A 112893-nucleotide genomic window follows, 5' to 3' on the forward strand; every position below is an offset into this window, starting at 1 on the left:
GTTGCGGATCGTCCACACGTGCACGTCGAGCCGCCTGCGGTGGGCGTCCTGGACCAGCGTGGTCGGGGGCAGCGTCGCGCCCGCGGCGTCCACCGGGACCACGCGGCGGGTGTCCACGCCGATCCCGGCGGCGTACCGGGCCACCTCGCGCAGCCCCTCGGGGGTCACCATGTCGTCGTAGGTGCGCGTGCTGCCGGAGGCCACCCAGTCGTAGGGCGCGCCGCCGGAGGTGATGAGCTGGATGAGCGGCAAACGCGTGCGTTCATGCAGCTCGCGCAGGTTCGCCGTCTCGAAGGACTGGATGTACGCCTTGCGCACGTGGTACCGGTTCAGCACCTCCAGCAGCGGCTCCTCCAGCGACAGCCCGACCGAGTCGAAGTACGTCGGATGCTTGGTCTCGGGGTAGACCCCGACGCCGTGCCGCTGCGCGAGCCGGACGACCTCCTCGAACGTCGGGATCTCGGCGACCCCGTCGAAGGCGGTGTTGTCCGGCCGCAGGTCGGGCACGCGTTCCTTGGCCCGCAGCGTCTTCAGCTCGGCCAGCGTGAAGTCCTCGGTGAACCAGCCGGTGACCGGCCGGCCGTCCACGGTCTTGGTGGCGCGCCGGCCGGCGAACTCGGGGTGGGCGGCCACGTCGGTCGTGCCGGAGATCTCGTTCTCGTGCCGGGCGACCAGCACGTGGTCCTTGGTGGAGACCAGGTCGGGTTCGATGTAGTCGGCGCCCATCGCGATGGCCGCCTCGTAGGACGGCAGCGTGTGCTCGGGCCGGTGGGCGCTGGCGCCCCGGTGCCCGATCACGACGGGGGCCTGGCCGCGGCGCTCGGCCGTGGCGGAGGGCGTCTGGGTCAGCACGACAGCGACCGTACCGCCGGCCAGGAGGGCGGCCAGCGCGCTCGCGAACAACCTGCGCGTCGTCATGCGGGCACGGTAGACCGCCGAGGTGGCCTGGACGTTACGCCTGGGCGCACAGTGCAGGACGGGTTCAGCCGAGGCCGAAACGGGGGATCGGCAGGTCCTCGGTGGCGACGTGCACGATGTGCGCCTCGGTGTAGACGTCGATGCTGTACCGGCCGCCCTCCCGGCCGAGCCCGCTGGCCTTCACGCCGCCGAATGGCGTGCGCAGGTCGCGGATGTTCTGGGAGTTGATCCAGAGCATGCCGGCCTCGACGGACCGGGCCAGGCGGTGGGCGCGGCGCAGGTCGCTGGTCCACACGTAGGCGGCCAGGCCGTACCGGGTGGCGTTGGCCAGCTCCAGGGCCTCCTTCTCGGTCGAGAAGGGGGTGACGCAGACGACCGGGCCGAAGATCTCCTCCTGGAAGATCCGCATCGCGGGCGTCACGTCGGCGAAGACCGTGGCGGCCAGGAAGTTGCCCTCGGGCAGGCCGTCCGGGCGGCCGCCGCCGGCCACCAGGCGGGCGCCCTCCTCGACGCCGGCCCGCACGTACGACATGACCCGCTCGTAGTGCTCGGGATGGATGAGCGCGCCCAGTTCGGTCGCCAGGTCGTGCGGCGGGCCGACGCGGACCCGCGCGGCGCGCTCGGCGAGCCGGGCCACGAACTCCTCGTAGACGGTGTCCTGGACGAGCACCCGCGAGCTGGCCGTGCAGCGCTCGCCGTTGAGCGAGAAGACGCCGAAGACGGCCGCGTCGAGCGCCCGTTCCAGGTCGGCGTCGTCGAAGACGAGCAGCGGCGACTTGCCGCCCAGCTCCATGGAGAGCGTCTTCAGGCCGGTGGCGGCGTCGCGCATGATGGCCTGCCCGGTGGCGGTCTCGCCGGTGAAGGAGATCACCGGCACGTCGGGATGGGCCACCAGCGCCGCCCCGGCCCGCTCGCCGATGCCGTGGACGAGGTTGAACACGCCCGCGGGCAGCCCGGCCTCCTCCATGATCTCCGGCAGCAGGCTGGCCGACAGCGGCGACCACTCGGCCGGTTTGAGCACCACCGGGCAGCCGGCGGCCAGCGCGGGGGCCAGCTTCCAGGTCTCCAGCATGAACGGCGTGTTCCACGGCGTGATCAGCCCGGCCACGCCGACCGGCTTGCGCACGACGTAGTTGAGCTGGGCCGAGCCGACGCGGTAGACGTCCTCGCCCAGGTTGCTGATGACGTCGGCGAAGAAGCGGAAGTTGTGCGCCGCGCGGCGGGCCTGGCCCCTGGCCTGGGTGATGGGCAGGCCGGTGTCGCCGCACTCCAGCTCGGCGATGCGCTCGTCGCGTGACTCGATGGCCGCCGCGATCCCGCGCAGCACCGCCGCCCGCTCCTCGCCCGTCATGCGCGGCCACGGCCCGTCGGTGAACGCCTTGAGCGCGGCGCGCACGGCGAGGCCGACGTCCTCGGCGTCCCCTGAGGCGACGGTCAGCGCGGGGCGGTTGGTCGCGGGTTCGAGCGAGGTGAAGGTCTCGCCGGACACGCTGGGCACGTGGGCCCCGTCGATGTAGTGCTCAAGGTTCAACGGGAGATCTCCTTGCACTGGGACGGCGGTTCCCCGGCCACGGGTGCGATCGATCCCCTGTCGGACGTGCGGCCGGCCTGCCAGCTCATGGCACTCCTCCGCCCCGCCACGATGATTTCCCAGGTGGAAGGCCCAGCGGTAGGCCCCTCGCAACCCCGTCAAATCGTATAGGACATCGTCGATGATACATGGGGAACCTATGGACAGAAATATCTGATGTCGTACATGATTTGTCCATCGGGGCAGGACGCACGGCGCTTCGAGGAGGGGTGCGAATGCGATGTCCACGACGCCTGGTGTGGTGGGCGGCCGCCATGGCTCTGGTGGTCTCCGCCTGCGGGACGGGCCAGGACGGAGGCGCCGCCAGAACGGCCTGCGGCACGGGCGCGCCCGCCACCGGGACTCCGATCACCGTCGGCGCGATCGTCACCGCGAGCGGCGGCATCGACTTCAGCTCGGCCACCAAGGCGGCCAAGGCGTACTTCGACTGCGTCAACGCCGGCGGCGGCATCGGCGGCCGGCCGGTCGAGTACCTGGTCGAGGACGACGGCCTCAACCCGCAGAAGGCCTCGGCCCTGGCCACCAAGCTGGCCGGCAACCGGGACCTGGTCGCCCTGGTGGGCGGCTCCAGCTTCGTGGCCTGCGGCGTGTCCGGCCCGATCTGGGAGCAGAACGGGCTGTTCGACGTGCTCGCGGTCGGCGTGCCCAGGGCGTGCTTCGAGTCGCCGCGCATCGCCCCGGTCAACGCCGGACCGAGGGTCAGCGCCGTGGCCGCCGCCCAGTACGCCGTCGAGGTCAAGGGCGCCAGAAGGGTCGCCCAGATCAGCAACCGGGTGCCGGGCGTCGGCGACTGGACCCAGGACGGCGTGCGCGCCTACCTCAGGACCAAGGGCCTGACCTCGGCCGGCGACGTGCTGCACGACCCCGGCATCAAGGACGCCACCGCCGTGCTGCTCGAAGCCATGCGGGGCCGCCCGGACGCCATCATCCTCCAGGACCCCGCCCCCGACGACGCCGCCATCCTCAAGGCCGCCCAGGCGCAGGGGCTCAAGGACAAGGTCACCTTCGTCTGCCTGACGCCCTGCTACGACACCACCCTCCCCGGCCAGGTCGGCTCCTACTGGGAGGGTTTCGTGTCCAACTCCGAGTTCACCCTGCTCGACGCCGGCACCCCGGACAACAAGCTGTGGCGCCGGGTCATGGACGAGTACGCCGACGACAAGGCCCCCCGCGACTCCTTCGCCCAGGGCGGCTTCCTGGCCGCCAAGATCTTCGTCGACACCCTGGCCAAGGCCGGCGGCACGATCGACCGTGCCTCGGTGAGCCGGGCCCTGTCGGAGATCAAGGGCTACCGCAGCGACCTGCTCTGCGCCCCCGGGTACTTCGGCCGCGCCGCCCGCCACAACGCCAACCACGACACCCGCTACGTCACGATGAAGGGCGGCGGCTGGTCCAAGGTCAAGGACTGCACCCCGACCCAGGACCCCGACCTCGCGCCGCTCCTGCGGGAGGAGAAACAGTCGGGGCTGACCGGCTGATGTTGCCGTTCGTCATCAGCGGGCTCGCCCTCGGCGCCGTCTACGCCCTGTCGGGGGTGGGCATCGTCGTGCTCTACCGCGCCACCGGCGTGCTCAACCTGGCCTACGGCGCGATCGGCGCGATCGGCGCGCTGCTGTCCTGGCAACTCCTCCAGGACGGCTGGCCGGTCGCGCCCGCCCTGATGGCCGCGCCGCTGCTGTCGGCGCTGCTGTCCGGCCTGTACGGCGGCCTGGTCGGCCCGCTCGTCGCCGCCCGCGACCCGCTGGTCAAGGCGGTCTGCACGCTCGGCTTCGCGCTCGTGCTGCTCGGCCTGTGCTACTGGACGTGGAGCGACGACCCGCGCACGCTCACCCTGCCGACCGACACGGCCGGGTTCGACGTGGGCGGCTCGCGGGTCACGCTCACCCAGGCGCTCGCCCTGGTCCTGGCCGTGGCGCTGACCGGCGGGACCGCCGTGCTGCTGCGCCGGACCGCCTTCGGCACCGCCATGCGCGCGCTGGCCGACGACCGCGAGATCAGCGCGCTGCTCGGCGTGCGCATCCGCCGGGTCGAGACCGTCACCTGGGTCGCGGGCGGCGCGGTGGCCGGGCTCACCGGTCTGGTGCTCGGGTCGCTCACCCGGCTGGAGGCGGGCACCCTGACCTTCCTGGTGATCGCGTCGCTGTCGGCCGGCGTGGTGGGCCGGTTCAGGTCGCTGCCGGTCACGCTGGCGGCCGGGCTGGTGATCGGGCTGGCCGAGGCCCTGGGCGGGGCGTGGGAGCAGACCGCGCCGTACCGGTCGGTGGCGCCGTTCGCGGTGGCCGTCGTGGCGATCCTGTGGTTGCAGCGCGGGAGGGCGAGGGCCAGGCGGGGCGGCACGGTCGAGGTGCGCGCGGCCGAGCCCGCGCTGTCGGCCCGGGCCCGGCCGCTGCCGCCCGGCGACGTCCGCTCGGTGCTGCGCGTGGTGCTCGGGCTGGCCGCCGGGGCGGCGGCGCTGGCGGTGCTGGTGCCCCTGGTCGTGGACGGCTACTGGGTGCGGGTGCTCACCTCCGCGGTCATCTTCGTGATCCCGGCCGCCGGCATCGCCCTGCTGTACGCGCGGCTCGGCCTGGTCTCGCTCGGCCAGGTGGCGCTGCTCGGCGTCGGCGGCTGGGTGGCGCTGCGGCTGGCCTTCGCCACCGGGTGGCCGTTCCCGGTGGTCGTGCTGGCGGCCGGGGCGGTGACGTGCCTGGTCGGCATCGTGTACGGGCTGCCCGCGCTGCGCCTGTCCGGCGTGGACCTGGCCCTGGTGACGCTCATGGCCGGAGGGGCGTTCCAGGTGGCGTTCTCGGCGACCGGGTTCCCCGACGGCGGCCCCGGGTTCCTCGGCCGGGTCGCGGGCAGCGGGACGCAGCAGGCCATGCCGCGGCCCTCGATGGCGGCCTCCGACACCGGCTTCTTCCGGTTCGCGGTCCTGTGCGCCGTGCTCGCGCTCGTCCTGGTCGTGCTGCACCAGCGCGGACGGCCGGGCCGGGCGTGGGCGGCGATCAGGAGCGGCGAGGCCGGCGCGCTGGCCGTCGGCGTGGCCCTGACCAGGTACAAGGTGTGGGCGTTCGCGCTGGCGGCGTTCGTCACCGGCACCGCGGGGGCGCTGCTGGCCGCCAACACCGGGCGGCTGGACCCGATCTCGTTCCGGGCCTCGGACTCGGTGCTGCTGTTCGCCGTCGTCCTGGTCGGCGGTGCGTACGGGCTGACCGGCGTGGTCCTGTCCGGCGTGGTCGGCCAGGTCGTCCCGGCCGCCCTCGACGCCGCCGGGCTCGACGGCAACCTCATGCTCGTCGTGTTCGGCGCGGGCACCGTGCACGCCCTGGTCACCGCGCCGCGCGGCATCGGCGGGATGCTAGAGGACCTGCGGCGGCCCGCATGAGGCTGGAGATCGAGGACCTGCGCGTGCGGTTCGGCGGCGTGCGCCCGCTGGACGGCGTCACCCTGACCTTCGAGTCCGGGCTGTGCGGCCTCATCGGGCCCAACGGCGCGGGCAAGACCACCCTGTTCAACGTGCTGTCCGGCTTCGTGCGGCCGGTCTCCGGGCGCGTCACCGCCGGCGGCGCGGACCTGCTGGCGCTCGCGCCGCACCGCAGGGCCCGGTGGGGGCTGCGCCGCACGTTCCAGCAGGAGCAGGTGGTCGCCGAGCTGAGCGCGGCGGGCAACCTGCGCCTGGCCGCCGACCACCTGGGCGGCCCGGACGAGGGCCTGCTCGCCTTCTGCGGCCTGCGCGACCCGGGACGCCCGGCGGGCGAGCTGACGCTGCCGGAGCGGCGGCGGCTGGAACTGGCCCGCGCCCTGGTCGGCACGCCCAGGATCGTGCTGCTGGACGAGCCGGCCGCCGGGCTGTCGGAGGCCGAGTCGAGGTCGCTGGCCGAGGTGGTGACGGCCGTGCCGGACCGGTTCGGCGCGCTCGTGGTGCTCATCGAGCACGACGTGGCCCTGGTCGGCGAGGTCTGCGCGACCACGGCCGTGCTGGACTTCGGCCGCCTGGTCGCCGCCGGCCCGACCGCGGAGGTGCTGGCCGACGAGCGGGTGCGCGCCGCGTACCTGGGGGAGGCGCCGTGAGCCTGGAGGTGCGCGACCTGTGCGTGCGCAGGGCCGGGCGCGAGGTGCTGCACGACGTGGCGCTCGACGTGCCGCCCGGCGAGATCACCGCGCTGCTCGGCGCGAACGGCGCGGGCAAGAGCACGCTCGTGCTCGCCGTGGCCGGGCTGCTGCCGGTCGAGTCGGGCGGCGTGAGCGCCGACGGGGACGAGCTGACCGGCCTGCGCCCCGAACGCGTCCGGGCGCTGGGCGTCGCCGCCGTCCCCGAGGGGCACCGGGTGCTGCGCTCGCTGAGCGTGGCCGACAACCTGCGCGTGGCCGGACCCGACCCCGCGCCGGCCCTGGCCGCCTTCCCCGAGCTGGACGAGCTGCGCGACCGGCGGGCCGGCACGCTGTCCGGCGGCCAGCAGCAGATGCTCGCCCTGGCCCAGGCCATCGCCGGCGGCCCGCGCTACCTGCTGGTGGACGAGCTGTCCTTCGGCCTGGCGCCCGCCGTGGTGTCCAGGCTCGTCCCCGCCCTGGCCGCGCTCGCCGAAGCCGGCGCCGGAGTGCTGCTTATCGAGCAGTACACCCGGCTCGCCCTGGAGCTGGCCACCCGCGTCCACGTGCTGGACCGGGGCCGGATCGTCCTGCGCGGCACGCCGGACGAGCTGCGCGGACGGCTGGGTTCGGCCTATCTGGGAGAGGGCGATGGAGACCTTTGACGTCGTCGTGGTCGGCGCGGGCTCGGCGGGCGCCGCGGTGGCCCGCCGGCTGGCCGACGACGACGCGCTGCGCGTGCTGCTGCTGGAGGCGGGCGGCCCCGACGTCAACCCCGACATCCACGACCCCGGCGGGGTGTTCCGGCTGTGGGGCGGACCGGAGGACTACGACTACCGCGTGGCGCCGCAGCGGCGGCTCGGCGGGCGGCGTCCGCACTGGCCGCGCGGGAAGGTCCTGGGCGGCTCGTCCTCGCTCAACGGCATGATCTTCGTCAGGGGCGCGCCGGCCGACTACGACGCCTGGGGGCCCGGCTGGTCGTACCCCGAGGTGCTGCCGTACTTCAGGCGGCTGGAGGACTTCGACCGGGGGGCCGATGACCACCACGGCGTGGGCGGGCCCGTACGGGTGATCGCCGACTACGCGCCGCACCAGGTCAACGCGGCCATCGTGGCCGCCGCCGTGGAGCAGGGCATGCCGTTCAACCCCGACTGCAACGGCGGCCGTCCCGACGGCGCCGGGTTCTGCCAGCTCACGATCAGGCACGGCCGCCGGCACAGTACGGCCGACGCCTATCTGCGCCCGCGCTGCGACCGGCCCGTCCTGGAGATCCGCACCCGGGCCCGCGCCCGGCGGCTGCTCCTGCGCGGCCGGCGGTGCGTCGGCGTCGAGTACACCCAGGACGGCAGGCTGCACCAGGTCGGGGCCGCCCGCCAGGTCGTGCTCAGCGCCGGGACCGTCGAGTCGCCGCGCCTGCTCCTGCTGAGCGGCCTCGGCGACGCCGCCGAACTGCGCCGGCACGGCGTCAAAGCGGTGGAGGACCTGCCCGGCGTGGGACGCAACCTGCACGACCACGCGCTCGTCCCGGTGATCGTGGCCGCCCGCCGTCCCGTGCCGCCCGCGCTGCCCGGCCTCCAGCCGATGCACAGCCAGCTCTTCTGGCGCAGCCGTCCCGGACTGCCCGGCCCCGACGTGCAGCCGCTGTTCTTCCACGTCCCCCTGTACGACGAGGGCATGACCGGCCCGCCGGACGCCTTCACCCTCATGGCCGGGATCGTCCGGCCGGAGAGCAGGGGCCACCTGGCGCTGACCTCGGCCGACCCCGACGCGCCGCTGCACATCGACCCCGCCTACCTGGACACGGCCGCCGACCGCGCGTGCATGCGCGCGGCCGTCGGGCTGTGCCGGGAGCTGGCCCACGCCGCCGCCCTGCGGGAATGGGCGGGACCGGAGCTCTACCCCGGTGATCGTGAACTGTCCGAGCACATAGAGAGGACCTTGGTGACCTACCACCATCAGGTCGGGACCTGCGCCATGGGAACCGTCGTGGACCAGCGGCTCAGAGTCCACGGCATCGACGGGCTGCGCGTCGCCGACGCCTCGGTGATGCCCGCCGTCACGTCAGGGAACACGAACGCGCCCGCCATCATGATCGGCGAGCGGTGCGCGGACATGGTGCGAGAGGAGATCGGCTCATGACCGGCCTGTACATCGGCGGCGCCTGGGGCCCGGCCGCGGACGGCGCGATGTTCGCCACGCTGGACCCGGCCGAGGCCACCGTCATCACCGAGTGCGCAGAGGCGGGCCCGGCCGACGTGGACCACGCGGTGGCGGCGGCCAGGGCCGCGCTCGACGATCCGGCCTGGGCCGAGATGCCCGCCGCCGCCCGCGCCCGGCTGCTGTGGAGGGTGGCCGACCTGGTGGAGGAGCACGCCGACGAGCTGGCCGAGCTGGAGACCAGGGACAACGGCCAGCCGCTGGCGGTGGCGCGGAACGTGACGGTCCCCGGCACCGCCGAACATTTCCGATATTTCGCAGGATGGTGTACGAAAATCGAGGGCTCGGTGTTGCCCGTCTCGTACCCCGACACCCTCCACTACACCCGGCGCGAGCCCGTCGGCGTGTGCGCGCTCATCACCCCGTGGAACTTCCCGCTGATGATCGCCGCCTGGAAGCTCGCCCCCGCCCTGGCCTGCGGCAACACCGTGATCGTCAAGCCCGCCGAGCAGACCCCGCTGACCACCGTCCGGCTGGTGGAGCTGATGGGGCTCGCGGGCTTCCCGCCCGGCGTGGTCAACCTGCTGACCGGCGGCCCGGAGACCGGCGCGGCCCTGGCCGGGCACGCGGGCGTGGACAAGGTCTCCTTCACCGGCTCGACCGCGGTCGGCCGCTCGCTCGTGCACGCCAGCGCGGGCAACCTCAAGCGCCTGACGCTGGAGCTCGGCGGCAAGGCCCCCAGCATCATTGCCGCCGACGCCGACATCGACGCCGCCGTGGCGGGCAACGTCCAGGGCGCGCTGTTCAACAGCGGCCAGGTCTGCGCCGCGTACTCGCGCTTCTACGTGGACCGCAAGCGGGCCGACGAGTTCACCTCGAAGATGGCCGCCGCGGCCGAGGCGCTCAAGGTCGGACCGGGCCTCGACCCGGCCACCGACCTCGGCCCGCTGATCAGCGAGGACCACCTGATGGCCGTGGACACCCACGTCCGCGGCGCGCTGTACGATGGCGCGCAACTCGTCACCGGCGGCAGGCGCGCCGACGGCCCCGGCTTCTTCTACCGGCCGACCGTGTTCGCCGAGGTGACCGACACCATGGCCGTGGCCCGCGAGGAGGTGTTCGGACCCGTCATCCCGGTGCTGGCCTACGACGACCCCGAGGAGCTCGTCGGCCGCGCCAACGGACTGGAGTACGGCCTGGCCGCCTCCATCTGGACCGACGACCTGTCGACCGCCCACCGCCTGGCCGCCCGGATCAGGGCGGGAGCCGTGTTCATCAACATGATCCATGTGCCGGACGCCGCCACCACGTGGGGCGGCTACAAGGCCAGCGGGTGGGGGAGGGAGATGGGCCCGTACGCCATCGACGCCTACACCGAGGTCAAGGGCGTCTGGACACACCTGGGGAGGGTGTGATGGGAGAGCTCGTCCTGGCAGCCAAGATCACGCATGTGCCGTCGATCTGGCTGTCGATCCAGCCGGGCAGGCATTTCGGCATCCGCCGGCCCGCCGAGCTGGCCCTGACCGAGATCGGCAGGCGGGCGCGCGAGCTGGAGGTGGACACGTTCCTGATCGCCGACACCCACTGGATGAACAGCATCGGCTTCCACCTCAACGGCAAGGAGCGCCACCGCGACTCCTACGCCAGCCACGAGCTGCCGCACTTCATCCACGACCTGGACTACGACTACCCGGGCGATCCCGTGCTGGCCGAGCTGATCCGCGCCGAGATCGTCGCCGGGGGCCAGAAGGCGCTCGTGCACACCTACCGCGACCTGGGCCTGGAGTACGCGACGCTGGTCCCGATGCACTTCATGAACGAGGACTCCGCCATCCGGGTGCTGCCGATCGGCTGCAACGTCTACTCCTCGATCGACGAGAACCGGCGCATCGGCGAGGCGCTGCTGCGCGGCATCCGGCAGAGTGACCGCCGGGTCGCGTTCCTGGCCAGCGGCTCGCTCTCGCACGCCTTCCCCTCCAACGAGAGCGCCGAGTCGCTGCTCAACGAGGTCAGCAGCCCGCTGAACCGCAAGATCGACATGGCCGTCCTGGACATGTGGGCCGAAGGGCGCATCGGCGAGTTCCTGGACATGTTGCCCGACTACAACGTGCGGTGCACGGGAGAGGGTGCGATGGCGGACACGGCGATGTTGTTCGGCGTGCTGGGGTGGCGGTCGTACAAGGGACGGGGGGAGCAGTTGTGCCCGTATTTCGGCTCGACCGGAACCGGTCAGGTGGTCGTGGACTTTCCCGTGCCGGCGTACGATAAGATCTGAAATCATATGTGAAATAGGACAGACGGAGGTTCTGTGGCGAGGCTGTTCTCCCGGTGGCCCGGCCTCCGTCCCTCCGGCGGTCCCCGCGGACGGGCCGTCCGCGGGGGAAGGCAGCCATCCGACCCTTGCGTCCCGGCCGTCGCGGGCCGGTCCGCGGGGCCCGCGCGCCGCCTGTGCCCGGAAGGGCTGACGGGGGCGGCTTTCCCGGCGCGCGCGTGGCCGCGAAAGGCGTCGTCCGCGCTCGTCGTCGGGCAAGATGATGGGATGACAGCGGGCATCCAGCGTATCGTCGAGGTGACCCCGGGGGCGGGGCCGGTGAGGGCTCCGGGCGGTCACGTCGGAGTGCCGGCGGGCGCGGGCCCGCGCGGCGCCATCGTGAAGGTCCTGCAGAGGTGATGGTGAGCAGCACGAGAAAACCGGCCCAGGCCAAGCGGCCCAAGGGCTCCAAGGCCGAGATCAGCTACGACCTCCTGCGGGCCCGCATCCTCGACGGCACGTACGGCCCCGGCTACCGCCTGGTCATGGACCAGCTCGCCAGGGAGACCGGCGTCAGCACGATCCCGCTGCGCGAGGCCGTGCGCAGGCTGCAGTCCGACGGGCTGGTCGAGGTCGTGCGCAACATCGGCGCCCGGGTCGCCGTCTTCGACTCGGTGCAGGTCGAGCACACCCTCAACGTGCTGGCCCGGCTGGAGGGCTACGCCACGGCCATCTGCGCGCCGCACATGGACGCGGCCAAGATCCAGGAGTCGCGGGAGATCAACGAGCGGATGAAGGAGGCGCTGGAGGAGTTCGACCCCACCTCCTTCACCGCCCTCAACCGCGAGTTCCACTTCTCGCTCTACCGCCACTGTCCCGACGAGCACCTCAACGCGCTGCTGGAGTCGGAGTGGGCCCGGCTCGACCACATGCGCCGCTCCAGCTTCACGTACGTGCCGGGGCGGGCGCGCAAGTCGGTGGAGGAGCACGACCATCTGCTGAGCCTGATCGAGGGCGACGCCGAGGCGGAGGTGATCGAGCAGGCGGCCCGCAACCACAAGATCGCCACCGCGGACGCCCTGCACACCGCCCAGGTCTCCCGCCAGCACTGATCTCGCGGCACCGACGTCTGGTGGCGGGTCTCAGGGGCGGCGGGGCTCCAGGCTGAAGACCGCCCACTCCTCGCCGGGCGCGAGCCCCGCCAGCTCGCGCCCGCACTCGCGCAGCGCCTGCGGGCCCGAGGTGATGTGCTGGGCGCCGGCGTGCGCGTCCCGGAACAGGCGCTGGAGCAGGCCGTCGCGCAGCGCCGTCGTGCCGCCCGAGGTGTAGGCGAACCCGGCCACGTCGGTGAGCGTCGAGGTGGCGTGGTTGAGCGCGAGCCGCACCATCGTCTCCTGGCGGGTGGACAGCGGGCCGCCCGCGTCCAGGGTGCGTGCGGTGTCGTCCCACGTCTCGCGGACCAGGGCGCGGGCCGCCCGGTGGGCCGCCTCGGCGCGGGCGAGACCGGCGTGGAAGGTGTCGCTGTCGGCGAGCTGTCCCGGCCGTCCCGCGCGGGCGGCGACGTGCCGGACCAGCTCGTCCAGCAGGCGGCGGCCGACGCCGAGCGCCCAGGCGGAGTGGCAGATCAGCGCCTGGTCCAGCAGGCCGAGCCGGTAGATCGCGCCGCCGCGCAGCGGCTCCCGCTGGGCGAACGGGTGCGTCCGCGACTCCGGCACAAAGGCGCCGTCGATGGCGTAGTCGACGCTGCCCGTGGCGCGCAGGCCCAGGACGTCCCAGTTGCCGAGCAGCTTGGCGTCCTCGACCGGGGTGATGAAGATGCGTTCCTCGCCGGTGCCCTCCACGACGCCCAGGCTGTGCACGTACCGGGCGTGCGGCATGGCCGAGGCGAAGCTCCACCGGCCGGTCAGCCGGAAGCCGCCGTCCTCGGGCACGGCGGTGCCCGGCCGGGTGCCCTGCCCGGCGAACAGCGGCGTACGGGGGCCCCGGAAGATGTCCTCGACGGCCTCGTCGCCCAGGTAGGCGCCGCCCGTGCCGTTCTCCAGGGTGGTGGCCATGACCACCCAGCCGGTCGAGGGGTCGGCGTAGGACAGCTCCTCGAAGACGGCGAGCAGCTCCGGCGGCGACAGCTCGGCGCCGCCCAGCGGGGCGGGCAGCCACACGTCGAACAGCCCCGCCTCGTGCAGGGCCGTCACGACGGGCTCGGTGAGCCTGCCCAGCGCCTCGGCCTCGGCCGCCTCGCTCTCGATCAGCGGGCGCAGGTCGCGGGCGCGGTCCAGGTGGTGGGGGCCGGCGGAGTGCAGTCGTGGCTTGTCGTTCATGTCCCGGTGCTCCTGTGCGTGATCGTCGGCGGTCCTTACTCCGTCAGATCACGTCCCCGCCCGGTTGTCCATCCTGCGCCGGGAATCGCGGCCCGCACCCGGATGAGGGGGTGGCTTTGCATGTTCATGCGTTGCGATGCATAATCTTCTTCTATGTCCAAGGTTCTCACCTCCCTGCCCACCGGCGAGCGGGTCGGCATCGCCTTCTCAGGCGGTCTCGACACCTCGGTGGCCGTCGCGTGGATGCGCGACAAGGGCGCCGTCCCGTGCACCTACACCGCCGACATCGGCCAGTACGACGAGCCCGACATCGCCTCGGTGCCCAGCCGCGCGCTGGCCTACGGGGCCGAGCTCGCACGCCTGGTCGACTGCCGCGCCGCGCTGGTCGAGGAGGGCCTGGCCGCACTCACCTGCGGCGCGTTCCACATCCGCTCGGGCGGCCGGGCGTACTTCAACACCACGCCGCTCGGCCGGGCCGTCACTGGCACCCTGCTGGTGCGGGCCATGCTCGAGGACGAGGTGCAGATCTGGGGCGACGGCTCCACGTTCAAGGGCAACGACATCGAGCGGTTCTACCGCTACGGCCTGCTGGCCAACCCCCACCTGCGCATCTACAAGCCGTGGCTCGACGCCGACTTCGTCACCGAGCTCGGCGGGCGCAAGGAGATGTCGGAGTGGCTGCTCGCCCACGGGCTGCCCTACCGCGACAGCACCGAGAAGGCGTACTCGACCGACGCCAACATCTGGGGCGCCACCCACGAGGCCAAGACCCTCGAACACCTCGACACCGGCATCGAGACCGTCGACCCGATCATGGGCGTGCGCTTCTGGGACCCCGAGGTCGAGATCCTCCCCGAGGACGTCACCATCGGCTTCGACCAGGGCCGCCCGGTCACGATCAACGGCAAGGAGTTCGGCTCCCCGGTCGACCTGGTCATGGAGGCCAACGCGATCGGCGGCCGGCACGGCCTGGGCATGTCCGACCAGATCGAGAACCGCATCATCGAGGCCAAGAGCCGCGGCATCTACGAGGCCCCCGGCATGGCGCTGCTGCACGCCGCCTACGAGCGCCTGGTCAACGCCGTCCACAACGAGGACACCCTGGCCACGTACCACAACGAGGGCCGGCGGCTCGGCCGGCTCATGTACGAGGGCCGCTGGCTCGACCCGCAGGCGCTCATGCTGCGCGAGTCGCTGCAGCGCTGGGTCGGCACGGCGATCACCGGCGAGGTCACCCTGCGGCTGCGGCGCGGCGAGGACTACTCGATCCTCGACACCACCGGCCCGGCCTTCAGCTACCACCCCGACAAGCTGTCGATGGAGCGCACCGAAGACTCCGCGTTCGGCCCGGTCGACCGCATCGGCCAGCTCACCATGCGCAACCTGGACATCGCCGACTCGCGCGCCAAGCTGGAGCAGTACGCCACGCTCGGCATGGTGGGCACCACCCACCCCGCGCTGATCGGCGCCGCCCAGGCGGCCTCGACCGGCCTCATCGGCGCGATGCCGCAGGGCGGCGCCGAGGCAATCGCCTCGCGCGGCGAGGTCTCCGAGGACGAGGAGCTGCTCGACCGCGCCGCCATGGAGCTCGGCACCGACTGACCGCGCCCTCGGGCCTTCCGGGCCTCCTGGGCCTCCTGGGCCGCCGCCGCGCGGCCCGGGGCGTGGCGCGCGGACGCCACGGGTACGCACCGGAGATGATGATCGACGAGCGGGACGGCGCGGACGTCACGCCCGCCACCGACTGGCTGCTCGGCCCGGTGTCCCGCGAGGAGTTCCTGCGGGACCACCAGGGGCGGCGGCATCTCCTGCTGCGCAGGCGGTCGCCCGGCCACTACCGCGAGCTGTTCTCGCTGGCCCGCTTCGACGAGCTGCTGTCCGGCTCCGGCCTGCACGCCGGGGCCGTGCGCGTGGTCCGCGACGGCCACGCCGACGGCGGCGCGGCCGGGCTGGAGGACCTCTACGCCCGCTACCGCGACGGCTCGACCCTGATCCTGCCCTCGGTCCACGAACGGTGGCCGCCGCTGCGGGAGCTGTGCCGGCGGCTGGCGGGCGAGTTCAGCGCGGAGTGCCGGGTCAACGCCTACCTCACACCGCCGCGGGCACGCGGCTTCGGCGTCCACCGCGACTCCCACGACGTGTTCGTGCTGCAGGTGGCCGGGGCCAAACGCTGGCGGATCCACGAGGACGCCTGCCACGAGTTCGACCTGCGCGAAGGGGACCTGCTCTACCTGCCGCGCGGCCTGCCGCACGAGGCCGCCTCGGCGCAGGGCGCGTCCCTGCACCTGAGCGTCGGCGTCCATCCCCTGACCTGGGCCGACGTGCTGCTGGCCGGGTGCGAGGCGGCCGTCTCCGCCGACTCCGCCTTCCAGGAGCCGCTGCCCTTCGGCTTCGCCCGTACGATCGGCGGCCGGGCCGCCGCACGCGAGCGCATCCGGGAGCTGACCGCCCGCCTGGGAACCGCCCTCACCCCGGAGAGGCTGGCCGACGACGCGGTGGACATGGCGTTGCTCGCCGAGGGCGACCGGCTGGACGGCCATCTGCTCGACCTCGCGGGCCTGGCCCGCCTCGACGCGGGCACCGCCGTCCGGTGCCGCCCCGGCCTGCGCTGGGAGAGCAGGCGGGACGCCGGCACGCTGGTCCTCGCCTTCCACGGCAAACGGCTCAGCCTGCCGGCCCGGCACGAGGCGGCCTTCCTGCGCATGGCGGACGGCGAGCCCTTCACGGCGGCCGATCTGCCGGGGGAGGACGGCCTCGCCCTGGTACGCCGCCTGGTCGAGGAGGGTTTCCTGACCCTGGCGACGTCAGGCTGACCCGGCGGGCCTGCGGAAGACGCAGCGCACCACGTGCCAGTGTTTGGGCTCGTCCCTGGCGTCGATGCCGTCGTAGCGGTCCTCGCGCAGGACGACCGGCTCCAGCCCGGGGAACAGCGCGCCGGCCTCGGGGGCGCGCAGGAACGTGCGCCCCGGCCGCCCCGCCCAGGCGTCCTCGGGACCGAAGAACGTGCAGCACAGCACGCCGCCCGCGGCCAGGCCGCCGGCCATCGCGGCCGTCACCCGGCGGACGTCGGCCCTGGGCAAAAAGGGCAGGACGTGGATCGCGACCATGAACGAGTAGGCCCCCGCCGCGACCGGTACGTCACGGACGTCGGCGTGCACGACCCGCAGCCGCGGGTGCCGCCATGCCGCCGCCAGCGCGAGGGTGCAGGGGTCGGTGTCCACGGCCTCGACCGAGAAGCCCAGCTCCAGCAGGAAGCGGGTGTCGTTGAGCGGGCCCGCGCCGATGTCCAGCGCACGACCGCGGACGCCGCCGAGCACGCCCAGCGCCTCGACGACGAGCGCGTTGGGCCCCCGCCCCGCCCGCAGGGAGGCGTAGGTCACGCCGCCGCTAGCCGCTCACCTTGAGGACGCGCTGCTCGACCAGCACCTCGGCCAGGGCGACCCGCTCCTGCCCGGTCAGGCCGCCGGGCAGCTCCCGCACGTAGAAGGCGCCGGTGCGGGCCACGAACTCCAGCGCGGGTGCGGCGATCATGCTGGCGCCCACCAGCGGTTCGCCCGACGGGGAGAGCAGCTCGACCTGGTTCCCGTCGCGGCGGGTGGTGAGCAGCCCGGCGCGCTCGTTCACCACGCGGCGGGTCTGCGTGACGGTGCGATGGTCGTACCAGACGTCGGGGAGCGGGCAGCCGAAGAGCTCCTCGTAGCGGTCGCGGAACTCGGCGAACGTGGCCACCGGGGTCTCCTCGGCGGGCTCGTCCCGCACGCCGGGGTCGTTGCTCGGGCTGTGGTGGACGTACCGGCCGAAGTAGGTGCGGCAGAACTCGGTGTACAGGCCGGTGAACAGGATGAAGTGATGCCAGGCGTCGTCGACGCGCGTCGAGTGCATCATCCAGATCCGCGACCGGTCGACCTGCGTGAGCACCAGGTACTTCTTCGCCTCGGCGAACAGCTCATCGGCCTCCTCCTCCGTCGCGGCGACACGCTCCTTGACGAGCCGTTCGAGGAGGTAGGGCGCCTGGTGGTCGAGCGCGGCGAGCGGGGTGTCGGTGATCATGGCGGTTCCCCTACTCCGGCGTCGACTTCCTGCGGCAGGACGAGAGGCACACGCTGCTGCAGTCCCGGCAGGTCATGCAGGGGCTGTGGCAGTCGGCGCGCTCGGTCTTGACCCGCAGGTGCAGCCGGCCCGTCCGGATCTCCCCGGCGTCCTCGGCGACCTCCGAGGTCAGCGAGGCCTCCGCCGTGCCGGCCTGCCGGCGGACGACCTTGGCGTCCCGGCGTACCCACAACACCTTCGCGCCGAAGAGCAGGATGCTCTCGGGCACGTTCTCGATGTGCAGGACGTCGCTCAGCGGGATGTCGAGGGCCGAGTTCAGATCCTCCAGGCTGGGATACAGCGTGACGCATCCATCCTGGTACGGCGGGCCCACGTAGCCCCAGAACGTCATGGCGTCCGGGGAACCCTCCTGGAGCAGCTTGACCAGGAGAGGATGCGCCTCGGGCCCTTGTATGGCTGTGCTCATGGCGGTGCTCCTCGTTCCCGGCGAGCGTGACATCCCGGACCCGGGAGCGGCGGCGCGCCGCGCCGCCGCTTTGCCGAACCCGGGGCCGCGCCGGGCGGGCTCAGCCGAGGTCGGCCTGTGACGCGCCCGGGGCGTTCGCCTCGGCGAAGACGCCCACCTGCTCGGACGCCGGTGACGGCGGCTGCTCCATGAGCGCCTGGATCGCGGACCTGCGCTTCTCCAGGCCCGCCTCGTCGATGCTGATCCGCCGCCGGTTCCGGCTCTTGTCTTCGGTCATGCTCGGCAACCGTAGTGAGCCGCACGTCAACGCGGGGCAACGGCACCGTCTTGTTTGGGCGGGGTCGCCCCGCCGGCCCGGCGCCCTCACCTGGTCTGTTCCGGTTTTCCGCCATCGAGGTCGGCGGCCGAGCCCCATGGTGGCCCGCTTCCCGCCTGCCTAGCGTTGACCCCGTGATCAGTCTCGACGGTTTGACCAAACGGTACGGCGACCGGACGGCCGTGGACGACCTGTCGCTGGAGCTGAGGCCGGGCACGGTGACCGGGTTCCTCGGGCCCAACGGCGCGGGGAAGTCCACCACCATGCGGCTCGTCCTCGGGCTGGACCGGCCCTCGGCGGGCACGGCGCTCATCGGCGGCCTGCCGTACCACCGGATCAGGAACCCGCTGCGGACGGTCGGCGCGCTGCTCGACGCTCGGGCGCCGCACCCCGGGCGCAGCGGGCGGGCGCACCTGACGGCGCTGGCCCGCAGCAACGGGATCCCCGTGCGGCGGGTGGCCGAGGTGCTGGAGAGCGTCGGCATGGCCGGCGCGGCGGGCCGCCGTGCCGGGGCGCTCTCGCTCGGCATGAACCAGCGGCTCGGCATCGCCGCCGCGCTGCTCGGCGACCCGGAGGTGCTGCTGTTCGACGAGCCCGTCAACGGGCTCGACCCCGACGGCGTGCGGTGGGTGCGGCAGCTCATGCGGTCGCTGGCCGCCGAGGGCCGCACGGTGTTCGTCTCCAGCCACCTGATGAGCGAGATGCAGCTCACGGCCGACCACCTGGTGGTCATCGGCAAGGGCCGGCTGATCGCCGACGCGCCCCTGGCCGAGGTCATCGGGCGCAGCTCGCTGACGGCCGTGCTGGCACGCACCCCGCACGCCGGGGAGCTGGCCGAACGCCTGCGCGCCGCCGGGATCGCCGCCGAGCGCGTCGCCGAGAACGAGGTCGTCGCCACCGGCGCGCCCGTCGAGCGGGTGGGCGACCTGGCGCACGAGGCCGGGATCAGGCTGCACGGGCTGCGCGCCCGGGAGGCGTCCCTGGAGCAGGCCTACCAGGAGCTGACGGAGAGCAGCGTGGAGTACGGGACGACGGGAGCCGGCGCGTGACGAGCACCTTGTGGCGGGCGGCGTGGGCCGAGTGGGGGAAGTTGTGGTCGGTCCGGTCCACGTGGTGGTGCCTGGCCGGCGCGGCGGCGCTCATGGTGCTGACCGCCGTGACGCTGGCCGCGGCCGCCGCCACCGACGCGGTGCGCGACGGGGCTCCAGGCGTGCGGGTGACGGCGAGCGAGTCCGTGGTGTCGGCCACGTCGTTCGTGCAGTTCGCGCTGGTCGCCCTGGCCATGCTGGCGATCACGGCGGAGTACTCCTCCGGCGGCATCAGGGTCACCCTGCTGGCCACGCCCGTGCGCGGGCTGGTGCTGGCCGCCAAGGCGCTGGTGGTGGCGCCGGTGATGTTCGCCGCCGGGGTGCTGTCGGGGGCGGTGGCGACGGCGGCGGTCTACCTGGTGCTGCAGGCCGACGCGTTCGGCGGGGTCGTCGTGCTGCCGTTCGGCGAGGTCGTGCGGGACGTGGCGGGCGCGGGCGCGTTCTTCGCCCTGGTGTCGGTGATGACGCTCGGCGTCGGGGCCGCGATGCGCAGCGCGGCGGGCACGCTGACCGTGGTGTTCATGCTGCTCCTGGGCCTGCCGCTGGTGCTGCTGATGACCGGGAGCCAGGCGGCGCTGGACGCCTCGCTGCGCATGCCGACGTTCGCCGGGCTGGCGTTCATGGGCAGCGTGGACAACCTGACCGGCGGGCCCGTCCCGTACCCGGCGGGGGAGGGGCTGGCCTGGCTGCTGGCCTGGACGGCGGCGGCGCTGGCGGCGGGCTACACCGTCCTGCGCCGCCGCGACGCGTAGGCGGCGGGCCCGTGCCACGACGCCTTGGCTTCGGGCCTGTGCCGGGCAAGACGCCGGGACGCGTAGGTTTCGGGCCTGTGCCGGGCAAGACGCCGGGACGCCTAGGCTTCGGGCCTGTGGTGGACAAGCGGGAGAATGCGGGCAGCAGGGCCGCAAAGGCGCTGGTGGGGGTGCTGGCGGGCATGGCGCTCGGCGCGGTCGAGCTGGCCTTCCTCTGCGTGGCCTGGCCCGCGTCGCTGGTCCCGGCCGCGCGCCCGCCGGTCAGGCGCGGCGTGGCCGGGCTCCTGGCGCTCGAACGCGTCCGGCTGACCAGGTGGTTCGACCACCCCGAGCCCACCCGCGACGGCGGTTGCGCCTACCTCGCCGCCCGCGCCGCCCTGGGCGTGCTCGGCGGGTACGGCTGCGCCACCGCCCTGTTCGTCGGCCTCCTGCTGCTCGCGGGCGGCGCGTGGGAGCTGATCAGGGGCGGCTCGGACGCCGTCCCCGTCGAGCTGCCGGGCGTCAAGATCGTCACCACCGGCGGCATGCTCGGCCTGACCGGCGGCGTGGCCCTGCTGGCGGTGACCGCGCTGCTCGCCCTGGCCGTCGGCGTCCTGGAACGCCGGCTGGCCGCCCACTTCCTCGGCCCCGGCGGCCGGGAGCTCATGCGCCGCCGCATCGCCGAGCTGACCGCGACCCGCTCGGGCATCGTCCGGGCCGTGGACGACGAGCGCCGCAGGATCGAACGCGACCTGCACGACGGCGTCCAGCAGCGCGGCGTGGCCCTGGCCATGCTGCTCGGCCGGGCCAGGCACAGCCACGGCCAGGACCACGCCAGGAGCGCCGAGCTGGTCGACCAGGCCTACGCTGAGTCCCGCCGCCTCCTGGACGAGCTGCGCAGCGTCGCCTGGCGCATCTACCCCACCGCCCTGGACGAGCTGGGGCTCAAGGCCGCGCTCGCCGGCGTCGCCGAACGCGCCGCCGTGCCGGTCACCGTCCACTACGGGCCGGCGGCCCGGCCCGCCACGGAGATCGAGACCGCCCTGTACTTCGTGACCAGGGAAGCGATCACCAACGCGGTCAAGCACGCCCGCGCCCGTGACATCCTGGTCGTCGTGAGCGAGGACGAACGGACGGTGAGCGTGGCGATCTCCGACGACGGCGAAGGCGGCGCCGACCCCGCGGGCGGCGGCCTGTCCGGGCTGGCCCGCCGCGTCCTGGCGCTCGACGGCGTGTTCACCGTGGACAGCCCGCCCGGCGGGCCCACGAAGATCGTCGCCACGCTGCCGAAGGAGCCGCCGTGCGGCTGATCCTGGCCGACGACTCCGTGCTGCTGCGCGAGGGCCTGACCCGGCTGCTGGCCGAGGCCGGGCACGAGGTCGTCGCGGCCGTGGGCGACGCGCCCGCGCTGCTGGCCGCCGTCGCCGATCAGCGGCCCGACGTGGCGGTGATCGACGTGCGCATGCCGCCCGGCCACAAGGACGAGGGCCTGCGGGCGGCCCTGGAGATCCGCGCGCGGTGGCCCGAGGTGGGCGTGCTCGTCCTGTCCCAGTACGTCGAGCCCCACTACGCCGCCACCCTGCTGGCCGGGCCCGCCGAAGGGCTCGGCTACCTGCTGAAGGACCGGGTCTCGGAGGTGGCCGACTTCCTCGGCTCGCTCGACCGCGTACGCGCCGGCGGCACGGCCTTCGACCCCGAGGTCGTGCGGCAGCTCCTGGCCCGCACCAGTCACGCCGACCCGCTGAGCCGGCTGAGCCCGCGCGAGTCCGAGGTGCTGGCGCACCTGGCCCAGGGGCTGGTCAACGCGGCCATCGCCGAGCGCCTGCACGTCTCGGCGTCCACGGTGGAGAAGCACGTCAACGCCATCATGGACAAGCTCGACCTGCCGCGCGACACCGGCTACAGCAGGCGCGTGCTGGCGATCCTGCGCTACCTGGAGGGCTGACCCGGAGACCGGGCCTCAGACCTCGATCACGCGGGGCAGCGCCGGAGGGTTCGGCCGCGGCTGCCACTCGCGCGGGTAGCCGAGCGAGACCTCGATGAACGGCACGCCGTCGTGGTGGGTCAGGCGCGGGATGTGCAGGTGACCGTAGACGACGGCGGCGGCGTCGTAGTCGAGGTGCCAGCGGGCGGTGAGCTCGGTGCCGCACCACTGGGCGAACTCCGGATAGCGCAGGATCCGGGTCGGCTCGCGGACCAGCGGATAGTGGTTGACCAGCACGGTCGGCAGCCCCGGCGGCCGGGCGGCCAGCCGCGCCGCGGTCAGCTCGGCCCTGGCCGCGCACCAGGCGTCCAGGCCGGGGTGAGGGTCGGGGTGGAGCATGACCTCGTCGGTGCAGACGATCCCCGCCTCGTAGGCCGTCGCCAGGGACTCCTCCTTGGTCGTCGCGCCCTCCGGACGCCAGGTGTAGTCGTACAGGACGAACAGCGGCGCCACCGTGACCGGGCCGCGCGCCCCCTCCCAGACCGGGTACGGGTCCTCGGGCGTCAGGATGCCCAGGTCGCGGCAGAGTTCCACCAGGTACTGGTAGCGCTCCTCGCCGCGCAGCTGCACCGGGTCGCGGGCGGGCGTCCACAGCTCGTGGTTGCCCGGCGCCCAGACCACCTTCGCGAACCGGCCGGCCAGCAGGCGCAGCGCCCAGGCGATGTCGGTCGTCAGCTCGCCGACGTCACCCGCCACGAGCAGCCAGTCGCCGTCCGACCCTGGGCGCAGCTCCTCGACGAACCTGCGGTTGTCGGGATGGTGCACGTGCAGGTCGCTGACGGCGAGCAGACGGGGAGCGATGATCACGTCTCGGATCGTACGCCGCCGTGCGGCCTTCCATGATGCCGACCGTCCGTCCGGGGGCACGGACGGCCTCCGGGTTGGCCGCGTCGCCGGCGGGTAGGTACGTCACCTGCCCGCACCCGGAAGAGGACCAGCCATGACGACCGCGCCGACCCTCGTGCTCTCCGACGGCCGCCCCATGCCGCGCCTGGGCCTGGGCACCTGGCCGATGGACGACCGCCAGGCCCGACAGGCCGTCGGCCACGCGCTCTCGCTCGGCTACCGGCTGATCGACACCGCCGCCAGCTACGGCAACGAGAAGGGGGTGGGCGCGGCCGTCGCCGAGTCGGGCGTGCCGCGCGAGGAGCTGTTCGTCACCACGAAGCTGCGCGGCGCCCAGCACGGCTACGACCTGGCGCTGCGCGGGTTCGAGGAGAGCCGCTCCCGCCTCGGCCTCGACCACGTCGACCTCTACCTGATCCACTGGCCGCTGCCCGGCCACGGCCTGTTCGTCGACACCTGGAAGGCGTTCGTACGGCTGCGCGAGGAGGGTCTGGCCCGCTCGATCGGCGTCTCCAACTTCACCCCGGAGCAGATCGAGCGGGTGGTCGAGGCCACCGGCGTCTGGCCCGCGGTCAACCAGGTCGAGCTGCACCCCGGGTTCCCCCAGCCCGACCTGCTCGCCTGGCACGCCGGGCACGGTGTCGTCACCGAGTCGTGGAGCCCGCTCGGAGCCGGCGGCAAGCTGCTCGACGACCCGGCCGTCACCGAGGTCGCCGCCGCGCACGACCGCACCCCCGCGCAGGTCGTGCTCCGCTGGCACGTGCAGCTCGGTGCCGTGCCGATCCCCAAGTCCGCCGACCCCGGGCGCATGCGCCACAACCTGGAGGTCTTCGACTTCGAGCTGTCGGCCGAGGAGATGGCGCGCATCTCGGCCCTGGGCGGCGCGGGCAGCCGGCTCGGCGGCGACCCCGACCACCACGTGGAGTTGTAGCGCGGGTCAGCGTTCGTAGACGATCCTGCCGTCCACCATCGTCATCGTGACCGGCACCGCGGGCAGGTCGGCCGGGTGCGCGTCGAGCAGGCTGTCGTCCAGCACGCACAGGTCGGCGACCTTGCCCGGCTCCAGCGAGCCCTTCCACGACTCCGCGCCCTCCTGCCAGGCCGGGGTGACCGTGTAGGCGCGCAGCGCCTGGTCGAGCGCGAGCCGCTGGTCGCGGGCGCCCTCGACGGCCCACCGGGTCGCGGCCGCCGCCACGCCGTGCCGCCAGTCGGGGGTGAGCATGGGGGCGTCGGAGCTGAGGCTGAGCCGTACGCCGGCGGCCAGCGCGTCCCGCACCGGCCAGGCGTGCCCGAGCGCGGCCTGGCCCAGGGCGTCGCGGAGCATGGTGGAGGCGGCGGCGGCGATGCCCGGCTGGGTGGTCAGGCCGATGCCGGCCGCGGCCATCGTCTTGAGGGTGTCCGGATGCAGGACGTCGCCGTGGACGAGGTAGTGGCGCCGCCCGGGGGCCCCGGCCAGGGCGCGGGTGACGGTCCTGGTCGCGCGGCTGCCGGTGGCGTGCACCGCGACCTGGTGCCCGGCCGCGGCGGCGGTCTTGATCATGGTGGTCAGCGCGGTCTCGCGCTCGTCCTCCGAGCCGCCCTCGACCAGCGGGGCGCCGTGCGTGCCGTCCTCGTACGGCTCGTCGCTCCAGGCGGTGCGCATCGGCGGGATGCCGTCGGCGAAGATCTTCACCCCGGCGACCTTGAACCAGCCCGGCACCTCGGCGGGCGGCGTCAGGTCGCGCAGCCCGGAGACCAGGTCGGGCAGCGAGCTGCGCCCGCCCACCTCGGCGAAGAGCAGCAACGCGCTCACCCGCGCCTTCAGCTCGCCCCGGGCGGCCATCCCGGCGTACTCGCGCAGGACCTCGACGCCGAACCGCCCGCCGCCTTCGTGCTCGCAGGGACCGAGCCCGGGCTCGGTGTAACTGGTGATGCCCAGGGAGGCCAGCAGGTCGCCGGCGCGCTGGATCGCCGCCCGGCGTTCCTCCGCCTTCCCTAATCGGGAGTCGGGCACGAGGTCGCCGGTGCCGGTCAGGCGGTCCAGCAGGAGGTCGGGCCAGCGCAGGCCGAGCCAGGCGCCGTGCAGGTGGGTGTCGTTGATGCCGGGCAGCACCGATCTGCCGCGCAGGCGGACGACCCGCGTCCCCGGGCCGACCATGGCCTGGACCTGCAGTGGAGTGCCGACCCTGACGATGCGCCCGTCCTTGATCGCGATGCCGGACGCGAGGTGGCCGGCCGGGTTCATCGTGTGGACGACGCCGCCGGTCATGACCAGATCCGCCGACCTGTTGTCAGCCGCAGATTTCATATCCGCTCCGCTCTGGACACTCTCATTTCCATCCGCATAACGTACATGGAATCAGATACGATTTCGTGCCGGGAGGTGACGATGCCTCTACCTTTCGAGGCACGGCGCATCATCGATCGGGCCCGTCGCGGACCGGCGCACGCGCCGTCGCCCGACGCGGCCGGCGACCGCCGCCGGAGCCGCTGATGAACGCTCCCGCGGACGATGTCCTCGACGTGCGGGGCCTCAGCGTCTCCAGGGGAGAGGTCCCCGTCGTGCACGAGGTCAGCCTGAGCGTCGCGCCCGGCACGGTCACCGTGCTGCTCGGCGCGAACGGCGCGGGCAAGACCACCCTGCTCGACGGCATCGCGGGCCTGGCCCCCGCCGCCGCCGGAACGGTCACGCTCGCCGGCACGCCGCTGACCGGCCTGCCCACCTACCGCCGCGCCCAGGCCGGACTCGGGTACGCCGAGCAGGCCCGCACCGTGTTCCGCACCCTCACGCTGGAGCAGAACCTGCTGGTCTCCGGCGACGGCGACCCGGCCATGGTCTACGACATCTTCCCCGAGCTGGACCGCAGGCGCACGCTGCCGGCCGCCAACCTGTCCGGCGGCGAGCAGCAGATGCTCGTCATCGGCCGGGCGCTGATCGCCGGGCCCAAGGTCGTCCTCATCGACGAGATGTCGCTCGGGCTCGCGCCGGTCGTGGTCCGCCGCCTGATGGGCTCGGTGCGGGAGCTGGCCGAGCGGGGCATCGGGGTGCTGCTCGTCGAGCAGTTCGCCAACCTGGCGCTGGAGATCGGCACCCGCGCGTACGTGCTGCGCAAGGGCCGGGTCGTCTTCGAGGGCCCGTGCGAGGAGCTGCGCGGGGCCGAGGACCGGCTGCACGAGTTCTACTTCGGCGCCGTCACCGACGACGGCCTCGCGCGGGCGGCCGGCACGGAAGGCGGGAGCTGATGAACGCGCTGCTGAAAACCTGGGGTCCCGGGCTGGGGCTGGCCGTGGCGGCGTGCGCGGTGCTGCCGTGGGTGTTGCCGCCGTACTGGATCTACCTGGCGATCGCGGCCGTCGTCAGCGGCGTGCTCATGCAGAGCTACGGCGTGATCGTCGGGCGGGCCGGGGTCATGTCGCTGTGCCAGATGTCGTTCGCGGCGATCGGGGCCTGGGTGGTGCTGCGGCTGAACCTGGCCGACGCGCCCGGCGGCCTCCTGCTGTGGCTGGTGCTCGGCGGCCTGGCGGCCGTGCCGGTGGGCGTCGCGATCGGGCTGCCCGCGCTGCGCATCCGGGGCGTCAACCTCGCCGTCGTCACGCTCGGCTTCGCCGTCTCCACCGACATCGTGCTCAACGCCAACCAGTTCCCCGGCACGGCCGAGCTGAAGACCGTCGTGCGGCCGGGGCCCTTCTCCTCCGACGCCGCGTACTTCGTGCTGGCCATGACCGTGTTCGTGCTGATCGCCGTCGGGCTCGCGCTGGTCAACCGGACCAGGATCGGGCGGTCCTGGCTGGAGTTGCGGCACTCCGAGCGGGCGGCGGCGGCGCACGGCATCTCCGTGGCGCGCAGCAAGCTCACGGCCTTCGCCATCAGCGCGTTCATCGCCGGTATCGGGGGCGGGCTGATGGCGGGGCAGCTCGGCCTCGTCGTATCCGGAAATTTCGCGATGATGCAGTCACTGGCGCTGTTCGCGGTCGCCGTGCTCATCGGGCCGCACAACACCGAGGGCGCCGTCCTGGGCGGCATCTTCGGCGCGGTCATGGCCACGATCCTGGAGAAGCTGCGCCTGCCGCAGGACCTCGGCGGCATCCTGTTCGGCGTCATGGCGATCTTCGCCCTGCGCAGCGGGGTGAGCCAGACCGACTTCACCCGGGCCCGCAGGCGCGAACGGGCCGCGCGCCCCCTGCTGGAGGCCGCCGCCCCCGCCGAGGAGCCCGCCCCCCTTCCCCCGGCCGCCGGCGAGGGGAACGTGCTGGAGGTGCGCGGGCTGAGCGTGCGGTTCGGCCAGGTCGTCGCCCTGGACGGCGTGGACCTGACCGTGCCCGCGCTCGGCGTCTGCGGCCTGATCGGCCCGAACGGCGCCGGCAAGTCCACGCTGATCTCCGCGGTCACCGGCTTCGCCGCCCGCTACGAGGGCTCGGTCGTGCTCGCCGGGCAGCCCCTCGACCGGCTCAGCCCGAGCGTCCGGGCCCGGCGCGGGCTGCGGCGCACGTTCCAGACCACCGCCATCGCCTCGGAGCTGACGCAGGAGGAGTACCTGGCGATCGTCGCCGGGCGGCGCCTGCCCGCCGCCGAGACGGAGGAGGTGCTGCGCTTCTTCGGCTGCCCGCCCGGCGAGGTGCCGGTCTCGATCCTCGACGCGGGCACCAGGAGGCTGCTCGACGTGGCCGCCGCGATCGCCGCCAGGCCGAAGGTCGCGCTGCTCGACGAGCCGGCCGCCGGCCAGTCCGCCGCCGAGTCGCTGCGGCTCGGCCGCCGCCTGGCCCAGGTCCCGGCCCGCTTCGGCGTGTCGATCCTGCTGGTGGAGCACGACATGGATCTCGTACGAGCCGCCTGCGGCCAGGTCACCGTGCTGGACTTCGGGCACGTGATCGCCTCGGGGCCGACGCTCGACGTCTTGGACGCACCGGCCGTCAGGGCCGCCTACCTCGGGACCGTCTTGGAGGAGACATCATGAAACGCGTACTCGTGGCTCTGCCCGTCCTCGGCCTGCTGACCGCTCTGACGGCCTGTTCCGGCGGCTCGGGCACCGACGGCCCCATCAAGGTGGGCGCGATCAACGGCGTCACCGGGCTGTTCCAGACCCCCGAGGTGCCGCAGGCGGTCAAGGCCGTCTTCGAGGAGGTCAACAAGGCCGGCGGGATCAACGGCCGCAAGATCGAGCTGATCAGCAAGGACGACGCGATGAACCCGCAGCGCTCCACGGAGGCGGCGCGCGACCTGATCGACTCCGAGGAGGTCGTCGCGCTGGTCGGCTCCTCCAGCGCCGTGGACTGCGGGCTCAACCGCGCCACCTACAGCAAGTCGCAGATCGTCTCCATCCCGGCCGTCGGCGTGGACCCGGCCTGCTTCACCAGCCCGAACATCGCCCCGGTCAACCCCGGCCCGTTCAAGCTGCTGACCGCGATGCTCTACTACGCCTCCGAGACGCTCAAGCGCGACAAGGTGTGCCTGGCCTTCACCGTCCTGCCGGGCAGCGGCGGCGGCATCGACGCGGCCATCAAGGAGTGGAGCGACATCACCGGCAAGACGCTGACGGTCAAGGACACCTCGGTCGGGCAGGGCGACCCGACGCCGTACCTGGTCAAGCTCAAGGGCGCCGGCTGCCAGGCGGTCATCTACAACGCCCAGGTCGGGCCGTGGTTCGCCCAGGCCAAGACCCAGGGCATGCAGGACGTCGACTTCATCCTCATGGCCAACGCCTACACCGACGCCAACGCCGCCCTCATCCCGGCCGGCATGAACGCCCAGGCGGGCACCGAGTGGCAGCCGTACACCGACGAGACGCTGCCGGGCAACGACCGGTGGGCGAAGATCGTCAACGACAACAAGATCCAGAAGACCGCGTTCAGCCAGGGCGGCGTGATGGCGGCCGACGTGTTCGTCCAGGTCCTCAAGACGATCAAGGGGGACATCACCCGGGAGTCGGTGACCAAGGCGTTCAAGGAGATGCAGCCCATCACCTACCCCATGGTCGGCACGCCCTGGGTGTTCGGCCCCGGCCAGACGCACAACCCCATCGAGGGCAGCCGCTTCGTCAAGGCCGAGAACGGCAAGTGGACGGTCCTGCCCGAGGGCTTCATCGTCCCGAAGCGGAACGGCTGATGCTCGACTCCGTGGTCGCGGGCCTGACCAGCGGCGGCGTGTACGCGCTGCTCGGGCTCTGCGTGGTCCTGACCTACCGGCTGGTCGCCGTGGTCAACTTCGCGATGGCGGCGGTGGGCGCGATGGGCGCCTTCGTCATGGTCACCCTCACCGACGCCGGTCTGAACGTCTGGCTCGCGCTCCCGCTCGGGGCGCTGGCCGGCGGGCTGGTCTCGGCGCTGCTCGGCCTCGGCCTGGTGCGCTGGTTCGGCGAGCACGACCTGCGCACGAAGGCGGCCGTCACCGTGGCGGTGTTCGTCGCGCTGATGTCGGTCGGGTTGCGCCTGTTCGGCAACAACACCAGCGGCGCGCGGCGCTTCCCGCAGCCCTTCGACGCGCCCGCCTTCACCGTGGGCGAGGTGGTCGTGCCGCAGGCGGTCCTGGTGTCGCTGTCGTTCGCGGTGCTCATCACCGTCGGAGTGGGGCTGCTGCTCGGGCGCACCCGGGTGGGGCTGCGGCTCCAGGCGCTGTCGGAGCGCCCGGCCACCGCGCAGGTCGTCGGCATCCCCGCCCCCCGGCTCGCCCTGGCCGTGTGGGTGGCCATCGGGGCGGTCAGCACGCTGGTCATCGTCCTGGTCGCGCCCCGGCTCGGCGGCGACTTCTCCACCCTCGGCAACCTCGTCACGACCGCGCTGGCGGTGGCCATGGTGGGGGCGTTCAGCAGCCTGTGGCTGACGCTCGCGGGCGGGCTGCTGCTGGGCTGCCTGGAGGGGGTGACGGCCTCGCTGGAGGCGGTCCAGCAGTACCGGGGGGTGCTGCCGTTCCTGGTCATGGTGGCGTTGTTGTGGTGGCGCAGCCGCCATCAGGTCTGGGACTCGGAGGCGAACGTATGACCGTCAAGGTCCCCCAGCGCCAGATCGGCGCGCACGGCCCCGAGGCGTCGGTGCTGTCCCTGGGGTCCTGGCACACCTACGACCGGATGGACTTCGGCGCGGCCGTCGAGCTGCTGCGGCACGCCGTGGAGATCGGGGTCAACCTGTTCGACGTGGGCGTCTACGGCCTTCCGGGACAGCGGCCGGTCTTCACCGACGTGCTGTTCTCGGCCATGGTCAGGGCCGCCGGCCTGGCCCGCGAGGACTACCTGCTCTCGGTCAAGCTCTGGCTCGACGATCACCCCGGACGTCCGCTGCGCGAGCAGCTCGAACGCGCGCTGCTGCGGGCCGGCACCGACCACGCCGACCTGGCCGTGGTGGGCGACGTCCACCGCGAGGACCTCGACCTGCGCCGGCTGGCCCGCGAACTGGCCGCGCTGGAGGCGGAGGGGCTGCTGGGCTGCTGGGGCGTCAACAACTGGTCGGCCACCTCGATCCTGACCATCCGCAACCACGCCCGCGACCTCGGCTCGCCGGGGCCGCAGCTGGCCCAGCTCAAGTACAACCCGTGCCGCCGCTCGATCCCGGAGGGGGTGCCGTTCTCCGAGGTGTTCGACGCGGGCGTGTCGTTGCAGGCCAGTGACGTGCTCGAAGGCGGGCTGCTGGCGGGCAGGGAGACGCCCGCCCGGCCGGTCTTCCCCGACCCCGGCGGCGTGCGCGAGCGGGCGGCGACGGCCGCCGCCGGGCTGGCCGAGGTGGCGGCCGGGCTGGAGGCGACGCCCGCGCAGGTGTGCGTGGCGTTCTGCCTCACCCATCCGGCGGTGGCCAGCGTGCTGTTCGGCGTCACGAGCAGGGCCCAGCTCGCCGACAACGCGGGCGCGCTCGCCCTGCTCGACCGGGTCGGCCCGGCGCGGCTGCGCGAGCTGGCCGCGCCGTTCTGGGCCGACGCCGACACGGTGGACCCCGAAGGGTCCTGACGTCCTTCGCCTTCCCGCTCTCAGCGCGGCGCCTGGACCAGGCCCGCGCCCAGGTCCTCGGCGTCGGCGTCCGGGACGAACACGTCCGTCGCCGCGGTCAGCAGCAACCGCCCGGTGACGGCCGCGGCCCGCGCGCCGTCGCTGCGCGCCCGCAGCTCCTGCCACCACAGCGCCGCCGCCCCCGCCACGTGCGGGGCGGCCATGCTGGTGCCGCTCTTGCTGGTCAGCCCCCCTCCGGTACGGGCCGAGACCACGTCCACGCCCGGCGCGCACACCTGCGGGAAGGTGTTGGAGAAGCGCGCGACCGCCAGCCGCCCGGACGGCTGCCGCTGCACCGCGCCCACGGCCATCATGCCCTCGGCGGCCGACGGCAGCTCCGGTCCGACCTCGAAGTCCGGCCGCAGCTCCCGGTGGCTGGCGTTGCCCGTGGCCGCGACGACGATCGTGCCCGTGCCGAACGCCGCCCTGGCCGCGATCATCCGCATCAGCGAGTCGTAGAGCCGCAACGTCGCCCGGTACGACTCCAGCGCGATCGACGTCGCCAGGAACTGCGGCAACCCCCGATCCTCAAGCTGGCGGATGGCGGCCGGGAAGTCGATGCCGAGCGACATGGTGATGACGTCGGCGTCGTTCCCCAGCGCCCAGAGCAGGCCCTTGACCGTCGCGGCGGTCGAGCCCTTGCCGTCGTCGCCGAGCACCTTGCCGATCAGCGCGCGCTCGACGCCGGGCGCGACGCCGATGCGCATGCCGTCCACCGGGCGGCCGAAGACGGTGCCGGCGCAGTGGGTGCCGTGGCCGACCTTGTCCCCGAGGCCCGACCCGGTGAAGTCCTGCTCCACCAGCGTCACCCCGGTGAAGGCCGGGTGGGCGGCGTCGATCCCGGTGTCCAGGACGGCGACCACCGTCCCCGCCCCCGTACGGGAGGAGGCGTCGGCGCCCAGCGCCCGCACCCCCCACGTGACCTGGGCGCCGGCCTCCGGCCCCGGCGGCGGCGCGTCGACGTCCTCGGGCGCGCCCGGGACGGTGGTCGGCATCGGCCGGGCGACCGCGGCCACCGAAGGGTCCCGCGCGAGGTCGGCCACCTCGCGCTTGCCGAGCCCGGTGACCTCGACGTGCGGCTCGCCCGGCGTCTCGACCGCGGCGGCGCCCGGCTCGAACGGCGCGGCCATGCGGGTCCTGCTCAGATCGCGCAACACGATGAACTGGTCGGCCATCGTCTTCCCCTCCTGGAAGTAGCCCACCCCTGTGATGTCAGGCGTACTCCCGCCGGGGCCGCCTGGCAACAGTCCTCACCGTGGCGGGGGGGGGGGGGGGGGGGGGGGGGGGGGGGGGGGGGGGGGGCGGGGGGGCGCGCCGGCGGGGGCGCCCCCCCCCCCCCCGCGGCCGGCCCCCCCCCCCCCCCCCCCCCCCCCCCCCCCGCGACGAGCACGGCCACGATCGCCAGCAGCAGCCAGCCCGAGGTCAGGGCGATCAGCCAGGTCCATCCGGCGTGGCCGTACACGGCGCTGCCGGCCGTGCCGCCGGCGCCGCTGCCGAGGTAGTAGCACAGGGTGTAGAGCCCGGCGGCGCGTCCTCGGGCGGCGGGCGGGGCCTGCGCGGCGACCCAGGCGTTGGCCACGGCGTGCGCGGCGAAGAACCCGGCGGTCAGCACGGCGAACCCGGCCACGACCGCGGCCAGGGGGTCCAGCGCGGTCAGCGCCGCGCCCGCGGCCGTCACGGCGAGGGCGGCGGCCAGGGCCGTACGGCGTCCCAGGCGGTCGGCCAGGCGGCCGGCGGCGGCCGAGGAGGCGGTGCCGAGGGCGTAGGAGAGGAACACCAGGGAGGCGACGGCGGGGGAGAGCGACAGCGGCGGCGCGGACAGGCGGAAGCCGGCGGCGTTGTAGAGGGCGACGAACGCGCCGACGCCCAGCGCGCCCACCGCGTACGGCGCCAGCAGCCCGGTCCCGATCCGCACGCGGCCAGAAGGGCGTACGGCGGGCGGCACGGCGGGCGGGGGAGCGGGCAGCGTACGGGCCGCGTACGCCGAGCAGAGCAGCGACACCCCCGCCACCACCAGCAGCGCCCCCCGCCACCCCCACGGTCCGGCGGCGAACCCGGCGCCCAGCCGGCCCAGCATCCCGCCCACCGAGTTCCCGGCGATCATCACGCCCACCGCCCCGGCCAGCCGCGTCGCCCCCACCAGATCGGCCAGGTACGCCGCCCCGACCCCCGCGAACCCGGCGACCGCCACCCCCTGCGCCGCCCGCATCGCGACCAGCATGGGGAACGTCGGCGCCAGCGGCAGCGCCAGCCCGATGAGCGCCGAGGCCAGCACGGACCACACGATCATCCGCCGCCGCCCGACGACCTCCGCCAGCGCGGCCAGCGGCAGCACGGCCACCGCCAGCGCCGCCGTGGGCACGCCCACGGCCAGCGACGCGCCGCCCGGGTCCAGATGGAAGGCGGCCGCGAGCTGCGGCAGGACGGGCTGCGGGGCGTACAGCAGGGCGAAGGAGGACACGCCGGCCGCCGCCACGGCCGGGCCGGCCCGCCGGGTGCCGACACGTTGAGCCTCTTGAGCTTCGATGACCGCCACGCCAGGAAACGCTAAGCAAGGCTAATAAATACGTCCAATGCGGAAATGGGCAATAATTCATGCTGTGCTGGATGAATACGAGTCCGTGGACGAGCGGCTGGCCGCCGGGCTGGCTCCCACGCTCGCCCTGCTGGCCGCCGTCGGGGAGACGGGGCACGTCACGCGGGCCGCCGAGCTGCTCGGCATGCCGCAGCCCACCGCCAGCCGCCGCCTGGCCGCGCTCGCCGACCTGGTCGGCGCGCCCCTCGTGGTCCCGTACGGGCGGGGCATCCGGCTGACCAGGGCCGGGCGCGTCCTGGCCGCCGCCTCCGGCCGGGCGCTGGCCACCATGGAGTCGGCCGCCCGCGAGGTGCGCGAGGAGATCGACCCCGGCAGCGGCCGGATCGTGCTCGGGTTCCTGCACCTGCTGGGCCGCACCCTCGTCCCCTCGCTCATCCGCGGCTTCCGTGAGCGCCATCCGGGCGTGCGGTTCAGCCTGGCGCAGGGCTCGCGCCAGGACATGCTGCGCGCGCTGGGCGAGGGCGAGATCGACCTGGTGTTCGTCGCGCCCCTGCCCGACGGCGACCCGGGCCTGGCCGGGCATCCGCTGGCCGACCAGGAGCTGGTGCTGTCCGTGCCCCCCGGTCACCGCTTCGCCGGACGCGCCCGGGTGCGGCCCGCCGAGCTGGCGGGGGAGGAGCTGGTGACGCTCGAACACGGCTACGGCGTCCGCCAGATCACCGACGACCTGTGCGCGGCGGCCGGGTTCACGCCCAGGATCGCCTTCGAGGGGCAGGAGTCGGAGACCGTGCGCGGCCTGGTGGCGGCCGGGCTGGGGGTGGCCGTGCTGCCCCGCCTGACGGCCGCGGAGGGCGTCGTGCAGATCCCGCTGTCGCCCCCGGTGTTCCGGACGATCGGGGCGTGCTGGCCCGCCGGGACCCGGCTCACGCCGGCCGTGCGCGCCTTCCTGGACCACGTGCGTTCCGGCGCCGCCGACGTCGGGCCGGGGCTGCGTCCCCGCTGACACCCGTCCTGCCGGAAGTAGTTGACGGCTCATCCATTCTGTATGGAGGATTCAGCTACGCACGCCCGCCTGCGGATGGGGACGACCATGCCGGCCGAGTCGTTCAACGCCAGTGTCTTTCTCGTGGACCGCCTGGTCGAGACCGGGCACGGTGACCGCGTCGCCGTCGCCGGCCCCATGGGCACCATGACGTACGCCCAGCTGGCCGCCCACGTCGCCGAGCTGGCCGGCGGGCTGCGGGTGATGGGTGTACGGCCGGAGGAGCGCGTGCTGCTCGTCCTGCCCGACCGGCCCGAGACGCTGATCACCATCCTGGCCGTGATGCGGATGGGCGCGGTCGCCGTCCCGGTGTCCCCCCTGTACGACGGGGCCGAGATGGGCCACCTGATCCGGGACTCGCGGGCGCGGGTCGTGGTCTCCGCGCCCGAGTTCGAGCCGGCCGTCCAGGAGGCGCTGCTGTCGGCCCCCGAGGTCGTGGCGCTCGTGCTCACCGACGCGAGCCCCCCGGGCCCCGGCAACCTCCCGCGCGGCCCTGCTGTGACGGGAGCGGGCCAGGCGGCGGCGGTCGAGACCGGGGTGCCGGTCTGCCCGTGGTCGGACCTGCTGGAGGCCGGGCGGGGCGCGACCGGCCCGTACGACCTGGCCGGACTCGCCCGCGCTGTGGCTGCACACCTCCGGCACCACCGGCGCGCCCAAGGCGGTCGTGCACCGCCACGGCGCGCTGCGCGACGTCCACGAGGCGTACGGGCGGCAGGTGCTCGGCCTCCGCCCCGAGGACCGGTGCCTCTCGGCGGCCCGGATGTCCTTCGCCTACGGGCTCGGCAACTCCATGATCTTCCCGCTCGCCGCGGGCGCCACCACGATCCTCGACCCCGCCAGGCCCACCCCGGGCGGCGTCGTCGAACGCCTGCTGGAGGAGCGTCCCACCCTGTTCTTCGCCGGGCCGTCGTTCTACGCCGCCCTGCTGGCCGCCCAGGCCCCCGAGGACGCCTTCGCCTCGGTCCGCCTGGCCGTCTCCGCGGGCGAGACCCTGGCCCCCGAGCTCCACCGCCGCCTCACCGCCCGCTTCGGCGTGGACGTCGTCGACGGCCTGGGCTCCGCCGAGGCGCTGCACATCTTCCTCTCCGGCCGCCCGGGCCAGGCGCGCCCCGCCGGCTCCGGCACCGCCGTGCCCGGCTACGAGCTGCGCCTCCTGGACGACTCCGGCACGCCCGTCCCCGACGGCGAGCCCGGCCACCTGTACGTGCGCGGCGACTCGATCGCCACCGGCTACTGGTGCCGCACGTCCGCCACCCGCCAGGCGTTCCAGGGCGAGTGGCTGCGCACCGGCGACACCTGCGCCCGCGACGCCGACGGCTCCTACCGGTTCCTGGGCCGCGCCGACGACCTGATCAGGGTAGGCGGCGTCCGGGTGTCGCCCATGGAGGCGGAGTCCCGGCTGCTGGAGCACGCCTCGGTCGCCGAGTGCGCGGTGGTCGCCCACGTCGCCGCGGGCGGGCCGGAGCGGCCGGTCGCCTGCGTGGTGCCCGCGCCCGGCCGCCCGATCGACGCCGATGAGCTGATCGGGTTCTGCCGCGAGGCACTGGCCGACGCCGAGTGCCCGCGCGAGGTGCTGGTCCTGGACGAGCTGCCGAAGACGCCGACGGGGACGGTCCAGCGCGTGGTGCTCCGGCAACTGGCCGCCGACCTGCTCGGCAAGTGACCCCCGGAGGCGGCCCCGCGGTCAGAAGGCGTCGCGCAGCTCCCGCTTGAGCACCTTGCCGGAGGCGTTCTTGGGCAGCGCGTCCACGAACACCACGTTCTTGGGCGTCTTGAAGGAGGCCAGCCGCTCGCGCAGGAACGCGTTCAGCTCGGCGGCGGTCAGCCCGGCGCCCTCGCGCAGCACGACGGCGGCCGTCACCGCCTCGATCCACCGCTCGTCCGGCACGCCGAACACGGCCGCCTCGGCGACCGCCGGATGCTGGTAGATGACCTCCTCCACCTCGCGGCTGGCCACGTTCTCGCCGCCGGACTTGATCATGTCCTTCTTCCTGTCGACCACCGACAGGTAGCCGTCGGCGTCCATGACGCCCAGGTCGCCGCTGTGGAACCAGCCGCCGCGGAAGGCCTCGGCGGTCTTGTCCGGGTCGTCCCAGTAGCCGAGCATGGCGTGCGGGCTGCGGTGGACGATCTCGCCGACCACGCCCGGCGCCACCGGCCGGTCCTCGTCGTCGACGATCCTGGTCTCGACGTTGAGCGCGGGCCGCCCGGCCGAGCCCAGCCGGGTCAGCTGCTCCTCCGGCCGCAGGATGGTGGCCAGCGGGGCCATCTCGGTCTGGCCGTAGAAGTTGAACAGGCGCACGTCCGGCAGCCGGGTCGAGATCTCCTTCAGCACCTCGACCGGCATGATCGAGGCGCCGTAGTAGCCCTTGCGCAGCGAGGACAGGTCACGGCGGTCGAAGTCGGGGTGGCGCAGCAGGCCGATCCACACCGTGGGCGGGCAGAACAGCTTGGTCGCGCGCTCGCCCTCGATGGTGGCCAGGATCGAGGCCGGGTCGGCGCCCGGCAGGACGAGGTTGGTGGCGCCCAGGTAGATGCCGGGCGTCAGGAAGCAGTGGAGCTGGGCGCAGTGGTAGAGGGGCAGCGCGTGCACCTCGACGTCGTCGGAGCTCATCTCGCCGTCGACGACGCAGCTCACGTACTGGGCCAGCAGGCCCCCACTGGACAGGGTGGCGCCCTTGGGACGCGACTCGGTGCCGCTGGTGTACATGATCTGGATCGGGTCGTCGGCGGCGATCTCCACCTGGGGCTCGGCGTCGTCGCCGCGCCAGGTGGAGAACGACTCCCAGCCCTCGGCCGCGCCGATCACGCCGCGCACCCGCACGGCCGGCCCGGCGGCGGCCTCGGCCACCGGCAGCAGTGCCTCCTCGACCAGCATGCCGGTCGCGCCGGAGTGCTCCAGGATGTAGGCCACCTCGCGCGGCCCGAGCATGAAGTTGATCGGCACGGAGATCGCGCCCAGGCGGGCCAGCGCGAAGTAGGCCAGCACGAACGCGTGGTTGTTATGGCTGAACAGGGCGAACCGGTCGCCCTTGGCCACGCCCCGCGCCGCCAGCGCGTTGGCCGTGCGGTTGACCTCCAGGTCGAGGTCGGCATAGCTCTGGCGGATGTTGCCGTAGATCACGGCGGTCTTGCCGGGGAACCTGGCGGCCGAGCGCCGCAGGAGGTCACCGATCGTGTGCTGGCGCGTGGTCATGCAGGGTACCCCCATGCCGAATGATGTTCGGCGATCGTACCCGACGAAGGAGGCGCCCGCCGAGACCCCGGCGGACGCCTCCTCGGGATCACCCGGGCTGGGTGACGCCGTTGACCTTCAGCGTGTACGGCGCGTACTGCTGGACCTGCTCGGTCGGCTCGTCATAGGCCACGATCGCGACCACCGACGGGAAGACCGCGAACGGCGCGAGCTGCAGCCGGTTGAGGCTGATCGAGCCCTTGCCGTCGAACTGGGCCTGCAGCACCACCGAGTGCCGCTCGTCCAGGCCGACCAGGCGCACGTTCCAGTTGCTGACCGGCGTCGGGGAGATCTCGGTCGGGGAGTCGAACGGCTCCAGGCTGGCGCCGTCGCTCACCGCCGTGCCGCCCACCGTGACGTCGTCGACCTTCCAGCCGCCCTCGTTGACCCCGCCGTCGCTGACGTACTGGAAGCCGACGAGGATCTCCTTGCCCGCGTAGGCGGACAGGCTGTAGGAGTGCGGCTCGAACCCGGTGGTGGTGCCGTTGACGGCCGGGCCGAGCGGGCCGGCCACCGTCCTGTCACCAGTGATCGCGGTGTAGGTCTTGCCGCCGTCCGCGGAGACGATCACGTAGCCGTAGTCGAAGCCGGACTCCGCGCCGTACTTGGCGAGGAAGCGCAGCGTCGGGTCGGCGGCCGGGACCGTCACCTTGGTGACCGCGGCGACGTTGAGGTTGCTGGAGTTGCCCGACCACAGCACCGGGTTGCCCGCGCGGTCGGGGTCGTCGGAGACGACGGTCCAGGCCAGCGGGATCGGCGGCAGCGTCTTGGCGCCCTGGAACGACAGCGAGGTCGGCGCCGCGCCGCCGGGCTTGCGGATCTGCACGTAGTCGGCGCCGTTCGGGGCCGCCCCCGGGGTGTTGTACGCGGCCGGGTTGGCGAGGTTGACCGTCGAGTTCAGGCTCGCGGTCGTCACCCGCTTCTTCGGCACGCCCAGCACCACGCCACGGCTCCCGACGACCTTGTCCACCAGGACCATGGTCTGGTAGTCGTGGATCACCTGGTACAGGTTCGTCGTCCCGAGCGCGGCCTTGACGCTGGCCAGGCCCTGGAGGGCGCCGTCACGGTGCAGCTTGGACAGGAAGTCCGCGCCGTACCGGTCGTACAGGAACAACATGAACGAGTACGCGTTGCCGTAGTCGGCCAGCACCGCGTCCGGGTTGCCGCCGTCGCCCCACAGGTTGAGCGAGTTCTGCGGGCCGCCGCAGTTGCGCGGGTTCGGGTTGTACGGCGTCTGGACGATGCCGAAGCCCTGGAAGCAGTTGATGTGGTTGTCGAAGCCCTTCTCGAACACCGTCGCCTTGGGGTTGCCGTAACCCGTCACCGAGATCGCGAAGTCCGACAGGCCCTCGTTCATCCAGGTGGTCTCAAGCGGGTCGGTGTAGTAGTGCAGCAGGTGCTGCCACTCGTGGGCGAAGACGCCCTCGTACTGGAAGGGCCGGGCCGAGCGCGAGGTGCACACGTCGGAGGTCGGGTTGTCCGGCGGGTTCGCGCCGGTCCTGTGCAGCCAGTCGAACGCGTCGATCGTCATCACGTTGCGGTCGAGCAGCTCGTTGTACTGCGAGGAGAAGAAGCCCGCGATGTACGTGGTCGCGGCCGGGAAAGTGTAGTAGTTGTCGTCCCGGACGTTGTCGATCAGCGTCACCGTGCGGTCGCCGGCGCCGGTGTAGACGCCGCCGTTGCCGTTGGCGTCGGGGCCGAGCACGGCGTTCGTGCCGTCCCGGTCCGGCGGCGTGCTGAAGGTCGCGGTCTCCTTCGGGAACATGTTCGTGTCGAACTGCTGCACCAGGTTCGTGACCTGCGCGTCGGTGATCTCCGTGGTCCCGGGCACCTGCATGCGGCAGTCACCGGCCGGGAAGGCCAGGTCGTTGGCGACCCAGACCTCGATCTTGTCGCCGACGCCGCGCAGCGTGTAGTCCTTGCGGTACAGGCGGCCGTTGTAGTCGTCCGTGGCCAGCCACTGCCGTACGGTGCCGACCGGCGGCGTCTCGGCGGCGGCCTTGGCCGTGGCGCGGGCCTCGTACTTCGCGGGGACCTTGACGGGCTTGCCGTCCAGGGTGAAGTCCTTGCGGGTGAGCTCCTTGACGTCGCTCGGCGGCGATGCGGTCGCGGCGGCCGCCTGCGTGGTTTCGGCCGACGCGGGTATCGCGGCGAGCGTGGGCAGTAAGAGAAGTGCGGCAGCGATTCCGATGATTCGGGTGCGCGCCATTGAACCCCCTAGGTATGGGTGTTGCCCGGATGGAACAGGGGTGACATCCGGTAATTACCGGAACCTGTTTGACGCGCGCAATAGGGGCATTTGCCAACAAAACACGGCGGATTTGGTGATCAGATCAGGACGGCCGGCCGCCGGCACGACTCCAGCCGCCGGTCCGGGTCGTAGGCGTTCATCGTGACCAGCACCTCCTCGGCCCCGGAGACCCCCACCACGCGGCGATCGACTCACCCGGCGCGAGCGCGATCGAAGGCAGGCCCGCCACCGATTGTCTGAACTGGCGAAAAGGGCTGTCGGACAATCGGCGGTCCGTCGAGACTGAGGACTCGCCGGTGACACGGCGGATGTCGATGCAGCCGCTGACCTGGGCGGGGCTGTGAACTGCCGGTTCCTGTCCAGGCCGGAACAGGGGGACGGGCGGCGACCCCACGTTGTGCACTGCACTTGTGTCCGCCCCGGACACCGGACCGGAGATCACCCATCAAGAGTGACGAAAGGTGACAGCATGCCCAAGACGATGCTCAAACTGGCCGCGATCGGGCTCCTGACCGCAACCGGACTCGCCCTGACCGCCGGCCCGGCAGCCGCCAAGGACGACTTCTACCCCGGCGGCGGCACGGTCGCCCCGATGGGCGACGACTACTGGCCCCACAGCGGCGGGATCGCCCCGAAGGACGACTACTACCCCAGCACCGGCGGGTGAGCCCCGGTGCCACTCTCTCAGCCGTGACTCCGGCGGCAAGTGCGACCAGCAGCGGCGAGTGGAAGACGTACGGCCCCTACAGTTTCGTGTTCGATCTTCAGAGCAGAACGTGCATGGTCTCCATCTCCGGTGGTGCCACCTAAGAGGGGTCCTGTGCGGCAAGCGGCACGAGGGGCGTTGGCATGTCCGCTACAACACGGTCACCCATCTGGTCGCACTCCATCACGTGGCCCATGGCGGGGATCAATCCAGCGGGTCCCACGGGGTGGCGTCGTAGAAGGCGAGCAGCCGGGCCAGCGTCCCGGCGTCCTGGCGCAGCGGGACGCCGTCGACCTCGCCGACCGGGACCACGCCGTGGGAGTTGCACAGGAACACCAGGTCGAAGCCCGGCAGGTCGGCGACCTTCAGCGGGCGGCGCTCCTGGGGCACGTCCATGCCCTCCAGCAGGCCCATGGCCGTGCCGTGCAGCATGGGCGCGTCCGGCCACAGCAGGCGGCCGCCGGAGAAGCAGCCGACGTTCGTGATCGCGCCCTCGCTGATCAGGCCGTCGCCGGTGGTCAGCAGCGCCTCGTCGAAGCCCAGCGGCTCGGCGGCGCGCCGGATGTGCGCCTGGGCGAACCCGGCCGCCTTCTTGATGTGCGGCAGGTAACGCTGGAACGCGACGGCCGTGACGCGCTGCGGGCGCGTGGCGACCTCGGTGGGCGGGGCCGCGGTGGCCACCACGTGCGGGCGGCCGTCGTGCTCGACGACGTAGACGCGTACACCCGCGTCGCGCAGGTCGTCGCCGAGCACCGCCCGCACCGAGGCGAGCACCGCCGCGGTGTCGAGCCGGGCGCCGAACAGCTCCAGGTTGGCCGCCGCCAGCCGTTCCAGGTGCAGGGCCAGGCCGCGGGTGCGCCGGCCCCGGACCTGCATGGCGGTGAAGTGCCCGTAGCGGGCCTCCAGCGCGAAGCGCGCGTCGGCGTCGACCGCCCTGCCCTCGACCACCGCTCGTATGATCACGGAAGCGACGTTACCCCTTGCGGTAGACGGCCACGGACCAGCGGACCGGGCGGTTGCTGTCCGGGCCCCAGATGCCCGCTCTGACAGTGACCTTCACCGGCTTGCCCGCGGGGACGGAGAACTCGTTCATCGCCATCGGATACGGGCCGCTCTCCCACTGGCCGCAGGTCGCGGTCACCTCGCCGCCCTCCCCGCCCTCGATCAGGTACCTGAACCACATCCGCCGGGCCAGGTCACCGGCGCAGAGCGCCTCGATGCCGATCCGGCCGCCGTCGCCCCGGGCCGTGACCGTGAACGTCCTGGCCTGAGGCCACACCAGTTGCCGGGTGGCGCCGGCCAGGTCCCAGCCCGCCAGCCGCTTGGGGAACGGCTTCAGCGGCCCGGGCTCGACCGGCCGGCCGGGCGGGGTCCATTCGTAGACGGCCAGGCTCCAGACCGCCTCGTCGGGTCTCTGGGGCACGCACGGCCCGTCCTTGACCTCGCGGGCGCACCCCCAGCCCTTGGTGGCCGTGTCGAACGTGACCGTGATCCGGCCGGCCCCGCCGGGCACGACGAGTGGGACCAGCTCCATGTCCTTCGGGCACGAGGAGAGGGACTGGAGGGGCGCGACGTCGCCACCGGTCACGGTGATCGCCGGCGGATTGGCCCTGGGGCCGCCCTCGCACAGCGCGGCCACGTCCAGCGGCTTGCCCGAGACCGGGATCGTGACCGACGCCTTCGTCGTCCTCTCCGTCCTGATCGTCGCCGTGGCCAGCCGCCGGTAGCCGGTGCCGTCGTGGGCGGTGAACCGTTCCGGCAGCTCGCGCGCCGCCTTGACGGCCGGGGTCGCCGCCTCCTGCGGGGGTGCGGCGTCCCCCGGCAGCAGGGAGAACACGGTCACGGCCGCCACCACCGCCGCGGCGGCGGCCGTCAGGCCCCTGCGCCGCCGGGTCCGGCGCACGCGGCGGCGGATGTGCTCGGGGCGGGCCGGGTTCGCCGGGGCGGGACCCTCGGCCCGCTCCCGCAGCACGTCACGCAGGTCCTGCACGCTCATCGGTACTCCTTCACGATCGACTCGTCCACGCGCAGCTTGGCCAGCGCCTTGGCGGTCTGGCTCTTGACCGTCCCGTCCTGGCACCCGAGGATCCGCGCCACCTCCTGCACCGTCAGGTCCTCGTAGAAACGCAGCACGATCACCGCGCGCTGCCTGGCGGGCAGCCTGCCCACCGCCTCCCACAGCTCGTCGGGTCCGTGCCGGTCGGCCTTGGCGCCCTTCTCGGGCAGGGCGTCGCTCGGCAGCTCCGTCCGCCAGCGCCGCCGCCACCACGACGTGTACGTCGTCACGAGCACGCGCCGCACGTACGCCTCGGGCTCGTCGATGCGCGGCCAGGCGAACCACGCCTTGGCCAGGGACTCCTGCAGCAGGTCCTCGGCCGTCCCCCAGTCATGGGTCAGCAGGTACGCGGTCCGCAGCAACCGCTCGGACCGGGAGGCCACGAAGTCGTGGAAGAGCTTTCTGTCAGGCACACCGGTACTGACGCATCGTCGGCGACGTCAGGTTGCCCCGGCGCGCATGATCGTGAACGGCGCCAGCTCGCCCAGCCCGCGCACCGACAGCCGGTCGACCGCGCGCAGCCGGAAGGCCCGGTCGCCCTCCAGCTCCTCGGCCATCTCGGGGTCGGCCAGGATCGTTCCCGGCAGGGACAACGCGGTGAGCCGGCTGGCCAGGTTGACGGTGGTGCCGAACACGTCGCCCATGCGCCAGATCACCGGGCCGGCGGCCAGACCCACGCGCAGCTCGGGCATGTCCCTGCCGCGATGGGTCTCCACGAGGCGCAGCGCGATCTCGGCCGCCACGTGCGCCTTGTCGGCCACGAACAGCACCGAGTCGCCGAGCGTCTTGACCACCCGCCCGCCCGAGGACGTCACGACGTCGGCCGAGCGGCCCTCGAACCTGTCGACCAGCCTGGCCAGCTCGGTCGCCGTGATCTGCCTGCTGAGCCGGGTGAAGGCCACCAGGTCGGCGAACCCCACCGCCATGCGCACGGCGCTCATGTCCTGGTCGGCCAGGCGTCCGGCGGCGGCGGCGAGCTGGCGCTGCCAGGCGTAGACCAGCAGCCGCGCCAGGTCGGGCACCACCCGCTCGGCCCGCCGCCGCCAGGCCCGCGGACGCTCGGCCAGCGGCACGCCCGCCTGGTCGAGCGCCTCGGCGCCCAGCTCGGCCTGCGACTCGGCGAGCCGGGCCGTGGCCCGGCCGATCGAGCGGGCCATCAGCAGCATGTGCTCCTCGTCGTAGGCGCCGGAGCTGACCATCGCGAGCATGGTGCGCAGCGCCTCGACGTCGGAGTCGGTGAACTCGACCGCGTCGTCGGCCACGTTGGCGAACCCGAGCGCCCGCCACAGCCGGCGCGCGCGGTAGACCGGGACCCCGGCCATGTGGGCCACCTGGTGGCTGGTGTAGCGGCGCGGTGCGCGCAGGAACGCCTCCGCCACCCCGTCCGCGTCCTCGCGTGACACGCGTGCAACATAACACCCTGTGGCGGGCGTCACTCCAGGAGGGCGCGCAGGGCGGGCCGCTCGGCCTCGGGCAGGTGCACGGCGTAGTAGTCGTACATGGACCGGCGGAGCAGGCGCGCGGCCGAGGCCCCGTCGCCGGCGCGTACGGCGGCCAGCACCTCCTCGTGATGCCGGATGCTCCGCCGCATCAGCGACCCGCGGTCGGGCGCGTCGGCGATCTTCCCGGAGATCAGCCCCAGCACGACCGAGCGCACGACGTCGGTGCAGACCTGGATCAGCGTGTTGCCGCCGGCCGCCACGATCACGTCGTGGAAGGCCACGTCGGCGGCGCTGAAGGCGTCGTGGTCGGAGGAGACGGCGGCGCGCATGCCGGCGATGGCCGTCTCCATCTGCGCGAGCTGCTCCTCGGTGCGCAGCCGCGCGGCCAGCAGCACGGCCGAGGCGTCGAGCACCATCCTGAACTGCACCAGCTCGGCCAGCGACAGCTCGGCCACCCGTGCCAGCGTGGTCATCGACTTGTGTAAGGCTGCGGGGGAGAACGGCAGCACCTCCGCGCCGTTGGGATCGCCCGGCCGGGAACGCACCAGGCCGCGCGCCTGGAGCACGCGCAGCGCCTCCCGGATCGTGGAGCGCCCCACCGAGAACTGCACCATCAGCTCGCGCTCGCTGGGCAGCCGCGCACCGGGGCCCAGGGCCCCGCTCTCGATGGCCTCCTCGACCTGTTCCACGACCCGTTCGTAGGCGCGTACGGCGCGCACCGGCTCGAACCGTGCACCCATGGGAGCCCCCTTGACCCGGGCCGTCGCGGACTGGCAATGTGCGTAGCCTACTGGTCAGACCAGTGCACTAGCCAGGAGGCTGTAAGACATGAGGCGAATCGGAATCTGGATCGCCGTGGGCGGTCTCCTGCTGGTCACAGCCGCCTGTGGCGGCGGTTCCGGCTCGGGAGGTTCCGGCACCGGAGGCGCCCCCAAGGCGCAGTCCCTGTCCGTCGGGTTCGTGGCCGAGCCGGCCAACCTCGACTTCACCGCCACCGAGGGCGCGGCCATCCCGCAGGCGTTGCTGGTCAACGTCTACGAGGGCCTGGTCAAGCTCGACCAGGACGGTTCGATCAAGCCGCTGCTCGCCGAGAGGTGGACGGTCTCCGACGACCGGAAGACCTACACCTTCACCCTGCGCAAGGGCGTCACGTTCAGCGGCGGCGCGCCGTTCACGGCCGACGACGTGGTGTTCTCGCTCGGCCGGGTCGGCACCGACTGGAAGCTCAAGATCAAGTCCCAGCTCGACGTCATCGACAAGGTGGAAAAGACCGACGACTCCACCGCCGTCGTCACGCTCAAGCGGCCGAGCAACGGCTTCCTCTACGCCCTGGCCACCCGCCTCGGCGCCATGTTCAGCCGCACCGGCGTGGCCGACCTGGCCAACAAGCCCGTCGGCACCGGGCCGTACACGCTGGGGGCGTGGAAGCGCGGCGAGTCGATCCAGCTCGCCGCCAACCCCTCCTACTGGGGCGCCAAGCCGGCCCTGTCGGCGATCACGCTCAAGTACTTCAAGGACGCCACGGCGATGAACAACGCGCTGCTGACCGGCGGCATCGACGTCATCTCCGCCGTGCAGGCGCCCGAGTCGCTGCAGCAGTTCGCCGACCCGAACCGCTTCCAGACGGTCGAGGGCACCACCAACGGCGAGGTCGTGCTGTCGATGAACAACGCCCGGCCGCCGTTCGACGACGTCAAGGCCCGCCAGGCGGTCCGGTACGCGATCGACCACAAGGCGCTGCTGGACACCGCGTGGGCCGGCCGCGGCCAGCTCATCGGCTCGATGGTGCCGCCCACCGACCCCTGGTACGAGGACCGCACCGGCGACTACCCCTACGACCCGGCCAAGGCCAAGGAACTGCTGGGCGGCAAGGCGCTGACGGTCAAGATGCGCATCCCCAACCTGCCGTACGCGGTGGCGAGCGCGCAGGTCGTGAAGTCGCAGCTCGCCCAGGTGGGCATCACGGCCGACATCGAGCCGCTGGAGTTCCCGGCCCGCTGGCTGGACGTGGTGTTCAAGCAGGGCGACTACGACCTTTCCATCATCAACCACGTCGAGCCCCGCGACATGGGGATTTTTGCCGATAAATCGTATTACTTCCACTATGACAATCCCGAGTTCGGCAAACTCCTCGCCTCCGCCGACGCCGGCACCGAACAGCAGCAGACCGACGACCTCAAGAAGGCCGCCAAGCTGCTCTCGGACGACGCCGCCGCCGACTGGCTGTTCCTGTTCCCCAACCTGATCGTGGCGAAGAAGGGCGTCACCGGGCTGCCGAAGAACGCCATCGCGGAGTCCTTCGACTTCACCGGGCTCGCCAAGCAGTGACGCTCTACCTGCTCAAACGGCTGGCGGTGCTGATCGTGAGCGCCGCCGTCGCCGCCGTCGCGGTGTTCGCGTTCATGGCGCTGCTGCCCGGCGACCCGGCCGAGATCGCGCTCGGCGTCAACGCCACCCCCGACGCGGTCGCCGCGCTGCGCCGGCAGTTCGGCACCGACCGGCCCCCGGCCGCGCAGTTCCTCGACTGGATCGGCGGCCTGGCCCACGGCGACTTCGGCGTCTCCTACGTCACCAGCGCGCCGATCGGCCCGCAGATCGGCGAACGGCTCGGCGTGACGGCCGTGCTGGTGCTCGGCGGCATGGTGCTGGCGCTCGCCGTCGCGGTGCCGCTAGGCACGTTCGCCGCCGTGCACCACCGCAACCCGCTCGGCGCGGCCGTCAGCGCGGTCAGCCAGCTCGGCATCGCCGTCCCCGCCTTCCTCGCGGGCATCCTGCTGGTGTTCGTGTTCGCGGTGAAGGCGCAGGCGCTGCCCTCCGGCGGTTACGTCCCGATCGCCGACAGCCCCCAGGAGTGGCTGCGCTCGCTGCTGCTGCCGTGGTTGTCGCTCGGGCTCGTCCAGGGGGCCGTGCTCACCCGTTACGTGCGCAGCGCCGTGCTCGACGTCATGCGCGAGGACTACCTGCGCACCGCCCGCGCCAAGGGCCGCGGCAGCACCGGCGCCCTGTGGCGGCACGGCCTGCGCAACGCCTCGATCCCCGTGGTCACCGTGCTCGGCCTGCAACTGGCCACCCTGCTGATCGGGGCGGTCGTGGTCGAGCGCGTCTTCGTCCTGCCCGGGCTCGGCGACCTGCTGCTCAACGGCGTCGCCGGGCGCGACCTGCTGCTCGTCCAGGGTGTGGTGATGGTGCTGGTGGCCGCGGTCCTGCTGATCAACTTCGTGGTGGACGTCGCCTACCGCCTGCTCGACCCGAGGCTGCGATGACGGGCCGGGTGAACGCCGCGCTGCTGACCGGCGGCGTGCTGGTCGGGCTGGTGACGGTGGCCGCGCTGGCCTCGTTCGTCTGGACGCCGCACGACCCCACCCTCGTCGACGCCGCCCGCAAGCTGCGCGACCCGGGCGGCGGCTACCTGCTGGGCGCCGACAAGTTCGGCCGCGACACCCTCAGCCAGCTGATGGTCGGCGCGCGCACCACCCTCTACGTCGGCGTGGTGGCCGTCGGCATCGCCGCCGTGCTCGGCGTGCCGCTCGGCGTGGTCGCCGGGATGACGCCGCGCGGCTGGCTGTCGGAGCTGATCATGCGGGTCAACGACCTCGTGTTCGCCTTCCCGGCGCTGCTGCTGGCCGTCATGCTGGGCGCGGTCTACGGGGCCGGCACGCTCACCGCCATGATCGCGATCGGGGTGGCCACCGTGCCCGCGTTCGCGCGGGTGGCCCGCGCCGCGGCGCTCCAGGTCATGGTGACCGACTACATCCTGGCCGCGCGCGCCGCCGGCCGCCGCCGGGGCGCGATCGCCGTACGGCACGTGCTGCCGAACATCGCGTCCGTGCTGATCGTGCAGGCCTCGGTGTCGTTCGCGATCGCGATCCTGGCCGAGGCGGCGCTGTCGTTCCTCGGGTTCGGCACCCGGCCGCCGACCCCGTCGTGGGGGCGGATGTTGCAGGAGTCCCAGGAACTGCTCTTCTCCACCCCGCGCCTGGCGCTCTGGCCGGGCCTGGCGATCGCGCTCGCCGTCCTCGGGTTCAACCTGCTCGGCGACGGCCTGCGCGACCACCTCGACCCCAAGCTCAGGAGGATCCGTGCTGAGCGTTGAAGGGCTGTCCGTACGGGCCGGCGGGGTGGGGCTCGTGCACGACGTGTCGTTCGCGATCGGGGCGGGCGAGCGGGTCGGGCTGATCGGCGAGTCCGGGTCCGGCAAGTCGCTGACCGCGCTGTCGCTCATGGGCCTGCTGCCCGAGGGCGTCACCGCCTCCGGCGTGGCCAGGCTCGGCGGGCGAGACCTGGTCGGCGTACCCGAGAAGCGGCTGAAGGACCTGCGCGGACGCGAGCTGTCGATGGTCTTCCAGGAGCCGATGACCGCGCTCAACCCGCTCATGCGCGTCGGCGCCCAGGTCGCCGAGGTCATGACCCTGCACGGCGTCCCCCGCGCCGAGGCCGGGCGGCGCGCGCTCGTCCTCCTGGAACGCGTCCGGCTCCCCGAACCCGGACAGATCGCCCGCGCCTACCCCCACCAGCTCTCCGGCGGCCAGCGGCAGCGCGTCATGCTCGCCATCGCCCTGGCCAACGAGCCTGGGCTGCTCATCTGCGACGAGCCCACCACCGCGCTCGACGTCACCGTGCAGAGGCAGATGCTGGAGCTGATCGCCGAGGTCGCCCCCGCGCTGCTGTTCATCACGCACGACCTGGCGGTCGTGGCCTCCGTCTGCGAGCGGGTGATCGTCCTGTACGGCGGCCGCGTCGTCGAGACCGGGCCCATCCGCGAGGTCTTCACCCGCCCCCGCCACCGCTACACCGAGGGCCTGCTGGCCGCCTCCCGGCTCACCCCGCGCGGCACCAGGCTCCCCACCATCAAGGGCAGCGTGCCGCCCGCGGGCGCCTTCCCCGAGGGTTGCGTGTTCCGCAACCGCTGCCCGCACGCCACCCCGCGGTGCGAGACCCCGCCGGCGCTGACAGGAGACGGCCATGCCCACGCATGCTGGCACCCCGCCGACTGAGCCGCCGACTGAGCCGCCGATCGAGCCGCCGGACGGGCCGCTGATCGAGGCCCGCCGGCTCACCCGCGTCTACCACCGCCCGCGCACCTCGATCACCAGGCCGGGCGCGCCCGTCCACGCGCTGCGCGAGGTGTCGCTGACGGTCCGCCGCGGCGAGCGGTTCGGCATCGTCGGCGAGTCCGGCTCCGGCAAGTCCACGCTGCTGCGACTGCTGTGCGGCCTCGACCGGCCCACCTCCGGGTCCGTCGCCTTCGACGGACGGGAGATCACCGGCCTGCCGGAGCGGCGGCTGCGCTTCCTGCGGGAGAACCTCCAGATCGTCTTCCAGGACCCGATGAGCTCACTCGACCCGCGCATGCGCGTGCGCGACCTGGTGGCCGAGCCGCTGGTCGCGCTCGGCCTGCCGGTCGGCACGCGGGTGCCCGAGCTGCTGGAGGAGGTCGGCCTGCCCGCCTCGGCCGCCGACCGCTACCCCCACCAGTTCTCCGGCGGGCAGCGGCAGCGCATCGCCATCGCCCGCGCGCTCGCGCCCCGGCCGAAGGTGCTGGTCGCCGACGAGCCCGTCAGCGCCCTGGACGTGTCCGTCCGCGGCCAGATCCTCAACCTGCTCGCCGATCTGGTGGACGAGCTGGGCCTGACGCTCGTGTTCGTCTCGCACGACCTGTCGGTGGTGCGGCACGTGTGCGAGACCGTGGCCGTCATGAGCGGCGGCGAGATCGTCGAGACCGGTCCGGTGGACGACGTCTGGGCCGCGCCGCGCCACCCCTACACGCGTGACCTGCTGCAGGCCGTACCGACCCTGGAGGGATTGTTGTGATCGACGTCGACGAGCGGGGAGTCGTGGAGTTCACGCAGGCCCTGGTGCGCATCCCCAGCACCAACGACCCCGCGCGCGGGCGCACCGAGCGGCCCGCCGCCGCGCTGGTCGAGGCCAGGATGCGCGAGTGGGGCTGGGACCCCGTCGTGAGCGAGGCCGCCCCCGGACGCCCCAACGTCGTCGCGGTGGTCGAGGGCGGCGGCGGCGACGGGCCGACGCTGATGTTCGAGGGCCACACCGACGTCGTCACCGAGGGCGACCTGTCCACCTGGACCGTCGACCCGTTCGGCGGCGAGATCCGCGACGGGCGGCTGTGGGGCCGGGGCAGCGCCGACATGAAGTCCGGCCTGGCCGCCACCCTCTACGCCACCCGCGCCCTCCAGCTCGCCGGCCCGTTCCCCGGACGGATCAAGGTGTGCGCGCTGGCCGACGAGGAGGGCCTGATGATCGGCGCCCACCACTTCGTCGCCTCCGGGCTGGCCGCCGGCGTGGACGGCGCGATCGTCGCCGAGCCCGAGGCCGGGGAGATCTGCGCGGTGGCCAAGGGCGCGCTGCGGCTGCGGGTCGACCTCACCGGCAAGATGGCCCACGGCGCGATGCCGCAGCACGGCCGCAACCCCGTCCAGGCGGCCGGCACGCTGCTGGTCGCCCTGAGCTCCCTTCAGCGGGAGCTCCAGGAACGGCATCCGGCCCACGAGCACCTCGGCGAGGTGTACGTGACCCCGACCGTGGTCCGGGCGGGCAGCGAGGAGCAGGTCAACGTCATCCCCGCCACCGCGTCCGTCTTCGTCGACGTGCGGACGGTCCCCGGGCTGGAGCACAAGGTCGTGGCCGACCGGGTGGCCGCCCTCGCCGCCGCCTCCGACGGGATCGAGGCGTCGGTGTCGGTCCTGGTGGACCGGCCGCCGGTGGACGTGCCGGTGACCGACCCGGTGGTGGCCGCGCTGGCGGCGGCCCACCGCGCGGTGACGGGGGAGGAGCCGGTCTACGGCGGCGTGCCCGGCTCGACGGACGGGACCGTGCTCACCCACTGGGGCGGCATCCCCTCGGTCGTGTACGGCCCCGGCGGCAAGTGGATCGCCCACCAGGCGGACGAGTACGTCGAGGTCGCGGAGATCGTCCGGTGCACCCGGGTGTTCGCCGAGGCGGCGCGGCGCTTCCTGCACCGGGACTTCTGATGCTCGCCGAGCCCGCACCCGGGATGCGTCCCGGGGCGACGAACTCCCTGGTGGACGTGGCCGGGCTGCGCGTCGGGCACGCGCATCGGGTGGGCGGCGGCTACCGGACGGGCACGACCGTGGTGCTGGCGCCCCCGGACGGCGTGGTGGCCGGCGTCGACGTGCGCGGCGCCGCTCCCGGCACCCGCGAGACCGAGCTGCTCGACCCGCGCAACCTGGTCGAGCGCGTGCACGCCGTCGTGCTGTCGGGCGGCAGCGCGTACGGGCTGAGCGCGGCGTGCGGGGTGATGGAACGGCTGGCCGACGCGGGCATCGGCTTCCCGGTGGCGGGCGGGGTGGTGCCCATCGTCCCGGCGGCCGTCATCTACGACCTCGGGCGCGGCGGCGACTTCCGCGCCACCCCCGACGCGGCCCTCGGCGCCGCCGCCTACGACGCCGCCCGCCTCGCCCCTCCGGTCTTCCCCCTGCCCCGGCCCGCCGCGGACGATCCCTCCCCGCGCACCACGTCCGCCCCCTTCTCCCGGCCGACGGGCGACGGCGGTGCCGCTCCGTACGCGACCGCGCCCCCCACGGCCGGCGGCTCCATCGGGGCCGGCGCCGGGGCGATGGCGGGCGGCCTGGCCGGCGGGGCCGGGACCGCCAGCGCCGTCCTGCCCGACGGTGTCACCGTGGCCGCCCTGGCCGTCGTCAACGCCGCCGGATCCGTCCTCGACCCCGCGGGCGCCACCCTGGCCGGCGTCCGCTACGGCCTGCCCGGCGAGTTCGGCCACCTCAGCGCGCCGGACCCCGCCGAGGCCGGGGCGTGGCGTCCGGACAAGGTGACCTCGTTCAACACCACCATCGGCGTGGTGGCCACCGACCTCACCCTCACCAAGGCCCAGTGCGGCAAGCTGGCCGGGGTGGCCCACGACGGCCTGGCCAGAGCCATCCGGCCGGCCCACACCATGGTCGACGGCGACACCGTCTTCGGCCTGGCCACCTGCGCCCGCCCGGCCCCCGGCCCGGACGGCCTCCAGGACGTCCTGGCCGCCGCGGCCGACGTCTTCAGCCGGGCGGTGGCCCACGCCATGCTCGCCGCCACCGGCCGCGAGGGCGCACCGGCGTACCTCGACGTGTTCCCGAGCGCTCTGGGGGGAGACAGATGACCTGGCCGGACGGCCTGCCCATCGGCGACGGATGGGTCACCACCGAAGACGCCACCGACGTGGTCTTCCCCTACGACGGCTCCGTGGTGGCCCGCGCCCCGCTGGGCACCCCCGCCCACGCCGTCCGCGCCCTGGAGGCCGCGCTGGCCGTCGCGCCCGCCATGGCCGCGCTGCCCTCGCACGCCCGCCGCGCCGCGCTCATGACGGCGCACGACGCGCTCGCCGCCCGCCGCGAGGAGTTCGAGCGGCTGCTCGTCCTGGAGACCGGCAAGCCGCTGGTCGACTGCCGGGTCGAGGTGGCCAGGACGCTCGTCACCCTCGCCACGGCCGCCGAGGAGGTCGCCCGGCTGCACGGCGAGACCGTCCCGCTGGACCTGCTGCCGTCGGGGGAGGGGCTGGTCGGGTTCTGGACGCGGCGGCCGATCGGCGTCGTCGTCGGGATCACCGGCTTCAACTACCCGCTGCTCCTGGCCGCCCACAAGATCGCCCCGGCGGTCGCGGCGGGCTGCCCGGTGATCGTCAAGCCGGCCCCGGCGACGCCCCTGGCCACGCTCCGGCTGGTGCACCTGCTCCGCGAGGGCGGCCTGCCGCCCGCCGGGGTGCAGCTCGTCACCGGGGACGTCGAGGTCGGCCGCACGCTGGTCGAGGACCGGCGGATCGGCGCGGTCTCCTTCACCGGCTCGGCCGCCGCCGGGCACGCCATCGCCCGTGCCGCCGCCCCCACCAAGGTGCTGCTCGAACTCGGCTCCAACGCCGCCCTCGTGGTCGCCGCCGACGCCGACCTGGAGGCCGCCGCCGACGCCGTCGTGCGCGGCGGCTACTACGCCTCCGGCCAGGCGTGCATCGCGGTGCAGCGGGTGCTGGTGGAGGAGCCCGTACGGGCGGAGTTCCTGGCGCTGCTGGCCGCCCGCGTCAAGGACGTCACCGTCGGCGACCCGCGCCTGCCCGAGACCCGCGTGGCCCCGCTGATCGACGCCGCCGCCACGGACCGCGTCCTGGAGTGGATCACCGCCTCGGGCGCCGAGGTGGTCGCCGGCGGGGTGCGGGAGGGCCGGGCGATCGCGCCGACGGTGCTCTCCGGCGTGCCCGACGGCGCCGCGGCCTGGGACGAGGAGATCTTCGGGCCGGTGGTGTGCGTACGCGCGGTGCCCGGCCTCGACGCCGCCTTCGAGGCCGTCAACCGCTCCCGCTACGGCCTGCACGCCTCCGTCTTCACCCGCTCGCTGGCCACCGCCTTCACTGCCATAGACCGCATCGAGGCGGGCGGCGTGGTGGTGAACGAGGTGCCCGGCTTCCGGGCCGACAACATGCCGTACGGCGGCGTCAAGGACTCGGGCACCGGCCGCGAGGGCCCGAGGTTCGCCATCGAGGAACTGACGGTGACCAGAATGGCGATCATCCGCCCCTGACGGCCGGGACGCGAGTAACGGTTTGACGGAATGTCTTTACGTTCTGGCATCGGTCGCGTTGTATGGCGCGCATGGTGGAGATCACGCGCAGAGCGGTGTTCAAGGCAGGTGCGGCAAGCGCTTTCCTGACGGCCGGCGGCCCGGTGGCGGCCGCGTCGGCGGCGGACGGGCCGGTCGGCGAGGGGATGACCGGCGAGGCGCTGGAGCAGCGGGCCATGGCGATGGACCCGTCGGTGTTCCTGCTGGAGAGCGCCGTCCCGCCGCACTTCGCCGCCGGGACCGGCTCCACGTTGTCGATCAGCGACCGGGTCGCCGTGTGCGGGACGAGGTCGCTGCGATGGGAGCACGCGAGCCGCGACGTGATCACCGTGCGGGCACCGCTGCGGTGGGCGCCCGCCCCCTACCGGCTCGGCGACGACCAGGCGTGGCAGGGGCTGGTGGACGCGTTCTGCGTGTGGGTGCACAACGCCGAGCCGGTGGACGACGTGCTCAGGTTCGAGTTCGGCCGGGGTGAGCGCACCGACCTGTGGTTCGAGTTCCGGCTCGGGTTCAGCGGGTGGCGTACGGCGTGGGTGCGGTACGCCTACGACATGCACGGCAGGCCGCACCCCGACATGGACACCCTGCGGATCGTCGCGCCCCGCAGGGCCGGGACCCTGCACCTCGACCAGCTCATGCTCAACGTGCCGCTGCGCCCCGACGCCCCCTGCCGCGACCACCAGCTCCCGGACATCGCCCCCGAGGGCGACGAGTACGACAACCAGCACTGGCAGGCGCTCCACCGCTTCGACCGGCTCCTGGAGACCGTCAGGCCCGACACCTCGCCCCCGTCCGCCGGCGAGCTGGCCTCGCTGCGCGCCCTGCACACCCGCTACCACGACGAGTACCTGATCGCCCAGGTCAAGCCGGACCTGCCGGGGCTGACGGCCCAGGTGGCCGCCCTGGAGGGCCGTCCCACGCACGCCTACCAGTCGCAGATCTACCCGGCCGGGATCGCCGCCGAGCTCAAGGCGTTCGTGAACCCGGTCACGCTGCGCGCCTGCACCGACCTGATGAAGACGATCGCCCAGGCCCACCAGGCCGCCCCCGCCGACCGTCCGGCGCTGGCCGCGCTCTACCTGCGCCTGGTCGCCCACCTGCGGGAACAGGGCTGGACGAAGGGAAGCTGCCAGGGCACCATCCACCACCTCGGCTACGACGTCCGCGGCTTCTACGACTCCGTCTACCTCATGCGGGACGCCCTGCGCGCGGCGGGGGAGTTGCAGCGGGTACGAGCGGACCTGGAATGGCTGAGCGGACTCGGCCGGATCTTCCGCGGTTTCGGCTTCCGGATGGCCCGGGGCAGCATGATGGACCTGTACAACACCACGGTCCGCGGCATGCTGGCGGCCGTGCTGCTGCGCGACGACGAGGCCGGGCAGGTGGCGTACCTGCGGGCGCTGCGCGACTGGCTGAACGCCACCCTCCTGCCCACCGACGGCATCCAGGACGGCATCAAGGTGGACGGCACCGCCTTCCACCACGTCGGCTTCTTCCCCGACTACGTCCGCGACGGCTTCGCCGGGCTCGCGCCGCTGGTCTACGTGCTGCACGGCGGCTCGTTCGCGATCTCGGAGGAGGCGTACGGGTGGCTGCGCAAGGCGCTGCTCGCACAGCGCGTCTACGCCAACAAGAACCACTGGCCGATCTCGATCAGCGGCCGCAACCCCGGCGGCACGACCGCGCTGTCGATCGTCCCGTTCGAGTGGCTTGCCCCGATCGACGATGAGATCGCCGCCGCCTTCCTGCGCCTGCTGCCCGGCAGCCCGACCGAGCGGCAGAAGGAGCTCGCGGCCCGGCTCGCCGCGCGCGGCATCGTCGCGGAACCGGCTCCGACCGGCGCCTGGGCGCTCAACTACGCCGCGCTCGCCGTCCACCGCCGCGACGAATGGCAGATCACGGTACGCGGCCACAACCGCTACCTGTGGAGCACCGAGATCTACGTCGGTGCCAACTGGTACGGCCGCTACAACACCTACGGCCAGATCCAGGTCCTGCACCGCGGCAACCCCGTCACCAACCAGGACAGCGGCTACGCCCAGCCCGGCTGGGACTGGAACCGCCGCCCCGGCACCACAGTCATCCACAAACCGCTCGAACAGCTCAGGGGCGACCTGACCAGGGCGATCGAGGAGATGCTCCTCACCGACTCCCGTTTCGCCGGAGCCTGCACCATCGACGGACGCAACGCCCTGTTCGCCATGGACCTGCACGGACACCCCAAGTACGACGGCACCCACCGGGCCCGCAAGTCGGTGTTCCTGTTCGACGACCGCGTCGTGGCCCTGGGCACCGGCATCACCAACGACGACACCGCGGACGAGACCGAGACCACGCTCTTCCAGACCCGGCTCCCGAGCAGGACCGCGCCCACCGTGGTGGACGGCACGCCGGTCACCGCCTTCCCCCACCAGGCGCTCGACGGCGGGCCGCGCTGGCTGCTGGACGACAAGGGCATCGGCTATTACCTGGCCGCCGGGCAGAAGGTGGCCCTGACCCGCTCGGCCCAGACCTCCCGCAACAACGCCACGGAAGAGCCCACCGGCGGAGACTTCGCCACGGCCTGGATCAGGCACGGCACCGCCCCTCGGAACGGGACTTACGAGTACGCGATGGTCGTGAACGCCACGGCCGAGCGGATGGCCGGTTTCACCGCCGCGATGGGGGACGCCGCGCGGGCCCCGTACCAGGTGCTGCGCGCCGACACGGCCGCCCACGTCGTCCGGGACCGCGAGACCGGCATCACCGGGTACGCGGTGTTCGAGCGCACCAGCCTGGAAGGTCTGGTACGCGAGGTCGACACGCCTTCGATGCTGCTCGTCCGGACGGAGGGCGAGACGCTGGTCCTCGCGGTGTGCGATCCGGACCTGCGCCTCTACGGCGGGATCGACCACGACCAGTACGAGAAGGGCCGCTACGTCGGGCACTACAGCCCGTGGTCGCGGCCCTGGCTGGCGAGCCCCAGCCACCCGCACCGGATGCGGGTGACCCTGGACGGGCGATGGCGGGTCGATGCCGGCCTGCCGTGCCGGGCCAGGATCACCGGGCCGCGCACGGTCCTGGAGTTCGAGACCGTGCACGGGCAGCCGGTGCAGGTGCGGCTGGAACCCGCGACCTGACCCGGACGGAGGCGGGGGGCCGCCCCCGCCCGGGCGCTCACCACCCGTGGCCGGGACGCCACACGTCCCGACCACGGGCCGCTTCACGCCGCCCAACGGACGCGATGAGTCACGCCGCTCGACGGACCTGACGTCGCACGCCGCTCATCGGACGTGACGTCGCGCGCCGCTCATCGGACGTGACGTCGCGCGCCGCTCATCGGACGTGACGTCGCGCGCCGCTCATCGGACGTGACGTCGCGCGCCGGTCAGCGGGTGTGGTGGTCGAGTTCCGTACGGACCTCGTCCAGGTGGTGCCGGACCACGGGGGCGCCGTCGCGCGCCAGGTCCCGCACCCAGCCGGAGTGACCGTGCCGCAGCTCGCGCCTGATCAGCGTGAGCGTCTGCTCGTGCGCCTCGGTCTGGAGACGCAGCCACGCCCGGTCGAACCGGTGACCGGAACGGCGGGCGAGCACCGCGTCCAGGCTGTCGCGCTGGGCGGCGTTCGGCGCGTCCGGCAGGCCGACGCGCAGCCGCCGGGCGACCTCGCGCAGCCGGGCGTCGAGCTTGCGGTGGTCACGGATCAGCCGCCAGGCGATCTCGCGCACGTCCCTGTCGTGCGACCTGCGGAGCGCGGCCTGGCCGGCCGCGATCTCGGCGAGGTTGCCGCGGTGCGCCTGCCGCAGGTACGCCCGGTCCTGGGCCGAGGCGTGGAACGCCTGGACGGACAGGGCGGTCGCGGCGCCTGGCGCGGCCACCGGCCGGACGGCGCCGGCGGCCTGGGCCGCCGTGGGCCCGGTCGCGGACTGGGCCGCGGTGGGGGTAGTGGCGGACACGGTCAACGCCAGCACGGCCGCGATTCCCGCGGGTGCTAAGTGGCTCCGTGCTGTTCTCATGAGTCCCTCCCTTCAATGGGACCCGTGCCTGCTGCCCCCTTCGGTCGGGAGTATTCACCTCAATTCGGAGGATCGAAACGGCCGTCCACGGCGGTCCAGCCGCCGTCCACGTACAACACCGAGCCCGTCACGAAGCTCGCCGCGTCGCTCGCCAGGTAGACCACCGCGCCCGCCATCTCGGGCGCGGTGGCCCACCGGCCGAGGGCGCTCTTGGCGGCGTACGCGGCGTACCAGTCGGGGTTGTCCTTGATCTGCCTGGTCAGCGGGGTCTCCACGACGCCGGGCGCGATGGCGTTGACGCGCACGCCGTGGGGGCCGAACTCGGCCGCCGCCGTCCGCAGCAACTGCACCAGCCCCGCCTTCGTGGCCGAGTAGACGCCCTGCCCCGGCTCGGTCACCGACGCCCGGATCGAGGCGAACCCGATGATCGACCCGCGCCCCCGCTCCACCATCCCGGCGCCGAACGCCCGCACCACGTCGAACGAGGCCCGCAGGTTCAGCCCCACCACCCGGTCGAACTCCTCGCCGGTGTAGTCGAGCAGCCGCTTGCGCACGTTCGTCGCCGCGGTGAACACCAGCACGTCGGCCGGCTCCTCGGCGGCGGCCGCCCGTACGGCGTCGGCGTCCAGCACGTCGAGCAGGCGCGCCCGGCCGTCGCACCCGGCGGCGGTCTCCTGGGCGGCGGCCAGGTCCCGGTCCGCGCACACCACGGAGGCCCCATGCGCGGCCAGGGCGGACGCCGCCTCCCTGCCGATCCCGCTCCCGGCCCCGATCACCACGGCCCGCCGCCCGTCGAGGCGGAACAGCGCGTCATATCCCGTCATGCTGGAGAACACTAGCGACTGGTCAGACCAGTACACCAGGTTCCGCCGATCCCGTCCGCCCGCACGTCGCGGAACTGTCGGTGCCGCCTGTCAGGATGCGGGCCATGACGACCATCGCCGGTTTCTGGGACGCCGCCGCCGACTCCTTCGACGACGAAGCCGACCACGGGCTCCGCGACCCCGCGACCAGGGCCGCCTGGGCGGCGCGGCTGGCCGAGTGGGTGCCCGCAGGGCCGCTCGACGTGCTCGACCTCGGCTGCGGCACGGGCTCGTTGTCGCTGCTCCTGGCCGCCCAGGGCCACCGCCTGACCGCCGTCGACCTCGCCCCGCGCATGGTCGGGCGGGCCCGCGCCAAGCTGGCCGCCACCGACGCCGTGGTGCTGACCGGCGACGCGGCCGACCCGCCCGTCGGCGACAGCCGCTTCGACGTCGTGCTGGCCCGTCACCTGCTGTGGACCATCCCCGACCCGGAGGCGGCGCTGACCCGCTGGGTGTCGCTGCTGCGCCCCGGCGGCCGGCTGGTGCTGGTGGAGGGCCGCTGGCAGAGCTCCGGCGAGCAGTCCGGCTACGTGCCGGGCGAGCGCCTGCCCTGGATGGGCGGCGTCACCGCCGTCAACCTGACCGCCGCCCTCCGACCCCTGGTCGGCGACCTTCAGGTGCATCCCCTTCCCGACCCGGCCCTGTGGGGCAAGGAGATCACCGACGAACGCTACGCGGTGGTGGCGATGCTCTGAGCGGGTGTCGGAGGGGTGCGCGGAACACAGCGGTGGCGGCGGCCGTACGATGGGCCCCTTCGTCAGGAGAGGGGCGGGCACAGTGGTGGGCACGACGTTCGAGATCGCCGGTGAGCTGCGGGTACGCCGCCTCGGCTACGGCACCGCCCAGCTCACCGGCCCCGGCTACTGGGGCCCGCGTCTGCCGTCCGCTGAGGCGGTCGCGCTGCTGCGCCGGGCCGTCGAGCGCGGCGTCACGCTCCTGGACACCGCCGACAACTACGGCCCCGGCGTCGCCGAGGAGCTGATCGCGCGGGCCCTTCATCCGTACCCCGGCGAGCTGGTGCTGGCCACCAAGGGCGGCGTGGTCCGTACGGGGCCGGACACGTGGCATCCCGCCGGACGTCCCGAGGACCTGCGCGCCATGTGCGAGGCGAGCCTGCGCCGCCTGCGCACCGAGACGATCGACCTCTACCAGCTCCACCGCATCGACCCCGCGGTGCCGCTCGCCGATCAGCTCGGCACGCTCGCCGAGCTGCGCGAAGAGGGCAAGATCCGGCACATCGGGCTCGACACCGTCACCCTCGACCAGCTCGACGAGGCGCTGACGATCCTGCGGCCGGCGTCCGTGCAGAACCGCTTCAACGTGCTGGACCGGGAGTCGGAGCCGGTGCTGGCGCGGTGCGAGGAGCTGGGCATCGCGTTCCTGCCCTGGTTCCCCCTCGGCAACGGCTCCCTCGCCACCGGGGCGGGCACGGCGATCGAACGGGTGGCCGCCCGGCACGGCACGACGTCCGGGCAGGTGGCGCTGGCCTGGCTGCTGCACCGCTCCCCGGTCGTCCTGCCCACGCCGGGCACCGGCTCGCCCGCCCACCTGGAGGAGAACCTGGACGCCGCCGACCTCGCCCTGACCGACGAGGACATGCACGCCCTGAAGTGATCCACCCGAGGCCGGGCACACGCCGGCCGAGCGCGTCCCAACCGCGCGGGACCCCTCGCTGAACGCGTTCAAAAGCCCGGAGTAGTGTCGACCGGGTGAAGACGGTGATTCCCGGAGGCGCCGGGCAGGTCGGCGAGATCCTCCGCCGGGCGCTGACCGCGGCCGGACACGACGTCGTGATCCTGACCCGGCGGCCGACCCGTCCGGGCGAGGTCGCCTGGGACGGCGAGACCCCGGGCGCGTGGACGCGGGAGATCGACGACAGCGACCTCGTGATCAACCTGGCCGGGCGGAGCGTGAACTGCCGCTACACCCCGGCCAACCTGCGGGCCATGATGGGTTCGCGGGTGCGCTCCACCCGGGCCGTCGGCCGGGCGATCGCCGCCGCCGGGCGCCCGCCCCGGGTCTGGCTGCAGATGAGCACCGCCACCGTCTACGCCCACCGCTTCGACGCGCCCAACGACGAGGCGACCGGCCTGATCGGCGGCGACGAGCCCGGCGTGCCGGGCTACTGGGGTTACAGCGTCGAGATCGCCAAGGCGTGGGAGCGGGAGCAGGAACGGGCCGAGACCCCGTACACGCGCAAGGTCGGCCTGCGCACCGCCATGGTGATGAGCCCCGATCGTGGCGGCGTCCTCGACGTGCTGCTGCGCCTGACCCGGCTCGGCCTCGGCGGGCCGGTCGCGGGCGGCGCCCAGTACGTGTCCTGGATCCACGACCGCGATCTCGTCCGCGCGGTCGAGTTCCTGGCCGGGCGGGACGACCTGAGCGGACCGGTCAACCTGGCCGCCCCTGGGCCGCTGCCGCAGGCCGCGTTCATGCGGGCGTTGAGGTCCGCCTGGGGCGTGCCGGTGGGCCTGCCCGCGGCGCGGTGGATGGCCGAGTTGGGCGCGTACGCGCTGCGGTCCGACACCGAGCTGCTGTTCAAGAGCCGCCGGGTCGTCCCGGGCCGGCTCCTGGAGGCGGGTTTCGCCTTCGAGCACCCCGAGTGGCCGGAGGCCGCCGAGGAGCTCGTCCGGAGAGTGCGCCTCAGCCGGAGGGGCTGACCCGCGACGGCGACCGGGCAGGTCGGGGGGAGACGCGGGCGGTCGTAAGGCGCCTTACGATATTCTCATGATCAGTTACAGCGAGCTGGAGGAAAGACTGGGCGTCCCGATCGGGGTCGAGGAGGCGCGGTCCCGATGGGGGGCGCTGGTGAGCGCGGCGGGCGAGGGGCAGGTCACGCTGATCACCCGGGAGCGCTGGGAGTGGGCCGCCCTGGTGCCGCTGTCCAAGGTTTCGGGGGTGCTGGCCGGGTTGCCGGTGGTGTCGTTGTCCACGGGCAAGGCCAAGCTCGGCGACCTCGTCCGGCAGGTCGCCGAGCCGTACGACGACAGTCCCGTGCTGCTGGCCCGGCACCGGACGCCGGTCGCCGCGCTGATCGCGGCCACCCGCCTGCTCAGTCCCCGGGTGGGCGTGCAGGTCGCGCGGCCGGGGGCGGGCGGCGCCGACGCGCTGCTGCGCGAGGGCTGCACGGTCACCCTGAGCTGCCATCCGACCGGGTCCGGCGTGATCGCCGTGGCCCGTGACCGCGACGGCGGCGAAGTGGCCGTCGGCACCGGCGACACCCTGGAGCAGGCCCTGCGCGCCCTGAACTGAGCGCCCCAGGCCGCGCCTGACCGGGGGCACCGGTATGCCTGTGCGCGGACGGGATCTTGACAATCGACGGGCCGCCCTCTTTCCTAGAGGAAGATTCTAGAAAGAGTGGCGCATGAACCTTCAGGCGGTCCGGTGTGACTGAGTGCCCGTCCAAGGCCGTCGTGTCGGAGCCGGTCGTGGGGGCGGCGGCGGAGGAGGACGAGGCCGCCCGGCTGCGGTACGCCTGGCGAGCCGTCTCGGTCACCAGCCTCGGCATGTTCCTGACCGGGCTCAACTCCAGCTCGCTCAACGTCGCCCTGCCCGCCGTCGTCGCGCACTTCCGCGCCGACGCCTTCCTGGCGAGCTGGGTGCTGCTGGCCTACATGCTGGTCAGCTCGGTCGGGCTGGTGGTGTTCGGACGGGTGGCCGACCTGTTCGGCAGGCGCGGCACGTACCTGCTGGGGTTCATGGTGTTCACCGCGGCGAGCCTGGCGGCCGGGTTCTCGCCCTCGATCGAGCTGCTGCTGGCCGCCCGCGTCGCCCAGGCGTGCGGCTCGGCCATGATCCTCGCCAACAGCTCGGCCATCCTGGCCGGCGCCTTCCCGCCTGCCCGGCTGGGCCGCGGCATGGCCGTCTACATGGCCATCATCTCCGTGGCGGGGCTGGTCGGGCCGTCGTTCGGCGGGTTCCTGGCGGGTGCGGCGGGCTGGCGGTGGGTCTTCTGGTTCAACGTGCCCGTCGGCGTCGCGGCCATCGTCTGGGGCGCCGTCACCCTCCGGCCGGTGCCGAGGGGGCCGCGCGAGCGGCTGGACCTGCCGGGGATCGTCCTGCTGTTCACCTGGCTGAGCGGGCTGCTGCTGGCCCTGTCGCAGGGCAGCTCGCTGGGCTGGCTGAGCCCGTGGGTGGTGGCGGGCGGGGTGGCGTTCGCGGCGGCGGCGCCGGTGTTCGCGCTGGTCGAGTGGCGCAGCCGCACGCCGCTGCTCGACCTGCGGCTGTTCGGCGACCGCGGCTTCGCGCTGGCCAACCTGGCGGCCGTGCTCAACTCGCTCGGGCAGTTCTCGATCGTGCTGGTGATCTCGCTGTTCCTGCAGTCCACCCGGCAGTTCGAGCCCGCCCAGGCGGGGCTCGCCGTGCTGCCCGTCTCGGCCGCCTCGGCCCTGACCTCGCTGGTCGCCGGGGCGCTGACCGGACGCTTCCACCCGCGTACGGTGGCCGTGGCCGGATCGGCGCTGAGCGCGGCGGGCATGGCGGTCATGCTGGCCGCGCTGGACCCGTCCGTGCCGTACGCCTGGCTCGGGACGGCGCTCGGGCTGGTGGGCGCGGGCAGCGGGCTGTTCATCACGGCCAACACCACCGCGATCATGATGGACGCGCCGCAGAACCGGCTCGGCGTGGTCAACGGCGTCCGGCTCATGCTGGTCAACGTCTCGACCGTGATCAGCACCGCCATGTCGCTGGCCATCGTCGCCGCGTCCGTGCCGGCCGCCGAGCGGCACCTGGTCTACGCCGCCGACCCGTCCCGGCTGTCCGGCGTGGCCGACGTGCTGCAGGACGGTTACCGGCTGGCGGTGACCGTCCTGCTGGTGCTCGCCGTGGCGGCCACGGTGGTCACGGCGGTGAGCCGGACGGGGGTCCGCCGGGCGGCGTAGTGGCCCGGCGAGGGGGCAGAAACTGGAGTTCCATGTCGGGGCGAGTTTGACGATTAGTGAGGAAATATGGTCATCTCGTGACCATTGTTTCTGATGGGATGAGTTAGACGGGTCCGGGGGAACGCTTCATGCCGCACGCCCTCCTGCGCGTGCTCGCTTCGACGTCCATCGCAGCCACCGCGCTGGCGGGTGGGCCGCTCGCCGTCTCCAGCCATGCCGCGACGACGGCCGCCGTTCGGGCTTCAGCGCCTGGTCAGATGGTGGTGCCCGCGGTGAAGGAGCCGCCGCCGGCCGTGGTGGCCGTTCGTTCCGGGCCGTCGCCCGCCGTCCGGCCGATGGGGGAGGGGCCGGTGGGGCCGGAACGACCGGAGATCACCACGCCCGCCGGAACGTCCCTCGCCGACGGGATCGCCGCGCTGGCCGCGCGGCGGCAGGAACGGCAGGGGCTCGGGCGGCAGGCCCCCGACCCCGCCGCCCTGCTCCCCGACACGACCGGTGCCGCGCCGCTGACCCTCCTGCGCCCGCCTTCCGCCGTGACCAAGGCTCTGGACGCCCTGCGCCTGAACACCCCCCTGGCCCAGGGCGGGCGGATGGTGAAGGGGCAGGCGCTGACGTACCGGTTGTGTGTGATGGGGGTGGCGCGGACGGTGGCGTGCTCGGCGCGCAGGCCCGTCGCCGTACCGGTCGCCGCGGACGTCACCGGCGACGGCCTCCCCGACCTGGCGGCCGACCTGGTGCCCGCCGCGAACCCCGGAAAGGGGGACGTCGGGCTCGGGTTCGCCGTCAGGAGCCTGTCCGGGCAGAAGGTGAAGGCGCTGGTCTGGGCCGAGTACGACGACAGGGTGACCGTCGGGTTCGACGGCCTGCGCGCCGGCGCGTCGCTCTCGGTGCTCGACCGCGGGACGTTCACCGTCGACCAGGAAGGCGGGACGGTCAGGGCGAGCGTCACCAGGCAGGACCCGGGAGCGTCCGCCGTCACCCTGGCGGGGCTGACCGGGCGCACCACCGTGAGCCTGCGCCAGACCCCCGCCACCGAACGACTCACCGTCGAGGCCGCACTCGGCTCACCCGCGTCGGAGGCCACCTCCAAGCCCGGGGCCGTCGAGCTGGACGTCACCGCCTCCCGGCCCGCCAGGCTCGACGCGATCGCCGTCTCCCGGACCCGCTACACGCAGGCCGTGCTGGACCGCATGCCCACCCGCGCCCGGGTGCGCCTGTCCGGCGGACGGATCCGCTTCACCGCCCCCGCCCCGATCGCCCGCGCCGAGCTGCACAGCCACCTCTACCGCGACGGCCGCCTGGCCACCGTGGTGAGCGCCGGGCTGCGCGAGGTGCCCCGCTCCTTCACCGCCGCCTACGCCTCGACCGGCGGCGGGCAGACGCTGACCGTCGAGTCGTCCCGGCCCGCGCGGACGGGCTCGGCCGAGGTGCTCTACTACGACCGGGCCGCGTCCAGGACCGTGTTGCGGGCCGAGCTGAGCGGGCTGCCCGCCCGGGTCCGCATGGAGAACGACCCGGCCGCGCGGCGCGTCACCCAGACGGCCAGCTCGCCGATCGGCCGCTTCGCCGCGATCCTGCAACGTGGCGGCGGCGCGGTCTCCAGCCCCTCCGGCGGCCACGTCACCATGATCAAGAACGGCGACGCGGTCGGGATCTCGGCGCTGTTGTCCGGGTTGTCGGCGTTCGACGTCTCGTACGGCGCGGCGCCGCACGCGCACCTGAAGGCCAGGGCGAGCCGCCGGTCCTTCGTGGGCGCGGCCGGCGTCGACGGGACGCGCCTGGCACGACTGGAGATCTCCAACACGCCCGCCGAGGTCGACCTCTCCCTCGACCCCGCCGCCGGACGGGCCGTCTACCGGGCCAGCGGCGTGATCGACCGGGCCAGGGCCGCCTATGCCGACGTACGGAACGGGCCGACGATCGACGGCACGGTCCGCGGCGTGCGCGAGGACGTACGGACCGCGTGGACGCTGGGCGCGCGCTCGTCGGTCGAGGTCACCACGTCCGGCCGCCTCCGCGACCTCAGCCTGTACGCGGCCAGGTCGTACGTCACCACCCTCGGGAACGCCGGCCGCGCCGCGGGCGGGGACGACGTGCGGGTGGCGGTGCAAGGGGTGCGGAAACGGGCCGAGCTGGTCGCCGACACCTCGACCGGCACCCTCGCCTGGACCGCGAGCGCCCCCGTGGCGAAAGTGTCGGCGCTGGCCAGGATCAGGACGGGCGGCCGGGTGCTGCGGGCCGCCGCCGACGTGACCGGCGTGCCGGCCCGCTTCGAGGCCGCCTGGAAGGACGGCGGCTACCGCTTCCGCGGGCTGTCCGGCCCGGTGGGATCGGCGGCCCTGGCCGTGGCCAACCACGACGGCGCCACGTCCCCCGACGGCCCGCACCTGGCCGCCCACTACGACCGCGCCACCGGCGACCTGGACGCGAGCGTGCTGGTCAAGGGCCTGCGGAGAGTCGAGATCGGCCCGTCCGGGCAGGGCTTCCGTGCCGGGTTCCGCGCCGCGCGGCAGCGGCTCGCCGTGGACGCCGACATCGTCCTGGGCGAGACGCGCTTCGGCGTCCTCGGCAGGGTGGGACCGGTGCCGGGCGACCTGACCGTCGCCGCCACGCCCGAGGGCAGGCTCAGCTACTCCGGCTCCCGGCTCGGCGTGACCGCCCGCGCCTGGCTCGGCAGGACCGCCGCGCTGGCCCGCATGCGGCCCGCCCCCGCCGTGCGGGACGGCCTCTCGCTGGTGGACGGCGGCTGCCCGGCCGGAACCGAGGGCTGCGCACAGGGCCCGTTCTGCACGGCGGGGCGCGGCTGCTACGGCCTCCAGGGCTACCTCGACGTCACCGGCCTGCCCAGCCAGGTGACGATCGACCCGGCGGGCGGCACGTTCGCCTTCGCCGGGTTCGCGCCCAGGCGCCGCACCCTCGCCCTCTACCTGGCCAGCAGCGTGCTCGCGCCGGTCCCGGTCAAGGCACGGGCCACGCTGACCCGGCTGCCGTCGAGGATCACCCGGTTGTCGCTGGGGCCGTTCGACGCCGGGCACGTCGCCTACCGCGTCGAGCCGTCCGCCACCCTGGGCGCGCTCGACGTACGGGCCGAGGCGGGCGGGCTGCGCGGCCACGTCGCCCTCGACCCGGTTCCCGCCGCCGTGGACGTGCGGGCCGCGTACGGGGCCAGGACCCGGGTGCGCGTACGGAACTCCGCGCCGGTCGAGCGCCTGACCGCGGAGGTCACCCTGCCCGGCCGGGGCACCGGCGCGCTGCGGCTGACCGACGTGCCGGCGGTGCTCGGCCTGGACGCCGACGCCTCGTCCGCCGGGCTGAGCGTCCCGGCGATCACCTACCGGGGCGGCGCGAGCACCCTGGACGGCCACCTGGGCGTGGACGGCGGCCTGGTCGACCCCTCCGGGCGGCTCGGCGCCGTCTCGCTCACGGTCGAGGACCTGGCCGCCGACACCACGATCAGGCTCAACCCCGACCAGTCGCTCGACCTGGCCTCCAAACCCGGGCCCACGGGCCGGATCGCGGTGGCCGCCGGGCTGCGCGCGGGCCCGGTCGCCCGGCAGCGGATCGCCGTGTCCAAGGAGGTCCCGTACACCACGGGTTTCCTCACCTACGAGGTCGGCGGGGACTTCGCGCTGGGCGCGAGCGCGGTTCGGGAGGTGTCGATGACGGTCCGGCGGATGTCCTGGCTGCGGGTGCGGCCGGGACGCATCCCGTTCGGGCTCAAGGCTCCGGCGGCGGCCGGGTTCCTCGCGCCCGGCTTCGAAGGCGCCTACGACCGCCTCGACCTGGCCGCCAAGGGCGTGGACCTGCGGCCCGACGTCTCCCTCCGGGTCAGGCTGAGCAGGAAGATCGGCGAGGATGTCTTCACCGGCTCGCTCCGGCTCACCCGGGCCACCTCGCTCGCCCTGCGCCGCTACGACCAGCGCATGCGCCGCATCGGCGCCCGCCAGGAGATCGCCGCCGCCGGGATCGGGCTGGCCTGCCTCACGGTGGACGCCAAACCCGGCTTCGCCGCCGCCGGCAGGGGCGGTTCGGTCACCCTGCGCGGCGCCGACGGCCCGCAGATGGTGTCCTTCCTCGACCCCGGCGGGCAGACCCCGGACTACGCGGTGGACCTGCTGACCCACTTCATGTCGCCGTTCCCGGGGCCGGACTGGAAGGTGGCGGCGGCGACGGCGGGCTCCTGCGCCCGCGCCCGCCGGTGAGCGGGCCGAATCACCAAGGGCCGAGGTATCCGGGCGGCGGCGCGGCCGCCTCGTACGGGGGCACCGCCCGGTCCGCCAGGAACGCCCGCACCGTCCCCAGGTAGGCCGCCCGCCCTTCGGCGTAGGCGAACCCGGAACCGGGGATCGCCCGGCGGACGTCGGTGGCCGCCGACCAGCTCTCCCCGTCGCACGGCCCCTTGACCACCAGGACGGGCGCCGTCACCCGGGCCAGCCCCTCCCGCAGCCCCGGCGGCGACGGCCGCTCCACCAGGCTCGCATATCCCCCCGAACCGTCCGCTGCGGCCGGGAGACTCGCGGTCCTCGGGCTCGCGGGGAGCGGCGGTGGTGGTGGGCAGGGGGCCGCGGTGTCGTCGCCGGACCCCGCGGTCGCGACCGTGCGGGCGTCGAGTTCGGCGTCGCCGGCGAACGCGTGCGCCGCCGCCGGTTCGACCCGCAGCAGCGTGTACACCGCCAGCAGCCGGGGGCCGGGCGGCCCGTCGTCCAGCAGCGACGCGGAACGGACCTGGTCGAGCCCGGCGGGGGAGGCGAGCACCGCCCTGGCGACCCCGTCCGGATGGGCGGACAGGTAGGCCGCCGCCAGCCGGGCACCGCCGCCGCGCGCGACCAGGTTCAGCCGGCGGGCGCCGATCGCCTGCCGCACCTGCTCCAGGTCCGCCACGTCCCGTCCCAGCCCGTACGCGGCCGGGTCCGGCAACCGCGCCGACCGTCCCGTGCCCACCTGGTCGTAGACGTAGACCTCGTACCCGTCGGTGGCCAGGCGCCGGTAGAACGCAGGATCGGTGGCCACGTCCGCCACGCCGGCCCCGCCGGACAGGAACACCACCGGCTCGGGCCGGGTGACCCGCTTCGGCGCGACCCGCACGTACGCCAGCCGCGACCCCGTCGCCAGCCGCCACTCGCGCTGCCCGGCCACCGGCGGCCCGGCCGCGACCGGCACCGGCGGCGGCGTCAGCGTCGCGCCCGCGACCTGCCAGACCACCGCCGCCTCCACGGCCAGGATCAGCGCCGCCCGTAACCACCGTCCCCACGCCGGGCCCGGCCGGGGCACGCACAGCAGCAGCCCGAGGAAGAACAGCGAGGCGAACACGGCGAGGCCGGTCCCCGTGAACACCCCGGGCCGCGCGCCGACCATCGCCGTCCCGGCCAGCGCGGCGAGCCCGGCCACGGGCGACAGCACGAGCACCGCGGCGCCCGCCACGATCCCGGTGAAAGACCTCACAGGGGGACGCTAGCCCCCGACCGGGGAGGGGAGCGAGCGCCCGAGGCGGATGCGCAGGCGGTCGCCGGTGCGCAGGGTCTCGCGCACGGTCCACACCCGCTCGTCGATGACGGTGCCGTTCGTGGTCATGTAGCCGCCGACCCGCAGCACCGGACGGCCCGAGGCGTCGCCGAGGAGCTGGGCCCGCGACTCGGAGTCGTCGGCGAACAGCACGAGGAAGTCCTCGGCGTGCGCGGGGGCCTCCAGCACCAGGCCGGGATAGAGATGGGAGGAGGGAACCTCGATCACGTATTCGCTCACGCGCTCGCCACTACCCCGCTCGCGCGCTTTCAGCTTCCGGCCCGCGGAGGATAGCGCTTACCTGCACCGATGAGGTGAAATATCAGGGTTCCCTACAGGCTGGAGTTCCCCTCATGTCCTTGTTCGACCTGCCGATCGAGCAGCTGCGCGGCTACCTCCCCGACCGCGACGAGCCCGCCGACTTCGACGACTTCTGGTCCCGTACGCTGGCCGAGGCAGGCAGGTTCGACCCGGCCGCCGAGTTCGTGCCCTACGACCTGCCGCTGAGCGGCGTCGACGTCTACGACGTGTCGTTCGCCGGTTGGGGCGGCCACCGCATCGGTGGCTGGTTCATCCTGCCGCGCGGCGTTCAGGAGCCGGTGCCGTGCGTGATGCACTACATCGGCTACAGCGGCGGGCGCGGCTTCCCGAAGGACCACCTGCTGTGGCCCACGGCCGGATACGCGGTGTTCGTGATGGAGACCCGGGGGCACGGCGGCGCGAGCCCGGGCAGCCCCGGCGTGACCGGCGACCCGCACGGCAGCGCCAACGTGCAGGCGCCCGGCATGATGACGCGCGGCATCCTCGACCCCGAGGACTACTACTACCGCCGCGTGTTCACCGACGCGGCCAGGGCGGTCGACGTGGCCGCGGCCCACCCGGCGGTGGACGAGAGCCGCATCGTGGTCTCGGGCGGCAGCCAGGGCGGCGCGATCGCGCAGGCCACGGCCGCGCTGCGCCCGTCGGTGCGGGCGGCGCTGGTGGACGTGCCGTTCCTGACGCACTTCCGGCGGGCGGTCGAGATCACCGACGAGTATCCGTACCAGGAGCTGGTGCGCTTCCTCGCCTCCCGCAGGGACGGCGCCGACCAGGTGTTCCGCACGCTGTCGTACTTCGACGGCCTCAACTTCGCCGCGCGCGGCCGGGTGCCCGCGCTGTACTCGGTCGCGCTCATGGACGCCGTCTGCCCGCCCTCCACGGTCTTCGCCGCCTACAACCACTGGCAGGGACCGAAGGAGATCAACGTCTGGCCCTGGAACGGGCACGAGGGCGGGTCCGGCTACCAGACCGAGGAGCAGGTCCGCTACCTGCACAAGCTCCTGGCCGGCTGACCCGGTGGGTGGCCGCCGTACCGGCGTGATCGCCGGTACGGCGGCTCCCGTCACACCGCCTGCGGCGTCACCATGAACGACACGCTCCCTTGCGCGTCGGCCCCGGCGTCCAGGGCCTTGTCGTCCAGCACGGTGGCGGCCACGGGGTCGAGGTAGACCCGGGCGCCCTCGGTCTCGACGACCTCGTCCGCCGGCTCCGGGGCCGTGGCCAGGGAAAGGGTGAGCGAATTCGCGCCGTCGCCCTGCGACGAGATGCGGATCCCGCCCTGCGCGGGTTCCGGCGCGGACGCGGTCAGGTCGCGAATCGCCTGGGCTGCGTTGGCTGTCAGGGTGAGCACTACGGCTCCTCCTCACGGTCGACGTACAGAGAGTTGCCTGCCATTCCCCCGATGCCGGGACCCAACCCTCCTTGGTGTTTTCTTTACCTTCGGGGGCCGGGCTCGTCGTCGTGATGTGGGTTCCGGTCAGACGGTCCACTTGCCGTCGAGCATGAGGTCGCGGCCCGCCAGCTCGTTGACCTCGCGCCACGCCTGCACCAGCACCGGCGTCACCCGGAAGTAGGTGTACGGGCCGCGCGACTCACGCGGGTCGAACCCGGTCTTGACCGCGAACGCGTCGCCGATGTCGTCCGGGATCGTGCCGGCCGGTTGGGCGGTCACCGTGCCTTCGATCAGGACGACGTCCCTGGTCAGGCCCAGGCCGAGCCGGACGGTGCCGCCGGCCAGCAGGTTCCGGCCGGTGGGCGTGGCGTCCGCGGTGGACAGCAGCAGCGTGTGCCCGTCCCACAGGAACGACAGCGGCGTCATGTACGGGCCGCCGTCGCCCGCCGTGGCCACCCAGGCGTCGACGTCGTGTTCGAGCCGGTCGAGCGTGTCCTGCTTGCGCTGCTCCGGTGAACGGGCCGGTGGCGTCATTCTTCTCCTCGCACTCTTGTCGCGTCCGTCACATGATGACGGCTCCCGGCGGAGGAGCGCGACAGCGCCCCCCTCGCCGCCTGACCGGCATATGGCGCGGCGCGCCTGAGGGGGAAGTCGCGACCGCATGGTTACGCTCTGTGACGGAGATGTATCACCATGTCATAGGAAAACTTATGCGTACTCGTCTGACCATGCTGCTGGCCGCCGCGGCCGTCGTCGCCCTGTCGGGGTGCGGCGAAAGCGCCACCACCAACACCGCGGGGCTGGCGCCGCGGACCGACGCTCAGCCGTCCGAGCAGGACAGGACCTGGATGGCGACCATCCACCGGGGCAACCTGGCCGAGATCGAGGCGGGCCGCCTGGCCGAGAAGAAGGGTGCCACCGACCAGGTCAAGTCGATCGGCCGGATGCTGGTCGACGACCACACCCAGTTCGACAAGAAGGTGACCCAGACCGCGAGCCAGCTCGCCATCCAGCTTCCCACCGGACTGACGTCCGAGCAGGCCGCCATGGCCAAGCGCCTGCAGGACGCCAAGGGCAAGGAGTTCGACAAGGAGTTCGTCGCGAGCATGCTCAAGGCCCACAAGACGGCGATCGAGGCCACCAAGGAGGAGATCTCCAAGGGCTCCTCGCCGGCGGTGGTGGCCCTGGCCGAGTCCGCGACCCCGACGCTGGAGGAGCACCTGAAGGCGCTGAAGAAGGCGCAGGACTGACGGAGACGCCCGGGATGCCTGAAGGCGCGGGACCGGTGGAGGTGCCCGCGATGCCCGAAGGCGCAGGACCGGCGGAGACGCCCGCGCCGCCTGAAGGTGCGGGCGTGCCGGACGCGGTCGCCTCCCTGGCCCGCGCCGCCGCGCGCGAGGTGGCCGGGCTCCGGCACGGCCGGGCGCTGCACCGGCGCGGCCTGCTCCTGGCGGGCACGCTGACGGTCGAGGCGGCGCCGCTGGGTGAGCCGGGCGAGCACGAGGTGCGGGCCCGGCTGTCCAAGGGGCTGTCCCTGCCGGGACGGCTGCCCGACGTGCTGGGGCTGGCCGTGCGGCTGCCCAACGGGGTCGATCTGCTGCTGTCCACCGGCGTGGGCGGCCTGCCGGTGCCGCGCCGCACCTTCACGTCGGGGCCGTACTCCACCCTGACGCCCTACGTGTACGGAACCGGACGGTACCGGCTGGTCGCCCGCCCCGAGGGTGAGCGCGTGCCCGCCGACCCCGCGCTGCTGCCCGGCGCGCTGGCCCGCGGCCCGCTGCTGTTCCATCTGTGGGCCGGTGGCCGCTACCTCGCCCGCCTGCGCCTGCACACCGCGCTGCCCAGCGAGGACCTGACGTTCGACCCGGTGCTCAACAGCCATCCCTGCCTGCGTCCGGCCGGATGGACGGCCCGGCTGCGGCGGGCCGCCTACGAGGGCTCCCGGCAGGGCCGCGGCGTGCCTCCGCCCTAGACCGTTTATGGCAAAGACTGGCCGACCCATGTGTGCATATGCGACATTCTGGGGTATTTGTCCTGTTTGAACCAGGACGAACAATCGGGGGGATCGTCGTGGCTATGCAAACAGAGATCCGAAGCCTGCTCGAGTGCCATGTGATCGGGTCGGACGGACATTCGATCGGCAAGGTGGGCCAGGTCTACCTCAGTGACCGCACCGGCGAGCCGGAGTGGGTCACGGTTCGCACGGGGTTCTTCGGCATGAGGCAGACCTTCGTGCCGCTGGCCAACGCCCGCCGCGCCGGGGACGAGATCAGGGTCCCCTTCGACAAGGAGATGATCAAGGGCGCGCCCAACATCGACGTGGACGGCCGCCTCTCCCTGGAGGAGGAGGCCGAGCTCTACCGGTACTACGGGATGCAACCGTCCACCATCCCGTCCCAGCGCTCGCCCGCCGCGGGGGAGCGGCAGGCCCAGCGGCCCATGGGGGAGTCGCGGACGGCCGAGGAGCGCGGCCGGCGCACCGGCATGACCGGACAGACGGGCCAGGCGGTCCCGACCGGACAGCCGGGCAAGCTGCGCGGCCGGGACGTGGGCGACCGCGACATCGACATGACCACGTCCGAGGAACGGCTGCGCGTCGGCAAGGAGAGCCGCGAGACCGGGCACGTCCGGCTGCGCAAGTACGTCGAGACGGAGAACGTCCAGGAAAGGGTGCCGCTCTCGCACGAGGAGGTCGTGATCGAGCGCGAGCCCATCAGGGACGGCCAGCCCGGCACGTACGAGATCGGCGAGGACGAGCAGCAGATCACCCTGCACGAGGAGCGGCCGGTGATCGGCAAGGAGACCAGGCCGGTCGAGCACATCCGCGTGCACAAGGAGACCGTCCAGCACGAGGAGACCGTCGAGGGCCAGGTCAGGAGGGAACGCCTGGAGGTCGACGAGGACGGCAACGCGCGCGAGCACACCCGCAACCGCGGGGACGACCTCCCGCCGAAGCGGTAGGAGGCCCTTCCGGGTCCCGCGCGGGGGCGCCCACGCGCCCCCGCCTCACCACGCCCACCAGGTCCACCACATGCCCACCACGCGCCCGCCGCCGGCCCCGCTCAGCCCCGGCCGGTGTCCGGGGGGACCGACCAGCTCGGGCGGGCGTTCAGGACGGCGGGCTCGAAGCCCGCGAGCTGCTGGTAGTGCAGCGAGATCTTCTCCAGCGTGTCCCGGGGGACGACCTCCTCGATGTCGGCGAACCCGTCCGGGGCGCGTTCGTGCACCAGCTTCAGGACGACCTCGGGCCCGTCCTCCCGGTTGGCCAGCACGATCTGGTTCGTGACCGGCCGCCGCCGGCTCTCGTAGAACTCCAGCCCCTGACCGGTGGCCAGGGCGTAGGCCAGCACGCGGGCGTCGATGACGGCCTGCGTGCCGCCGTTGGACCCGGTCGGGTACATCGGGTGCGCGGCGTCGCCCATCAGCGTCACCGTCCCCGACGACCAGCGCGGCAGCGGGTCCCGGTCCACGAGCGGGTACTCGTACGCCTGGTCGGCCGAGGCGATGAGGGCGGGGATGTCGAGGGCGTCGGAGCGCACGTCCGCCACGTGGTGGAGGAACTTGGCGATCTCGACCTCGCGGTTCCAGTCGCCCCGGGGCGTGGTCTCGGGGGCCCGGTGCTGGATGGCCCAGTTGATGAGCTGGGTGCCGTCGGGGTCCGGCGGCGCGATCGGATAGATGACGATCTTCTGCGTACCGTCCCCCGCCATGATCATGGATCGGCCGGTCAGGAACGGCCGGGCGCGGGACGTGCCGCGCCACAGCACGTGACCGCCCCAGAGCGGGTCGCCCTCGCCGGGGAACAGCGCGGCCCTGACGGCGGAGCGGATGCCGTCGGCGCCGACGAGCAGGTCGCCGTCGTGGTCGAGCCCGGTGACGGGGGAGCCGGTCAGCACGGCGTCCGGGCCCAGGCGCTCGCGTACGGCGTCCAGGAGCATGAGCTGTAATCGGCCGCGGTGGATCGAGTACTGCGGCCAGGCGTGGCCCGCGGCCCGGCCGCGCGGCTCGGACCAGATGCGCTGCCCGCGCCGGGTGACGAAGGTCAGGTCGGACGTCTCGACGCCGATGCGGGCCAGGCGCTCGCCCAGGCCCAGTTCGACGAGCTCGCGCACGGCGTGCGGCAGCAGGTTGATGCCCACGCCGAGCGGGCGGACGTCCTTGACCGCCTCGCGCACGGTCACGTCGGTGATGCCCGCGGCGTGCAGGGACAGGGCCGCGGTGAGCCCGGCGATGCCCGCTCCGGCGATGACCACCCGCCTCGGAGGCCGCGCCGCGAACCCCGTCATGAGGAGCCTCCGGGCAGGAGCAGGGCGGAGACGTCGAACGGCGCCTCCAGGTAGCCGCTGCCCTTGAACTGGAGCATGAGGTCGGCCACGCGCTGCAACCGGGCCTTGTCGACGGCGGTGGAGTAGCCGCCCAGCGCCATCCGGTCGGCCGTGGCCTTGTCGATCTTGGTGTACTTCAGCAGCGCGGCCTTGGCCTGGGCCGGGTCGGCGATCGCCAGGTCCACCGCCTTGCGCAGGCCGCGCTGGAAGGCGGCCACCGTGCGCGGATTGTCGGCCGCGAAGCCCTCGGTGGTCAGGTAGCCCGCCATCGGGAAGTCGGCGGTCGCCCCGGTGAACAGGTCCGACAGGGAGCGGGCGCCGTTCGTGGCGGCCGCGGTCTGCCAGAACGGCTCGGGCAGGACGGCCGCGTCCACGTCCCCGTTGGCCAGGGCGCCGGCCATCTGCGGGAACGGCCGTTCGACGAAGGTGATGTCGGCGGGTGTCACGCCGGCGGGCTTGAGCAGCGCGCTCACGGCCAGGGTGGCGACGTTGCCGAGGGTGTTGACGCCCACCTTCCTGCCCTTGAGGTCGGCCAGTTCCGTGACGGGCGAGTCCTTGCTCGTCATGAGGACGAAGTTGCCGGGCTTGGCCACGTACGCCTCGCCGACGACCTTCAACCGGCCCACGCCGCGCGAGGCGGCCAGCATCGCCGAGACGTAGTTGCTGTGCAGGACGTCCAGCTTGCCGCTGATCAGGTCGGGCATCGCGGCGGCCCCGCCCTGGATCACGACGGGCTTGACGGTCAGGCCCTCCGCCGCGAAGTAGCCCTTGTCGATGGCGATCTGTATGGGGGCGACCTCGGGAAGGGCCAGCATGCCGAGGTTGAGCACGGGTTTCTCCGGCCCGCCGGACGACGGCCGGGGGTCCGCCCCGCCGCACCCGGTCATGGCGAGGGCGAGGGCGACCGCCGCGAGTAACAGACGCATGAACGCTCCAAGGAGTGGGTTCGTGAACGAAAGCGTGCCGGGGAAACGCGAGAGGAACAGCCGCCGAGTAATCACCTTCATTCCCGGGCGGCTTTATTCGGACGCGCCATAATTCGCCACCATCCGGCGTTCGACCATCAGGAACACCTGATTCAGCAGATATCCGAGAAGGCCGAGCACGGTGACGGCGGCCCACATGCCCGGCAGGTCGAAGGAACGCTGCGCCGCGCGCAATCGGAAACCGACGCCGTCGGTGGCGAAGAACTCGGCGATGACCATGAGGATCAGCGCGAGCGACAGGCTGAGCCGCAACCCGGCCAGGATCTTCGGGGCCGCCGACGGCAGCACGACCCGCAGCAGGCGCTGACCGGCCGACAGCCTGAAGACCCGCGCGGTGTCCAGGTGCAGCCGGTCGACGTTGCGGGCGCCGTCGGCGGCGTTGATCAGCACCGGCCAGACGATGCCGCACGCGATGGTCGCGACCTGCATGAGCGTGCCGGTCGAGAACAGCGCCAGGAACACCGGCAGCAGCGCCGGCGGCGGCAGCGCCCGGCAGAACTGCACGGCCGGGTCCGCGAACCTGGCCAGCAACGGCGAACGGCCCATGGCGACCCCGGCCGCCACACCCGCGACGCCGGCCACCACCCACCCGGTCAGCAGCCGGCCCAGGCTGCGGGAGAGGTCGTCCAGGGCCGCCCGGCTGATCCACAGGTCGCCCAGGCGCAGCGCGATCGTGGACGGCGGCGGGAAGTAGGGGTTGCCCGCCGCCCTGGTGGCCAGCTCCCAGAGGGCCACGACGACCGGGACGGCCCACAGCCGTGCCAGGGACCTGATCACCGGGCCGCTCCCGTCAGGGCCGTGTGCCAGCGCAGCAGCCGCCGGGAGGCGTGGGCGAGCAGCGTGTTGGTGAGCAGGCCGAGCGCGCCGGCCCACAGGGTGGCGGCGATGGTCAGCCGCAGCCCGTCCGGGCTGCTCTCGGCCACGATGATGAAGTGCCCGATGCCGCTCGTCCCGGCCAGCAGCTCGGTGCTGACGGCCAGGATCAGGGCGATGGCCGCGGCCACCCGTACGCCGGTCGCCACGAACGGGGCCGCGCTCGGCAGGCTGACCCGCCACAGCACGGCCGGCGGGCCGAACCCGAAGGCCCGCATCGTCTCCTTGGCCAGCGGGTCGACCTCGCGCAGGCCGTACATGGTGTTGAGCAGGACGGGCCAGGTGGCGGCGTACACGATCATCGCGACCTCCGTCTCCAGCCGGCCGGTGAAGACGAACGCGGCCAGGGGGATGAGCGCCACCGAGGGGATGGGCCGCAGGAACTCCAGCACGGGACGCAGGGCCCGCTCGACCGGCGGCACGCTGCCCAGCAGCAGCCCGGCGGGCACGGCAACCGCCACGGCGGTCAGCAGGCCGAGCGCCCACGCGCCGCACGTGGCCAGCACGTCGGCCAGGAAGGCGGGGTCGGCGGCGAGCCCGGCGGCGGTGACCAGCACCGCCGAGACGAGCGGCAGCTCCAGCTGGGAGACCAGCCCGAGGCGGCCGGCCGCCTCGGCGGCGCACAGCAGTATGACGGTGCCCGCCACGCCGCACACGGCGGCGCTGTCGAAGGGACGGGAGGGGATCAGGCGCACGGCGGCGCCCCGGCGCCGGGGGAGTAGGGCGGCAATGTCTCGGCTCTCCGGAGCATCGGTCCGGCCGTGCGTCACCATTCGTCACCGTGGCGGGCCGGAAGGCGGGCAGAGAGGAACGCAAGTCACAGTAACCGAGCCGTCCGACAGGGAAATTCCGGCCACGATAAACGGCCGGTCCCTTTCGCGGGATCCGGCGTCACATTTCCCGGGGGCGGCGCTTTTTCGGCCCGCCTGATAATGCGAAATTCCCGCCCGGTGTCACCGTCCGTAGAGTTCGAGTTCGTTCAGCATGCTGCAGGAGTCGCCGATCTCGGCGTCGCAGTCGTCGGTCGGCTCGGTGACGATCATGACGTGCGCGCCGGTGCGGGCCACCGTGTGGTAGCGCATGGCGTAGTCGGTCCGGTCCTCGATGGTGACGACGGGCTCGCCCCAGGTGCGGCCGTCGGCGGAGACGTACACGCGGGCGCCGGCCGCGTGCCCGGGGCGCAGGCTGATGCCGACGCGGTTGATCGCGTACGGGCGGTCGAGGTGCAGGACGTACCGGCCGGGGCCGGCGGCGACGGCGCTGGACCAGTAGTCGGTGCTGCCGTCGAAGGCGCCCACCGGGCCGGTGCGCCGCCGGCCGGCGGCGGTCCAGCGCATGTCGGTGTCCACCGTGAGCGAGCCCCGGTGGTACAGGCCCGCCAGGTCGATCAGGTCGGGGCCGGGGGCGGTGACGGTGAACAGGCGGCGCTTGATGGCGTACCAGCCGCCGTTCTCGAACTTGCCGTGAGCCGGGCAGGCCGACTCGTTGAGCAGCCCGTCGGGGCTCACGCCGGGGAGCTTGCAGTTGTCGAACACCTGGATCAGCCGGTGCGGGCCGATCGCGGCCACGGCGGTGTAGCCGGAGGAGCCGTGCACGTCCCGCACGCCGTCGCTGTTGCGGTACGTCACCGTCTGCTGCCGCCACTCCTCGCCGATCCCGTCGGGGGCGACCGCCAGCCAGTTGTGCGGACGCCCGGCGCTGAGCACGAGCACGCCGTCGGGCATGAGCAGCAGCCGCGGCGCCACGCCGCGCACCAGGCAGTCCTGGCCGTCGATGCGCAGCGGCCGGACCGGCGACCAGGTGCGGCCGCCGTCGGACGAGCGGCTCTGGTGCAGCGTGGAGGGGGGCTCGCCGTCCCTGCGCAGCACCGCCAGCAGGGAGCCGTCGAGCGTCTGGGCGAGGGCGGTCTCGTTGTAGACGAAGGGCGCCTGGGGAGGGGCGATCACGCCGCGCCGGGCGAACGTGCGGCCGCCGTCGTCGCTGGCGAACACCTCCGGCTGGTAGGTCTCGGACTCGCCCTGGCGGATGTAGGCCGTGAACAGGATCGTGCCGTCGGCGAGCTGGATCGGCAGGCCGTGCGCGGCGCCGCCGGCGGCCTCGGCGTCCGGCGAGGAGACCGTCGCCTCCCAGCGCACCCAGCTCTCGCTGTCGGGGGAGCGGGAGGAGAGCACGCCGAGCTTGGCGGTGCCCGGCCCGGAGCGCCGCAGGTAGTACTCCAGGGCGAGCAGCGTGCCGTCACGCAGCTCGATCGGCGCCTCCCGCAGCGGGGTCCGGTTGCTCGCGCCGAACGTGACGCCGCCGTCCTCGGAGGTCGCCGACTCGCTGGAGAGGGTGACGACCTTGTCCACGTTCGTGGCGTAGGTGACGAGGAGCTTGCGCACCGGCGCGCCGCCCCGGCCCACCGTGTCGAGGGCCGCCACGCTCGGGAACCCGGCGAAGTCGAGCCGCTGCTCCGACGACGGCTCGCGCTCGGCCGGCGTCGGATACGGATAAATCCAGCGCGGTGAGACATCAGTGTCGGTCAGGTAAGGCCCCTCCGGAACCGACTTGCCGGTGAACTCCGGCAGGCGGCAGAACGTCTCCGGGGCGTGCGCCACCCCGTGGACCGCGGGCAGGCCGGCGGCCAGGAACACCGCCGCCAGCGCGGCTCTGGGCATCGCCACCGGGCACTCCTCTCTGTCGTCGCCGCTCGTGCGCGGCCGCCTCGCGACGGGCGAGGGCTCTGCCTTATCTCTGCCCCCTTCAGCCCCTGTTCATTTGCTCGCGTCCCTTCGTTCACCTGCGTCCCAGGGTTGCCAACAGCGGTTCCCATAGGTATTCGTTAAGTGTCAGTTGACAGCGACGGGGCGTGAGCCGAGGATCGGAGCTGCAGGATTAAGTGGCAATTTACGTAGCAGGGACCCTCGGGTCTGGAGGTGGCCTCAGATGAGCATCGAGCCCAGGGCGCGAGTCGCCCCCGAGCGCGTGCCGCCGGTCTGGGAGGCGGACCCGGCGCCGGTGGCGCCGGAGACGGCGGCGCAGCAGAAGGTCGTCCAGCGCATCTGCGCCAGGGTGGCCCCCGAAGGGGTCGAGGTCGGCGTCGGCGAGCTGCCGCCCGGCGGCCTGCAGGTGTGGATCGACGCCCCCGTCCACGTCGACCCGCGCGAGTCATGGGTGCTGCATCACCGCATGGCCCGCGAGGTCAGCCTCGTCGGCTGGCACTGCGAGGCCGACAGCGACCGGCTGCTGGTGCTCGGCTGGAGCGCCGCCTGCCTGCACAACCGCATCCGGCTGCTGCAGAGCGGCCTGAAGCGGCTGGGCGACTTCGAGCACACCGCGCAGCGGGCCGTGCAACTGGAGGGCGAGGACCCGCGGGGCCGCACCGCGGCCGAGGTCGCCGCCGCCACCCGCGCCGCCGTCGAGCGGCGGCTGCGCTGGCCGGCCCGGCTGGCCGAGCTCGACGGGTTCGACCGCAGCTCGGGCCTGGCCCACCTGCAACTCCTCCTGGCCCAGGTGGTCGGGCTGGAGTCGAAGGTGGCCACGGCCTGCGAAGAACACCTGATCATGGCCCGCGCCCTCGCGTGGGCCGTCTGCGAGCACTACTCAGCCCACGGCGACCTGCCCAGGGCACAGCGCGAGGTGCTGGCCGAGACCCGCCGGTGGGTGCACGCCAGCTCGATCATCCGCGGCACGGCCACCGTACGGCCGGCCGGCGTGCCCCGTCCGCACATGGGGCTGACCGAGCGCCGGATCGCCGCGAGCGTCATCAACCACGGCGTGCCGAGGGCGACCCCCACGGCCGTCATCCCCCGCTCCGGCCACCAGGAGGGCACGTGACGACCCAGGTGCCGCTCCACGGCGGGCGGCAGCACGCACAACCCGTACGAACCCTGTAGGAGAGCTCCCGTCATGCGAACCCCACCGCATCTGCCCGCGCTCGTCCGGCACGAGTCATCCGACACCGAACGCACCCGCGCCCGCCGCCACCCCTACGGCCCGCACGAGGTGCCCGTGCAGGCCGCGCCGCGCGGCTCACTCGACTTCCCCGCCCCCACGGCCGTCCCGCCGGCGCCCTTCGAGGCGTTCACCGAGCAGCGGCTGCGTGAGATCAGGGAGATGTCCACCCAGGCCATCGGCTCCATCGACGACCTCCTCCAGCACACCGCCTGACGTGATATCGCATCCCCCGAGGAGAGCCATGCAGGGACTATCGCGAGTGGAACTGCGGCCGCGTGACGTGGGCGCCCACCGACCGCGTTCGCTGGCGGGCACCGAGACCCCGCACACCCTGGACGAGGTACGCGCCCTCGTCCGCCGGGCCATGGTGAGCAAGAGCCGCCTCTACCCGGTCAGCACCGGCAGGAACTGGGGCATGGGCTCCGCGCTGCCGGTCACCGAGGACAACGTCGTCGTCGACCTCAGCCAGATGAACCGCATCCGCGGCCTCGACCTGGAGACCGGCCACGCCGTCATCGAGCCCGGTGTGACCCAGGCCCAGCTCGCCGAGGCGCTGCGGGACACCCCCTGGATGCTCAACGTGACGGCCTCCTGCGCCGACACCTCCGTCATCGGCAACGCCCTCGAACGCGGCGACGGCTGCTTCCGCTCCCGGGTCCACGACATGGCCGGCCTGGAGGTCGTGCTGGCCGACGGCAGCGTGATCACCACCGGCGGGCTCGACCCCACCGGCGTCTACCACGGCCGGGTGGCCGGGCCCGACCTGACGGCCGCGTTCGTCCAGCACAACCTGGGCGTCGTCACCGCCATGGCCGTCGCGCTGGTGCCGCGTCCGGAGACGATCGGGCTCGTGCACGCGCGCATCCGGCGCGACCAGATCGGCGCCGCGATCGGCGCGATGGCCGGGTTCCTGCGCCGCGGCAACCCCGCCGACGGGCTCATGCGGATCCGCGAGCTCGCCCTCGCGCCCGCCCGCGACAACGGCTGGCTGCTGCCGGCGGGCGTGGACACCGGCAAGTTCACCGTCCTCGGGCCGCTGCTCGGCACCGACGCCGCCGTCGAGCTGGCCGAGGAGATGCTGCGCAAGGCGCTCATCGAGGTCGAGGGCGGCGAGACGCTGCGCGTGCTCGACGCCGCCGCGGTCGGCCCCGACGACCCGCTCTACACCAGGGCGCTCACCGCCCAGGGCATCCCGACCTGCCAGGGCGTGCGCAACGCGCTCGGCGTCACGTCGTGCGAGCAGATCGACGCCGGCCGCATGGGCTTCCTCGTGCTGCTGCCGCTGATGCCGCTGCACGCCGCCAGGACCGAGCGCATCATGGACGCCCTCCAGTCCGCGGTCGACACCTACGGCACCGGCCTGATGGTGGAGTGGAACCTGGTCAGCCCGCACATGGCCAACGCCGTCATCCAGATCTTCTTCGACGGCGCCGACCCCGACGCCGCCCACCGCGCCCACCAGCTCCGCAACGAAGCGGGCAACCTGCTGCGCGGCAACGGCTGCGCCATATACCGCTCCGACATCGACCACGCCGCCGCCGACGTCTGGTCCGAGACCAGCACCGCCGGCCTCGGCATGCTCCACCGGCTCAAGACCGCTCTCGACCCGGACGGCCTGATCTCCCCCGGCCGTTACGGCGCCTGACCCGAACCACCACCACGCCGGTCGCACCACCGGAGTGTGCCGGCCGGCGTGGAACCCGAGGCTTTCCTGTGAGGAGGACCGAGTGCGTGAGACACCAGTGGCCGTCAGAGGAACCGGCGTGACCCGCCGTCACGCCGTCATGCTGCGGCTGGTCGGCGCGGGCGTGATGCTGACCGTGATGGCCGACACCACGGCCACCACCCTGGCCGTCGGCGTGCTGCGTTACACCCCCGCGGGCGCCGGCATGCCGCTCGGCGACCTGGTCTGGCTGACCAGCGCCGCCTTCATCCCGATCGCCGCGCTGCTGGCCACGGCCGGGCGCTGGGCCGACCTGTTCGGCCGCCGCCGGGTGCTGGCGTTCGGGCTGGTGGTGTTCGTGGCCGGCGGGGTCGCCACCGTGGCCGCGTCGTCCTGGTCGTTCGTGCTGGCCGCGCGGGCGGTGCAGGGCGCGGGCGCGGCGGCGATGATCCCGGCCAGCCTGGGGCTACTGCTCGGCGAACTGCCCGAGTCGCAGCGCCGGGGCGCGATCGCCCTGTGGAGCTCGGCCTCCGGGCTCGGCTGCCTGCTCATGCAGGCCGGCGGCGGCTGGCTGGCCGCCACCGTCGACTGGCGCGCCCTGTTCGTGCCCGACGTCGTCATCGGCATCGCGCTGCTGATCGCCTGCGCCGCTCTGCCGTCCGGCAGGCGCACCACGGCCAAGGGCGTGCCGGACGTGCTCGGCGCGTGGCTGCTGGCCGCCGGGATCGCGGTGATCGTGCTGGCCATCTCCAAGGCCATGGCCTGGGGCCTGGACGTCGTGTGGCTGGCCGTCGCGGCCCTCGCGCTGCTCGGCGGCGCGCTGGCCCAGGCCAGGCACCACCGCCTGCCCGCCATCGACCTGGCGCTGTGGCGGCAGCGCAAGTTCGTCTGGGGCTGGCTGGCCACCTGGTTCTTCGGCGCCCTGTCGTACGGGCTGCTCACCGTGCAGCCGCTGTACCTGCTGCACCTGGGCTACCCGATGCTGGAGGTGGCCATGTGGCTGACGCCCACCTCGGTGGCCGTCGTCGTGACCAGCTACCTGGCCGGCAAGCTGCTCAAGCACATCGGCGCGTACGGCCTCATCTACGCCGGCTCGCTGCTCTGCGGCGGCGCGTGCGTGCTCGTGCTGACCCAGTCCGGGCCGACCGTGTGGGGCCTGATCGCCAGCGTCGTGGTCGGCATGGGCGTCGGCGCGCTGGCGCCGGGCACCTCCGTGGCCACCACCCTGGCCGCCCACCCCAGCCAGTACGCCTCCGCCGTGGGCGCGGCCACCATGGCCCGGATGGTCGGCGGGGCCGTCGGCATCGCCGTGGTGTCCCTCGTCATCGACCACCCGTTCATCCTCACCGGCCCGCTGGCCGGGCTGGCCGGCGCGCTCGCCATGTGCGTGGCCATCTCGGTGTTCATCGGGGCCATCGCCCTCACCAAGATCACCCGGCTGCGGACCGACCCGGGCGACGACATGATCAAGGTGCCGCGCCGGCTGCTGCTGGAGTTGCGCATGACCCTCGCCACCGTCGCGGCGGAGGCCGACGCGCTGCTGCCTGCCGAGACCCGCACGACCCCCAGGGATCACATCCCGAGGCCCCGGGCCGCCGAGAGCTCGGAGACCTACGGAACCACGCACGTCTAGTTCAACCTCAAGAAGGGCTCTCGTCATGGCAACCACATCGTGCGACGTGGCCATCGTCGGCGCCGGGCTCGGCGGCTGCTTCCTCGCACTGCTGCTGCGCCGCCGCGGACAGCGCGTCGTCGTCATCGAGCAGGGACCCTCGATCCCGAGCGCGGGCGCCGACTTCCTCAAGCCCCCCGGCCTGCGGGTGCTGGCCCGCCACGGGCTGGCCGAGCTCGTCGAGCGCCACGGCCTGCGGCGCGACCTCATCCGCTACTACCACGACGGCGAGCCGATCAGGGAGTGCCGCTTCTCCGACGGCGGCTTCCTCATCCGCCCCTACCGCGAGCTGGTCGAGCTCATCTACGCCTGCTGCGCGATGGAGGGCGTCGAGTTCGTCTTCGACGCCGCCATCGAGCACGTCGAGCGCGACGGCGACCGCATCGAGCTGCTGACGCTGTCCGACGGCGGCCGGCTGCGCGCCGACGTGGTCGTGGGCGCCGACGGCACCAAGTCGGCCGTGCGCCGGGCGCTCGACATCGACCAGGTCGCCATGCCGTACGACCGGCTGCTGATGCGGGTGGCCACCGTGCCGCTGAGCGCCAGCGTCGCCCAGCTCAACCGGCTCTACTTCAGCTCCGGCGGCTGGCTGGCCTACCTCTACCCGCTTGACCGGGACCAGGCCCGGGTGTTCGTCGGCCTGCCCCCCGAGCAGGACGACGAGGTCTTCGGCCGGGGCGCCACCAGCCTGCCCGACATGCTGAAGGGCTTCGTCACCGACAGCACCGACGCCTTCGGCTCCCTCCAGGCCGCCGCCTGGCAGCCGATCAAGGTCTCGTCGTTGCGGGTGGGGGCGTACCACCGGGGCAACGCCGCGCTGCTCGGCTCGGCCGCCTTCGCCTGCCACCCCATGACCGGCATGGGCATGAGCTACACCCTGTACGACGCCGAGATCCTGGCCGACGTCATCTCCGCGGCCGACGGCGACCTGCCGCTGCTCGACAAGCTGCTCCAGGCCCGCTACGAGCCGCGCCGCCAGGCGCACCGCCAGCTCATCGACTACGGCGACGCCCTGGCCACCACGTTCCACGACCGGCGGGCGTACCTGCGGGCCTTCCGTGCCGACCTGCACATCTACGGCGACGAGGCCGCCCCGCGCACGACCCCCGCGCTCCAGCCGATCTGACCCCCTCCGGCCTCCGGAGGAGGTCACCGCGCCCCCGCCGGGTCAGAGTCCGGCGGGCGGCGCGGCCGGGCCCCGGTAGGGCAGGGTCTGGCTGTAGACGATGTTGGTCGTGGTGCCGCCGAACCGGGCCAGCTCGTCGATGACCCGTTCGAGGTGCGGCATCGAGCCCGCGGCGACCTTCAGCGTGTAGCAGTCCTCGCCCGTGGTGCGCAGGCACTCAAGGATCTCCGGACGCTCGCCCAGCAGGCGGCGCAGCGGCTCGTGCCGGCTGCCGGGGTACTTCAGGCGCACGACGGCCAGCACGCCGAACCCCACCTTGCCCAGGTCGACCTCGGCCCGGTAGCCGGCGATGACGCCCAGCGCCTCCAGCCGCCTGACCCGCTCGGTCGTCGCCGAGGCGCTGAGATTGACCCGGCGGCCCAGCTCGGTCAGGGGCACCCGGCCCTCGCGCTGGAGCTCCACCAGGATCGCCCAGTCGGTCTCGTCGAGATCCTCGGCCATCCGGCGAATATACCGGCAGATCCCCGGCGAACCCCGCCGTACGCCGTGAGCAGGGCCTTCAGCCGGGCAGGACGGCCTGGATAGCCTCGGTGTCATGAGAATCGGCGTGAACGTACCGAACTTCGGGCCCGGCACCGACCCCGCCACGCTGCGACGATGGGCGCTGACCGCCGAGTCCCTCGGCTACGACCTGCTGATGATCTCCGACCACGTCGCGATCACGCCCGACGTCGCCGAGCAGTACCCGCCCCCCTTCTACGAGCCGTTCACCACGCTCGCCTGGCTGGCCGGGATCACCACGCGGATCAGGCTCGGCACCTCGGTGCTCATCGTGCCGTACCGGCATCCCCTGGTCATGGCCAGGATGGCGGCCAACCTCGACCGGTTCAGCGGCGGGCGGCTGGTGCTCGGCGTCGGCGTCGGCTGGGCGCGGCAGGAGTTCGACGCGCTCGGGGTGCCGTTCGAGCGGCGCGGACGGCTGACCGACGACCACCTCCAGGCCATGCGCGCCGCCTGGTCGGCCGCCGACGACTACCGCGCCGGGCCGATCCCCTTCTGGGTGGGCGGCAACGGCGAGGCCGGCCTGCGCCGCGCCGTACGGCTCGGCCAGGCGTGGCACCCCCTGCGCAACACCCTGCCCTGGCTGCGGGAGGCCGCCGGGCGGCTGGCGGACACCGCGGACGAGCTGGGACGCCCGGCGCCCGCGTTCGCCCCCCGCATCCTCCTGCGCCTGACCGCCGAGCCGGTCACCGGCCCCCGCCGCCACGCCGGGGAGGGCACCCTCGACCAGGTCCTGGCCGACCTCGACGAGCTGCGGCTGCTCGGCGCCGACACCGTCGTGCTCGACCCGTTCGCCGGGGACCCCGCCGAGACGCTGCACCCCCAGACGGCCTGGCACGCGCTCGCCACCGTCGCCGACCACTGGGACCTCGACCCCCGCGACCCCCGCGACCCCCGCGACCCCCGCGACCCCCGCGACCCCCGCGACCCCCGCGACCCGTCCAAGGAGGACGACCATGACACCCGATGACGAGACCTTCCTGCGCCGGGCCATCGAGCTCGCCGCCCGCGCCCGCGCGGGCGGCGAGGCCCCCTTCGGCTCGCTGCTGGTCGGCCCCGGCGGCGACGTGCTGGCCGAGGAGCACAACACGGTCCTCGGCGACCGCGACATCTCCGCCCACCCCGAGCTGAAGCTCGCCCGCTGGGCCGCCCGCGAGCTGGACCCCGGCACCGCGGCGGCCACCACCATGTACACGAGCTGCCAGCCGTGCGGCATGTGCGCGGGCGCCATCGAACGCTCCGGCCTCGGCCGCGTGGTGTACGCCCTGTCGAACGAGCAGCTCGCCGGCCTCAAACCCGGCCCCGGCTGGCCGCACGTGCCCCAGGACGGCCCGGCGCTGTACGCCGAGGCCACCGCCCCGCTGGAGGGCTACTACCGCTGACCGCCCGCCCCGGCGGCGGCCCCCCGATGGTAGGGCCTGCACCACCACGAGGAAGGGTGACAGCGGGGGTCCGCCGGAGCGCCGCCGCCGCGATGCTGATGAGTGATCACACCGGCATCGTCAGCATCGGAGAGAACCTTGACCGTGGTGGAAACCCCTCGCGCCGCGTCCCGGGGGAGCGACTTCGCGCACCTGTCGCGCCGCATCGCCCAGGCGGGGCTGATGGAGCGGCGGCCCGCCTACTACGTGATCAGGATCGGCCTGGTGGCCGCCCTGTTCGCCGGAGGGTGGACGCTGTTCGCCACGGTCGGCGACTCCTGGTGGCAGCTCGGCGTCGCGGCGCTGCTGGCCGTCGCCTTCGCCCAGGTCACGCTGCTGGCCCACGACCTGGCGCACGGCCAGGTGTTCCGGTCGCGGCGCCGGAGCAGGATCGCTGGGCTGCTGGTCGGCAACCTGACCGTCGGGCTCAGCTACGGCTGGTGGATGGACAAGCACACCCGCCACCACGCCAACCCCAACCACGAGGACCACGACCCCGACGTCGCGCCCGACATCCTCATCTGGTCGCGGCGGCAGGCCGAGGTCAGCCGCGGGCTGCCCCGTTTCATCGGCCGCTGGCAGGCGTTCCTGTTCTTCCCGCTGCTCACCCTTGAGGGGCTGAACCTGAAGGTGGCCGGCTTCCGCGCGCTGCCCAGGGTGAAGGGCGGCCGTACCGAGGGGCTGCTGCTGGTCGCGCACAACCTGGCCTACCTGGCTGGGGTGTTCGCGGTGCTGCCGCCCGGCAAGGCGCTCGTCTTCCTCGCCATGCACCAGGCGTGCTACGGCGTCTACCTGGGGTGCACGTTCGCCCCCAACCACAAGGGCATGCCGGTGCTCACCGCCGAGGACTCCCTGGACTTCCTCCGCCGCCAGGTGCTGACCTCCAGGAACGTGCGCGGCGGCCGGCTGATGAACGTCGCGCTCGGCGGGCTCAACTACCAGATCGAGCACCACCTGTTCCCCGGCATGCCGTCGGCCAACCTGCGCCGCGCCCGGCCCGTCGTCCGCGAGTACTGCCGCGAGCTGGGCGTCGAGTACGCCGAGTGCGGGCTCGTCGAGTCGTGGGCCCAGGCCATGCGCCACCTGCACGCCGTCGGAGCGCCGCTGCGCGCCCCTCAGGAGGTGACCACCAGTTCCAGCCCCTCCTGATCCTCCCGGATCTCATGGCCGGCCCCGGCCAGGACCATCCGCAGCGCGAGCAGGACCGCGGTGCGGATGGTCTCGTACTTCACCAGGTGGGCGGCCGTCGTAGTGCCTGCCGGACCCCAGACGACCACCACACCCCGGGACGGGTCGAGCCAGACGGTCAGACCGCCGTCGACCGGCATCGGGGACGGTTCGACGCCGAAGCCCGCATCGGTCAGTTCCTGCCGGACCACGACTTCCAGATCCGGCCCATCGCCTCGGGCGAAGTCCATCAGAGTCCGCTGCCCCCTGTGGCGCGCGCCGAACGCGCCGCTTCGGAAGTGTGGCGGTTGTGTAAGGATGGCGGCTGTGACCGCCGCGTCAGTCTGGCTGCGCCTGTCGCGGGCCGTCGTGTTCGCGACGGTCTGCGGTTTCGTGTCCGCGGCGGGGCACCTGCTGGCCGGGGGCGGGGCCGTCCCGCTGTGGGGCTGCGCGCTGGGGGTGCTGGCCGCCCTCGCCGCCGCCGTCCTGATCGACGGGCGCGAGCGCGGCCCCGCGGCCGTCCTGGCCGCCACCACGGTCACCCAGCTCGTGCTGCACCAGCTCTTCGAACACCTCGCGCCCGCCGCCGGCCCCGCCGCCGGGCACGGCCATCCCGCCCCCGCCATGGCGCTGGTCCACCTCACCGTGGCGGCGCTGACGGCGTGGTGGCTGCACCGCGGCGAGCGCGCGCTGTGGCTCATGATCCGCCTGTACGCCGCGCCGCCTCCGGTCATCGGCCTGCTGCTCCTCGCGCCGGTCGAGGTGACGATCCCGCCGCGGCGTCCCCCGGCGCACGCCGACGTCCCCACTCCGACGGGCAGGATCGCCTGCCGCACGCTCACCCGGCGAGGACCACCCCGGCGGCTCCGCCTCCGCTGAAGTCCCGCGTCCGCTCACGACGCGTTCTCCCGCCTGTCCGTGCCCGGACGGCGCCCCGGCGCCGGTCCGGCCGTCCGCATCGGAGTCTCCATGAAGTCCTCCTGGCCCGTCCGCCTGGCCTCGCTCGCCTGCGCCGCCCTCCTGGCGGTGCTGCCGTCCACCGCGGCGCTCGCCCACGACGCGCTGAAGAGCAGCTCGCCGGCCAAGAACGCCCAGCTCGCCACGCTGGAGCAGATCGAGCTGGAGTTCAACGCCCACGTCCAGTTCCCGTTCGTCGTGCTGCACGACGCGGCGGGCAAGGCCGTCGAGGTCGGCAAGCCCCGGCTCGACGGGCCCAAGGTGTTCGCCGACGTGCCCCGCCCGCCCGCGCCCGGTTCGTACGTGATCGCCTGGCGTGTCGTGTCCTCGGACGGACATCCGATCGAAGGCGAAATCCCGTTCGTCATGAAAGGATCAGTTTCGCAACCGGCAGCGGCGCCCTCGACCGTCGAGGAACCGCCCGCCGCGACGGGCGTCCCCGGCTGGATCTGGGGCGGGCTGGCGGTGCTCGTCGTGCTGGGCGCGTTCCTCCTGATCAGGGGTGCGCGCCGAGGCCCTGACCGGGAGGACGTGGATGCTGGTTGAGCGGGCCAGGCAGCTCGCGCGGCAGTGGGTGCTCGACGAGGGCGTCGGCCTGCCGGGGTTCGAAGGGGCGTTCCTGACCGGGTCCGCGCTGTGGGCGGCCCCGGGCACGGAGCTGGACCCCACCTCCGACGTGGACGTGATGGTGGTCGCCGACCCGCCGCCCGCGATCGGCAAGTTCCGCTACGAGGGCGTCCTGCTGGAGGTCTCCGGCATCGCCCGCGTCGGCACCACCCACGAGGTGCTGAGCGACTACCACCTGGCCGGCAGCTTCCACCTGCCCAGCGTGCTGGCCGACCCGACCGGGCGGCTGGCCGAGATCCAGCGCCTGGTGGCCCGCGACTTCGCCGAGCGGCCCTGGATCATCGCCCGCTGCACGCAGGCGATGGACCGGGTGCGTGGCTGGATCAACTCCATGGACGAGAACGCGCCCGTCCCCGAGCAGGTGGCGGCCTGGTTGTTCGGCACCGGCGTGACCACGCACGTCCTGCTGGTCGCCGGGCTGCGCAACCCGACCGTGCGCCGCCGGTACGCCGCCGTGCGCGACCTGCTGGCCGGGCACGGCCGCCTCGACTGGCACGAGCACCTGCTCGACCTGCTGGGCTGCGCGCGGATGACCGTCGAGCGGGTGGAGCGGCACCTGGCGGCGCTGGAGAAGGTCTTCGACGCCACTTCCGGGCTGCGGGCGCCCTCCTACCGCTTCACCTCCGACATCACGCCGGAGGCGCGGGCGGTGGCCATCGACGGCAGCCGCGAGCTGGTCGACGCCGGTCTCCACCGGGAGGCGGTCTTCTGGCTGGTCGCCACATACGCCCGCTGCCTGGACAAACGCGCCGCCGCCGGCGCGCCGCCCGGGTACGAGGAGGGCTTCCAGGAGCTGCTGGCCGACCTCGGAGCCGCGACGTTCGCCGACCGGCGCCGCCGCGGCGACCACGTGCTGGCCGCCCTCCCCAGCCTGTGGCAGACGGCCATGGCACTGTGCTGACCGGCCCGAGGGCGCTGTGCCGACGGCGGCCGACCGCCGTGGGCCGGTCCGGGAAGACCGCGCGGGTCAGGTCCGGCGCAGCGAGCGGGTCAGGCCGGCGGCGATCGTCGTGGCCAGCACCCAGCCGGCCATGATGAGCCCCCAGGCCAGCCACTGCGCGCCGCCCTGCGGGTTGTAGGCCTTCTCCTGGCCGAGGTCGATGATCGGCAGCAGCAGGTCGAGGGTGTAGACCAGCGCGTGGAACGGCGGCGCCTCACCCGCCTTCAGCGGCGGCGGCACGTCGAGCCCGAACACGGCCGTGCCTGCGGCCAGCAGCGCGAGCAGCCAGGCCGCCGCGCGCAGGGGGCGGAAGCCGTAGCCGACGGTGACGTCCTGGAGGTGACCCCAGAAGCGGGCGTACCAGGGGAGGGCCGCGCGGCGCTGCCGCTGACCGGCCAGCAGGGTCTCGCGGGCGTCGGCGTCGCCGCCGAGCCGCCGGTACATGGAGGCCAGCTGCTCGTAGGCGCCCGGCAGGTAGCCGTCGGCGTCGGTACGCAGCCAGCGCAGCCGCCGCGCGGCCGGCAGCATGGGGTCGAGCACCTCGTACGACAGCCCGTCCATGCGCGTCGCCCGCGGCCAGCCGCCGGGGTCGTCCCGCAGGACGCCGATCCGCGCGTAACGTAAGTCCACCAGCCCCTCGACCGGCGCGGCCGGGCGCAGCGCCAGCTCGCGGACCTCCAGCCGCCAGCACTTCAGCGCCACCTCGCCCGGCGCCGCCAGGGTGGCGTCGTCGAGGCACAGGCGGCTGCCGATCTGGGCGCTGGTCAGCCTGATCCGGCCGTGGGCGGAGAAGCCGTCGCAGAGGTTGAGCACCTTGCCCACCGACAGGCCGTTGGCCGACAGGGCGGCCCCGCCAGGGTTGACCAGGGTCGCGCCCTCGAAGTGGACCGGGCCGGTGACCGTGGCGTCGAGCAGGCTGAACTCGCCCTCGGCGCGCAGCCCCCGCCAGGCCAGCAGCGAGCCGTTCACGGTGATCCCGTCGGCGCCGACCACCAGCCCGCCGGGGGCGCTCAGCCGCGCGCCCTCCAGGCCGAGGGTGCCGACGATGACCGAGCGGTTGAGGCGCACCTGGCCCTCGGTCGTCAGCCCGGCCAGGAAGAGCCCCGCCTCGGCGTTGAGCCCGGTGGCGCGCAGCGCGAGCCCGCCCGGCCGCCGGATGTGCGAGCCGCGCAGCGTCAGCGGGCCGGACACGCGGGCGAAGCGCACGCTGACCTCGCCGTCGGCCTCGATCTTCCGCGCGAACAGCCCGACCTGGACGATCAGGTTGGACGCCTCCAGGGCCGTGCCGCCCGGCGTGTTCAGGCGGGCCCGGTCCAGCTCGACCGCGCCGCCGATGCGGGCGGAGGACAGGACGAGCGTGCCGTCGCAGGCGAAGCCGTCCTGGGCGCGCAGGTGGCCGGCCACGTCGAGGTGCTCGCCGTTGAGCGCCGTGCCCGCCGGATGGCTCAGGTGGGCGCCGTTGAGCACGAGGTTGCCGCTGATCCGGCCGCCGGGCAGCCGTAACTCGCCGGTGACGCGGGTGCCGGCCAGCCGCAGGTTGCCCTCGACCTGGACGTTCGAGGCGGTCAGGCCGGGCAGCAGCGAGCCGCTGAAGCTGAGGAAGCGGGTGCGGGCGTGGTAGAGGTCGGGGGCGGCGTCGAAGGCGCAGCCCTGGAAGGTGACGGGGAAGGCGAGCTCGGCGAACGCCAGCTGGAGCACGCCCGTGATCCGCGCCCCCGCCAGGATCAGCCGTGGCTTGGCGGCGGGCTCGTCGAACCCCCCGAGCAGCAGCCCGGCCAGCACCTCGCCCCGGACCGTACGCCCGGCGTCCCAGGACGCGGCGGCGGCGGGGTCGTCGGCGGCGGGGTCGCCGGCGCGCAGGTCGACCGCGCGGCCGTGCGCGAGCGCGGCGGCCACGGCCCGCTCGGCGTCGTTGAGATCGGCGATCGGCACACCGCCATCATCCCCGACCCCGCTCCCACGGCCGAACCGCCCGCGGTCACGGCCTGGGGTCAGGAGCGGACCTCCAGGCCCAGGGATTCGGCGATGACCGTGGCCTGGAAGGGGTCGATGACCGCCTTCTTGAGGGTGACCGCGTGCGGGTCGAGCGTGCCGAGATCGCTGCCGCGCAGGTCGCACCCGGTGAGGTCGGCGCCGTGCAGCCAGGCCCCCGACAGGTCGGCCCGGCGCAGCTCGGCCCCCGCGAGCCGGGCCCCGGTCAGGTCGGCCTCGCGCAGCCGGACGCCGTGGAAGGCGCTGCCGCGCAGGTCGGCGCCGGGCAGCCCGGTGTAGGACCAGTCGCCGCCGTCGACCTTCAGCAGCCCGAAGGTGCAGCCGTCGAACATGCTGCCGGTCAGCTTGCAGCCCTTGAACGTGGCGTCGAACAGCGAGCACCGGCTGAAGAGGCAGTTGAGGAACCGCGCGTCCTCGTGCGTGGAGACGTTGAGCCGCACGTTCCTGAACGTGCACTCCTCGAACGACGACCCCTGGTCGACCAGCTCGGTCAGGTCGACGCCCTGGAACAGGACCCGGTGGAAGGTCTCACCGATGATCTCCGTCCTGTCCCAGTCGTCGGCGTGGATCGTCGTCTCGATCGGGGGCGCGGGCACCCCGTGCTTGCGGTCGGCCATGCGAACAAACTAGCGGATCACGCCTTGTTCGCGATGGCCGTGATGAGCGGCTGGACGAGCTTGGCCGCCAGCGGACCGAACGCCGCCAGGATCAGCACGTACGCGGCCGCCAGGGCCCCGAGGTCGGGATGGGCGCCGGCGCCCACCGCCAGGCCCGCGATGACGATGTTGAACTCACCGCGCGGGATGAGCGCGATGCCCGCCCGTGCCTGACCGGCCTTGCCGATGCCCGCCCGTCTGGCCGCGTACGCGCCCGTCAGGAGCTTGGTCACCATGCTGACCAGCGCCAGCAGCGCGGCCAGCCCTGCCACCGGGAGGATCTTCGCCGGGTCGGTCTGGAACCCGAAGAACACGAAGAACACCGCCGCGAACAGGTCCCGCAGCGGCGCGAGCAGCGCCTGCGCGTCGTGCGCGAGCTGCCCCGACAGCGCGATCCCGACCAGGAACGCGCCGACCGCCGCCGACACCTGCAGCTGCTGCGCCAGCCCGGCCACCAGCAGCGCCAGCCCGACCACCTTGAGCAGCAGCACCTCGGAGTTGGGGCTCGACACGAACGCTTCGATGAAGCGCCCGAACCGCAGCGCCACGACGAGCACGACGCTCACCGTGCCCAGCGCGATGCCGACCGAGATGGCCCCGCTGACCAGGCTCAGGCCCGCCAGCAACGTGGTGAGGACCGGCAGGTAGACCGCCATGGTCAGGTCCTCGAACACCAGCAGGGACAACACCGTCGGCGTCTCCCTGTTACCGATCCACCCGAGGTCGGACAGCACCTTGGCGGTGATGCCCGAGGAGGTGGCGTACGTGACGCCGGCCATGGCGACGGCCGCGACCGGCCCCCAGCCCAGCAGCAACGCGCAGATCGCGCCGGGGGCGGCGTTGAGCACGAGATCGACGATCCCGGCCCGCGCGTTGCTCGTGAGGCTGGTGACCAGCTCGTCGGCGTTGTACTCCAGACCGAGCGTCAGCAGCAGCAGGACGACGCCCAGTTCCGCGCCGACCGAGATGAACTCCTCGCTGGTGGCCAGCGGCAGCACACCGCCCGTGCCGAACGCCAGACCGGCGATCAGATAGAGCGGGATCGGGGAGATGCCGCCGCGCAGCGCGAGCGCGCCCAGAACCCCCAGACCCAGAAGAACAGCACCGAATTCCAGAAAGATGACCGCGGTTTCGTGCACCCGCGGTCCTACCCGTCAGCCAGGATGCCGGCGACGTCCGCGGTGCTGTCCGCGCTCCCCACCACGACCACGACGTCGCCCTCGCGGAAGACGAAGTCGGGGCCGGGGCTGGCGAACACCTGGCCGCCGCGTACGACGGCGACGATGGAGGCGCTGGTACGGGTCCTGACCCGGGCCTCGCCCATGGTGCGCCCGGCGTAGGGGGAGCCCGACGGGATCGGGAGCTGGACGCTGACCAGGCCCTCGACCTGCTGGTGCAGCTGGTTGAGCCGCTGCACGATCCGGGGGGCGCCGAGGAGCTCGGCCAGGGCGTCGGCCTCCTCGTCGTTCAGCTTGACCGTCTGACAGGCGCGGTCGGGGTCGTCCTTGTCGTAGATCACCAGGTCCCGGCGGCCGGTGCGGTGCGAGACGATGCCTACCCGCTGGCCGGCGCGGGTGGTGAAATCGTGCCGAAGCCCGATGCCCGGCAACGCTGTCTGCTCAACCTCCACCTATCCCACCCATCTAAAAAATGCGCATATTTCTGGACAACACTACCAACGCTCCCGGCCCTCCGACCTCCTCGAATCCCGCCCGCCCCCGCCCGGCGGGGAACGCGCGCGGCGTCGCTCCGCCCGTCCGGCCTGGGGGAACGGGCGGCGCGAACGGGCGGCGGGGGCCGGACGCGGGTGGCAGACTGCTGGGGACGTTGCCGCGGGAGAAGCGAGACGAAGCGATGCCGACCACCGCCTCCATCCGGCTGCTGCTCGTGGAGGACCACGCGATGGTGGCCGAGGCCATCGGCCTGGCGCTCGGCCGGGCGCCGGGCATCGAGGTCGTGGCGCAGGCGGGCACCGTCGCCGCCGCCCTCGCCGAGACCGCCCGCCGCCGGCCCGACGTCGTGGTGCTCGACCGGCGGCTGCCCGACGGCGACGGCGTCGAGGCCATCGGCCGGTTCCGGGCCGCCGCGCCCATGGCCCGGGTGCTGGTGCTGACCGGCGAGGCCACCGCCTCCGTCGCCGCCCGGGTGGTGGAGGCGGGCGGCGCGGGCCTGCTGGTGAAGTCGTCCAGGCTGGAGGAGCTGGAGTCGGCGGTGCGCGAGGTGGCCGCCGGCGGTGTGGTGTTCGCGCCCGGCCTGCTGCCCGGCGTGCTCGACCGGCTGACCGGCCGGGTGCGCAGCCCCGGCGCGGCGCTGACCGCGCGCGAGCGCGAGACGCTGCGGCTGCTGGCCGAAGGGGCGAGCACGATCGAGATCGGCGCGCGGCTCGGCGTGGCCCGCAACACCGCGCGCAACCACGTCCAGCATGTCCTGGAGAAGCTCGGGGCCCGGTCCAAGCTGGAGGCCGTGGCCGTCGCGCGCAGGGAAGGGCTGCTCGACTGACGCAGATGCACCAGTACGCGTCCCGCATCCGCACCGGACGCGCTGGTTCCACTGCGTCTCGTGATCGACCCTGTACTGCCCGACAGTTGGAGGATGGGCAGTTTCGCTGCGCCGTACCAGGTGGACACCCGGCTGCCGGAGGAAATGGGCAGCATCACCGCGGCGCGTCAGAGAGCACGCGAGGCGCTGGCCGAGTGCGGCTACCGCGGACGTCGCGAGGACGTCCTGCTCGTCGTCTCCGAGCTGGTGACCAACGCGCTCGTCCACGGCGACGGCCCGCCCGCCTTACGCATCCGCTGCACCTCCTCCCACGTGCGGATCGAGGTGCGCGACTCCGGCGCCGGCCTGCCCGAGCCGCGCGAGCCCGGACCGGACAACGGCTGGGGTCTGCGCGTCATCGAGCTGCTGTCCACCGGCTGGGGCTTCTCCCGCGCCGAGGACGGCGACGACGGCGAGGACGGCGGCAAGGTGGTGTGGTGCGAGATGGCGCAGCACGTCGGCGCGCCCGCCCAGGAGCACTCCCGGGCCTGACCGGGTTCCGGTCTTCCGCCGGACCGTGCGAAGCTGCAGTATGCCCGGTCAAGACAGGCAGTCAGACGACATTCAGCTGCTCGTCCGAAGCGTCGTCGACTACTCGATCTGCCTTCTCGACTCCTCCGGCCACGTGACCAGCTGGAACGCCGGCGCCGAACGCATCAAGGGCTACCGGGCCGAGGAGATCATCGGCAGGCACTTCTCCGTGTTCCACCCGCCCGAGGACGTCGCGGCCGGCCGGCCCGAGCAACTGCTGGGCCGGGCGGCGGCCGCCGGCCGGGTGGCCGACGAGGGCTGGCGGATCCGCAAGGACGGCGCCAGATTCTGGGCCCGCGTGGTCATCACCGCCCTCCGCGACGAGCGGGGCCTGCTGCGCGGGTTCGGCAAGGTCACCGGCGACCTGACCGAGCGCCGCCTGGCCGAGCAGGCGGTGCGCGACAGCGAGGAGCGCTTCCGCCTGCTGGTCCAGAACGTCGTCGACTACGCCATCTTCATGCTCGACGACCAGGGCCGGATCGTGAGCTGGAACGCCGGCGCCGAACGCATCAAGGGCTACCGCGCCGAGGAGATCCTCGGCACCCACTTCTCGGTCTTCTACCCGCCCGAGGACGTCGCGGCCGGCAAGCCCGCCATGGAGCTGGAGGTCGCCGTCGCCGACGGCCGGTGGGAGGAGGAGGGCTGGCGCGTCCGCAAGGACGGCACCAGGTTCTGGGCCAGCGTGGTCATCACGGCCCTCTACGACGACCGAGGCGAGCTGCGCGGGTTCGGCAAGGTCACCCGCGACCTCACCGAGCGCCGCAACGTGGCCCGCGCCCTCGACGAGCGCGGCATGCTGCTGGCCCATCTGGTGCGGGCCCAGGAGATGGAACGCCGGCGCATCGCCTACGACGTGCACGACGACACGATCCAGACCATGGTCGCCGTCGGCATGCGCCTGCGCGCGATGGAGGGCGGCCTCGGCCGCGAGCAGGCCGCCGAGCTCCGGGGCGTCGGCGAGGCGGTCGAGGCCGCCGTCGCCCGCCTGCGCGACCTGACGTTCGAGCTGCGCCCGCCGGCCCTCGACCAGGAGGGCCTGGTCGAGGGCCTGGCCGGTTACCTGCGGCAGGTGACGGCCGGCACCGGGCTGACGTTCGAGATCACCCATCGCCTCGACGCCGACCCGCCGCCCGAGGCCGCCGTCACCATCTTCCGGATCTGCCAGGAGGCGATCACGAACGTGCGCAAGCACGCCCGCGCCACCTCGATCCGGCTCTCGCTGGTCTCGCTCGACTGCGGCGTGCACGTACGGGTAGCCGACGACGGCGCCGGGCCGCCGCCGCACGCGGAGGGGCCGCTGCGGCACTTCGGGCTGGTCGAGATGCGCGAGCGGGCCGAGATCGCGGGCGGCTGGTGGAGCCTGAGCGGCCGCCCCGGCTGCGGGACCACGGTGGACTTCTGGGTCCCCGCCGTCCCCCACCGGCCCTGACCGCACGAGGTTCACGAGCGGGGGAGGACCTCCAGGGCCTGGCGGGCGATCTCCCATTCCTCGTCGGTGGGGATGACCAGCACCGCCACCTCCGCGCCCGGCGGTGACACCGCCCGCTCCCCGTCCGGGCCCGCCGCGTTCAGCTCCGGGTCCACGGTGATGCCGAGCCGGTCGAGCCCGGCCAGGGACTCCGCGCGGGTGGCCGCGTCGTGCTCGCCGACCCCGCCGGTGAACACGATCGCGTCCAGGCGGCCGAGCAGCGCGTAGTAGGCGCCGACGTACTTGCGGATGCGCCGGGTGTAGACCTCCAGGGCCAGCCGGGCCTCCTCGTCGTCGCGGGCCCGTACCTCGCGCATGTCGAGCGTCCCGGCCAGGGCGCGCAGGCCGCCCTCGTGGCTGAGCGCGCGTTCCACCTCCTCGCCGCCCATGCCGCGCACCCGTGCCAGGTAGCCGGCGATCGCGGGGTCCACGTCGCCGGAACGGGTGCCCATCACCAGCCCCTCCAGCGGGGTCAGCCCCATGGAGGTGTCCACGCTGCGCCCGCCGGACATCGCCGTCGCGCTGGCGCCGTTGCCCAGGTGCAGCACGACGAGGTCGAGGCCGTCGAGGTCGCGGCCGAGGAAGGCGGCGGCGCGGCGGGAGACGTAGGCGCAGGAGGTGCCGTGGAAGCCGTAGCGGCGCACGCCGAGCTCCCGCCAGTCCCGCGGCACCGCGTACGTGTACGCCTGCGGCGGCAACGTGAGCTGGAACGCCGTGTCGAACACCGCCACCTGCGGCACCCCGGGGAAGGCCGCCCGCGCCACCCGGATCCCGGCCAGGTTCACCGGGTTGTGCAGCGGGGCGAGCGGCGCCAGGTCCTCGATCGCGGCGATCACGTCGTCGTCGACGAGCGCCGGGCCGGTGAAGCGGGTGCCGCCGTGCACGACCCGGTGTCCGACCGCGTCCGGATCCAGCTCGGGCCCGGCCTCCGCGAACGCCTCCAGCATGGCCTCCAGCCCCTCGGCGTGCCCCGGGAAGCGCTCCTCCCGCACGTACGGCGGCCCGCCGCCCGTCCGGTGCGTCAGCCGCCCGCGCTCCTCGCCGATGCGCTCCACCAGCCCGCGCGCCGGACGCCCGCCGGTGCCCAGGTCCACCAGCTCGTACTTGATCGAGGAGGAGCCGGTGTTCAGGACGAGAATTCGGCCGGCCATGTCCACGACCTGATCTCCGCCGGGTCCTCGCCGTGCTCCCTGGTGTACGCGCGGGCCCGCAGCCGCGCGTCGCTCATCCGCTGCCGCAGGTGCGCCGCCTTGGAACCGAGCCCCGGCACCCGGTCGACGACGTCGATGACCAGGTGGTAGCGGTCGATGTCGTTGAGCATGGCCATGTCGAACGGCGTGGTCGTGGTGCCCTCCTCCTTGTAGCCGCGCACGTGCAGGTTGGCGTGGCCGCGCCGGCGGTAGGCGAGCTGGTGGATGAGCGAGGGATAGCCGTGGAAGTTGAAGATGATCGGCCGGTCCACGGTGAACAGCGTGTCGAACTCGGCGTCCGGCATGCCGTGCGGATGCTCCGACCGCGGTTGCAGCCGCATCAGGTCCACCACGTTCACGACGCGCACCTTCAGCTCGGGCAGGTGCTCGCGCAGCAGCGCCGCCGCGGCCAGCGTCTCCTGCGTCGGCACGTCGCCCGCGCAGCCCAGCACCACGTCCGGCTCGCTGCCCTGGTCGGTGGAGGCCCACGGCAGGATGCCCAGGCCGCGCGTGTTGTGCGCGATCGCCTCCTCCATCGTGAACAGGTCCAGCACCGGCTGCTTGCCCGCCACGATCACGTTGACGTAGTCGCGCGAGCGCAGGCAGTGGTCGGCCACCGACAGCAGGGTGTTGGCGTCCGGCGGCAGGTAGACCCGCACCACCGACGCCTTCTTGTTGACGACCACGTCCAGGAAGCCCGGGTCCTGGTGGCTGAAGCCGTTGTGGTCCTGCCGCCACACGTGCGACGACAGCAGGTACGTCAGCGACGCCACCGGCCGCCGCCACGAGATCTTCTGCGACGACTCCAGCCACTTGGCGTGCTGGTTGAACATGGCGTCCACGATGTGGATGAACGCCTCATAGCAGTTGAACAGCCCGTGCCGGCCGGTCAGCAGGTAGCCCTCCAGCCAGCCCTGGCACAGGTGCTCGCTCAGCACCTCCATCACCCGGCCGCCGGGGGCCAGGTTCTCGTCCGTGGGCAGCAGCTCGGCCTCCCACGCCCGGTCGGTGACCTCGAACACGTCCTGCAGCCGGTTGGAGGCGGTCTCGTCGGGGCCCATCAGCCGGAAGTTGCGCGGGTTCCCGGCGATCACGTCCCGCAGGAAGGCGCCGAGCACCCGCGTCGGCTCGGTCAGCCGGGCGGCCGGTGACTTGACCTCGACGGCGTGCCTGCGGAAGTCCGGCAGCCGCAGCGGCTGAAGCAGCTCGCCGCCGTTGGCGTGCGGGTTGGCGCTCATCCGCAGCGGCCCCCGCGGCACCGTCGCCAGCACCTCCTCGACCGGCTTCCCGCCGGAGCCGAACAACTCCTCCGGCCGGTACGAGCGCATCCACTCCTCCAGCATGGCCAGGTGCGCCGGGTTCTCCCGGACCGCCGACAGCGGCACCTGGTGGGCCCGCCAGGTGCCCTCGACCGGCTTGCCGTCCACCTCGCGCGGGCCGGTCCAGCCCTTCGGCGTCCGCAGGACGATCATCGGCAGCCGCCGGTCCTGGCCGTCCTTGTACTCGGCGATCTCGTCGAAGACGGTGTCGAGGGTGGCGGCCATCTCCTCGTGCGAGGGGCCGACGAGGTGGGGGCGGTAGCCGTACCCCTCCATGAGCTTGAACAGCTCCTGCTCGGGGATGCGGGCCAGTACGGTGGGGTTGGCGATCTTGTAGCCGTTCAGGTGCAGGATGGGGAGCACGACGCCGTCGTGCCGGGGGTCGAGGAACTTGCCGGAGTGCCAGCTCGCGGCCAGCGGGCCGGTCTCGGCCTCGCCGTCGCCGATGACGCAGGCCACCACCAGGCCGGGGTTGTCGAACGCGGCGCCGTAGGCGTGGGCCAGGGAGTAGCCCAGCTCGCCGCCCTCGTGGATGGAGCCGGGGGTCTCGGGCGCGACGTGGCTGGGGATGCCGCCGGGGAAGGAGAACTGGCGGAACAGCCGCCGCATGCCCTCGACGTCCTGCGAGACGTCCGGATAACGCTCGGTGTAGGTGCCCTCCAGCCAGGCGTGCGCCACGGCGGCCGGTCCGCCGTGCCCGGGCCCGGCGATGTAGATCATGTCCTGGTCGCGCTCGGAGATCACCCGGTTGAGGTGGGCGAAGCAGAAGTTCAGCCCCGGGGTGGTGCCCCAGTGGCCGAGCAGGCGCGGCTTGATGTGCTCGGGACGCAACGGCTCGGCCAGGAGCGGATTGTCCAGCAGGTAGATCTGCCCGACGGACAGGTAGTTGGCCGCCCGCCAGTACGCGTCTATGTGGTCCATGCCCTGCCCATTCCTCTACAGGCGATGCTGAATCCCCCGGACTGCCGATAATGTGCCGTCACATGGCACTGCGCAGTTCCCTCTGGTACGCGGGTGACGACCGGAACTCCTACATCCACCGGGCCTGGATGCGCCGCGGCCTGCCGCGCGAGGCGTTCGAGGGGGAGCGGCCGCACATCGCGATCGCCAACAGCGCCTCCGACCTCGCGCCGTGCAACTCCCACCTCGACGAGATCGCCCGCAGCGTCGGCAACGGCGTGTGGGAGGCCGGCGGCGTGCCTCTCGACCTGCCCGTTCTGTCCCTGGGCGAGACGAACGTGCGCCCGACCGCGATGCTCTGGCGCAACCTGGCCGCGATGGCCGCCGAGGAGCTGCTGCGGGCCAACCCGATCGACGGCGTGGTGCTGCTCGGCGGCTGCGACAAGACCATTCCCGCGCTGCTCATGGCGGCCGCCTCGGTCGACCTGCCGGCGCTCGTGGTGCCCGGCGGCCCGATGCTGACCGGGCACTTCCGCGGCGTGCCGCTCGGCTGCGGCACCGACGTGTGGCGGCTCAGCGAGGAGGTGCGGGCCGGCACGCTCTCCCGCGAGGCGTTCCTCGCCTCCGAGTCGTCCATGATCCGCAGCCGCGGCCACTGCAACACGATGGGCACCGCCTCCACCATGGCCTGCATGGCCGAGGCGCTGGGCATGACGCTGCCCGGCACGGCCGGCACCCCCGCCCCCGACAGCCGCCTGCTGGAGCGCTCGCACCAGAGCGGCAGGCTCGCCGTCGAGCTGGTCCGCGCGGGCCGGCGGCCCAGCCACGTGATGACCAGGGCCTCCTTCCTCAACGCCATCGTGACGCTGGCCGCGATCGGCGGCTCGACCAACGCGGTCGTGCACCTGCTGGCCGTCGCCGGGCGGCTCGGCGTCGAGCTGGGCCTCGACGACTTCGACCGCGCCGGCTCCGGCGTGCCGCTGCTGGCCGACCTCCAGCCGGCCGGACGCCACCTGATGGACGACCTGTTCAGGGCCGGCGGGCTGACCGCCTTGCTGCGGGAGGTCGAGGACCTGCTCGACCCGGCGGCGATCACCGTCACCGGCAGGCCGCTGGTCGAGCACCTGGCCGGCGCCGAGATCTGGGACGACACCGTGATCAGGCGGCGCTCCGACCCGCTGCTGCCCGACGCCGGCATCGCCGTGCTGCGCGGCAACCTCGCGCCCGACGGCGCCGTGATCAAACCCGCGGCCGCCTCGCCGGAGCTGCTGCGGCACCGCGGCCGGGCGATCGTCTTCGACGGCGTCGAGGACGCCCGCGCCCGGCTCGACTCGCCCGACCTCGACGTGGACGAGACCTCGGTGCTGGTGCTGCGCGGCTGCGGGCCCAAGGGCTACCCGGGCATGCCGGAGGTCGGCAACCTGCCGCTGCCGCGCAAGCTGCTGGCCAGGGGCGTCCGCGACATGGTGCGGGTCAGCGACGCCCGGATGAGCGGCACCGCGTACGGCACGGTCGTCCTGCACGCCTCGCCCGAGGCGGCGGCCGGCGGTCCGCTGGCCAGGGTGCGCACCGGCGACCCGATCGTGCTCGACGTGGCCGCCAGGAGGCTCGACGTGGACGTCCCCGAGGCCGAGCTGGCCGCCAGGAAACCGGTCATGACCGGCCATGCCCGCCCGGCCCGCGGCTGGGAGCGCCTGTACGTCGACCACGTCACCCAGGCCCACCAGGGCGCCGATCTCGACTTCCTGACGGGCTCCTCCGGCGACGCCGTCGGCCGCGAGTCCCACTGAAGGCAAAGAGTGACCGCCGCCGTGCGCGGAATCATCCCCGTGGGGTACGGGGTTCCCTGTCGGGAGCCCGGCTCAGCGGATCTCCTGCGAGTACGGGACGATGTGATCAGGTTTGGCGACACATGAGGAGGAAGCGGTGAACGGCGACATCAGCCAGAGCCAGGAGTGGGCGGCTCTGGGCAAGCATCACGAGGAGCTGGCGGGAAAGCAGCTGCGTGAGTTGTTCGCGGAGGACCCGGGCAGGGCCGGGCGGATGACGGTGAGCGCCGGGGACCTCTACCTCGACTACGCCAAGCACCGCGCCACCCAGGAGACGATCGGCCTGCTGGTGGCCCTGGCCGAGCGGTCGGGCCTGCGCGAGCGCATCGCCGCGATGTTCGGCGGCGAGCACATCAACGTGAGCGAGGACCGCGCCGTCCTGCACGTCGCGCTGCGCATGCGGAAGAACGCCGAGCTGGTCGTGGACGGCCAGGACGTCGTGGCCGACGTGCACGCGGTGCTGGACAAGATGAGCGCCTTCGCCGACCGGGTCAGGTCCAAAGAGTGGAAGGGCGCCACCGGGCAGCCGATCAGGACCGTGGTCAACATCGGCATCGGCGGCTCCGACCTCGGCCCGGCCATGGCCTACGAGGCGCTGCGCGACTACGTGGACGCCGGCGTCGAGGCCAGGTTCGTCTCCAACATCGACCCCGCCGACATCCTCGGCAACCTGCGCGACCTCGACCCGGCCACCACGCTGTTCGTGGTCGCGTCCAAGACCTTCACCACGCTGGAGACGCTGACCAACGCCAGGGTCGCCCGTTCCTGGCTGGTCGGCGCGCTGGGCGAGGACGCGGTCTCCAAGCACTTCGTGGCCGTCTCCACCAACGCCGAGAAGGTCGCCGAGTTCGGCATCGACACCGACAACATGTTCGGCTTCTGGGACTGGGTGGGCGGCCGCTACTCCTACGACGGCGCCATCGGCCTGTCCCTGATGATCGCGGTCGGGCCCGAGCGGTTCCGCGAGATGTTGTCCGGCTTCCACAGCATGGACCAGCACTTCCGCACCGCGCCGTTCAACGCCAACATGCCGGTCCTGATGGCCCTGCTCGGCATCTGGTACACCGACTTCTTCGGCGCCGAGACCCGCGCCGTGCTGCCCTACAGCCAGCGGCTGCACCGTTTCCCCGCCTACCTCCAGCAGCTCACGATGGAGTCCAACGGCAAGTCGGTGCGCGCCGACGGCAGCCCGGTCACCGTCCCGACCGGCGAGATCTTCTGGGGCGAGCCCGGCACCAACGGCCAGCACGCCTTCTACCAGCTCCTGCACCAGGGCACCCGGCTCGTCCCGGCCGACTTCATCGGCTTCGCCGAGCCGTTCGAGGACCGCGAGGGCATGCACGACCAGCTCACCGCCAACCTCCTCGCCCAGACCAGCGCGCTGGCCTTCGGCAAGACCGCCGAGGAGATCGCGGCCGAGGGCACGCCGCCGGAGATCGTGCCGCACAAGGTGATGCCGGGCAACCGGCCCACCTCGACGATCCTGGTGACCAAGCTCACGCCGTCCACGCTGGGCCAGCTCGTCGCGCTGTACGAGCACATCGTGTTCGTCGAGGGCACGATCTGGGGCGTCGACTCCTTCGACCAGTGGGGCGTCGAGCTGGGCAAGAAGATGGCGCTCGACGTGGCGCCCGCGCTCACCTCCGAGGAGCCGCCGCAGACCTTCCCCGACTCCTCGACCGAACAGCTCGTCCGCAGGTACCGCGAGCTGCGCGGAAGGCAGGTCTGAGATGGGGGAGGGGAAGGCGGGCGCGCTGGTCCTGTTCGGCGTCACCGGCGACCTCGCGCGCAAGATGCTGCTTCCCGCGCTCTACCACCTGAGCGCCGACGGCAGGCTCGACCTGCCGATCATCGGCGTCGCCAAGACCGACATGGACCTCGACGGGCTGCGCGAGCACGCCCGCGAGGCCTGCGGCGGCGTCCAGGACGCGGCGTTCGAGAAGCTGGCGGGCAACCTGCGGCTGGTGGCGGGCGACTACCGCGATCCCGAGACGTTCGCGAAGCTGAAGGCGGAGGTGGAGGGCAAGGGGTTCCTCGTCCACTACCTGGCGGTGCCGCCCGCGCTGTTCTCCGTCGTCGCCGAGGGGCTGGCCGGGGCCGGGCTCAACGACGACGCCAGGCTCGTGGTGGAGAAGCCGTTCGGGCACGACCTGGACTCGGCGCGCAGGCTCAACGACGAGCTGCTGAAGTACTTCGACGAGGACCACCTGCGGCGGGTCGACCACTTCCTGGGCAAGGAGCCGGTCGAGGACCTCATGGTGTTCCGCTTCGCCAACATGCTGCTGGAACCCCTGTGGAACCGGAACTACGTGCGCAGCGTGCAGATCACCATGGCCGAGGACTTCGACGTCGCCGACCGCGGGGGCTTCTACGACGCCAACGGCACGGTCCGCGACGTGGTCCAGAACCACCTGCTGCAACTGCTGGCCATCCTGGCGATGGACCCGCCGCCGTCCATGGACGCCCGCGCCCAGCTCGACGAGAAGTGGCGGGTGCTGCGCGCGGTCCAGGCCATCGACCCGGCCCACGTCGTACGCGGCCAGTACGACGGCTACCTCGACACCCCGGGCGTCCGGCCCGGCTCCACCACCGAGACGTTCGTCGCCATGCGGCTCTACATCGACAGCTGGCGGTGGGCGGGCGTGCCCTGGTGCATCCGCTCGGGCAAGGCGCTGCCCACCACCGACCTGGAGATCGTGGCCGAGCTGCGCAGGCCGCCGGTGACGATGTTCCGGGGCGGCGACGTGCCGCCGGGGCCGAACCTCATCAGGTTCCGGCTGCAGCCCGACGCCGGGGTGACCTTCGACGTGCTGGCCAAGGAGCCGGGCAGGCAACGGACGATCCCGGTGCCGGTGAGCGTCGACTTCACCAAGGTGCTCGGGCCCATGGAGGCCGCCTACGAGCGCATCCTGACCGACGCCGTCAGCGGCGACCCGCGGCGCTTCGCCAGGTTCGACCTGGTGGAGGAGTCGTGGCGGATCGTGGGCCGGCTGCTCGACCTGCCCGACCGGCCGATGCCGTACGAGAAGGGCACCTGGGGGCCGGAGCCGGCCGAGAAGATCGCGCCGGGCGGCTGGCACGAGATCTCCACCACGTTCGACTAGCGGCCGATCCGGGTGAACGATGAGGGCCATGGACATCAAGGAGCTGTTGGAGCAGTCGAAGGACGTCGTCACGGTCAGGCGCGTCTTCGGCGAGCCGATCCGCCACGGCGACGTCCTGGTCGTCCCCGTCGCCCGGGTCGCCCAGGGCGGCGGGGCCGGCCACGGGCAGGGCCTCGACGAGAAGGGTGAGGAGAGAGGCAGCGGCGGCGGTGGCGGCTTCGGCTACAGCGCCACCCCCGCCGGGGTGTTCGTGATCAAGGACGGCGAGGTGCGGTGGCGTCCGGCCGTCGACGTCAACCGGATCGTGCTCGGCGGCCAGCTCGTCGGGCTCGCCCTGGTGCTGACGATCCGGACAATCTTCAAGAAGTGGCATCGCAGGAGGTAACGGGCACATCCACTGATGTGCTGATCGATCTGCTCGACGCCGGGCTGCCCGGACACGACGCCCTGGTGCCCGGCTCCAACCTGCCGGTGCGCGTCACCCCGCTCGGCGGCGGCACGTCGCTGGTCCGCCTCCCGCCCCGGTGGAGCCGGCCCGGCCGCGGCCACTACCTGGCGGGGGAGGAGTTCGTGCTGCTGGAGGGCGAGCTGCGGGTGTCAGGAGTGACGTACCTGCCGGGGGAGCACGCCTGGCTGCCCGCCGGCGCCCTGCGCCACTCCTGCGCGGCGCCGGCGGGGGCGCTGGTGTGCACGTTCTTCGACGGCGAGCCCACCTGGGTGTCCAGCGACGCGGACGAGCCCGACGGGCCCAGCCAGCGCACCCCGCTGTGCACCGTCGTCATCCCCGGCGGCGGGCTGCCGCTCACGCCTCACTCCGTCCTGCTGGACACGCCCGTCACGCTCGACCAGCCCGCCGAGATGATCACGGTGCCGAGCTGGACGTGGGAGGTCTCCACCTTGGTCCCGGAGGGCCGGGTCCTCGTAAGGTGGACGCCATGATGATCTCTTTGCCGCATTTCGTGGCTTTCGGTGCCCTGGTGATGCTCGGGGCGATGTCGCCCGGCCCCGACTTCGCGGTCGTGGTCCGCCGCTCGGCGTTGTCGGGCCGGGGGCACGGCATGGCGGCGGCGGCCGGGATCGCCGTGGGCGTGGCCGTCTGGGTGGTGGCCGCGGGCACCGGCGTGGCCGCGTTGCTCGCGGCCTCGGCCATGGCCTTCACCGTGGTCAAGGTGGTCGGCGCCGCCTACCTGCTCTACCTGGGGGTCAAGGCGCTGCGCGCGGCCCTGCGCAAGGGCGGCCCGCTCGACCTCGGCCTGCCGGGCCCCGCGGACAACGGCCCGTGGGCGGCCTTCGCCGAAGGGCTGCTGACCAACGTGCTCAACCCCAAGGCCGCGCTGTTCTTCGTGGCCCTGGTGCCGCAGTTCGTGAGGGAGGGCACCGCGCTCGGCGGCACGCTGCTGCTGTCGGCGGTCGCGCTGGCCGGCACGGTGGTCTGGTTCCTCACGGTGGCGAACGTGGTCGGCACGCTGCGCCGGGTGTTCGCCCGGTCCGGCGTGCGCAAGGCCGTGGACGGGCTGACCGGCGCCGCGCTCATCGCCCTCGGCGTCAACCTGGCCGTCGCCGGCCGCCCCTGAACGGCCTCCCGGGGGCCGCTCCTGGGCGGGCGCTTTTGGGCGGGCATGCCGGCGTCAGGAGACGGCGACGCCGAGCAGGTGCCCGAGGCCGAAGGTGACGGCGGCGGCACCCGCGCCCAGCCCGAGCTGGCGCAGGCCGCCCAGCCACCACGGCCGCGCGGTCATCACGGCCACCGCCGCGCCGAACCCGAACAGCGCCACCATGCTCAGCGCCAGCGCCAGGAACAGCCCCGACGCCCCGAACAGGAACGGCGCCAGCGGCACCAGCGCCCCCATCGCGAAGGCCAGGAACGACGAGCCCGCCGCCAGGTAGGGCGAGGGCAGGTCGTCGGGGTCCACGCCCAGTTCCTCGCGCACGTGCACGCGCAACGCCTGCTCCGGATCGGCCGACAGGCCCTCGGCGACGCGGCGCGCGAGGTCGGCGTCCAGGCCGCGCGACCGGTAGAGGGCGGCCAGCTCGGCCCGCTCGCCGTCGGGATTGCGGGCCAGCTCGCGCCGCTCCACGGCGATCTCGGCCCGCATCAGCTCGGTCTGGGACTTCACCGACGTGTACTCGCCCGCCGCCATCGAGCACGCCCCCGCGACCAGGCCCGCGAACCCGGCGAGCACCGCGCCACGTCCGGCGCCCGCGGCCCCCACGACTCCGGCGATGAGCGCCACGTTGGAGACCAGCCCGTCCATCGCCCCGAACACCGCCGGACGCAACCAGCCGCCGGTGACGTCACGGTGGCTGTGGTGCTTCTCAGGAGAGTAGGGCCTAACAAGCTCGACAGTCATGACAATCCTCCCCTTAATGGCAATTCGCCACGGAATCTAGGCCCTTCCGGCATGATCCGCAACGAAGGAGAGGCTAGCCTGATCTGCGGTTTTCCCGCCCCGCACCCACGTTCCCCCCATTCCGGGACGGGCACGCGGACGTCCCCCGGAACCCGTCGAGCGGGCGCCGGAGGGACGTCACCGGGTCAGGCGTGTGCCGGCGCGGTGGAATCGGGCACAGTGGAATCGGGCGTGGCGGCCGGACGGGTGGCCTTCGGGCGGCGGATGAGCGCCTCGCAGTCGGCGATCGTCTCCTCCAGCAGCCTGCGCAGCAGCGCGTCGGGGTCCTTGATGCACGCCTGGACGATGCCGACCACGGCGAGCTGCACCGCGTTGGGCGCCGCGTACCGGCGGAAGCCCTTCTCGGTGATCTTGGCCGCCCGGCTGAAGCGCCTGGCCTGCTCGGCCGCGTGCGGCACCTCCTCCATCGCCCTGCGGCTCGCCTCGCTCAGCCGCCCGGACGGCGCGCCGTCGAGCCTGGCCAGCATCTCCTCGGCCGCGAGCACCGACACCGCCAGCGCGAGCTGGCGTTCGGCGGCCGCGACCGGCAGGGCCGTGGTCGCGCAGCGCAGCGCGATGTGGGCGTCGATCCGCAGGTCGTCGCCCGCCAGCCCGATGATGGACGGCACCAGCCCGACCAGCTCGGCGCGGCTCTCGTCGCCGGTGTTGTCGTTGACCAGGCGGGCGAGTGCGGCCAGCAGCGGATGGGTGCAGGCCGGATGGTCGCTCCACCGCTCTCCGGCCAGATAGGACGCCAGTTCCATGAAACAGGCGCCGCGTTTCGGGTTGCGATGCCTGCCGCGGGACAGGACCGGCATGTGATCAAGGTGATTGTCCACGGGTGCTCCATGCTCCACGCGATCGCCGTCTATCCAGTTTGCGCTGTCGTGCGCGTCAAAGCCAGTGATCGGGCATCTTCCACAGGCAATGGTTCCCCCAGGCGAGGCGATCATTCCTCAACCGCTATTCACGGTTATGGCACCAGAAATTCGATTTAAGAGGGATTTTCGGCACTTATTACGAAAACGGCTGCTGTGCGGGCCGGAACCGTCAGCGTGCCGCCCGCCGGGTCGTACGACGACCGCCTGACCACCTCGTCCGCCGAGGCGGCCTGAACGGGATGCAGCGCCACCCGGCGGCCGGGCGGGGCCGCCACCGCCCGCGTACCGGGTGAGGGGGTGGCGTTGAGCACCACGATGACCGCGTCCCAGCGCGGGTCCAGCCCCGCGGTGTCCACGCGCATCACGATCACGCCCTCGTCGCAGGCCGGGAACGACAGCCGCCGCCGCACCTCCTCCGCCGTCCCGAGCGCGAACGCCGGGGTCGAGGCCCTGATCCGCAGCAGCTCCCCGAACGCCGCCCGCGCCGCCCCGATCGCCGCGCAGCCGGGACGCAGCGCGGGGTCGGCCAGCAGCGGCCGGGCGTACGGCCAGGCGGCCTCGTTGTCCGCCCTCGGCGGCAGGCCCGCGCCGAACCCGTTGCCCGCCGAGCAGTCCCACAGCAGCCGGTTGAACCAGTCGCCGGAGTCGTAGGAGTTGCGGTCCAGCGACTTCGAGCGCAATCGCTCGCTGCCCGCGTGCACGAACGCCGCCCCCTGCCCCAGCAGCACCGTGGCCAGCGACAACACCTGCATGCGCACCCGGTCGGCCATCGGCGTGCCCGCCGGCAGCTTGTAGGCCAGCGCGTCGAACAGCGTCTCGTTGTCGTGCGCGTCCACGTACGTCACGACGTCGTCCGGGCGGGCGGCGTAACCGGCGGGACCGCCGTTGTGGACGACCTCCGAGCCCTTGCGGCCCGAGGGCAGCACGTAGTCGCGCAGGCCGCCGGCCAGGCCGAGCATGACCAGGTCGGTGCAGTGGCGCAGGCGTTCACGCTGCTGCTCCTCCGGGCCGTTGGCCGCGGCGCCGTTGGGCGCGCCGGCCAGGCCGGAGCCGAACCCCTGCACCCGCGGGTCGGCGTCGAACGGGCTGCCGCCGCGCACCGCGTCCCGCAGCCGGTCGTCGAACGTGCCGATGCCGGTGCCGGCCATGTTGGCCTGCGTGGCCTGCTCGAACCTGGCGTCGCCGGCCACCTCGCCGAAGCTCCAGCCCTCGCCGTACAGGATGATCGAGCGGCCGTCCACGCCGTCGCGCTCGGGGGTGAGCGCGTCGAGGGCGGCGCGCACGGCCAGGATGTTGGCCTTCGGGTGGTGGCCCATGAGGTCGAAGCGGAAGCCGTCCACCTTGTACTGCCTGGCCCAGGTGCGCACCGAGTCGACCACGAGCCGGCCCATCATGGCGTGCTCGGGCGCGGTGTTGGCGCAGCAGGTGGAGGTGGCCAGGGAACCGTCCTCCAGCAGGCGGTGGTAGTAGCCGGGGACGATCGGGTCCAGCACGTCCGCCGAGTGGGTGTGGTTGTAGACCACGTCCATGACCACGCGCAGGCCGGCCTCGTTCAGCGCGGCGACCATGGCGCGGAACTCCCTGATCCGCTCGTCCGGGTCGGTCGCGTACGAGCCCTCCGGGACGGTGTAGTGCAGCGGGTCGTAGCCCCAGTTGAAGGAGTCGCGGTCCGCGGTGAGCGCCACGATCTCCTGCTGCCGTTCGGAGTCGGGCGGCAGGGCGGCGAGGTCGTGCTCCGGCTCGGTCCTGTCCGCGCGGCGCTCGGGAATCGTGGCCAGGTCGAACACCGGCAGCAGGTGTACGTGGGTGAGCCCGTCCGCGGCCAGCGCGCGCAGCTCGCGCATGCCGTCGCCGTCCCGGCAGAAGGCCGCGTACGTGCCGCGCAGCTCCTCCGGCACGGTCGCGTCGGAGGCGGAGAAGTCGCGGACGTGCAACTCGTAGACGACCGCGCGGTCCAGCGGGACCGGCTCGGGCTTGGCCAGCCGGTCCCAGCCGGGCGGCTTGAGCGCGGGGTCGTCCAGGCTGACCAGCCTGCTGCGCACGCCGTCGGGCGCGGCGGCCAGGCTGTAGGGGTCGGTGACCTCGCGGGTGACGACGCGGCCCGCGGCGGGGGAGTAGACGGTGACGAGATAGGTGTAGTCCCTGCCGTACCAGGTGGGCAGGCCGCGGATCGACCACACGCCGGTCTCCTCGTCCAGCCGCATCGCGTGGACCCGGCCGCCGAGCGCCAGCTCCACCCGCCGGGCGGTGGGCGCCCAGAGTGCCAGCCGGGGCAGCAGCCGTCCCGACGGCCCGAGCCGGGCCCGCGTGGCTGCGGCGTAGACGTCGTCGAGCACGCCCGGGAGCTGCACGCCGGTCGCGGCGGCCACCGCGCCGGACCCGTCGCGGGCCACGGCCAGGACCTGGCCGCGCAGGGCCTCCCTCACCAGCCCGACGTCCGCGGACGGCAGCTTGAGCGCGGCGCGGTCGGCCAGGTGCGGCCAGGCCCGCCGCCGCTCGTCGTCCAGTGTGCCCGGGGTGAGCGGGATGGTCAGGGTGTGGCCGGTCAGGCGGCCGTCACGGCAGGCGATGCCGCCGTCGGGGGCACAGGCCAGCGCGTGCGACAGCGACGGATCCACCGTCCAGGCGACCGTCTCCCTGTCGATCCAGTGGGCCCGCGCCTCGCCGTCGCCGTCCGCGGTCACGTAGATCATGGTGCCCGTCCGCGGGCGGCCCACGCCAGGACGCCGCGCCGGACGGCCGGACATCGCCCCGGTGCGGCGCAGGTCCTAGCTCTCGGTGACGTCGGTGCCGTCCGGCATCAGCATGGCCGTGCACGCGTATTGGGCGTCCGGCCGGCCGCGCCCCGCGAACGAGCACGCCTTGGCGGCGACGTTCCCTCCCGGGATGAAGGCCATCGGCGACTCCAGCCATCCCCGGGTGCGCTCACCCGCGGCGAAGAAGCGGGTGGCGTCCTTCCTGTCGGGCTCTATCCAGGGCTGGAGGAAGAAGACGTCGTTCTGCGGCTGCGCCCGGGCCCACAACGTCTGGCAGGTACGGCTCCAGCGAAGCTCCAGAACCATCCGTCCGGCGGGAACCGTCCGGACGGCGGTGCCACCGGGAACGGTGATCGCGTCCTTCTCGCAGCCGGTGACGCTCGCGTACTTCCTGTCGCAGTTGTCGCGGCTCGGAGTCGCGGCGCACCCCTGCCGCTCCTTGGCGGCCTCCTGGTAGGCGACCGTGCCCACGAACGTCACCACGGCCGCCAGCGCCGCCGCGAGCACGGTGTACCAGCCGTTGATCCGCGCGGTGCGGATCTGCTCGTTCGG

103 protein-coding genes and 1 pseudogene (2 of these 104 only partly in view) are annotated in these 112893 nt (G+C 73.4%); 63 read left to right on the forward strand and 41 right to left on the reverse strand.

Features of this window, described 5'->3' with window-relative positions:
- Positions 1-918: the 5' portion of a glycerophosphodiester phosphodiesterase gene (locus ACIA8R_RS27920; protein WP_397041199.1), read on the reverse strand. 177 nt of this gene lie to the left of the window's left edge; only the first 918 of its 1095 coding nucleotides appear in the window; its start codon is at positions 916-918; the stop codon falls past the left edge of the window.
- 64 nt (positions 919-982) lie between these two features.
- Positions 983-2449 (reverse strand): 5-carboxymethyl-2-hydroxymuconate semialdehyde dehydrogenase, encoded by a 1467-nt coding sequence (gene hpaE / locus ACIA8R_RS27925; protein ID WP_357707585.1) that lies wholly within the window; start codon positions 2447-2449, stop codon positions 983-985.
- A 275-nt stretch (positions 2450-2724) separates the two neighbouring features.
- Between hpaE and ACIA8R_RS27930 the strand changes: the two genes are divergently transcribed.
- From ACIA8R_RS27930 to ACIA8R_RS27965, 8 genes are all read left to right on the forward strand, one after another.
- Entirely contained in the window at positions 2725-3987 is a 1263-nt protein-coding gene (locus ACIA8R_RS27930) for an ABC transporter substrate-binding protein (protein WP_397041201.1), read from the forward strand.
- Positions 3987-5873: an ABC transporter permease gene (locus ACIA8R_RS27935; RefSeq protein WP_397041203.1), complete on the forward strand. Its 1887-nt coding sequence runs from the start codon at positions 3987-3989 to the stop codon at positions 5871-5873. The genes ACIA8R_RS27930 and ACIA8R_RS27935 overlap by 1 nt, the downstream gene beginning before the upstream one ends.
- Positions 5870-6559: an ATP-binding cassette domain-containing protein gene (locus ACIA8R_RS27940; RefSeq protein WP_357707592.1), complete on the forward strand. Its 690-nt coding sequence runs from the start codon at positions 5870-5872 to the stop codon at positions 6557-6559. Before ACIA8R_RS27935 ends, ACIA8R_RS27940 begins: the two co-directional genes overlap by 4 nt.
- Positions 6556-7242 carry an ABC transporter ATP-binding protein gene (locus ACIA8R_RS27945; RefSeq protein WP_397041204.1) on the forward strand — a complete coding sequence of 229 codons (687 nt, stop codon included), beginning with the start codon at positions 6556-6558 and terminating at the stop codon, positions 7240-7242. Before ACIA8R_RS27940 ends, ACIA8R_RS27945 begins: the two co-directional genes overlap by 4 nt.
- Positions 7229-8716 (forward strand): GMC family oxidoreductase N-terminal domain-containing protein, encoded by a 1488-nt coding sequence (locus tag ACIA8R_RS27950; protein ID WP_357707594.1) that lies wholly within the window; start codon positions 7229-7231, stop codon positions 8714-8716. The genes ACIA8R_RS27945 and ACIA8R_RS27950 overlap by 14 nt, the downstream gene beginning before the upstream one ends.
- Entirely contained in the window at positions 8713-10149 is a 1437-nt protein-coding gene (locus ACIA8R_RS27955; protein WP_397041206.1) for an aldehyde dehydrogenase family protein, read from the forward strand. The genes ACIA8R_RS27950 and ACIA8R_RS27955 overlap by 4 nt, the downstream gene beginning before the upstream one ends.
- Entirely contained in the window at positions 10149-11009 is an 861-nt protein-coding gene (gene hpaD, locus ACIA8R_RS27960) for a 3,4-dihydroxyphenylacetate 2,3-dioxygenase (RefSeq protein WP_357707597.1), read from the forward strand. The genes ACIA8R_RS27955 and hpaD overlap by 1 nt, the downstream gene beginning before the upstream one ends.
- Before the next feature lie 395 nt (positions 11010-11404).
- Positions 11405-12097: a GntR family transcriptional regulator gene (locus ACIA8R_RS27965; RefSeq protein WP_364103508.1), complete on the forward strand. Its 693-nt coding sequence runs from the start codon at positions 11405-11407 to the stop codon at positions 12095-12097.
- 30 nt (positions 12098-12127) lie between these two features.
- Here the strand turns inward: ACIA8R_RS27965 and ACIA8R_RS27970 are convergent, their stop codons facing one another.
- Complete coding sequence (locus ACIA8R_RS27970) at positions 12128-13303, reverse strand: acyl-CoA dehydrogenase family protein (RefSeq protein ID WP_397041207.1); 1176 nt, start codon at positions 13301-13303, stop codon at positions 12128-12130.
- 153 nt (positions 13304-13456) lie between these two features.
- Here ACIA8R_RS27970 and argG point away from each other — a divergent pair, with 153 nt between their 5' ends.
- Both argG and ACIA8R_RS27980 read left to right on the forward strand, forming a co-directional pair.
- A complete protein-coding gene (gene argG, locus ACIA8R_RS27975) occupies positions 13457-14905 on the forward strand; it encodes an argininosuccinate synthase (protein WP_357707601.1) in 1449 nt (482 codons plus the stop codon).
- A gap of 95 nt (positions 14906-15000) precedes the next feature.
- Positions 15001-16116 carry a cupin domain-containing protein gene (locus tag ACIA8R_RS27980; protein WP_397041209.1) on the forward strand — a complete coding sequence of 372 codons (1116 nt, stop codon included), beginning with the start codon at positions 15001-15003 and terminating at the stop codon, positions 16114-16116.
- Here the strand turns inward: ACIA8R_RS27980 and ACIA8R_RS27985 are convergent.
- From ACIA8R_RS27985 to ACIA8R_RS28000, 4 genes are all read right to left on the reverse strand, one after another.
- Positions 16108-16683: a class I SAM-dependent methyltransferase gene (locus tag ACIA8R_RS27985; protein ID WP_364103498.1), complete on the reverse strand. Its 576-nt coding sequence runs from the start codon at positions 16681-16683 to the stop codon at positions 16108-16110. The two genes, ACIA8R_RS27980 and ACIA8R_RS27985, sit on opposite strands and share 9 nt — an antisense overlap.
- 7 nt (positions 16684-16690) lie before the next feature.
- Positions 16691-17353, reverse strand: coding sequence for a glycine-rich domain-containing protein (locus tag ACIA8R_RS27990; RefSeq protein ID WP_397041211.1), 663 nt, complete (start codon positions 17351-17353; stop codon positions 16691-16693).
- 10 nt (positions 17354-17363) lie between these two features.
- On the reverse strand, positions 17364-17819 hold the full coding sequence (locus tag ACIA8R_RS27995; protein WP_397041213.1) for a hypothetical protein: 456 nt from the start codon (positions 17817-17819) through the stop codon (positions 17364-17366).
- A 100-nt stretch (positions 17820-17919) separates the two neighbouring features.
- The gene (locus ACIA8R_RS28000; protein WP_357707609.1) at positions 17920-18096 is read right to left on the reverse strand and encodes a hypothetical protein; all 177 of its coding nucleotides are present in this window, start codon (positions 18094-18096) and stop codon (positions 17920-17922) included.
- 173 nt (positions 18097-18269) lie between these two features.
- Between ACIA8R_RS28000 and ACIA8R_RS28005 the strand changes: the two genes are divergently transcribed.
- The 4 genes from ACIA8R_RS28005 (at position 18270) to ACIA8R_RS28020 (ending at position 21899) form a co-directional block, all read left to right on the forward strand.
- Positions 18270-19184 (forward strand): ATP-binding cassette domain-containing protein, encoded by a 915-nt coding sequence (locus ACIA8R_RS28005; RefSeq protein WP_364103488.1) that lies wholly within the window; start codon positions 18270-18272, stop codon positions 19182-19184.
- Positions 19181-19975: an ABC transporter permease gene (locus tag ACIA8R_RS28010; protein WP_357707611.1), complete on the forward strand. Its 795-nt coding sequence runs from the start codon at positions 19181-19183 to the stop codon at positions 19973-19975. Before ACIA8R_RS28005 ends, ACIA8R_RS28010 begins: the two co-directional genes overlap by 4 nt.
- Positions 19976-20091: 116 nt before the next feature.
- A complete protein-coding gene (locus tag ACIA8R_RS28015) occupies positions 20092-21264 on the forward strand; it encodes a histidine kinase (protein WP_364103484.1) in 1173 nt (390 codons plus the stop codon).
- Complete coding sequence (locus tag ACIA8R_RS28020) at positions 21255-21899, forward strand: response regulator (RefSeq protein ID WP_397041216.1); 645 nt, start codon at positions 21255-21257, stop codon at positions 21897-21899. Before ACIA8R_RS28015 ends, ACIA8R_RS28020 begins: the two co-directional genes overlap by 10 nt.
- A 15-nt stretch (positions 21900-21914) precedes the next feature.
- Here the strand turns inward: ACIA8R_RS28020 and ACIA8R_RS28025 are convergent, their stop codons facing one another.
- Positions 21915-22742, reverse strand: a complete 828-nt coding sequence (locus ACIA8R_RS28025; RefSeq protein ID WP_397041475.1) for a metallophosphoesterase family protein — start codon at positions 22740-22742, stop codon at positions 21915-21917.
- A 136-nt stretch (positions 22743-22878) separates the two neighbouring features.
- Between ACIA8R_RS28025 and ACIA8R_RS28030 the strand changes: the two genes are divergently transcribed.
- Positions 22879-23715, forward strand: coding sequence for an aldo/keto reductase (locus ACIA8R_RS28030; RefSeq protein WP_357707615.1), 837 nt, complete (start codon positions 22879-22881; stop codon positions 23713-23715).
- 6 nt (positions 23716-23721) lie between these two features.
- Here ACIA8R_RS28030 and ACIA8R_RS28035 read toward each other — a convergent pair whose 3' ends face one another.
- Complete coding sequence (locus ACIA8R_RS28035) at positions 23722-25071, reverse strand: amidohydrolase (RefSeq protein ID WP_397041218.1); 1350 nt, start codon at positions 25069-25071, stop codon at positions 23722-23724.
- Positions 25072-25256: 185 nt separating this feature from the next.
- Here ACIA8R_RS28035 and ACIA8R_RS28040 point away from each other — a divergent pair, with 185 nt between their 5' ends.
- From ACIA8R_RS28040 to ACIA8R_RS28060, 5 genes are read left to right on the forward strand one after another with little or no spacing between them, the layout of a single operon-like run.
- Positions 25257-26006 (forward strand): ABC transporter ATP-binding protein, encoded by a 750-nt coding sequence (locus ACIA8R_RS28040; protein WP_397041220.1) that lies wholly within the window; start codon positions 25257-25259, stop codon positions 26004-26006.
- Entirely contained in the window at positions 26006-27718 is a 1713-nt protein-coding gene (locus ACIA8R_RS28045; RefSeq protein WP_397041222.1) for an ATP-binding cassette domain-containing protein, read from the forward strand. Before ACIA8R_RS28040 ends, ACIA8R_RS28045 begins: the two co-directional genes overlap by 1 nt.
- Positions 27715-28866: an ABC transporter substrate-binding protein gene (locus ACIA8R_RS28050; RefSeq protein WP_397041224.1), complete on the forward strand. Its 1152-nt coding sequence runs from the start codon at positions 27715-27717 to the stop codon at positions 28864-28866. The genes ACIA8R_RS28045 and ACIA8R_RS28050 overlap by 4 nt, the downstream gene beginning before the upstream one ends.
- Positions 28866-29738, forward strand: a complete 873-nt coding sequence (locus ACIA8R_RS28055) for a branched-chain amino acid ABC transporter permease (RefSeq protein WP_357707625.1) — start codon at positions 28866-28868, stop codon at positions 29736-29738. The genes ACIA8R_RS28050 and ACIA8R_RS28055 overlap by 1 nt, the downstream gene beginning before the upstream one ends.
- Positions 29735-30694, forward strand: a complete 960-nt coding sequence (locus ACIA8R_RS28060) for an aldo/keto reductase (RefSeq protein ID WP_397041226.1) — start codon at positions 29735-29737, stop codon at positions 30692-30694. The genes ACIA8R_RS28055 and ACIA8R_RS28060 overlap by 4 nt, the downstream gene beginning before the upstream one ends.
- A 20-nt stretch (positions 30695-30714) precedes the next feature.
- On the opposite strand, the gene ACIA8R_RS28065 is transcribed toward ACIA8R_RS28060, so the two are convergent.
- Positions 30715-31908 (reverse strand): S8 family serine peptidase, encoded by a 1194-nt coding sequence (locus tag ACIA8R_RS28065; RefSeq protein WP_364103458.1) that lies wholly within the window; start codon positions 31906-31908, stop codon positions 30715-30717.
- Positions 31875-33269, reverse strand: coding sequence for an MFS transporter (locus ACIA8R_RS28070; protein WP_397041228.1), 1395 nt, complete (start codon positions 33267-33269; stop codon positions 31875-31877). Before ACIA8R_RS28070 ends, ACIA8R_RS28065 begins: the two co-directional genes overlap by 34 nt.
- A 64-nt stretch (positions 33270-33333) precedes the next feature.
- Here ACIA8R_RS28070 and ACIA8R_RS28075 point away from each other — a divergent pair, with 64 nt between their 5' ends.
- From ACIA8R_RS28075 to ACIA8R_RS28085, 3 genes and pseudogenes are all read left to right on the forward strand, one after another.
- Positions 33334-34272 (forward strand): LysR substrate-binding domain-containing protein, encoded by a 939-nt coding sequence (locus ACIA8R_RS28075; protein ID WP_364103208.1) that lies wholly within the window; start codon positions 33334-33336, stop codon positions 34270-34272.
- A gap of 186 nt (positions 34273-34458) precedes the next feature.
- Positions 34459-34707 (forward strand): annotated as a pseudogene (locus ACIA8R_RS28080) (AMP-binding protein); the annotation flags it as partial.
- Between the two features lie 229 nt (positions 34708-34936).
- Positions 34937-35974, forward strand: coding sequence for an AMP-binding protein (locus ACIA8R_RS28085; RefSeq protein WP_397041476.1), 1038 nt, complete (start codon positions 34937-34939; stop codon positions 35972-35974).
- A 21-nt stretch (positions 35975-35995) separates the two neighbouring features.
- On the opposite strand, the gene ACIA8R_RS28090 is transcribed toward ACIA8R_RS28085, so the two are convergent.
- Together ACIA8R_RS28090 and ACIA8R_RS28095 are read right to left on the reverse strand one after the other, a co-directional pair.
- On the reverse strand, positions 35996-37507 hold the full coding sequence (locus ACIA8R_RS28090) for an acyl-CoA synthetase (RefSeq protein WP_357706610.1): 1512 nt from the start codon (positions 37505-37507) through the stop codon (positions 35996-35998).
- Positions 37508-37595: 88 nt separating this feature from the next.
- Entirely contained in the window at positions 37596-39755 is a 2160-nt protein-coding gene (locus ACIA8R_RS28095; protein ID WP_357706608.1) for a hypothetical protein, read from the reverse strand.
- A 511-nt stretch (positions 39756-40266) separates the two neighbouring features.
- Between ACIA8R_RS28095 and ACIA8R_RS28100 the strand changes: the two genes are divergently transcribed.
- Positions 40267-40464, forward strand: a complete 198-nt coding sequence (locus ACIA8R_RS28100; RefSeq protein WP_364103217.1) for a hypothetical protein — start codon at positions 40267-40269, stop codon at positions 40462-40464.
- 243 nt (positions 40465-40707) lie between these two features.
- Here the strand turns inward: ACIA8R_RS28100 and ACIA8R_RS28105 are convergent, their stop codons facing one another.
- Genes ACIA8R_RS28105 through ACIA8R_RS28125 form a run of 5 tightly spaced genes read right to left on the reverse strand, consistent with a single transcriptional unit; the run spans position 40708 to position 44741 of the window.
- The gene (locus tag ACIA8R_RS28105; protein WP_364103220.1) at positions 40708-41466 is read right to left on the reverse strand and encodes an aminotransferase class IV; all 759 of its coding nucleotides are present in this window, start codon (positions 41464-41466) and stop codon (positions 40708-40710) included.
- Positions 41467-41476: 10 nt separating this feature from the next.
- The gene (locus ACIA8R_RS28110) at positions 41477-42499 is read right to left on the reverse strand and encodes a hypothetical protein (protein WP_397041231.1); all 1023 of its coding nucleotides are present in this window, start codon (positions 42497-42499) and stop codon (positions 41477-41479) included.
- Positions 42496-42972: a SigE family RNA polymerase sigma factor gene (locus tag ACIA8R_RS28115; protein WP_189645413.1), complete on the reverse strand. Its 477-nt coding sequence runs from the start codon at positions 42970-42972 to the stop codon at positions 42496-42498. Before ACIA8R_RS28115 ends, ACIA8R_RS28110 begins: the two co-directional genes overlap by 4 nt.
- A gap of 27 nt (positions 42973-42999) precedes the next feature.
- Positions 43000-43962, reverse strand: coding sequence for an adenylate/guanylate cyclase domain-containing protein (locus ACIA8R_RS28120; protein ID WP_357706599.1), 963 nt, complete (start codon positions 43960-43962; stop codon positions 43000-43002).
- A gap of 29 nt (positions 43963-43991) precedes the next feature.
- The gene (locus ACIA8R_RS28125) at positions 43992-44741 is read right to left on the reverse strand and encodes an FCD domain-containing protein (RefSeq protein ID WP_364103228.1); all 750 of its coding nucleotides are present in this window, start codon (positions 44739-44741) and stop codon (positions 43992-43994) included.
- 88 nt (positions 44742-44829) lie between these two features.
- Here ACIA8R_RS28125 and ACIA8R_RS28130 point away from each other — a divergent pair, with 88 nt between their 5' ends.
- From ACIA8R_RS28130 to ACIA8R_RS28170, 9 genes are all read left to right on the forward strand, one after another.
- The gene (locus tag ACIA8R_RS28130; RefSeq protein WP_364103231.1) at positions 44830-46329 is read left to right on the forward strand and encodes an ABC transporter substrate-binding protein; all 1500 of its coding nucleotides are present in this window, start codon (positions 44830-44832) and stop codon (positions 46327-46329) included.
- Positions 46326-47264, forward strand: a complete 939-nt coding sequence (locus tag ACIA8R_RS28135) for an ABC transporter permease (protein ID WP_357706592.1) — start codon at positions 46326-46328, stop codon at positions 47262-47264. The genes ACIA8R_RS28130 and ACIA8R_RS28135 overlap by 4 nt, the downstream gene beginning before the upstream one ends.
- Complete coding sequence (locus ACIA8R_RS28140) at positions 47261-48094, forward strand: ABC transporter permease (protein ID WP_364103237.1); 834 nt, start codon at positions 47261-47263, stop codon at positions 48092-48094. Before ACIA8R_RS28135 ends, ACIA8R_RS28140 begins: the two co-directional genes overlap by 4 nt.
- Positions 48081-48995 (forward strand): ABC transporter ATP-binding protein, encoded by a 915-nt coding sequence (locus ACIA8R_RS28145; protein WP_364103240.1) that lies wholly within the window; start codon positions 48081-48083, stop codon positions 48993-48995. The genes ACIA8R_RS28140 and ACIA8R_RS28145 overlap by 14 nt, the downstream gene beginning before the upstream one ends.
- Positions 48964-49812, forward strand: coding sequence for an ATP-binding cassette domain-containing protein (locus ACIA8R_RS28150; RefSeq protein WP_397041235.1), 849 nt, complete (start codon positions 48964-48966; stop codon positions 49810-49812). The genes ACIA8R_RS28145 and ACIA8R_RS28150 overlap by 32 nt, the downstream gene beginning before the upstream one ends.
- Complete coding sequence (locus ACIA8R_RS28155; RefSeq protein ID WP_357706583.1) at positions 49809-50990, forward strand: M20 family metallopeptidase; 1182 nt, start codon at positions 49809-49811, stop codon at positions 50988-50990. The genes ACIA8R_RS28150 and ACIA8R_RS28155 overlap by 4 nt, the downstream gene beginning before the upstream one ends.
- Positions 50990-52135 carry a P1 family peptidase gene (locus ACIA8R_RS28160; protein WP_397041237.1) on the forward strand — a complete coding sequence of 382 codons (1146 nt, stop codon included), beginning with the start codon at positions 50990-50992 and terminating at the stop codon, positions 52133-52135. Before ACIA8R_RS28155 ends, ACIA8R_RS28160 begins: the two co-directional genes overlap by 1 nt.
- A complete protein-coding gene (locus ACIA8R_RS28165; protein ID WP_364103249.1) occupies positions 52132-53544 on the forward strand; it encodes an aldehyde dehydrogenase family protein in 1413 nt (470 codons plus the stop codon). The genes ACIA8R_RS28160 and ACIA8R_RS28165 overlap by 4 nt, the downstream gene beginning before the upstream one ends.
- A gap of 71 nt (positions 53545-53615) precedes the next feature.
- Complete coding sequence (locus ACIA8R_RS28170; protein WP_397041240.1) at positions 53616-56702, forward strand: chondroitinase family polysaccharide lyase; 3087 nt, start codon at positions 53616-53618, stop codon at positions 56700-56702.
- Between the two features lie 248 nt (positions 56703-56950).
- Here the strand turns inward: ACIA8R_RS28170 and ACIA8R_RS28175 are convergent, their stop codons facing one another.
- Both ACIA8R_RS28175 and ACIA8R_RS28180 read right to left on the reverse strand, forming a co-directional pair.
- Positions 56951-57577: a DUF4142 domain-containing protein gene (locus ACIA8R_RS28175; protein WP_397041242.1), complete on the reverse strand. Its 627-nt coding sequence runs from the start codon at positions 57575-57577 to the stop codon at positions 56951-56953.
- Positions 57578-57636: 59 nt separating this feature from the next.
- The gene (locus ACIA8R_RS28180; RefSeq protein ID WP_357706571.1) at positions 57637-58401 is read right to left on the reverse strand and encodes an SDR family oxidoreductase; all 765 of its coding nucleotides are present in this window, start codon (positions 58399-58401) and stop codon (positions 57637-57639) included.
- A 104-nt stretch (positions 58402-58505) separates the two neighbouring features.
- Here ACIA8R_RS28180 and ACIA8R_RS28185 point away from each other — a divergent pair, with 104 nt between their 5' ends.
- From ACIA8R_RS28185 to ACIA8R_RS28210, 6 genes are all read left to right on the forward strand, one after another.
- Positions 58506-59135 carry a class I SAM-dependent methyltransferase gene (locus ACIA8R_RS28185; RefSeq protein ID WP_357706570.1) on the forward strand — a complete coding sequence of 210 codons (630 nt, stop codon included), beginning with the start codon at positions 58506-58508 and terminating at the stop codon, positions 59133-59135.
- A 49-nt stretch (positions 59136-59184) separates the two neighbouring features.
- Entirely contained in the window at positions 59185-60054 is an 870-nt protein-coding gene (locus tag ACIA8R_RS28190; RefSeq protein ID WP_397041244.1) for an aldo/keto reductase, read from the forward strand.
- Positions 60055-60149: 95 nt separating this feature from the next.
- Positions 60150-61100, forward strand: a complete 951-nt coding sequence (locus ACIA8R_RS28195; protein ID WP_397041246.1) for a DUF1731 domain-containing protein — start codon at positions 60150-60152, stop codon at positions 61098-61100.
- 67 nt (positions 61101-61167) lie between these two features.
- Positions 61168-61692 (forward strand): hypothetical protein, encoded by a 525-nt coding sequence (locus ACIA8R_RS28200; RefSeq protein WP_397041248.1) that lies wholly within the window; start codon positions 61168-61170, stop codon positions 61690-61692.
- Between the two features lie 134 nt (positions 61693-61826).
- On the forward strand, positions 61827-63320 hold the full coding sequence (locus ACIA8R_RS28205) for a DHA2 family efflux MFS transporter permease subunit (RefSeq protein WP_397041250.1): 1494 nt from the start codon (positions 61827-61829) through the stop codon (positions 63318-63320).
- Between the two features lie 128 nt (positions 63321-63448).
- Positions 63449-67522: a hypothetical protein gene (locus ACIA8R_RS28210; protein WP_397041252.1), complete on the forward strand. Its 4074-nt coding sequence runs from the start codon at positions 63449-63451 to the stop codon at positions 67520-67522.
- A 10-nt stretch (positions 67523-67532) separates the two neighbouring features.
- Here the strand turns inward: ACIA8R_RS28210 and ACIA8R_RS28215 are convergent, their stop codons facing one another.
- Entirely contained in the window at positions 67533-68762 is a 1230-nt protein-coding gene (locus tag ACIA8R_RS28215; protein WP_397041254.1) for an alpha/beta fold hydrolase, read from the reverse strand.
- A 9-nt stretch (positions 68763-68771) separates the two neighbouring features.
- Positions 68772-69062: a hypothetical protein gene (locus tag ACIA8R_RS28220; protein WP_364103280.1), complete on the reverse strand. Its 291-nt coding sequence runs from the start codon at positions 69060-69062 to the stop codon at positions 68772-68774.
- 113 nt (positions 69063-69175) lie between these two features.
- Here ACIA8R_RS28220 and ACIA8R_RS28225 point away from each other — a divergent pair, with 113 nt between their 5' ends.
- A complete protein-coding gene (locus tag ACIA8R_RS28225) occupies positions 69176-70153 on the forward strand; it encodes an acetylxylan esterase (protein ID WP_397041256.1) in 978 nt (325 codons plus the stop codon).
- Positions 70154-70203: 50 nt separating this feature from the next.
- Here the strand turns inward: ACIA8R_RS28225 and ACIA8R_RS28230 are convergent, their stop codons facing one another.
- Both ACIA8R_RS28230 and ACIA8R_RS28235 read right to left on the reverse strand, forming a co-directional pair.
- A complete protein-coding gene (locus tag ACIA8R_RS28230; protein WP_357706551.1) occupies positions 70204-70491 on the reverse strand; it encodes a Fe-S cluster assembly protein HesB in 288 nt (95 codons plus the stop codon).
- Between the two features lie 126 nt (positions 70492-70617).
- Positions 70618-71067, reverse strand: a complete 450-nt coding sequence (locus ACIA8R_RS28235) for a pyridoxamine 5'-phosphate oxidase family protein (protein ID WP_364088075.1) — start codon at positions 71065-71067, stop codon at positions 70618-70620.
- Between the two features lie 176 nt (positions 71068-71243).
- Here ACIA8R_RS28235 and ACIA8R_RS28240 point away from each other — a divergent pair, with 176 nt between their 5' ends.
- The 3 genes from ACIA8R_RS28240 to ACIA8R_RS28250 all read left to right on the forward strand — a co-directional run bounded on the left by ACIA8R_RS28240 (position 71244) and on the right by ACIA8R_RS28250 (position 73494).
- Positions 71244-71783 carry a DUF4142 domain-containing protein gene (locus tag ACIA8R_RS28240; RefSeq protein ID WP_364088077.1) on the forward strand — a complete coding sequence of 180 codons (540 nt, stop codon included), beginning with the start codon at positions 71244-71246 and terminating at the stop codon, positions 71781-71783.
- A gap of 50 nt (positions 71784-71833) precedes the next feature.
- Entirely contained in the window at positions 71834-72505 is a 672-nt protein-coding gene (locus ACIA8R_RS28245; protein WP_397041259.1) for a hypothetical protein, read from the forward strand.
- A gap of 104 nt (positions 72506-72609) precedes the next feature.
- Positions 72610-73494 carry a DUF2382 domain-containing protein gene (locus tag ACIA8R_RS28250; RefSeq protein ID WP_397041261.1) on the forward strand — a complete coding sequence of 295 codons (885 nt, stop codon included), beginning with the start codon at positions 72610-72612 and terminating at the stop codon, positions 73492-73494.
- Positions 73495-73595: 101 nt separating this feature from the next.
- On the opposite strand, the gene ACIA8R_RS28255 is transcribed toward ACIA8R_RS28250, so the two are convergent.
- The 5 genes from ACIA8R_RS28255 to ACIA8R_RS28275 all read right to left on the reverse strand — a co-directional run bounded on the left by ACIA8R_RS28255 (position 73596) and on the right by ACIA8R_RS28275 (position 79374).
- A complete protein-coding gene (locus tag ACIA8R_RS28255; protein WP_397041262.1) occupies positions 73596-74819 on the reverse strand; it encodes a flavin-dependent oxidoreductase in 1224 nt (407 codons plus the stop codon).
- On the reverse strand, positions 74816-75784 hold the full coding sequence (locus ACIA8R_RS28260; RefSeq protein WP_364088085.1) for an ABC transporter substrate-binding protein: 969 nt from the start codon (positions 75782-75784) through the stop codon (positions 74816-74818). Before ACIA8R_RS28260 ends, ACIA8R_RS28255 begins: the two co-directional genes overlap by 4 nt.
- A gap of 93 nt (positions 75785-75877) precedes the next feature.
- Positions 75878-76621, reverse strand: coding sequence for an ABC transporter permease (locus ACIA8R_RS28265; RefSeq protein WP_397041265.1), 744 nt, complete (start codon positions 76619-76621; stop codon positions 75878-75880).
- The gene (locus ACIA8R_RS28270; protein ID WP_397041266.1) at positions 76618-77412 is read right to left on the reverse strand and encodes an ABC transporter permease; all 795 of its coding nucleotides are present in this window, start codon (positions 77410-77412) and stop codon (positions 76618-76620) included. Before ACIA8R_RS28270 ends, ACIA8R_RS28265 begins: the two co-directional genes overlap by 4 nt.
- 258 nt (positions 77413-77670) lie before the next feature.
- Positions 77671-79374 (reverse strand): exo-alpha-sialidase, encoded by a 1704-nt coding sequence (locus ACIA8R_RS28275; RefSeq protein ID WP_364088781.1) that lies wholly within the window; start codon positions 79372-79374, stop codon positions 77671-77673.
- Positions 79375-79642: 268 nt separating this feature from the next.
- On the opposite strand from ACIA8R_RS28275, the gene ACIA8R_RS28280 reads away from it, so the two are divergent.
- From ACIA8R_RS28280 to ACIA8R_RS28300, 5 genes are all read left to right on the forward strand, one after another.
- Positions 79643-80533, forward strand: coding sequence for a hypothetical protein (locus ACIA8R_RS28280; protein ID WP_357706533.1), 891 nt, complete (start codon positions 79643-79645; stop codon positions 80531-80533).
- 72 nt (positions 80534-80605) lie between these two features.
- Complete coding sequence (locus ACIA8R_RS28285) at positions 80606-80866, forward strand: hypothetical protein (protein WP_357706531.1); 261 nt, start codon at positions 80606-80608, stop codon at positions 80864-80866.
- A 28-nt stretch (positions 80867-80894) separates the two neighbouring features.
- Positions 80895-82298: an FAD-binding oxidoreductase gene (locus ACIA8R_RS28290; RefSeq protein ID WP_397041269.1), complete on the forward strand. Its 1404-nt coding sequence runs from the start codon at positions 80895-80897 to the stop codon at positions 82296-82298.
- 82 nt (positions 82299-82380) lie between these two features.
- Positions 82381-83949: an MFS transporter gene (locus ACIA8R_RS28295; RefSeq protein ID WP_357706528.1), complete on the forward strand. Its 1569-nt coding sequence runs from the start codon at positions 82381-82383 to the stop codon at positions 83947-83949.
- 25 nt (positions 83950-83974) lie between these two features.
- On the forward strand, positions 83975-85114 hold the full coding sequence (locus ACIA8R_RS28300; RefSeq protein ID WP_397041271.1) for an FAD-dependent monooxygenase: 1140 nt from the start codon (positions 83975-83977) through the stop codon (positions 85112-85114).
- A 42-nt stretch (positions 85115-85156) separates the two neighbouring features.
- On the opposite strand, the gene ACIA8R_RS28305 is transcribed toward ACIA8R_RS28300, so the two are convergent.
- Positions 85157-85615 (reverse strand): Lrp/AsnC family transcriptional regulator, encoded by a 459-nt coding sequence (locus tag ACIA8R_RS28305; RefSeq protein ID WP_357706523.1) that lies wholly within the window; start codon positions 85613-85615, stop codon positions 85157-85159.
- Between the two features lie 94 nt (positions 85616-85709).
- On the opposite strand from ACIA8R_RS28305, the gene ACIA8R_RS28310 reads away from it, so the two are divergent.
- The 3 genes from ACIA8R_RS28310 to ACIA8R_RS28320 all read left to right on the forward strand — a co-directional run bounded on the left by ACIA8R_RS28310 (position 85710) and on the right by ACIA8R_RS28320 (position 88245).
- Positions 85710-86645, forward strand: coding sequence for an LLM class flavin-dependent oxidoreductase (locus ACIA8R_RS28310; protein WP_397041273.1), 936 nt, complete (start codon positions 85710-85712; stop codon positions 86643-86645).
- Positions 86632-87057 carry a nucleoside deaminase gene (locus ACIA8R_RS28315; protein ID WP_357706518.1) on the forward strand — a complete coding sequence of 142 codons (426 nt, stop codon included), beginning with the start codon at positions 86632-86634 and terminating at the stop codon, positions 87055-87057. Before ACIA8R_RS28310 ends, ACIA8R_RS28315 begins: the two co-directional genes overlap by 14 nt.
- A 222-nt stretch (positions 87058-87279) precedes the next feature.
- Positions 87280-88245, forward strand: a complete 966-nt coding sequence (locus tag ACIA8R_RS28320) for an acyl-CoA desaturase (RefSeq protein ID WP_364088784.1) — start codon at positions 87280-87282, stop codon at positions 88243-88245.
- Here ACIA8R_RS28320 and ACIA8R_RS28325 read toward each other — a convergent pair.
- Positions 88212-88514 carry a hypothetical protein gene (locus ACIA8R_RS28325; protein ID WP_397041275.1) on the reverse strand — a complete coding sequence of 101 codons (303 nt, stop codon included), beginning with the start codon at positions 88512-88514 and terminating at the stop codon, positions 88212-88214. The genes ACIA8R_RS28320 and ACIA8R_RS28325 overlap by 34 nt on opposite strands.
- Positions 88515-88590: 76 nt before the next feature.
- Between ACIA8R_RS28325 and ACIA8R_RS28330 the strand changes: the two genes are divergently transcribed.
- The 3 genes from ACIA8R_RS28330 (at position 88591) to ACIA8R_RS28340 (ending at position 90748) form a co-directional block, all read left to right on the forward strand.
- Positions 88591-89142, forward strand: coding sequence for a hypothetical protein (locus ACIA8R_RS28330; RefSeq protein ID WP_397041277.1), 552 nt, complete (start codon positions 88591-88593; stop codon positions 89140-89142).
- Positions 89143-89232: 90 nt separating this feature from the next.
- A complete protein-coding gene (locus tag ACIA8R_RS28335; protein ID WP_364088102.1) occupies positions 89233-89766 on the forward strand; it encodes a copper resistance CopC family protein in 534 nt (177 codons plus the stop codon).
- On the forward strand, positions 89756-90748 hold the full coding sequence (locus ACIA8R_RS28340) for a hypothetical protein (RefSeq protein ID WP_397041279.1): 993 nt from the start codon (positions 89756-89758) through the stop codon (positions 90746-90748). Before ACIA8R_RS28335 ends, ACIA8R_RS28340 begins: the two co-directional genes overlap by 11 nt.
- 66 nt (positions 90749-90814) lie before the next feature.
- Here the strand turns inward: ACIA8R_RS28340 and ACIA8R_RS28345 are convergent, their stop codons facing one another.
- From ACIA8R_RS28345 to ACIA8R_RS28360, 4 genes are read right to left on the reverse strand one after another with little or no spacing between them, the layout of a single operon-like run.
- Positions 90815-92719: a hypothetical protein gene (locus ACIA8R_RS28345; protein ID WP_397041281.1), complete on the reverse strand. Its 1905-nt coding sequence runs from the start codon at positions 92717-92719 to the stop codon at positions 90815-90817.
- Positions 92720-92778: 59 nt separating this feature from the next.
- The gene (locus ACIA8R_RS28350; protein WP_397041283.1) at positions 92779-93396 is read right to left on the reverse strand and encodes a pentapeptide repeat-containing protein; all 618 of its coding nucleotides are present in this window, start codon (positions 93394-93396) and stop codon (positions 92779-92781) included.
- A 17-nt stretch (positions 93397-93413) separates the two neighbouring features.
- Complete coding sequence (locus ACIA8R_RS28355) at positions 93414-94574, reverse strand: cation:proton antiporter (RefSeq protein ID WP_352329071.1); 1161 nt, start codon at positions 94572-94574, stop codon at positions 93414-93416.
- A gap of 8 nt (positions 94575-94582) precedes the next feature.
- The gene (locus tag ACIA8R_RS28360) at positions 94583-95065 is read right to left on the reverse strand and encodes a cation:proton antiporter regulatory subunit (protein WP_352351134.1); all 483 of its coding nucleotides are present in this window, start codon (positions 95063-95065) and stop codon (positions 94583-94585) included.
- A 224-nt stretch (positions 95066-95289) separates the two neighbouring features.
- Here ACIA8R_RS28360 and ACIA8R_RS28365 point away from each other — a divergent pair, with 224 nt between their 5' ends.
- The 3 genes from ACIA8R_RS28365 to ACIA8R_RS28375 all read left to right on the forward strand — a co-directional run bounded on the left by ACIA8R_RS28365 (position 95290) and on the right by ACIA8R_RS28375 (position 97933).
- On the forward strand, positions 95290-95934 hold the full coding sequence (locus ACIA8R_RS28365; protein ID WP_357706505.1) for a response regulator transcription factor: 645 nt from the start codon (positions 95290-95292) through the stop codon (positions 95932-95934).
- Between the two features lie 93 nt (positions 95935-96027).
- A complete protein-coding gene (locus tag ACIA8R_RS28370; RefSeq protein WP_397041286.1) occupies positions 96028-96465 on the forward strand; it encodes an ATP-binding protein in 438 nt (145 codons plus the stop codon).
- A gap of 40 nt (positions 96466-96505) precedes the next feature.
- Positions 96506-97933: a PAS domain S-box protein gene (locus ACIA8R_RS28375; RefSeq protein ID WP_397041287.1), complete on the forward strand. Its 1428-nt coding sequence runs from the start codon at positions 96506-96508 to the stop codon at positions 97931-97933.
- An 11-nt stretch (positions 97934-97944) separates the two neighbouring features.
- On the opposite strand, the gene ACIA8R_RS28380 is transcribed toward ACIA8R_RS28375, so the two are convergent.
- Together ACIA8R_RS28380 and ACIA8R_RS28385 are read right to left on the reverse strand one after the other, a co-directional pair.
- On the reverse strand, positions 97945-99123 hold the full coding sequence (locus tag ACIA8R_RS28380; protein ID WP_397041289.1) for an acetate/propionate family kinase: 1179 nt from the start codon (positions 99121-99123) through the stop codon (positions 97945-97947).
- Complete coding sequence (locus tag ACIA8R_RS28385; protein WP_397041291.1) at positions 99099-101402, reverse strand: phosphoketolase; 2304 nt, start codon at positions 101400-101402, stop codon at positions 99099-99101. The genes ACIA8R_RS28380 and ACIA8R_RS28385 overlap by 25 nt, the downstream gene beginning before the upstream one ends.
- Before the next feature lie 62 nt (positions 101403-101464).
- Between ACIA8R_RS28385 and ACIA8R_RS28390 the strand changes: the two genes are divergently transcribed.
- From ACIA8R_RS28390 to ACIA8R_RS28415, 6 genes are all read left to right on the forward strand, one after another.
- Entirely contained in the window at positions 101465-103171 is a 1707-nt protein-coding gene (locus ACIA8R_RS28390) for an IlvD/Edd family dehydratase (protein ID WP_364088123.1), read from the forward strand.
- A 136-nt stretch (positions 103172-103307) separates the two neighbouring features.
- Entirely contained in the window at positions 103308-104939 is a 1632-nt protein-coding gene (pgi, locus tag ACIA8R_RS28395) for a glucose-6-phosphate isomerase (RefSeq protein ID WP_397041294.1), read from the forward strand.
- A 1-nt stretch (position 104940) separates the two neighbouring features.
- A complete protein-coding gene (zwf, locus tag ACIA8R_RS28400; protein WP_357706493.1) occupies positions 104941-106314 on the forward strand; it encodes a glucose-6-phosphate dehydrogenase in 1374 nt (457 codons plus the stop codon).
- 28 nt (positions 106315-106342) lie between these two features.
- Positions 106343-106699, forward strand: coding sequence for a spore germination protein GerW family protein (locus tag ACIA8R_RS28405; RefSeq protein ID WP_357706492.1), 357 nt, complete (start codon positions 106343-106345; stop codon positions 106697-106699).
- A gap of 17 nt (positions 106700-106716) precedes the next feature.
- On the forward strand, positions 106717-107253 hold the full coding sequence (locus tag ACIA8R_RS28410) for a hypothetical protein (protein ID WP_397041296.1): 537 nt from the start codon (positions 106717-106719) through the stop codon (positions 107251-107253).
- Positions 107250-107888, forward strand: a complete 639-nt coding sequence (locus tag ACIA8R_RS28415) for a LysE family translocator (protein WP_397041298.1) — start codon at positions 107250-107252, stop codon at positions 107886-107888. Before ACIA8R_RS28410 ends, ACIA8R_RS28415 begins: the two co-directional genes overlap by 4 nt.
- 54 nt (positions 107889-107942) lie before the next feature.
- On the opposite strand, the gene ACIA8R_RS28420 is transcribed toward ACIA8R_RS28415, so the two are convergent.
- The 4 genes from ACIA8R_RS28420 to ACIA8R_RS28435 all read right to left on the reverse strand — a co-directional run.
- Positions 107943-108665, reverse strand: a complete 723-nt coding sequence (locus ACIA8R_RS28420; RefSeq protein ID WP_364088132.1) for a VIT1/CCC1 transporter family protein — start codon at positions 108663-108665, stop codon at positions 107943-107945.
- 185 nt (positions 108666-108850) lie between these two features.
- On the reverse strand, positions 108851-109543 hold the full coding sequence (locus ACIA8R_RS28425; protein ID WP_357706486.1) for a hypothetical protein: 693 nt from the start codon (positions 109541-109543) through the stop codon (positions 108851-108853).
- A 155-nt stretch (positions 109544-109698) separates the two neighbouring features.
- Positions 109699-112278, reverse strand: a complete 2580-nt coding sequence (gene pulA, locus ACIA8R_RS28430) for a pullulanase-type alpha-1,6-glucosidase (protein ID WP_397041300.1) — start codon at positions 112276-112278, stop codon at positions 109699-109701.
- Positions 112279-112353: 75 nt separating this feature from the next.
- Positions 112354-112893 carry the 3' portion of a hypothetical protein gene (locus tag ACIA8R_RS28435; RefSeq protein ID WP_397041302.1) on the reverse strand. Its footprint extends 51 nt past the window's final position, so 540 of the gene's 591 nt are visible here — the last part of the coding sequence; its start codon lies beyond the right edge, outside the window — the gene reads right to left on this strand; its stop codon occupies positions 112354-112356.

The sequence above is a fragment of the Nonomuraea sp. NPDC051191 genome, assembly GCF_044455665.1.
Taxonomy (GTDB): Bacteria; Actinomycetota; Actinomycetes; order Streptosporangiales; family Streptosporangiaceae; genus Nonomuraea.

Excerpts from the sequence above, each read along its gene's own strand:
- ACIA8R_RS28185 (WP_357706570.1), top strand. The coding sequence starts at position 58,506 with ATGACGACCATCGCCGGTTTCTGGGACGCCGCCGCCGACTCCTTCGAC.
- ACIA8R_RS28375 (WP_397041287.1), top strand. The coding sequence starts at position 96,506 with ATGCCCGGTCAAGACAGGCAGTCAGACGACATTCAGCTGCTCGTCCGA.
- ACIA8R_RS28325 (WP_397041275.1), bottom strand. The coding sequence starts at position 88,514 with ATGGACTTCGCCCGAGGCGATGGGCCGGATCTGGAAGTCGTGGTCCGG.
- ACIA8R_RS28340 (WP_397041279.1), top strand. The coding sequence starts at position 89,756 with ATGCTGGTTGAGCGGGCCAGGCAGCTCGCGCGGCAGTGGGTGCTCGAC.
- ACIA8R_RS27980 (WP_397041209.1), top strand. The coding sequence starts at position 15,001 with ATGATGATCGACGAGCGGGACGGCGCGGACGTCACGCCCGCCACCGAC.
- ACIA8R_RS28100 (WP_364103217.1), top strand. The coding sequence starts at position 40,267 with ATGCCCAAGACGATGCTCAAACTGGCCGCGATCGGGCTCCTGACCGCA.
- ACIA8R_RS28225 (WP_397041256.1), top strand. The coding sequence starts at position 69,176 with ATGTCCTTGTTCGACCTGCCGATCGAGCAGCTGCGCGGCTACCTCCCC.
- ACIA8R_RS28170 (WP_397041240.1), top strand. The coding sequence starts at position 53,616 with ATGGTGGAGATCACGCGCAGAGCGGTGTTCAAGGCAGGTGCGGCAAGC.
- ACIA8R_RS28280 (WP_357706533.1), top strand. The coding sequence starts at position 79,643 with ATGAGCATCGAGCCCAGGGCGCGAGTCGCCCCCGAGCGCGTGCCGCCG.
- ACIA8R_RS28125 (WP_364103228.1), bottom strand. The coding sequence starts at position 44,741 with ATGGGTGCACGGTTCGAGCCGGTGCGCGCCGTACGCGCCTACGAACGG.
- ACIA8R_RS28275 (WP_364088781.1), bottom strand. The coding sequence starts at position 79,374 with ATGCCCAGAGCCGCGCTGGCGGCGGTGTTCCTGGCCGCCGGCCTGCCC.
- ACIA8R_RS28060 (WP_397041226.1), top strand. The coding sequence starts at position 29,735 with ATGACCGTCAAGGTCCCCCAGCGCCAGATCGGCGCGCACGGCCCCGAG.
- ACIA8R_RS28055 (WP_357707625.1), top strand. The coding sequence starts at position 28,866 with ATGCTCGACTCCGTGGTCGCGGGCCTGACCAGCGGCGGCGTGTACGCG.
- ACIA8R_RS28130 (WP_364103231.1), top strand. The coding sequence starts at position 44,830 with ATGAGGCGAATCGGAATCTGGATCGCCGTGGGCGGTCTCCTGCTGGTC.
- ACIA8R_RS27930 (WP_397041201.1), top strand. The coding sequence starts at position 2,725 with ATGCGATGTCCACGACGCCTGGTGTGGTGGGCGGCCGCCATGGCTCTG.
- ACIA8R_RS28420 (WP_364088132.1), bottom strand. The coding sequence starts at position 108,665 with ATGACTGTCGAGCTTGTTAGGCCCTACTCTCCTGAGAAGCACCACAGC.
- ACIA8R_RS28245 (WP_397041259.1), top strand. The coding sequence starts at position 71,834 with ATGCCCGAAGGCGCAGGACCGGCGGAGACGCCCGCGCCGCCTGAAGGT.
- ACIA8R_RS28040 (WP_397041220.1), top strand. The coding sequence starts at position 25,257 with ATGAACGCTCCCGCGGACGATGTCCTCGACGTGCGGGGCCTCAGCGTC.
- ACIA8R_RS28390 (WP_364088123.1), top strand. The coding sequence starts at position 101,465 with ATGGCACTGCGCAGTTCCCTCTGGTACGCGGGTGACGACCGGAACTCC.
- ACIA8R_RS27990 (WP_397041211.1), bottom strand. The coding sequence starts at position 17,353 with ATGATCACCGACACCCCGCTCGCCGCGCTCGACCACCAGGCGCCCTAC.
- ACIA8R_RS27940 (WP_357707592.1), top strand. The coding sequence starts at position 5,870 with ATGAGGCTGGAGATCGAGGACCTGCGCGTGCGGTTCGGCGGCGTGCGC.
- ACIA8R_RS28335 (WP_364088102.1), top strand. The coding sequence starts at position 89,233 with ATGAAGTCCTCCTGGCCCGTCCGCCTGGCCTCGCTCGCCTGCGCCGCC.
- ACIA8R_RS28165 (WP_364103249.1), top strand. The coding sequence starts at position 52,132 with ATGACCTGGCCGGACGGCCTGCCCATCGGCGACGGATGGGTCACCACC.
- ACIA8R_RS28095 (WP_357706608.1), bottom strand. The coding sequence starts at position 39,755 with ATGGCGCGCACCCGAATCATCGGAATCGCTGCCGCACTTCTCTTACTG.
- ACIA8R_RS28385 (WP_397041291.1), bottom strand. The coding sequence starts at position 101,402 with ATGGACCACATAGACGCGTACTGGCGGGCGGCCAACTACCTGTCCGTC.
- ACIA8R_RS28255 (WP_397041262.1), bottom strand. The coding sequence starts at position 74,819 with ATGACGGGGTTCGCGGCGCGGCCTCCGAGGCGGGTGGTCATCGCCGGA.
- ACIA8R_RS28235 (WP_364088075.1), bottom strand. The coding sequence starts at position 71,067 with ATGACGCCACCGGCCCGTTCACCGGAGCAGCGCAAGCAGGACACGCTC.
- ACIA8R_RS28285 (WP_357706531.1), top strand. The coding sequence starts at position 80,606 with ATGCGAACCCCACCGCATCTGCCCGCGCTCGTCCGGCACGAGTCATCC.
- ACIA8R_RS27995 (WP_397041213.1), bottom strand. The coding sequence starts at position 17,819 with ATGAGCACAGCCATACAAGGGCCCGAGGCGCATCCTCTCCTGGTCAAG.
- ACIA8R_RS28365 (WP_357706505.1), top strand. The coding sequence starts at position 95,290 with ATGCCGACCACCGCCTCCATCCGGCTGCTGCTCGTGGAGGACCACGCG.
- ACIA8R_RS28250 (WP_397041261.1), top strand. The coding sequence starts at position 72,610 with ATGCAAACAGAGATCCGAAGCCTGCTCGAGTGCCATGTGATCGGGTCG.
- ACIA8R_RS28260 (WP_364088085.1), bottom strand. The coding sequence starts at position 75,784 with ATGCGTCTGTTACTCGCGGCGGTCGCCCTCGCCCTCGCCATGACCGGG.
- ACIA8R_RS27935 (WP_397041203.1), top strand. The coding sequence starts at position 3,987 with ATGTTGCCGTTCGTCATCAGCGGGCTCGCCCTCGGCGCCGTCTACGCC.
- ACIA8R_RS28405 (WP_357706492.1), top strand. The coding sequence starts at position 106,343 with ATGGACATCAAGGAGCTGTTGGAGCAGTCGAAGGACGTCGTCACGGTC.
- zwf (WP_357706493.1), top strand. The coding sequence starts at position 104,941 with ATGGGGGAGGGGAAGGCGGGCGCGCTGGTCCTGTTCGGCGTCACCGGC.
- ACIA8R_RS28350 (WP_397041283.1), bottom strand. The coding sequence starts at position 93,396 with ATGGCCGACCGCAAGCACGGGGTGCCCGCGCCCCCGATCGAGACGACG.
- ACIA8R_RS28320 (WP_364088784.1), top strand. The coding sequence starts at position 87,280 with ATGGAGCGGCGGCCCGCCTACTACGTGATCAGGATCGGCCTGGTGGCC.
- ACIA8R_RS28110 (WP_397041231.1), bottom strand. The coding sequence starts at position 42,499 with ATGAGCGTGCAGGACCTGCGTGACGTGCTGCGGGAGCGGGCCGAGGGT.
- ACIA8R_RS28035 (WP_397041218.1), bottom strand. The coding sequence starts at position 25,071 with ATGAAATCTGCGGCTGACAACAGGTCGGCGGATCTGGTCATGACCGGC.
- ACIA8R_RS27955 (WP_397041206.1), top strand. The coding sequence starts at position 8,713 with ATGACCGGCCTGTACATCGGCGGCGCCTGGGGCCCGGCCGCGGACGGC.
- ACIA8R_RS27965 (WP_364103508.1), top strand. The coding sequence starts at position 11,405 with ATGGTGAGCAGCACGAGAAAACCGGCCCAGGCCAAGCGGCCCAAGGGC.
- ACIA8R_RS28190 (WP_397041244.1), top strand. The coding sequence starts at position 59,185 with ATGGGCCCCTTCGTCAGGAGAGGGGCGGGCACAGTGGTGGGCACGACG.
- ACIA8R_RS28180 (WP_357706571.1), bottom strand. The coding sequence starts at position 58,401 with ATGACGGGATATGACGCGCTGTTCCGCCTCGACGGGCGGCGGGCCGTG.
- ACIA8R_RS28150 (WP_397041235.1), top strand. The coding sequence starts at position 48,964 with ATGCCCACGCATGCTGGCACCCCGCCGACTGAGCCGCCGACTGAGCCG.
- ACIA8R_RS28370 (WP_397041286.1), top strand. The coding sequence starts at position 96,028 with ATGGGCAGTTTCGCTGCGCCGTACCAGGTGGACACCCGGCTGCCGGAG.
- ACIA8R_RS28090 (WP_357706610.1), bottom strand. The coding sequence starts at position 37,507 with ATGACCACGCGCCAGCACACGATCGGTGACCTCCTGCGGCGCTCGGCC.
- ACIA8R_RS28065 (WP_364103458.1), bottom strand. The coding sequence starts at position 31,908 with ATGGCCGACCAGTTCATCGTGTTGCGCGATCTGAGCAGGACCCGCATG.
- ACIA8R_RS28315 (WP_357706518.1), top strand. The coding sequence starts at position 86,632 with ATGACACCCGATGACGAGACCTTCCTGCGCCGGGCCATCGAGCTCGCC.
- ACIA8R_RS28000 (WP_357707609.1), bottom strand. The coding sequence starts at position 18,096 with ATGACCGAAGACAAGAGCCGGAACCGGCGGCGGATCAGCATCGACGAG.
- ACIA8R_RS28310 (WP_397041273.1), top strand. The coding sequence starts at position 85,710 with ATGAGAATCGGCGTGAACGTACCGAACTTCGGGCCCGGCACCGACCCC.
- ACIA8R_RS28030 (WP_357707615.1), top strand. The coding sequence starts at position 22,879 with ATGACGACCGCGCCGACCCTCGTGCTCTCCGACGGCCGCCCCATGCCG.
- ACIA8R_RS28210 (WP_397041252.1), top strand. The coding sequence starts at position 63,449 with ATGCCGCACGCCCTCCTGCGCGTGCTCGCTTCGACGTCCATCGCAGCC.
- ACIA8R_RS27970 (WP_397041207.1), bottom strand. The coding sequence starts at position 13,303 with ATGAACGACAAGCCACGACTGCACTCCGCCGGCCCCCACCACCTGGAC.
- argG (WP_357707601.1), top strand. The coding sequence starts at position 13,457 with ATGTCCAAGGTTCTCACCTCCCTGCCCACCGGCGAGCGGGTCGGCATC.
- hpaD (WP_357707597.1), top strand. The coding sequence starts at position 10,149 with ATGGGAGAGCTCGTCCTGGCAGCCAAGATCACGCATGTGCCGTCGATC.
- ACIA8R_RS28175 (WP_397041242.1), bottom strand. The coding sequence starts at position 57,577 with ATGAGAACAGCACGGAGCCACTTAGCACCCGCGGGAATCGCGGCCGTG.
- ACIA8R_RS28160 (WP_397041237.1), top strand. The coding sequence starts at position 50,990 with ATGCTCGCCGAGCCCGCACCCGGGATGCGTCCCGGGGCGACGAACTCC.
- ACIA8R_RS28050 (WP_397041224.1), top strand. The coding sequence starts at position 27,715 with ATGAAACGCGTACTCGTGGCTCTGCCCGTCCTCGGCCTGCTGACCGCT.
- pulA (WP_397041300.1), bottom strand. The coding sequence starts at position 112,278 with ATGATCTACGTGACCGCGGACGGCGACGGCGAGGCGCGGGCCCACTGG.
- ACIA8R_RS28045 (WP_397041222.1), top strand. The coding sequence starts at position 26,006 with ATGAACGCGCTGCTGAAAACCTGGGGTCCCGGGCTGGGGCTGGCCGTG.
- ACIA8R_RS28240 (WP_364088077.1), top strand. The coding sequence starts at position 71,244 with ATGCGTACTCGTCTGACCATGCTGCTGGCCGCCGCGGCCGTCGTCGCC.
- ACIA8R_RS28415 (WP_397041298.1), top strand. The coding sequence starts at position 107,250 with ATGATGATCTCTTTGCCGCATTTCGTGGCTTTCGGTGCCCTGGTGATG.
- ACIA8R_RS28140 (WP_364103237.1), top strand. The coding sequence starts at position 47,261 with ATGACGGGCCGGGTGAACGCCGCGCTGCTGACCGGCGGCGTGCTGGTC.
- ACIA8R_RS28305 (WP_357706523.1), bottom strand. The coding sequence starts at position 85,615 with ATGGCCGAGGATCTCGACGAGACCGACTGGGCGATCCTGGTGGAGCTC.
- ACIA8R_RS28300 (WP_397041271.1), top strand. The coding sequence starts at position 83,975 with ATGGCAACCACATCGTGCGACGTGGCCATCGTCGGCGCCGGGCTCGGC.
- ACIA8R_RS28200 (WP_397041248.1), top strand. The coding sequence starts at position 61,168 with ATGATCAGTTACAGCGAGCTGGAGGAAAGACTGGGCGTCCCGATCGGG.
- ACIA8R_RS27950 (WP_357707594.1), top strand. The coding sequence starts at position 7,229 with ATGGAGACCTTTGACGTCGTCGTGGTCGGCGCGGGCTCGGCGGGCGCC.
- ACIA8R_RS28290 (WP_397041269.1), top strand. The coding sequence starts at position 80,895 with ATGCAGGGACTATCGCGAGTGGAACTGCGGCCGCGTGACGTGGGCGCC.
- ACIA8R_RS28380 (WP_397041289.1), bottom strand. The coding sequence starts at position 99,123 with ATGGCCGGCCGAATTCTCGTCCTGAACACCGGCTCCTCCTCGATCAAG.